General features: G+C 74.3%; 104 protein-coding genes and 2 pseudogenes (2 of these 106 cut by a window edge). 41 read left to right on the forward strand and 65 right to left on the reverse strand.

Annotated features, from left to right (window positions below; genetic code table 11):
- The 3 genes from AC1WTP_RS10745 to AC1WTP_RS10755 form a co-directional block, all read right to left on the reverse strand.
- A protein-coding gene (locus AC1WTP_RS10745; RefSeq protein WP_481649067.1) for a glucose 1-dehydrogenase crosses the window boundary here: on the reverse strand, positions 1-365 show its 5' end (the start). The gene continues 415 nt to the left of window position 1, outside the view; the window shows 365 of its 780 coding nt (coding positions 1-365); its start codon is at positions 363-365; the stop codon falls past the left edge of the window.
- Positions 365-2212, reverse strand: coding sequence for a glycoside hydrolase family 15 protein (locus tag AC1WTP_RS10750; protein WP_481649068.1), 1848 nt, complete (start codon positions 2210-2212; stop codon positions 365-367). Before AC1WTP_RS10750 ends, AC1WTP_RS10745 begins: the two co-directional genes overlap by 1 nt.
- A gap of 168 nt (positions 2213-2380) precedes the next feature.
- Positions 2381-3019, reverse strand: a complete 639-nt coding sequence (locus AC1WTP_RS10755) for an HD domain-containing protein (protein WP_481649069.1) — start codon at positions 3017-3019, stop codon at positions 2381-2383.
- 167 nt (positions 3020-3186) lie between these two features.
- Between AC1WTP_RS10755 and AC1WTP_RS10760 the strand changes: the two genes are divergently transcribed.
- Complete coding sequence (locus AC1WTP_RS10760) at positions 3187-4170, forward strand: GlxA family transcriptional regulator (protein ID WP_481649070.1); 984 nt, start codon at positions 3187-3189, stop codon at positions 4168-4170.
- 96 nt (positions 4171-4266) lie between these two features.
- Here the strand turns inward: AC1WTP_RS10760 and AC1WTP_RS10765 are convergent, their stop codons facing one another.
- The 3 genes from AC1WTP_RS10765 to AC1WTP_RS10775 form a co-directional block, all read right to left on the reverse strand.
- Positions 4267-5856: a beta-N-acetylhexosaminidase gene (locus tag AC1WTP_RS10765; RefSeq protein WP_481649071.1), complete on the reverse strand. Its 1590-nt coding sequence runs from the start codon at positions 5854-5856 to the stop codon at positions 4267-4269.
- Positions 5857-5959: 103 nt separating this feature from the next.
- Complete coding sequence (locus AC1WTP_RS10770) at positions 5960-6562, reverse strand: GNAT family N-acetyltransferase (protein WP_481649072.1); 603 nt, start codon at positions 6560-6562, stop codon at positions 5960-5962.
- 136 nt (positions 6563-6698) lie between these two features.
- On the reverse strand, positions 6699-7427 hold the full coding sequence (locus AC1WTP_RS10775) for an SDR family NAD(P)-dependent oxidoreductase (RefSeq protein WP_481649073.1): 729 nt from the start codon (positions 7425-7427) through the stop codon (positions 6699-6701).
- A 76-nt stretch (positions 7428-7503) separates the two neighbouring features.
- Here AC1WTP_RS10775 and AC1WTP_RS10780 point away from each other — a divergent pair, with 76 nt between their 5' ends.
- From AC1WTP_RS10780 to AC1WTP_RS10790, 3 genes are all read left to right on the forward strand, one after another.
- On the forward strand, positions 7504-8337 hold the full coding sequence (locus AC1WTP_RS10780) for a patatin-like phospholipase family protein (RefSeq protein WP_481649074.1): 834 nt from the start codon (positions 7504-7506) through the stop codon (positions 8335-8337).
- A 40-nt stretch (positions 8338-8377) separates the two neighbouring features.
- Positions 8378-8836 carry a peroxiredoxin gene (locus tag AC1WTP_RS10785; protein WP_481649075.1) on the forward strand — a complete coding sequence of 153 codons (459 nt, stop codon included), beginning with the start codon at positions 8378-8380 and terminating at the stop codon, positions 8834-8836.
- A gap of 72 nt (positions 8837-8908) precedes the next feature.
- The gene (locus AC1WTP_RS10790) at positions 8909-9604 is read left to right on the forward strand and encodes a hypothetical protein (protein ID WP_481649076.1); all 696 of its coding nucleotides are present in this window, start codon (positions 8909-8911) and stop codon (positions 9602-9604) included.
- Positions 9605-9666: 62 nt separating this feature from the next.
- Here the strand turns inward: AC1WTP_RS10790 and AC1WTP_RS10795 are convergent, their stop codons facing one another.
- A complete protein-coding gene (locus AC1WTP_RS10795; RefSeq protein WP_481649077.1) occupies positions 9667-10125 on the reverse strand; it encodes a MarR family winged helix-turn-helix transcriptional regulator in 459 nt (152 codons plus the stop codon).
- Positions 10126-10218: 93 nt separating this feature from the next.
- On the opposite strand from AC1WTP_RS10795, the gene AC1WTP_RS10800 reads away from it, so the two are divergent.
- Positions 10219-10677, forward strand: a complete 459-nt coding sequence (locus tag AC1WTP_RS10800; protein WP_481649078.1) for a MarR family winged helix-turn-helix transcriptional regulator — start codon at positions 10219-10221, stop codon at positions 10675-10677.
- Between the two features lie 63 nt (positions 10678-10740).
- Here the strand turns inward: AC1WTP_RS10800 and AC1WTP_RS10805 are convergent, their stop codons facing one another.
- Genes AC1WTP_RS10805 through AC1WTP_RS10815 form a run of 3 tightly spaced genes read right to left on the reverse strand, consistent with a single transcriptional unit; the run spans position 10741 to position 14233 of the window.
- A complete protein-coding gene (locus AC1WTP_RS10805; RefSeq protein ID WP_481649079.1) occupies positions 10741-11778 on the reverse strand; it encodes an NAD(P)H-dependent flavin oxidoreductase in 1038 nt (345 codons plus the stop codon).
- A gap of 25 nt (positions 11779-11803) precedes the next feature.
- Positions 11804-12802 carry a cytochrome d ubiquinol oxidase subunit II gene (cydB, locus tag AC1WTP_RS10810; RefSeq protein ID WP_481649080.1) on the reverse strand — a complete coding sequence of 333 codons (999 nt, stop codon included), beginning with the start codon at positions 12800-12802 and terminating at the stop codon, positions 11804-11806.
- A 15-nt stretch (positions 12803-12817) separates the two neighbouring features.
- Positions 12818-14233: a cytochrome ubiquinol oxidase subunit I gene (locus AC1WTP_RS10815; protein ID WP_481649183.1), complete on the reverse strand. Its 1416-nt coding sequence runs from the start codon at positions 14231-14233 to the stop codon at positions 12818-12820.
- 209 nt (positions 14234-14442) lie between these two features.
- Between AC1WTP_RS10815 and AC1WTP_RS10820 the strand changes: the two genes are divergently transcribed.
- From AC1WTP_RS10820 to AC1WTP_RS10835, 4 genes are all read left to right on the forward strand, one after another.
- On the forward strand, positions 14443-15219 hold the full coding sequence (locus AC1WTP_RS10820; RefSeq protein ID WP_481649081.1) for a lysophospholipid acyltransferase family protein: 777 nt from the start codon (positions 14443-14445) through the stop codon (positions 15217-15219).
- Positions 15220-15370: 151 nt separating this feature from the next.
- The gene (locus tag AC1WTP_RS10825) at positions 15371-16138 is read left to right on the forward strand and encodes a glycerophosphodiester phosphodiesterase family protein (protein WP_481649082.1); all 768 of its coding nucleotides are present in this window, start codon (positions 15371-15373) and stop codon (positions 16136-16138) included.
- A 17-nt stretch (positions 16139-16155) separates the two neighbouring features.
- Positions 16156-17553 carry an MFS transporter gene (locus AC1WTP_RS10830; RefSeq protein WP_481649083.1) on the forward strand — a complete coding sequence of 466 codons (1398 nt, stop codon included), beginning with the start codon at positions 16156-16158 and terminating at the stop codon, positions 17551-17553.
- 59 nt (positions 17554-17612) lie between these two features.
- Positions 17613-18329, forward strand: coding sequence for a thymidine kinase (locus AC1WTP_RS10835; RefSeq protein WP_481649084.1), 717 nt, complete (start codon positions 17613-17615; stop codon positions 18327-18329).
- Between the two features lie 10 nt (positions 18330-18339).
- On the opposite strand, the gene AC1WTP_RS10840 is transcribed toward AC1WTP_RS10835, so the two are convergent.
- Positions 18340-18798, reverse strand: a complete 459-nt coding sequence (locus AC1WTP_RS10840; RefSeq protein ID WP_481649085.1) for an Rv0361 family membrane protein — start codon at positions 18796-18798, stop codon at positions 18340-18342.
- Between the two features lie 143 nt (positions 18799-18941).
- On the opposite strand from AC1WTP_RS10840, the gene AC1WTP_RS10845 reads away from it, so the two are divergent.
- Positions 18942-19313: a VOC family protein gene (locus tag AC1WTP_RS10845; RefSeq protein ID WP_481649086.1), complete on the forward strand. Its 372-nt coding sequence runs from the start codon at positions 18942-18944 to the stop codon at positions 19311-19313.
- 22 nt (positions 19314-19335) lie between these two features.
- Here the strand turns inward: AC1WTP_RS10845 and AC1WTP_RS10850 are convergent, their stop codons facing one another.
- On the reverse strand, positions 19336-20334 hold the full coding sequence (locus tag AC1WTP_RS10850; RefSeq protein ID WP_481649087.1) for a tyrosine-type recombinase/integrase: 999 nt from the start codon (positions 20332-20334) through the stop codon (positions 19336-19338).
- A 116-nt stretch (positions 20335-20450) separates the two neighbouring features.
- Here AC1WTP_RS10850 and AC1WTP_RS10855 point away from each other — a divergent pair, with 116 nt between their 5' ends.
- Complete coding sequence (locus tag AC1WTP_RS10855) at positions 20451-21431, forward strand: helix-turn-helix transcriptional regulator (protein ID WP_481649088.1); 981 nt, start codon at positions 20451-20453, stop codon at positions 21429-21431.
- A 155-nt stretch (positions 21432-21586) separates the two neighbouring features.
- On the opposite strand, the gene AC1WTP_RS10860 is transcribed toward AC1WTP_RS10855, so the two are convergent.
- From AC1WTP_RS10860 to AC1WTP_RS10880, 5 genes are all read right to left on the reverse strand, one after another.
- A complete protein-coding gene (locus AC1WTP_RS10860) occupies positions 21587-22012 on the reverse strand; it encodes an Hsp20/alpha crystallin family protein (RefSeq protein WP_481649089.1) in 426 nt (141 codons plus the stop codon).
- Between the two features lie 230 nt (positions 22013-22242).
- On the reverse strand, positions 22243-22656 hold the full coding sequence (locus AC1WTP_RS10865) for a DUF6069 family protein (protein ID WP_481649090.1): 414 nt from the start codon (positions 22654-22656) through the stop codon (positions 22243-22245).
- Between the two features lie 75 nt (positions 22657-22731).
- Positions 22732-23205, reverse strand: coding sequence for a MarR family winged helix-turn-helix transcriptional regulator (locus AC1WTP_RS10870; RefSeq protein WP_447136695.1), 474 nt, complete (start codon positions 23203-23205; stop codon positions 22732-22734).
- A gap of 52 nt (positions 23206-23257) precedes the next feature.
- Entirely contained in the window at positions 23258-23776 is a 519-nt protein-coding gene (locus tag AC1WTP_RS10875; RefSeq protein ID WP_481649091.1) for a DUF2087 domain-containing protein, read from the reverse strand.
- Positions 23777-23828: 52 nt separating this feature from the next.
- Positions 23829-24326, reverse strand: coding sequence for a MarR family winged helix-turn-helix transcriptional regulator (locus AC1WTP_RS10880; RefSeq protein ID WP_481649092.1), 498 nt, complete (start codon positions 24324-24326; stop codon positions 23829-23831).
- A gap of 69 nt (positions 24327-24395) precedes the next feature.
- Here AC1WTP_RS10880 and AC1WTP_RS10885 point away from each other — a divergent pair, with 69 nt between their 5' ends.
- Positions 24396-25619 carry an MFS transporter gene (locus AC1WTP_RS10885; protein ID WP_481649093.1) on the forward strand — a complete coding sequence of 408 codons (1224 nt, stop codon included), beginning with the start codon at positions 24396-24398 and terminating at the stop codon, positions 25617-25619.
- A 1-nt stretch (position 25620) separates the two neighbouring features.
- Here the strand turns inward: AC1WTP_RS10885 and AC1WTP_RS10890 are convergent, their stop codons facing one another.
- Both AC1WTP_RS10890 and AC1WTP_RS10895 read right to left on the reverse strand, forming a co-directional pair.
- Positions 25621-26016 carry a cupin domain-containing protein gene (locus AC1WTP_RS10890; protein ID WP_481649094.1) on the reverse strand — a complete coding sequence of 132 codons (396 nt, stop codon included), beginning with the start codon at positions 26014-26016 and terminating at the stop codon, positions 25621-25623.
- Positions 26017-26133: 117 nt separating this feature from the next.
- Positions 26134-26637, reverse strand: coding sequence for a DinB family protein (locus tag AC1WTP_RS10895; RefSeq protein ID WP_481649184.1), 504 nt, complete (start codon positions 26635-26637; stop codon positions 26134-26136).
- A gap of 94 nt (positions 26638-26731) precedes the next feature.
- On the opposite strand from AC1WTP_RS10895, the gene AC1WTP_RS10900 reads away from it, so the two are divergent.
- Positions 26732-28237: a hypothetical protein gene (locus AC1WTP_RS10900; protein WP_481649095.1), complete on the forward strand. Its 1506-nt coding sequence runs from the start codon at positions 26732-26734 to the stop codon at positions 28235-28237.
- Between the two features lie 12 nt (positions 28238-28249).
- Here the strand turns inward: AC1WTP_RS10900 and AC1WTP_RS10905 are convergent, their stop codons facing one another.
- The 7 genes from AC1WTP_RS10905 to AC1WTP_RS10935 all read right to left on the reverse strand — a co-directional run bounded on the left by AC1WTP_RS10905 (position 28250) and on the right by AC1WTP_RS10935 (position 37841).
- The gene (locus AC1WTP_RS10905) at positions 28250-28981 is read right to left on the reverse strand and encodes a class I SAM-dependent DNA methyltransferase (protein WP_481649185.1); all 732 of its coding nucleotides are present in this window, start codon (positions 28979-28981) and stop codon (positions 28250-28252) included.
- 334 nt (positions 28982-29315) lie between these two features.
- Positions 29316-29759: an OsmC family protein gene (locus AC1WTP_RS10910; RefSeq protein ID WP_481649096.1), complete on the reverse strand. Its 444-nt coding sequence runs from the start codon at positions 29757-29759 to the stop codon at positions 29316-29318.
- Positions 29760-30057: 298 nt separating this feature from the next.
- On the reverse strand, positions 30058-30543 hold the full coding sequence (locus tag AC1WTP_RS10915) for a DUF1062 domain-containing protein (protein ID WP_481649097.1): 486 nt from the start codon (positions 30541-30543) through the stop codon (positions 30058-30060).
- Between the two features lie 421 nt (positions 30544-30964).
- Positions 30965-33604, reverse strand: a complete 2640-nt coding sequence (gene rph, locus AC1WTP_RS10920) for a rifamycin-inactivating phosphotransferase (RefSeq protein WP_481649098.1) — start codon at positions 33602-33604, stop codon at positions 30965-30967.
- A gap of 785 nt (positions 33605-34389) precedes the next feature.
- On the reverse strand, positions 34390-35349 hold the full coding sequence (locus AC1WTP_RS10925; protein ID WP_481649099.1) for a sigma-70 family RNA polymerase sigma factor: 960 nt from the start codon (positions 35347-35349) through the stop codon (positions 34390-34392).
- A gap of 10 nt (positions 35350-35359) precedes the next feature.
- Positions 35360-36568, reverse strand: coding sequence for an NAD(P)/FAD-dependent oxidoreductase (locus AC1WTP_RS10930; protein WP_481649100.1), 1209 nt, complete (start codon positions 36566-36568; stop codon positions 35360-35362).
- A gap of 439 nt (positions 36569-37007) precedes the next feature.
- Positions 37008-37841 carry a nitroreductase/quinone reductase family protein gene (locus AC1WTP_RS10935; protein WP_481649101.1) on the reverse strand — a complete coding sequence of 278 codons (834 nt, stop codon included), beginning with the start codon at positions 37839-37841 and terminating at the stop codon, positions 37008-37010.
- A 360-nt stretch (positions 37842-38201) separates the two neighbouring features.
- Between AC1WTP_RS10935 and AC1WTP_RS10940 the strand changes: the two genes are divergently transcribed.
- Positions 38202-38774 carry a maleylpyruvate isomerase N-terminal domain-containing protein gene (locus tag AC1WTP_RS10940; RefSeq protein WP_481649102.1) on the forward strand — a complete coding sequence of 191 codons (573 nt, stop codon included), beginning with the start codon at positions 38202-38204 and terminating at the stop codon, positions 38772-38774.
- Between the two features lie 27 nt (positions 38775-38801).
- On the opposite strand, the gene AC1WTP_RS10945 is transcribed toward AC1WTP_RS10940, so the two are convergent.
- Together AC1WTP_RS10945 and AC1WTP_RS10950 are read right to left on the reverse strand one after the other, a co-directional pair.
- Positions 38802-39290 (reverse strand): DnaJ family domain-containing protein, encoded by a 489-nt coding sequence (locus tag AC1WTP_RS10945; protein WP_481649103.1) that lies wholly within the window; start codon positions 39288-39290, stop codon positions 38802-38804.
- 80 nt (positions 39291-39370) lie between these two features.
- Positions 39371-39928 carry a GNAT family N-acetyltransferase gene (locus AC1WTP_RS10950; RefSeq protein ID WP_481649104.1) on the reverse strand — a complete coding sequence of 186 codons (558 nt, stop codon included), beginning with the start codon at positions 39926-39928 and terminating at the stop codon, positions 39371-39373.
- A 189-nt stretch (positions 39929-40117) separates the two neighbouring features.
- On the opposite strand from AC1WTP_RS10950, the gene AC1WTP_RS10955 reads away from it, so the two are divergent.
- From AC1WTP_RS10955 to AC1WTP_RS10980, 6 genes are all read left to right on the forward strand, one after another.
- Entirely contained in the window at positions 40118-40768 is a 651-nt protein-coding gene (locus AC1WTP_RS10955) for a LysE family translocator (protein WP_481649105.1), read from the forward strand.
- A gap of 116 nt (positions 40769-40884) precedes the next feature.
- Positions 40885-42060 (forward strand): hypothetical protein, encoded by a 1176-nt coding sequence (locus tag AC1WTP_RS10960; protein WP_481649106.1) that lies wholly within the window; start codon positions 40885-40887, stop codon positions 42058-42060.
- A 190-nt stretch (positions 42061-42250) separates the two neighbouring features.
- Positions 42251-45400, forward strand: a complete 3150-nt coding sequence (locus AC1WTP_RS10965) for a non-ribosomal peptide synthetase (protein WP_481649107.1) — start codon at positions 42251-42253, stop codon at positions 45398-45400.
- 6 nt (positions 45401-45406) lie between these two features.
- Positions 45407-51025, forward strand: a complete 5619-nt coding sequence (locus tag AC1WTP_RS10970) for an amino acid adenylation domain-containing protein (RefSeq protein WP_481649108.1) — start codon at positions 45407-45409, stop codon at positions 51023-51025.
- Positions 51022-52329 carry a phosphotransferase family protein gene (locus tag AC1WTP_RS10975; RefSeq protein ID WP_481649109.1) on the forward strand — a complete coding sequence of 436 codons (1308 nt, stop codon included), beginning with the start codon at positions 51022-51024 and terminating at the stop codon, positions 52327-52329. Before AC1WTP_RS10970 ends, AC1WTP_RS10975 begins: the two co-directional genes overlap by 4 nt.
- A 69-nt stretch (positions 52330-52398) precedes the next feature.
- Positions 52399-52989 carry a pyridoxamine 5'-phosphate oxidase family protein gene (locus tag AC1WTP_RS10980; protein WP_481649110.1) on the forward strand — a complete coding sequence of 197 codons (591 nt, stop codon included), beginning with the start codon at positions 52399-52401 and terminating at the stop codon, positions 52987-52989.
- 36 nt (positions 52990-53025) lie between these two features.
- On the opposite strand, the gene AC1WTP_RS10985 is transcribed toward AC1WTP_RS10980, so the two are convergent.
- Positions 53026-54507 carry a peptide MFS transporter gene (locus tag AC1WTP_RS10985; protein ID WP_481649111.1) on the reverse strand — a complete coding sequence of 494 codons (1482 nt, stop codon included), beginning with the start codon at positions 54505-54507 and terminating at the stop codon, positions 53026-53028.
- A 220-nt stretch (positions 54508-54727) separates the two neighbouring features.
- Here AC1WTP_RS10985 and AC1WTP_RS10990 point away from each other — a divergent pair, with 220 nt between their 5' ends.
- Positions 54728-55069 carry an RNA polymerase-binding protein RbpA gene (locus AC1WTP_RS10990; RefSeq protein ID WP_046564157.1) on the forward strand — a complete coding sequence of 114 codons (342 nt, stop codon included), beginning with the start codon at positions 54728-54730 and terminating at the stop codon, positions 55067-55069.
- 65 nt (positions 55070-55134) lie between these two features.
- Here AC1WTP_RS10990 and AC1WTP_RS10995 read toward each other — a convergent pair whose 3' ends face one another.
- The 4 genes from AC1WTP_RS10995 to AC1WTP_RS11010 form a co-directional block, all read right to left on the reverse strand.
- Positions 55135-55653, reverse strand: a complete 519-nt coding sequence (locus tag AC1WTP_RS10995) for an FxsA family protein (protein ID WP_481649112.1) — start codon at positions 55651-55653, stop codon at positions 55135-55137.
- 51 nt (positions 55654-55704) lie between these two features.
- On the reverse strand, positions 55705-56514 hold the full coding sequence (locus AC1WTP_RS11000; protein WP_481649113.1) for a polyprenol monophosphomannose synthase: 810 nt from the start codon (positions 56512-56514) through the stop codon (positions 55705-55707).
- Positions 56515-56550: 36 nt separating this feature from the next.
- Complete coding sequence (lnt, locus tag AC1WTP_RS11005; RefSeq protein ID WP_481649114.1) at positions 56551-58146, reverse strand: apolipoprotein N-acyltransferase; 1596 nt, start codon at positions 58144-58146, stop codon at positions 56551-56553.
- Positions 58147-58246: 100 nt separating this feature from the next.
- Complete coding sequence (locus AC1WTP_RS11010) at positions 58247-59866, reverse strand: FAD-dependent oxidoreductase (RefSeq protein WP_481649115.1); 1620 nt, start codon at positions 59864-59866, stop codon at positions 58247-58249.
- A 73-nt stretch (positions 59867-59939) separates the two neighbouring features.
- Here AC1WTP_RS11010 and AC1WTP_RS11015 point away from each other — a divergent pair, with 73 nt between their 5' ends.
- Entirely contained in the window at positions 59940-60521 is a 582-nt protein-coding gene (locus AC1WTP_RS11015; protein WP_481649116.1) for a helix-turn-helix domain-containing protein, read from the forward strand.
- A 403-nt stretch (positions 60522-60924) separates the two neighbouring features.
- On the opposite strand, the gene AC1WTP_RS11020 is transcribed toward AC1WTP_RS11015, so the two are convergent.
- Genes AC1WTP_RS11020 through kdd form a run of 6 tightly spaced genes read right to left on the reverse strand, consistent with a single transcriptional unit; the run spans position 60925 to position 67594 of the window.
- A complete protein-coding gene (locus tag AC1WTP_RS11020) occupies positions 60925-62262 on the reverse strand; it encodes a glutamate mutase L (RefSeq protein WP_481649117.1) in 1338 nt (445 codons plus the stop codon).
- Complete coding sequence (gene kal, locus AC1WTP_RS11025; protein WP_481649118.1) at positions 62259-62651, reverse strand: 3-aminobutyryl-CoA ammonia lyase; 393 nt, start codon at positions 62649-62651, stop codon at positions 62259-62261. Before kal ends, AC1WTP_RS11020 begins: the two co-directional genes overlap by 4 nt.
- Positions 62648-63409, reverse strand: a complete 762-nt coding sequence (gene kamE / locus AC1WTP_RS11030) for a lysine 5,6-aminomutase subunit beta (protein WP_481649119.1) — start codon at positions 63407-63409, stop codon at positions 62648-62650. The genes kal and kamE overlap by 4 nt, the downstream gene beginning before the upstream one ends.
- A complete protein-coding gene (gene kamD, locus AC1WTP_RS11035; RefSeq protein ID WP_481649120.1) occupies positions 63406-64962 on the reverse strand; it encodes a lysine 5,6-aminomutase subunit alpha in 1557 nt (518 codons plus the stop codon). Before kamD ends, kamE begins: the two co-directional genes overlap by 4 nt.
- A complete protein-coding gene (locus tag AC1WTP_RS11040) occupies positions 64959-66527 on the reverse strand; it encodes an amidohydrolase (RefSeq protein ID WP_481649121.1) in 1569 nt (522 codons plus the stop codon). The genes kamD and AC1WTP_RS11040 overlap by 4 nt, the downstream gene beginning before the upstream one ends.
- 5 nt (positions 66528-66532) lie before the next feature.
- Positions 66533-67594, reverse strand: a complete 1062-nt coding sequence (kdd, locus tag AC1WTP_RS11045; RefSeq protein WP_481649122.1) for an L-erythro-3,5-diaminohexanoate dehydrogenase — start codon at positions 67592-67594, stop codon at positions 66533-66535.
- A gap of 138 nt (positions 67595-67732) precedes the next feature.
- Between kdd and AC1WTP_RS11050 the strand changes: the two genes are divergently transcribed.
- Complete coding sequence (locus AC1WTP_RS11050; RefSeq protein WP_481649123.1) at positions 67733-69139, forward strand: KamA family radical SAM protein; 1407 nt, start codon at positions 67733-67735, stop codon at positions 69137-69139.
- A 107-nt stretch (positions 69140-69246) separates the two neighbouring features.
- Positions 69247-70403: pseudogene (locus AC1WTP_RS11055) on the forward strand (low temperature requirement protein A).
- Here AC1WTP_RS11055 and AC1WTP_RS11060 read toward each other — a convergent pair.
- Both AC1WTP_RS11060 and AC1WTP_RS11065 read right to left on the reverse strand, forming a co-directional pair.
- Positions 70381-70712: pseudogene (locus tag AC1WTP_RS11060) on the reverse strand (YnfA family protein). The pseudogenes AC1WTP_RS11055 and AC1WTP_RS11060 overlap by 23 nt on opposite strands.
- Before the next feature lie 214 nt (positions 70713-70926).
- Complete coding sequence (locus AC1WTP_RS11065) at positions 70927-71094, reverse strand: CsbD family protein (RefSeq protein WP_481649124.1); 168 nt, start codon at positions 71092-71094, stop codon at positions 70927-70929.
- A gap of 159 nt (positions 71095-71253) precedes the next feature.
- Here AC1WTP_RS11065 and AC1WTP_RS11070 point away from each other — a divergent pair, with 159 nt between their 5' ends.
- A complete protein-coding gene (locus AC1WTP_RS11070; protein WP_481649125.1) occupies positions 71254-71865 on the forward strand; it encodes a histidine phosphatase family protein in 612 nt (203 codons plus the stop codon).
- Here AC1WTP_RS11070 and AC1WTP_RS11075 read toward each other — a convergent pair.
- The 3 genes from AC1WTP_RS11075 to AC1WTP_RS11085 all read right to left on the reverse strand — a co-directional run bounded on the left by AC1WTP_RS11075 (position 71795) and on the right by AC1WTP_RS11085 (position 74662).
- Positions 71795-72301 carry an Lrp/AsnC family transcriptional regulator gene (locus tag AC1WTP_RS11075; protein WP_481649126.1) on the reverse strand — a complete coding sequence of 169 codons (507 nt, stop codon included), beginning with the start codon at positions 72299-72301 and terminating at the stop codon, positions 71795-71797. The two genes, AC1WTP_RS11070 and AC1WTP_RS11075, sit on opposite strands and share 71 nt — an antisense overlap.
- Positions 72302-72407: 106 nt before the next feature.
- A complete protein-coding gene (locus AC1WTP_RS11080) occupies positions 72408-73550 on the reverse strand; it encodes an acyl-CoA dehydrogenase family protein (RefSeq protein WP_481649127.1) in 1143 nt (380 codons plus the stop codon).
- A complete protein-coding gene (locus AC1WTP_RS11085) occupies positions 73547-74662 on the reverse strand; it encodes a M24 family metallopeptidase (RefSeq protein ID WP_481649128.1) in 1116 nt (371 codons plus the stop codon). Before AC1WTP_RS11085 ends, AC1WTP_RS11080 begins: the two co-directional genes overlap by 4 nt.
- 231 nt (positions 74663-74893) lie before the next feature.
- Between AC1WTP_RS11085 and AC1WTP_RS11090 the strand changes: the two genes are divergently transcribed.
- A complete protein-coding gene (locus AC1WTP_RS11090; RefSeq protein WP_481649129.1) occupies positions 74894-76273 on the forward strand; it encodes a glycosyl hydrolase family 18 protein in 1380 nt (459 codons plus the stop codon).
- Positions 76274-76349: 76 nt separating this feature from the next.
- On the opposite strand, the gene AC1WTP_RS11095 is transcribed toward AC1WTP_RS11090, so the two are convergent.
- Positions 76350-77267: a winged helix-turn-helix transcriptional regulator gene (locus AC1WTP_RS11095; RefSeq protein WP_481649186.1), complete on the reverse strand. Its 918-nt coding sequence runs from the start codon at positions 77265-77267 to the stop codon at positions 76350-76352.
- An 88-nt stretch (positions 77268-77355) separates the two neighbouring features.
- Between AC1WTP_RS11095 and AC1WTP_RS11100 the strand changes: the two genes are divergently transcribed.
- The 3 genes from AC1WTP_RS11100 to AC1WTP_RS11110 all read left to right on the forward strand — a co-directional run bounded on the left by AC1WTP_RS11100 (position 77356) and on the right by AC1WTP_RS11110 (position 79932).
- Entirely contained in the window at positions 77356-78621 is a 1266-nt protein-coding gene (locus AC1WTP_RS11100; RefSeq protein WP_481649130.1) for an MFS transporter, read from the forward strand.
- Between the two features lie 99 nt (positions 78622-78720).
- Complete coding sequence (locus AC1WTP_RS11105; protein WP_481649131.1) at positions 78721-78954, forward strand: hypothetical protein; 234 nt, start codon at positions 78721-78723, stop codon at positions 78952-78954.
- Between the two features lie 78 nt (positions 78955-79032).
- On the forward strand, positions 79033-79932 hold the full coding sequence (locus AC1WTP_RS11110) for a 5'-3' exonuclease (RefSeq protein WP_481649187.1): 900 nt from the start codon (positions 79033-79035) through the stop codon (positions 79930-79932).
- Between the two features lie 166 nt (positions 79933-80098).
- On the opposite strand, the gene AC1WTP_RS11115 is transcribed toward AC1WTP_RS11110, so the two are convergent.
- Positions 80099-82879, reverse strand: coding sequence for a DEAD/DEAH box helicase (locus tag AC1WTP_RS11115; protein ID WP_481649132.1), 2781 nt, complete (start codon positions 82877-82879; stop codon positions 80099-80101).
- 87 nt (positions 82880-82966) lie between these two features.
- On the opposite strand from AC1WTP_RS11115, the gene AC1WTP_RS11120 reads away from it, so the two are divergent.
- Positions 82967-83734 carry an HAD family hydrolase gene (locus AC1WTP_RS11120; protein ID WP_481649133.1) on the forward strand — a complete coding sequence of 256 codons (768 nt, stop codon included), beginning with the start codon at positions 82967-82969 and terminating at the stop codon, positions 83732-83734.
- Between the two features lie 20 nt (positions 83735-83754).
- Here AC1WTP_RS11120 and AC1WTP_RS11125 read toward each other — a convergent pair whose 3' ends face one another.
- On the reverse strand, positions 83755-84609 hold the full coding sequence (locus tag AC1WTP_RS11125; RefSeq protein WP_481649134.1) for a LysR family transcriptional regulator: 855 nt from the start codon (positions 84607-84609) through the stop codon (positions 83755-83757).
- Positions 84610-84678: 69 nt separating this feature from the next.
- Between AC1WTP_RS11125 and AC1WTP_RS11130 the strand changes: the two genes are divergently transcribed.
- Positions 84679-85593 carry an EamA family transporter gene (locus tag AC1WTP_RS11130; RefSeq protein ID WP_481649135.1) on the forward strand — a complete coding sequence of 305 codons (915 nt, stop codon included), beginning with the start codon at positions 84679-84681 and terminating at the stop codon, positions 85591-85593.
- Here AC1WTP_RS11130 and AC1WTP_RS11135 read toward each other — a convergent pair.
- On the reverse strand, positions 85556-86491 hold the full coding sequence (locus tag AC1WTP_RS11135) for a diacylglycerol kinase (RefSeq protein WP_481649136.1): 936 nt from the start codon (positions 86489-86491) through the stop codon (positions 85556-85558). The two genes, AC1WTP_RS11130 and AC1WTP_RS11135, sit on opposite strands and share 38 nt — an antisense overlap.
- 108 nt (positions 86492-86599) lie before the next feature.
- Here AC1WTP_RS11135 and AC1WTP_RS11140 point away from each other — a divergent pair, with 108 nt between their 5' ends.
- Positions 86600-87097: a hypothetical protein gene (locus AC1WTP_RS11140; RefSeq protein WP_481649137.1), complete on the forward strand. Its 498-nt coding sequence runs from the start codon at positions 86600-86602 to the stop codon at positions 87095-87097.
- Between the two features lie 70 nt (positions 87098-87167).
- On the opposite strand, the gene tatC is transcribed toward AC1WTP_RS11140, so the two are convergent.
- From tatC to AC1WTP_RS11165, 5 genes are all read right to left on the reverse strand, one after another.
- Positions 87168-88121, reverse strand: coding sequence for a twin-arginine translocase subunit TatC (gene tatC, locus AC1WTP_RS11145; protein ID WP_481649138.1), 954 nt, complete (start codon positions 88119-88121; stop codon positions 87168-87170).
- A 17-nt stretch (positions 88122-88138) separates the two neighbouring features.
- Positions 88139-88438: a Sec-independent protein translocase subunit TatA gene (tatA, locus tag AC1WTP_RS11150; RefSeq protein ID WP_481649139.1), complete on the reverse strand. Its 300-nt coding sequence runs from the start codon at positions 88436-88438 to the stop codon at positions 88139-88141.
- A gap of 209 nt (positions 88439-88647) precedes the next feature.
- Complete coding sequence (locus tag AC1WTP_RS11155; RefSeq protein WP_481649140.1) at positions 88648-88893, reverse strand: DUF5320 domain-containing protein; 246 nt, start codon at positions 88891-88893, stop codon at positions 88648-88650.
- Between the two features lie 10 nt (positions 88894-88903).
- Complete coding sequence (locus tag AC1WTP_RS11160; RefSeq protein ID WP_481649141.1) at positions 88904-89968, reverse strand: helix-turn-helix transcriptional regulator; 1065 nt, start codon at positions 89966-89968, stop codon at positions 88904-88906.
- Positions 89965-90963 (reverse strand): helix-turn-helix transcriptional regulator, encoded by a 999-nt coding sequence (locus AC1WTP_RS11165; protein WP_481649142.1) that lies wholly within the window; start codon positions 90961-90963, stop codon positions 89965-89967. Before AC1WTP_RS11165 ends, AC1WTP_RS11160 begins: the two co-directional genes overlap by 4 nt.
- Positions 90964-91078: 115 nt before the next feature.
- On the opposite strand from AC1WTP_RS11165, the gene AC1WTP_RS11170 reads away from it, so the two are divergent.
- Complete coding sequence (locus tag AC1WTP_RS11170) at positions 91079-92059, forward strand: cation diffusion facilitator family transporter (RefSeq protein WP_481649143.1); 981 nt, start codon at positions 91079-91081, stop codon at positions 92057-92059.
- Between the two features lie 123 nt (positions 92060-92182).
- Positions 92183-93277 carry a DUF3866 family protein gene (locus tag AC1WTP_RS11175; RefSeq protein WP_481649144.1) on the forward strand — a complete coding sequence of 365 codons (1095 nt, stop codon included), beginning with the start codon at positions 92183-92185 and terminating at the stop codon, positions 93275-93277.
- Between the two features lie 21 nt (positions 93278-93298).
- Here AC1WTP_RS11175 and AC1WTP_RS11180 read toward each other — a convergent pair whose 3' ends face one another.
- The 5 genes from AC1WTP_RS11180 to rfbA form a co-directional block, all read right to left on the reverse strand.
- Positions 93299-94438 (reverse strand): oxalate decarboxylase family bicupin, encoded by a 1140-nt coding sequence (locus AC1WTP_RS11180; protein ID WP_481649145.1) that lies wholly within the window; start codon positions 94436-94438, stop codon positions 93299-93301.
- Positions 94439-94612: 174 nt separating this feature from the next.
- Positions 94613-94798 carry a hypothetical protein gene (locus AC1WTP_RS11185; RefSeq protein WP_481649146.1) on the reverse strand — a complete coding sequence of 62 codons (186 nt, stop codon included), beginning with the start codon at positions 94796-94798 and terminating at the stop codon, positions 94613-94615.
- A 63-nt stretch (positions 94799-94861) separates the two neighbouring features.
- A complete protein-coding gene (gene pafA / locus AC1WTP_RS11190) occupies positions 94862-96220 on the reverse strand; it encodes a Pup--protein ligase (RefSeq protein ID WP_088993761.1) in 1359 nt (452 codons plus the stop codon).
- Between the two features lie 69 nt (positions 96221-96289).
- Positions 96290-96913 carry a dTDP-4-dehydrorhamnose 3,5-epimerase family protein gene (locus AC1WTP_RS11195; protein WP_481649147.1) on the reverse strand — a complete coding sequence of 208 codons (624 nt, stop codon included), beginning with the start codon at positions 96911-96913 and terminating at the stop codon, positions 96290-96292.
- Positions 96914-97010: 97 nt separating this feature from the next.
- Positions 97011-97898 carry a glucose-1-phosphate thymidylyltransferase RfbA gene (rfbA, locus tag AC1WTP_RS11200; RefSeq protein WP_481649148.1) on the reverse strand — a complete coding sequence of 296 codons (888 nt, stop codon included), beginning with the start codon at positions 97896-97898 and terminating at the stop codon, positions 97011-97013.
- An 88-nt stretch (positions 97899-97986) separates the two neighbouring features.
- Between rfbA and rfbB the strand changes: the two genes are divergently transcribed.
- Genes rfbB through AC1WTP_RS11230 form a run of 6 tightly spaced genes read left to right on the forward strand, consistent with a single transcriptional unit; the run spans position 97987 to position 103263 of the window.
- A complete protein-coding gene (gene rfbB, locus AC1WTP_RS11205; RefSeq protein WP_481649149.1) occupies positions 97987-98988 on the forward strand; it encodes a dTDP-glucose 4,6-dehydratase in 1002 nt (333 codons plus the stop codon).
- Positions 98985-99872 carry a dTDP-4-dehydrorhamnose reductase gene (rfbD, locus tag AC1WTP_RS11210; protein ID WP_481649150.1) on the forward strand — a complete coding sequence of 296 codons (888 nt, stop codon included), beginning with the start codon at positions 98985-98987 and terminating at the stop codon, positions 99870-99872. The genes rfbB and rfbD overlap by 4 nt, the downstream gene beginning before the upstream one ends.
- Positions 99869-100240, forward strand: a complete 372-nt coding sequence (locus tag AC1WTP_RS11215) for a DUF2304 domain-containing protein (protein WP_447136628.1) — start codon at positions 99869-99871, stop codon at positions 100238-100240. The genes rfbD and AC1WTP_RS11215 overlap by 4 nt, the downstream gene beginning before the upstream one ends.
- On the forward strand, positions 100233-100934 hold the full coding sequence (locus AC1WTP_RS11220) for a glycosyltransferase family 2 protein (RefSeq protein ID WP_481649151.1): 702 nt from the start codon (positions 100233-100235) through the stop codon (positions 100932-100934). Before AC1WTP_RS11215 ends, AC1WTP_RS11220 begins: the two co-directional genes overlap by 8 nt.
- Positions 100934-102238 (forward strand): lipopolysaccharide biosynthesis protein, encoded by a 1305-nt coding sequence (locus tag AC1WTP_RS11225; protein ID WP_481649152.1) that lies wholly within the window; start codon positions 100934-100936, stop codon positions 102236-102238. Before AC1WTP_RS11220 ends, AC1WTP_RS11225 begins: the two co-directional genes overlap by 1 nt.
- Positions 102235-103263 (forward strand): glycosyltransferase family 2 protein, encoded by a 1029-nt coding sequence (locus AC1WTP_RS11230; protein ID WP_481649153.1) that lies wholly within the window; start codon positions 102235-102237, stop codon positions 103261-103263. Before AC1WTP_RS11225 ends, AC1WTP_RS11230 begins: the two co-directional genes overlap by 4 nt.
- A gap of 108 nt (positions 103264-103371) precedes the next feature.
- Here AC1WTP_RS11230 and prcA read toward each other — a convergent pair whose 3' ends face one another.
- From prcA to arc, 7 genes are all read right to left on the reverse strand, one after another.
- Positions 103372-104208 carry a proteasome subunit alpha gene (prcA, locus tag AC1WTP_RS11235; protein WP_481649154.1) on the reverse strand — a complete coding sequence of 279 codons (837 nt, stop codon included), beginning with the start codon at positions 104206-104208 and terminating at the stop codon, positions 103372-103374.
- 56 nt (positions 104209-104264) lie between these two features.
- Positions 104265-105104 carry a proteasome subunit beta gene (prcB, locus tag AC1WTP_RS11240; protein WP_481649155.1) on the reverse strand — a complete coding sequence of 280 codons (840 nt, stop codon included), beginning with the start codon at positions 105102-105104 and terminating at the stop codon, positions 104265-104267.
- The gene (locus AC1WTP_RS11245) at positions 105023-105331 is read right to left on the reverse strand and encodes an endonuclease VII domain-containing protein (RefSeq protein WP_481649156.1); all 309 of its coding nucleotides are present in this window, start codon (positions 105329-105331) and stop codon (positions 105023-105025) included. Before AC1WTP_RS11245 ends, prcB begins: the two co-directional genes overlap by 82 nt.
- Positions 105332-105695: 364 nt before the next feature.
- On the reverse strand, positions 105696-105911 hold the full coding sequence (locus AC1WTP_RS11250; RefSeq protein ID WP_441157557.1) for a ubiquitin-like protein Pup: 216 nt from the start codon (positions 105909-105911) through the stop codon (positions 105696-105698).
- Positions 105912-106081: 170 nt separating this feature from the next.
- The gene (gene dop / locus AC1WTP_RS11255; protein WP_481649157.1) at positions 106082-107599 is read right to left on the reverse strand and encodes a depupylase/deamidase Dop; all 1518 of its coding nucleotides are present in this window, start codon (positions 107597-107599) and stop codon (positions 106082-106084) included.
- Positions 107600-107656: 57 nt separating this feature from the next.
- The gene (locus AC1WTP_RS11260; protein ID WP_481649158.1) at positions 107657-109717 is read right to left on the reverse strand and encodes a hypothetical protein; all 2061 of its coding nucleotides are present in this window, start codon (positions 109715-109717) and stop codon (positions 107657-107659) included.
- A gap of 151 nt (positions 109718-109868) precedes the next feature.
- On the reverse strand, positions 109869-111650 hold the full coding sequence (gene arc, locus AC1WTP_RS11265; protein WP_481649159.1) for a proteasome ATPase: 1782 nt from the start codon (positions 111648-111650) through the stop codon (positions 109869-109871).
- Positions 111651-111828: 178 nt separating this feature from the next.
- On the opposite strand from arc, the gene AC1WTP_RS11270 reads away from it, so the two are divergent.
- Positions 111829-111941 carry the 5' portion of a ferredoxin gene (locus tag AC1WTP_RS11270; protein ID WP_447136618.1) on the forward strand. Its footprint extends 181 nt past the window's final position, so 113 of the gene's 294 nt are visible here — the first part of the coding sequence; it begins with the start codon at positions 111829-111831; its stop codon lies beyond the right edge, outside the window.

Here is a 111941-nt window from a genome sequence, read left to right on the forward strand (position 1 = left end):
AACGCGCCGTAGACGTTGACCCGGATGGCCCGGTCCCAGGTTTCGGTGTCCAGGTCGGCGACCGGGATGCCGGAGGCGTCCACCCCGGCGTTGTTCATCAGGATGTCCAGCGTGTCGAACTCGGCCAGCGCCTCGTCGAACATCGCCTCGACCTGGTGTTCGACGCTGATGTCGCCCTGCACCACGACGGCCCGCCGGCCTGCCTCCTCCACCTTGGCCTTGGTGTGGTTGGCGCCGGCGTGGTCGTGCAGGTAGTGCACCACCACGTCGGCGCCCTCCTGGCCGAACTCGATGGCGGTGGCCTGTCCGATTCCCGAGTCCGAACCGGTGATCAGGGCGGTCCTGCCCTCGAGGCGTCCAGTCATCAGCGTGCTCCTTCCGTCCGTCCCGTACCGGCCGGCACGGGTTGTCGCGGCCGGCCGGCGGCGGCGCGCCGTTCGGCGGCCTCGGTGAGCCGGCCGGCGGCATTGATCAGGCCGATGTGCGAGAAGGCCTGCGGGAAGTTGCCCACCTGCTCGCCGGTGAACGGGTCGATCTGCTCGGCGAAGAGCCCCAGGTCGTTGACCCGGGCGGCGAGCCGACCGAACATCTGGCGGGCCCGGTCCACCTCACCGGCCAGCGCCAGGCAGCTGACCAGCCAGAACGAGCAGATGACGAAGCCGGCCGGGTCGCCGTCCCAACGGCGCAGCAGCCCCTCGTGGGACAGTTCGCGTTCGAGCACGCGCACCGTCGAGCGCATCCGCGGGTCGTCGGCCGGCAGGAAGCCGACCAGCGGCATGAGCAACACCGAGGCGTCCAGGTTGTCGGAGCCGAAGGCCCCGGTGTACGCGCCGAGCCGCTCGTGCCAGCCCCGGGTCAGGACGGCCTCGCGGACCTCGTCCCGGGCGGCGGCCCAGCGGGCCACGTCGGCCCGGTCGCCGAGGCGCGGGCCGAAGCGCACCGCCCGGTCCAGCGCCGTCCAGCACTGCACCTTGGACGAGACGTAGTGCCGTTCGGCGTCCCGGGCCTCCCACATGCCGGCGTCCGGCCGGCGCCAGTTGCGCGCCGCCTGGTCGGCGAGGGCGCGCAGCAGTTGGCGCACGTCGGGCATCATCGGGTCGAGGTAGTGGCGCATCAGCCAGGCCGCGTCCAGGATCTCGCCGAGCACGTCGGACTGGCGCTGCCGCCAGGCGTCGTTGCCGACGAAGACCGGCCGGCTGTCGGCGTACCCGGAGAGGTGGTCGAGGGGGTGCTCGGTGAGGTCCCGCTCCCCCTGCACCCCGTACATGATGGGCACCGGTTCGTCACCGATGCGCCCCATCGCCCGGGCCACCCAGGCGAACTGCCGGTTGGCCTCGTCCGGGCAGGCCGACCGCCAGAGGGCCTGGAGGGTGAGGCTGAAGTCGCGCACCCAGACGTAGCGGTAGTCGTAGTTGCGGTCCCCACCGGGTTCCTCGGGCAGTGACGTGGTCGCCGCCGCGACGATCGCGCTGCTGGGTCGGTAGGTCATTCCCTGCAGGACGAGGGCGCTGTGCCGCACCTCGTCGCGGAACAGTCCGCGGTACTGGTCGGCGTGCAGGTCGGCCCAGGAGCGCCAGCCGGCGACGGCGTCGGTGACCACCCGGTCGGCGTCGGGCACCGCGGGCGGGTCGGCGTCGTAGGTGGGCGCGTGGCCGAGGGTGAAGCGGTAGGTTTCGCCGGCCCGGACGGTGAAGCTGGCGGTGGCGTCGCCCTCCCGCCGTTGCAACGGGACGTCGCCGCGCAGGCTCAGCCGGCAGGCCCCGGCGTTCGCGTCGATCATGCCGTCGTGTTCGGTCAGTGTGGCGGTGACCCGCCCGTACTCGAAGCGCGGCCGATAGTCCAGGCGCACCGGCACCTCGCCGGAGAGGCCCTCGACCACGCGGGCCAGCACCCGGGGTGAGCGCAGGCCGATGTCGTGGCCGCGCGCGCCGGGCTCCAGCGCGAGGGCGTCGGTCAGCGCCACGCTGCCCTGCCGGGTGGTGAAGACGGTACGCAGCACGAGCGTGTCGCGCAGGTAGGACCGTTCGGAGGTGAAGTGCTGCGCCGGCTGGATCGACCAGTAGCCGGCGTCGTCGTCGAGCAGCCGCCCGAAGACGGACGGGGCGTCGAAGCGTAGTGGGCACCACCAGTTCACCGATCCGGCCCGGTCCACCAGGACCGCGCTGCGGCCGTCCGCCAGAAAGCCGTGGTCGCCGATCCGTCCGCTCTCCACGGGGGTGGCTACCCGGCGGGACGGGGTGGCATACCTCGGCGCCGCCGGCGGCGCCCGGGCAGGGCCGGTCCAGCAAGCCCGGGGTGGCCGAGAAGGGACGGCCGGCGGGAAACCAGCACGACCGGCCGGCCACCGCCGGCCGGTCGTCCGCCGTGCCCGGTGGCCGGCTCACTCCGGCCAGTCACTGCCCAGAATGATCTCCACGAAGTCGTCCCGGACGAACGACGGGTCGTAGTGCGCGAGCACGTCCGCGTTCACGTTGCCGAACGTGGTCCGGGGTCGGTGCGCGTTGCCCTTGGTGAAGGCGGCCAGGATCCGGCGCTTGAAGTCGGGGCGCGGGTGGGCGGCGGTCACCTCGGCGATCCGGGCCGGATCCAGGTCGCGGTGGCCGATGCCCAGCACGTCGGTCTCCACGCCGGCGGTGACCAGCGCGATCTCCGGGTCGAGCTGGTCCGGTACGCCCGGCGTGGTGTGCAGCGCGACGGCCAGCCAGACCTTGCGCGCCTCCTGAGCCGAGCGGCCGTGCTCGAGCAGGAACCGCTCCGCCGCCCGGGCCCCGTCCACCTCGAAGCGCAGGTCGGCGCTGCCGTACGCACTCGTCAGGCCGAGGTCGTGGAACATCGCCCCGACGTAGAGCAGTTCCGGGTCCGGGGACAGGCCGCGCCGCTGCCCCTGCAGCGCGCCGAACAGGAACACCCGGCGGGAGTGGTGGTACAGCAGGTCGTCGGTGACCCGCCGGACCAGGTCGGTCGCGGCGGCGACGAGCGGCGTGTCCGGGATGGTGATCCCGGCGATGGTCTCGGTCATTCGGGTGGTCCCTTCGGCGGCAGGCTCGCCGCGTTCGTGGTGGTCGCCTTGTCCTCCCCCGATGCTGCCGGGACTAGACTCGGCCCGGCCATGTCCGTGGGGACACCTATCCCACGGATACGGACATGAGCCCCGGGTCGCGGAAGAGCCACGAGGAGGTGTCGGGAATGGCCGGGTCACGACCGCATCGGATAGGTGTGGTGGTCTTCGACGGGGTGCAGCTGCTCGACGTCTCCGGTCCGGTGGACGTGTTCGACGCCGCCACCCGGCGCGGCGGCGGCTACACCGTCGCGCTGCTCGGTTGGCGGTCGACGCAGGTACGCACCTCGTCGGGGGTGCGGATCGTCGCCGACACCACCGTCGGCGACGCCGAGCCGGTGGACACCCTCGTGCTCACCGGGTCGGACGACCTCTCCGCGCTGCCCGGCACGGCCGAGGTCCGGGCCGGGCTGGGCCGGCTGGTCCGGCCGGACACCCGCCTCGCCGCGATCTGCACCGGCGCGTTCCTGCTGGCCCGCACCGGTTGGCTGGCCGGGCACCCGGCCACCACGCACTGGCGGCACACCACGCGGCTGCGGGCCGAGTTCCCGGAGATCGAGGTGCGACCGGACGCCATCTACGTGCGCAGCGGGCGCTTCGCCACCAGTGCCGGGGTGACCGCCGGGATCGACCTGGCGCTCGCCCTGGTCGAGGCGGACCACGGCGCCGTGCTGGCCCGCGAGGTGGCCCGGGAACTGGTGGTGTTCATGCAGCGCCCGGGCGGGCAGTCCCAGTTCTCCGTCCGGCAGGACCTGCCGGCAACCGGCGATCAGCGGCTGCGCCGGGTGGTCGACCGGGTGGCCGCCGACCCGTCGGCGCCGTATCCGGTGGAAGCGATGGCCCGCGACGCCGCCGTCACCCCACGCCACCTGCGCCGGCTCTTCCAGCAGGAGTTCGGCCTCACGCCCGGCCGCTACCTGGAGCTGGCCCGGACCGAGGCCGCCCGGGCGTTGCTGGAGCAGGGCGGCACGGTCACGGAGGCCGCCCGGCGCAGCGGGTTCGGCAGCGACGAGACGCTACGGCGGGCGTTCCTCACCTCGTACGGCATCCCGCCCTCGGTCTACCAGCGCCGCTTCCGGACCACCGCGGTGCGGACCGGGACCGGATCGTGATCGTCGGGCGTCGGTGGTCGCCCCGGCCGGTACGCGGGTGAACCGCGCCGTGGCGGGTCCCGGCGGCTGCCCGGCCGGGACCCGCGGCCCATCCGGTCAGGCCCACGGCACCTGCGGGGAGGGGTAGAAGTCGACCTCCTGCAGGCGCCACCGCGGCGCCTGCGCTCCCAGACGTGTCCGGAACGACTCCCAGTCGTGGCTGGCCGCGGTCGACCAGCCGAGTTCGGCGATCGCGGGCAGGCGCGGGAAGGCCATGTACTCGATGTCGTCCAGGCTGCGCAGGGTCTCCGACCACAGTGGCGCCTCGACGCCGAGGATCGCGTTCTCGCCGACGCCGGTCACCCGGGTCGCCGGATCCCAGTCGTACGCGTCGTCGACCTCGGTGTAGCCGGCCCAGGACAGCCCCAGGCGGGTGGTGGGGTCGTACTTCATGTCGAGGTAGGCCTTGCTGGCCGGCGACATGACCACCTTGTTGCCCCGGGCGGCGGCCTCGGCCAGGTCGGCGTTGGTGGTGCCGGTCCCCCAGAACTGGGCCACGACGTCGGTCGGCGGGTCGACCTGCGCGACCTCGTTCCAGCCCGAGGCACGCTTGCCGTACTTCGCGACCAGCGGCAGCACCCGCTGCATGAAGGTGCGGTACTCCTCGTCGGTGGTCGCGTGCGCCTCGTCGCCGCCGATGTGCAGGAACGGCCCGGGTGTGATCGCGGCGACCTCGCGGATGACGTCCTCGACGAAGCGGTAGGTCAACTCGTCGTCGATGCACAGCGAGCTGTAGCCGACCGCCATGTCGGTGCGCGGCGGCGGCGCGACCCCGTCACAGTTCAGCTCGGCGTAGGTGGACTGGGCGGCGTTGGTGTGCCCCGGCATGTCGATCTCGGGGACGATGGTGATGTGCCGGGCGGCGGCGTAGGCGACGACGGCCTTGTAGTCGGCCTTGGTGAGGTAGCCGGGGCCGTCGACGCCGGTGCCGGGGCCGCCGCCGACGGTGGTCAGCCGCGGCCAGGAGTCGATCTGGATACGCCACCCCTGGTCGTCGGTCAGGTGCAGGTGCAGGTGGTTGATCTTGTACTGGCTGAGCAGGTCCACGTACGCGGTGATCTCGTCGACGGTGTGGAAGTGCCGGGCCAGGTCGAGCATCGCGCCGCGGTAGGCGAAGCGCGGGTAGTCCACGATCCGCCCGCCGGGCACGGCCCAGGTGACCCGCTGCCGGTCGGGCGCCTCGATCTGGGCGGGCAGCAGTTGGCGCAGGGTCTGCGTGCCGGCGAAGAGCCCGGCCGCGGTGTTCGCCCGGATCGTGACCGCGCGGCGGGTGACGTCGAGTTGGTAGCCCTCCTGGCCGACGCGTGCGTCGGCGCCGCCGAGGAGCAGGGCGATCTCGGGCAGCGGCGTCGAGCGGGCCGGCAGGACCGGCAGCGGGTAGCCGGTGGCGGGGCGCAGCGTCTCGGCGAGCTGCCGCCCGACCCGCCGGGCGTCGGCCGAGCCGGGTGCGGTGCGGATGACGGTGAGCGGGTTGAGCGTGAACGTGCCCCGGGCGTCGGGGCGGGTCTCGACCGGTGCGGGGACCACATCGCCCAGCTGCCGGGTCGGGGTGACCGGCGTGGCGGCGGCCGGGGCGGCGGGAAGGGCTAACGGCAGTCCGAGTGCGGCTATGGCCAGCAGCCGCGTCATGGTGTTCCGGCGACGCACGAGTACCTCCAGGCCCTCGGGTGATCGGTGACTGTCGATCAGAACCCGGACGCTACCCGCGTCGCCCCTGAACTGTAAACCTTCCTTATCGTGGCGGTGCGGCTCACCGCCGCATCGACGGCCAGGTATCAGGGGCTGAGTCGGTGGCGAGGCGGGCGTGCAGGTGCATGTCGTGCCAGCCGTCGGCGTGCCGACCCTCGCCGCGTTTGGTGCCCTCGGCGGGAAAGCCGGCCCGCAGCGCCACCGCGCAGGACGCGGGGTTGGCCGTCGAGTGGGACAGCTCCATCCGGTGCAGGCCGAGCCGGCGCAACGCCCAGCCGGTCAGCGCGGTCAGCGCCCGGGGGGCGACGCGCCGGCCCCGGGCGGCGGGCAGCACCCAGTAGGAGACCTCGGCCAGCCCTTCGGCGAGGTCGAGCCGGCGCAGGCTGATCTGGCCGAGCACCCCGGCGTCGTCGACGACCGCCCAGCCGGCGCCGGTCTCGCGTCGCCACCGCTCGGGCCAGCCGGCGATCCAGTCGCGGGCCTCCGCGTCGGTCATCGACCGGCAGTGCCAGCGCCGGACCGCCGGATCGGCGTAGCCGGCGACGACGGCGGCCCGGTCGGCCGGCCGCCAGGGCCGCAGTCGTACGCCGTCGGCGTCGATCTCGGGTTGCGGCAGTCGCGCCATCGTGCCGGGCGCCACCAGCGGCGGGACGAGCAGGGGCATGGGTCGATTGTCCTCACCCGACCTTCCGCTCGTGGTAGGCGCGGATGGTGTCGGCGAGCACGAGGGGGTATCCGGGGCGGGCGTCGTCGTAGCGGTCGGCGACGTCGCCGAAGACTCCGGTCATGGGCCGATGGTGTCAGAGGCCGCCGGCGACGCGCAGGACGGCGCCGGTGGTGTAGGAGGCGTCCGGGCTGAGCAGCCAGGCGACCGCACCGGCGACCTCGTCGGGTTCGCCGGGACGGCCGAGGGGGATGCGGCCGGCGGCGCGGTCGGGGCGGTCGGACTGGCCGGAGAGGGCGTGGATCTCGGTGCGGATGACGCCGGGGGCCACCGCGTTGACCCGGATGCCGCGGGGGGCGAGCTCCTTGGCCAGGCCGGTGGTGAGGGTGTCGGTGGCGGCTTTGACGGCCGCGTAGTGCACGTACTCGCCGGGGCTGCCGAGGGTGGCGGCGGCGGAGGAGATGTTGACGATGCCGGCCCCGCTGCTCATCCGGCGGGCGGCCTGCTGGGCGCAGAGGACGTAGCCGATGAGGTTGACGTCGACGACGTGGCGCAGGTCGGTGGGGTCGAGGTCGGTGAAGGGCCCGATGGGGCTGGTGACGCCGGCGTTGTTGACCAGCCCGGTGAGCTCGCCGAGGTCGGCGGCGGCGTCGAAGAGGGCGGTGACCTGGTCGGGGTCGCGGGTGTCGGCGGCCACGGCGACGGCGCGTACGCCGGTGGCCCGCAGGTCGGCGAGAACGGCCTCGGCGGCGTCGCGGTCGCGGCGGTAGGACAGGGCGATGTGGTGGCCGGCGTGGGCGAGGCGGCGGGCGGTGGCGGCGCCGATGCCGCGACTGCCGCCGGTGATGACGGTGACGGGATTCAACGGACCTCTCCCCTGCCGTGGCTGCTGGGCCGACGTTACCGTGACCGGCACGTGCCGGCGGGGAGGGGTGGATCACATGACGCGGGCGTTGGTGCTCGGTGGCGGCGGGGTGACCGGGGTGGCCTGGGAGCTGGGGGTGGTGGCCGGGCTGGCCGAGCGGGGGTTCGCGCTGGCCGAGGCGGACCTGGTGGTGGGCACGTCGGCGGGATCGGTGGTGGGGGCGCAGGTGTGTTCGGGCCGCCCGGTGCGGGAGTTGTACGAGGCGCAGTTGACGCCGCCGCGGGGTGAGGTGGCGGCGCGGTTCGGGTTCGCGGCGGTGGCGCGGCTGGTGTGGGCGGGTGGGCGTACCCGCGACGCGGTGCGGGCGCGGGCCCGGATCGGGGCGATGGCGCTGGCCGCGCGTACGCCCTCGGAGCAGTCGCGGCGGGCGGTGATCGAGGCGCGGTTGCCGGTGCGGGACTGGCCGGCGCGGCGGTTGCTGGTGACGGCGGTGGACGCGATCTCGGGTGAGTTCGTGGCGTTCGACGCCGACAGCGGGGTGTCGTTGGTGGACGCGGTGGGGGCCAGTTGCGCGGTGCCCGGGGTGTGGCCGCCGGTGACGATCGGCGGGCGGCGGTTCATCGACGGCGGGATGCGCTCGGCGGTGAACGCGGATCTGGCCCGGGGCGCGCGGCGGGTGGTGGTGCTGGCGCCGACCACGGCGGCGTTCGGGCCGATGCCGCGGTTGTCGGCGCAGGTGGCGGCGTTGCGGGCGGAGGGGGCGCGGGTGGTGGTGGTGTCGCCGGACGCGGCGGCGCGGGCGGCGATCGGGCGTAACGTGCTGGACCCGGCGCGGCGGGCGGCGGCGGCCCGGGCCGGCCGGGTGCAGGCGGCGGCGGTGGCGGACGAGGTGGCGGCGGTGTGGGGGTGATCCTCTACGCTCGCCGCGCGTCGGTTCGAGGTGGAGGTGCGTGGTGCTGGATGTCGGGGACGTGGTGGCGGACTTCGCGCTGCCGGACCAGACCGGGGCGGTGCGGCGGTTGTCGGAGTTGCTGGCGGCGGGGCCGGTGGTGCTGTTCTTCTACCCGGCGGCGATGACCCGGGGCTGCACGGCGGAGAGCTGTCACTTCCGGGACCTGGCGGCGGAGTTCGCGGCGGTGGGCGCGCAGCGGGTGGGGATCAGCCGGGATCCGGTGGCGAAGCAGGCGGAGTTCGCCCGGTTGCACGGGTTCGACTATCCACTGCTGTCGGACCCGGACGGTGTGGTGGCGGGCCGGTTCGGGGTGCGGCGGCGGCTGCCGCTGGGGCCGTTGAGCACCCGGCGGGTGACGTTCGTGATCGGCGCCGACCGGCGGGTGATCGAGGTGGTCCACAGTGAGCTCAGCATGACCGGGCACGCCGACCGGGCGCTGCGGGCGCTGGGTGGGTGATCCCGCTGCGGTGCTGTCGCAGCCGGCTGGTATCAAGGCAGGAATCAAACAGGTGTACGGAAGAGGTTGCTGATGGGTGCCGCTGGCCAGGGTTTGTCCGATGACGAGGTGCGCAGCATCCGGGAGGCGTTGGCGGCGGGCCGCAAGCCGAAGGTGGTGTTCACCGCCGCGGCCGGGCAGATCGCCGGGCAGGTCGGGCAGGTGGTGGAGCTGACCGATCCGGTGGTGTCGGAGGAGTTCGTGGTGGTCCGGTTCGGCCGCGACGAGTTGCCGTTCTCCCCCGCCGACGTGGCGGTGGCGCCGCGGGGCGCGGGGCGCAGGGCGGCCGAACCGCAGCCCGAGCCGCAGCCGGAGCCGGAGGTGACGCCGGCGGAGCCGGAGTTCGTGTTGGACCGGGTGCCGGCGCAGCGGCAGGAGCGGCGGGAGGAGTCGAAGGTGGAGACGGTGGAGGCGGCCAGGCCGGCGCGCCGGGTGGCGAAGGCGGCCAAGCCGAAGGGGCCGGCCGGGTTGACGGTGACCCTGGCGTACGCCGAGGGCGAGTGGACGGTGGCCGCGCAGCAGGGCAGCAAGGCCCTGGCCAAGCCGTACGTGGTGAAGCCGGCCGAGGCGCTGCGGATGGTGGCGCTGGTGGACGTGCCGGGGGTGCACGAGGCGGTGGAGCAGATCCTGGCCGCGGAGCGGGCCGAGGCGGAGCAGCAGGCCGAGAAGCTGCGCGCCGAGCTGGCGGAGATCGAGGCGCGGTTGGCGGAGTTGCGCGAGGCCCACTGAGCCGTGGGCGCCCGGTGGGGCGGGTGGCGGTCGCGCCACCCGCCCCACCGTCGTTTCGCCGGTCAGCGGCGCTGCCGGTGGTGGGCGAGGAGTTTGCCGAGCAGGCGGGTGAGCTGGTCGCGTTCGGTGGGGGTGAGCGGGGCGAGCAGGGTCTCCTGGACGCCGGCGAGGGTCTCCCCCATGCGCTGCAGTTCGCGCCGCCCGGCGGGCGTGAGGGTGATGACGTTGCGCCGCCGGTCGGCGGGGTCCGGTGCGCGGACGACGAGGTTCTTCGCGGCGAGTTCGTTGACGGTGGCGACGACGTCGCTGCGGTCGATGCCGCCACGCCGGCCGAGGTCGGCCTGGCTGGCGGGGCCGAACTCGTCGAGGGCGGCGAGGATCCGGTAGTGGTAGCCGCGGGCGCCGATGCCGCCGAAGCCGTCGCTGACCAGCCGGCCGGCGTGGGCGGCGGTCTGGGAGAGCAGCCAGCTCGGGGTGGTGCGCAGCCGGGTGGGCGTTTCCGGCTCGCCGATGTGGTCCATGGGGAGAGCCTAACCCGATTGTTGGCACGACCCACGAATCCTGCTATCGTTGGCCGGGCCAACATTGGTGCCCCCAACATCAGGAGGATCGTCATGACCACCGTGAACGGCCAGATCATCGGCCAGGCCCACTACGCCACCCGTGCCGTGCTGGAACGCGAGCTGGCCGGGTTCGGCATCACCTTCCACCAGTCGCTCGCCCTGAACGCCACCGCCGCCGAGGGCGGGGCCGTCGTCCGGGCGCACCTCGTCGAGCGGTTGACCGGCGCGCTGAAGGTCGACCAGCCGGTGGTGCTGGCCGCGCTGGACGAACTCGTCGCCGGCGGGCTGCTGCGCGCGCTGCCCGCCGGCGGGTCCGGGCTGGCGCTCACCGACGCCGGCCGGGAGGTGCAGCGCCGCGTCGCCGACGTGGTCGCGGGCATCGCCGCCCGGCTGTACGCCGACATCCCCGCCGCGGACCTGGCCGTGGCCGGACGCGTGCTCACCCTGCTCAAGCAGCGGGCCGACGCCGAGCTGGCGGCGACCGGGCAGGGCGCACCCGTGCCCGCGTGACCCGGGCCGGTCACGCGCGGGTGCGACCGGCCCGCGCCGGAGGCGACCGACCGGGTCCGCGCGTCAGAGCGCCGCGGTGAGCCGCTCGACCACGGCGGCGGCGGGGCCGGTGGTGGCGTGCCGGTAGCCGGTGCCGGCCCACAGGTGCACCCGGTCCGGGTGCCCGGCCGCGGCCGCCGCCGCGCGCAGGCCGCGGGTCAGGTGGTGCAGCTCCGGATAGCCGAGCGGCGCGACGGGCTCGTACCGGTCGATGAAGGCGTTGCGCAGCCCGCGCGCCGGCCGGCCGGTGAAGGCGCGGGTGAGCACGGTGCCGGTGCGGGCGGGGTCGGCCAGGGCGTCGCGGTGGGTGCGGCTGGCCCCGCTCTCGTCGGTGCGCAGCAGCAGCGTCCCGACGGCCACCGCGGTGGCGCCGGCGGCGACCAGGTCGCGGACGTCGTCGGGGCCGGCGACGCCACCGGCGGCCACCACCGGCAGCCCGGTGGCCCGGACCACGTCGCCGACCAGGGGCCGGGTCGAGGCCGGCGGGGCCGGCCGGTGCGGCGTGTGGGTGCCGCTGTGCCCGCCGGCCTCGGTGCCCTGGGCGACCAGCCCGTCGACGCCCAGCTGCGCCGCGGCCCGCGCCTCGTCGACCGAGGTCACCGTGACCAGCACCCGGGTGCCGGCGCGGCGCAGCGCGGTCACCGCCGCCGGGTCGGGCAGCCCGAAGGTGAAGCTGACCACCGGCACCGGGGCGGCCAGCAGCAGGTCGATCTTGTCCGGCCAGTGGTCGTCGTCGTGCAGCAGCGGCGCGCCGGCCAGGTCGAGCCCGTACGGTGCGCCTTCGGCGGCGATCTGGTGGGCGTACCGGCGGAAGGTGGTCTCGTCGATGTCGCGGGGGCCGGGCACGAACAGGTTCACCCCGCACGGCGTCCCGGTCGCCCGCACCTCGGCCAGGTCGGCGGCGACCGCCTCCGGGGTCTTGTAGCCGGCGGGGAGGAAGGCGAAGCCGCCGGCCGCGGCGACGGCGCGGACCAGGGCCGCCGTGGTGGCGCCCCCGGCGAGCGGGGCGGCGACGACCGGCGTCGCGCTGCCGAACAGGTTGGTCCACGCGTCGCCGGTCACCGCTTCACCCTAGTCCCGGGCCGGGTCAGTGTTGCGGGATGTGGGCCACCCCGATGCGCTTGCGGAACACCCAGTACGTCCAGCCCTGGTAGGCCAGCACGATCGGGGTGAACACCACCGCCACCCAGGTCATGATCTTCAGGGTGTAGGGGGTGGAGGCGGCGTTGGTCGCGGTGAGCGTCCCGGCGGTGTCCAGGGTGGACGGCAGCACGTTCGGGAACAGCGCCGCGAACAGGGTCGCCACGGCCAGGCCGATCGCCACCGCGGTGCCGGCGAACGCCCAGCCCTCCCGGCGTGCCCGGGCGGCGGCGAGACCGCCGAGCAGCGCGAGCGCCGCGCCGACCGCGAGCACGACGGCGGCCGTGCTGGAGCGGATGCCCAGCGTCCAGGTCAGGAACGCCACGGCGAGGAGCGCGGCGACCGCGCCGACCCGCACCGCGAGAGCGCCGGCGCGCTCGCGGACCTCGCCGACGGTCTTCAGCGCGATGAAGACCGCGCCGTGGGTGAGGAACAGCGCCGCGGTCGTCGCCCCGCCGAGCAGGGCGTACGGGTTGAGCAGGTCGAGCAGGCCGCCGACGTACTCGTGGTCGGCGTCCAGCGGCACGCCGCGCAGGATGTTGGCGAAGGCCACCCCCCACAGCACCGCCGGCACCACCGACCCGACGAAGATCGCCGCGTCCCAGCGCCGCTTCCAGGACGGCTCGGGGCGCTTGTGCCGGTACTCGAAGGCGACGCCGCGGGCGATCAGGGCCAGCAGGATCAGCAGCAGCGGCAGGTAGAAGCCGGAGAACAGGGTGGCGTACCACTCGGGGAAGGCGGCGAACATGGCGCCGCCCGCGGTGATCAGCCACACCTCGTTGCCGTCCCACACCGGCCCGATGGTGTTGATCAGGACGCGGCGTTCCCGGTCGTCGCGGCCGAGCACGGGCAGCAGCATGCCGACGCCGAAGTCGAAGCCCTCCAGGATGAAGTAGCCGGTGAAGAGCACGGCGACGAGCAGGAACCAGATGGTGGTGAGGTCCACGGTGCGCTCCGGAGGTCAGTAGGCGAAGGCGAGCGGGCGCTCGGCGTCGTCGTGGGTGTCGTCGATCTCGGGTTGCGGGGTGAGGTCGGGGACCCCGGCCTTGGCGTAGCGGACCAGCAGCTTGAACTCGATCACGGCGAGGGTGGCGTAGATCAGGGTGAAGGCGGTGAACGAGGTGAGCACCTCGGTCAGCGACACGCTGCGGGAGACGCCGTTGCGGGTGAGCATCTCGCCGAAGACGATCCACGGCTGGCGGCCCATCTCGGTGAAGATCCAGCCGAATGAGTTGGCCAGCAGCGGGAGCACCGGCATGGCCAGGCCGAGGCGCAGCAGCCAGCGGCTGGTCGGGGTGCGGCCCTTGCGGTGGGTCCAGAGCACCAGCAGGGCGATCGCGGCGGCGGCCAGCCCGAAGGCGATCATGAAGCGGAAGCTCCAGTAGGTGACCGGGATGATCGGGGCGTAGTTGCCCGGGCCGTACTGGCTGGCGTACTGGGCCTGCAGGTCGTTGATGCCGTGCACGGTGCCGTTCGGGTCCCCGGTGCCCAGGTAGGACAGCAGGTACGGGATCTTGATCGCGAACAGCTCGCGGGTGCCGTCGAGGCTGCCGACGGTGAGCACGGAGAACGAGGCGGGGCTCTCGGTGTGGTAGAGGCCCTCGGCGGCGGCCATCTTCATCGGCTGCACCTGGGTCATGATCTTGCCCTGGATGTCGCCGGTGATGACCACGCCGGCGGCGGCGACCAGGGTGACCCAGGAGCCGAACTTCGCGGCGAAGCGGTAGGCCGGGGTGTCGGCCGAGTCGCGGTTGCGGATCAGGTGCCACAGCGCGACCGCGACCAGCAGCGAGCCGGCGACCAGGAACGCCCCGGCGATGGTGTGCGGGAAGGTGACCAGGGCGACCTTGTTGGTCAGCACCGCGAGGAAGTCGGTGAGTTCGGCGCGGCCGGTCTCCGGGTTGATCCGGTAGCCGACCGGGTTCTGCATGAACGAGTTGGCCGCCAGGATGAAGTACGCGGACAGGTTGGTGCCGATCGCCGCGGCCCAGATGGCGGCCAGGTGCAGGCGCTTGGGCAGCCGGTCCCAGCCGAAGATCCACAGGCCGATGAAGGTGGACTCCAGGAAGAAGGCGACCAGCGCCTCGATGGCGAGCGGGGCGCCGAAGATGTCGCCGACGAAGCGGGAGTAGTCGCTCCAGTTCATGCCGAACTGGAACTCCTGCACGATGCCGGTGACCACGCCCATCGCGAAGTTGATCAGGAAGAGCTTGCCGTAGAACTTGGTGAGCTTGAGGTACTTCTCGTTGCCGGTGCGGTGCCACAGCGTCTGCAGGATGGCGACCAGCACGGACAGGCCGATGGTCAGCGGTACGAAGAGAAAGTGGTAGACGGTGGTGACACCGAACTGCCAGCGGGCGACGTCCAACGCGTCCACCTGGAACCCCCAGCCGTTCATACTACGGGACGTAGTAAATACTACCGCCGGTCGTAGAAGAATCGGCAGGGCCGAGGGTCCCGAACGCCACCGGGACCAATGACCTTGATCACCCCGGCCTCCCGACCCCCGATCGCGGCCCCGTCCGGCGGACGGCACCCCGACCTGACCCCCGACGCGCGGAGGGCCCGTGCGACCATTGCGCGCTGATGGACACCGCCCGCTCCCCCTGGCGGCCGCCGCTGGTCTGGCGCGCCGCCCAGCTGCTCGCCCGCGTCGTCGTCGCCCTGCTGGCCCGCCTGGAGGTCACCGGAGGCGTGCCGGCGCACCTGCGGCGCGGGCCGCTGATCCTGGCCGCCAACCACATCAGCCCGTTCGACCCGGTGGTGATGGCCGCCGCGTGCCGGACGGCCGGCGTCTCCCCCCGGATCCTGGCCACCGGCGGGCTGTTCCGCGCCCCCGTGGTCGGCGCCGCGATGCGCCACGCCGGGCACATCCGGGTCGACCGGGGCACCAACGCCGTGCACCAGGCACTGGTCGACGCCGCCACGGCGGTCGCCGGCGGCTCGGTGATCCTGGTCTACCCCGAGGGGCGCATCGGCCTGGACCCGGGCATGTGGCCCGAGCGCGGCAAAACCGGCACCGCCCGGCTCGCCCTGACCTGCGGCGCCCCGGTGGTCCCGGTCGCCCAGTGGGGTTCGCACCAGGTGCTGCCCTACCGCGCCCCGAAGGGGATGCTGCGCGGGCTCGCCCGGGCCGTGCTGCGCCGCCCGGTGATCCGGGTGCACTTCGGCGACCCGGTCGACCTGGCCGACCTCACCCCCGGCGTGCCCGGCGCGGCCCGCCGGGCCACCGACCGGATCATCGACGCGCTCACCGCCGACCTGGGCCCGCTGCGCCCGGACGAGCCCGACCGCCCCCGCCACGTCGACCCCGGCCGCCCGGCCGACACCAGCCGCTCCCACCGCCGCCGCCCCACCGGCTGACGCCACGCCCGAGGAGGGCGTGCGTGGGCCGGCCCGGGCACCCGTGGCCGATCGGCCGCACCCTCACCACCGGCGCCGGCGACCTTTCCCGCGATCCATCGGTCACGGGCTGCTCGCCGGGCGGCCACCTCCGGCGGGCATACTGCGCTGCGTGCTGACCGGCCACCCCTACCTCGACGCGCCCGCGCCGCTGGCCTTCGCCCACCGCGGCGGCGCCGCCGAGGGCGACGAGAACACCGCCGCGGCGTTCGCCCGCGCGATCGGCCTCGGCTACCGGTACGTGGAGACCGACGTGCACGCCACCGCGGACGGCGTGTGCGTGGTCTTCCACGACCCCACCCTGCTCCGGGTCACCGGCGAGCGGGGCCGCATCGCCGAGCTGCGCTGGGCCGACCTGGCCTCGGTGCGGGTCGGCGGCGCCGCCGTGGTGCCCCGCCTCGACGAGGTGCTCGACGCCTGGCCGCAGGTGCGGTTCAACGTCGACGTCAAGGCCGACGGCGGCGTCGAGCCGGCCGTGTCCACCGTGGCGCGTGCCGGCGCCGGCGACCGGGTGCTGCTCGCCTCGTTCAGCGACGCCCGGCTGACCCGGATGCGGGCGCTCACCGAGGGGCGGGTCGCCACCGGCCTCGGCATGCGCGGGGTGGCCCGGCTGCGGATGGCCTCGCTGCACGGGCGGTCGCTGCGGCTGCCGCCGTCGGTGGTCGCCGCCCAGGTGCCGGTGCGCTACGGGCGCATCCGCGTGGTCGACCGCCGCTTCCTGGCCTACTGCCACCGCCTCGGCCTGCAGGTGCACGTCTGGACGATCGACGAACCCACCGAGATGCACGAGTTACTTGATCTTGGGGTGGATGGCATCATGACCGATCACGTCGGCGTGCTGCGCGACGTCTACCGCAGCCGCGGCCACTGGGCCGCCTGACCCCCGACGAGGACCCGATGGCCGAGACCGCCACCCCCACCGTGGGCGACATCCCCGCCCCGGCCAGCACCCGTCGGGAGCGCACCGGCTGGTACGTCTACGACTGGGCCAACTCCGCCTTCCAGACCACCGTCATCACGGTGTTCCTCGGCCCGTTCCTGACCACCGTCGCCGAACTGGCGGCCGGCTGCGAACTCGGCGCCGACCGCTGCGACGGGTTCGTGTACCCGCTCGGCATCAAGGTCGCCGCCGGCTCGTACTACCCGTACCTGATCTCGCTGTCGGTCTTCCTCACCGTCTTCGTGCTGCCGGTGATGGGGGCGATCGCCGACCGGTCCCTGCACAAGAAGCGGCTGCTCGGCGGCGCCGCGTTCACCGGCGCCGCGGCGACCGTCGCGATGGCCTTCGTCACCGGCGACCGCTACCTGCTCGGCGGGGCGCTGTTCCTGATCGCCAACATCAGCTTCGGCGCGGCCATCGTGGTCTACAACTCGTTCCTCCCCCAGCTCGGCGGCCCCGACGAACGCGACGGCATCTCCAGCCGCGGCTGGGCGCTGGGCTACCTCGGCGGCGGTCTGCTGCTGGCCGGCAACCTGGTCGCGGTCACCCTGCTCAGCGAGGAGGGCAACCCGCAGCGCACCCTGGACCTGGCCCGCTGGTCCATCGTCTCGGCCGGCGTGTGGTGGGCGGTGTTCACCCTGGTGCCGCTGCGCTGGCTGCGCGAGCGGCCCACCGCCGCGGCCCTCGCCGCCGGTGGCCGCGGCAACGTGTTCACCGACGGCTTCCGCCAGCTCGCCCGCACCCTGCGCGAGATCAAGGCGTACCCGCTGACGCTGTTCTTCCTGCTCGCCTTCCTGGTCTACAACGACGGCATCCAGACCGTCATCACCCTGGCCAGCCAGTACGGCACCGAGGAGCTGCGCCTGGGGCAGAGCACCCTGATCACCACCATCCTGCTGGTGCAGTTCCTCGCCTTCGGCGGCGCGCTCAGCCTCGGCGCCCTCGCCCGGCGCATCGGCGCCTGGAAGACCGTGCTGCTGAGCCTGGTGCTGTGGACCGGGGTGATCGTCGCCGCGTTCCGGCTGCCGGCCGAGGCGCCGCTGCCGTTCATGGTGCTCGGCGCCGCGATCGGCCTGGTGCTGGGCGGCAGCCAGGCGCTGAGCCGGTCGCTGTTCAGCCAGCTCATCCCCGCCGGCAAGGAAGGCGAGTACTACGGCTTCTACGAGATCAGCGACAAGGGCACCAGCTGGCTCGGCCCGCTCGCGTTCGGCCTGGTGTTCCAGCTCACCGCCTCCTACCGGGTCGGCCTGGTCTCCCTGCTGATCTTCTTCGTCGTCGGGTTCCTGCTGCTGCTGGCGGTGCCGATCCGCCGGGCCATCGTCGCGGCCGGCAACACCCCGCCCCGGGTGCTCTGACCCGCGCCCGGCGTGCGTGCGGCGGATCCGGCCGGGTCGATCGGTTAGGCTGCCCGACCGTGACCGACGACGCCGCTGCCGCCCAGACCTGCCTGGCCCGCCCGCTGCCCGGCCCGCACGACACCCCGGCCGGCTGCGCCGCGGCGCGCGGGGCGGACGGGCGGCCGCTGCACGCGGCGGCGCTGAAGTTCTTCTGGGGGCCGATGGACTGCGGCAAGTCCACGATGGCCCTGCAGATGAACTACAACCACTCCCGGCAGGGCCGTCGCGGCCTGGTCACCACCCGCATCGACCGCTCGCTGGGCCCTCGGGTGACCACCCGGATCGGCCTGGCCCACGACGCCGTCGAGGTCACCGACGGCCTCGACCTGCGCGCGCTGGTGCGCGACACCTGGGCCGAGGGGGTCCGGGTCGACTACCTCATCTGCGACGAGGCCAGCTTCTACAGCGTGGAGCACGTCGAGCAGATGGCCGAACTGGTCGACCGCTACGACGTCGACGTCTACGCCTTCGGCCTCGCCACCGACTTCCGCTCCTGCCTGTTCCCGGCCGCGCAGCGGCTGTTCGAACTCGCCGACGAGGTGGCCCGCATCCAGGTCGAGGTGCTCTGCTGGTGCGGCCGGGAAGGGCTGCTCAACGCCCGGGTGGTCGGCGGGCGGGTGGTCCGCGAGGGCGCGCAGGTCGTCATCGGCGACACGGTGGACACCGCCGACGTGCGCTACCAGGTGCTCTGCCGGCGGCACTACCGCGCCGGCGACCTGGGTCCGCGCCACTGACCGGGCGGGCTCAGTACGGGTCCCCGCAGACCCGCCACCCGCCGTCCTCGTTCACCACGGACAGCGTCCGTTCCTCGGTGGCGCCGCTGTCCCGGGTCAGCCGCACCTTCACGGCGCCGTGCGGGCGACCCCGCCGGGTGGCCACCGAGACGTCGACGATCTCGTAGTCGCTGACCACCGGCGGGGTGCGCACCCAACTGGTGAAGCCGATCTCGCTCCACCGGCTGCGCGCGTCGGCGCAGAGCCGGTCGTACGCCCCGGCGCTGTCGCCCGCGGTCACCTGCCGCAGGAAACCGTCGGCGGTCTCCCGCACCGGCCCGCTGGCCTGGGTGACCACCTGCACGTTCCAGGCGCCCAGCCCGGCCACCCCCACGCAGCACAACGCCACGCCCAGCCCGGCGAAGACCATCCCGGTGCGGACCGGGCGGCGCCGCCGGGCGGGCCGGCTCCACGGCTGCTCAGCGCCCATATCTGTCGACGGTAGAGAACGGCAGGGCCCGGCCGCAGGAAAGTCGCCCGGTCCCGGCCCCGCCGCCGCGCCTCCCGCCGAGCCAGAACTCCGCCGCGGGTACCTGCCAGAGGATGTCAGGTACCTGCGGCAGGCTGGCGGGCATGACAGTGACAGCCGACCTCGCCATGGTCAACCTCGACAGCGCCGACCCGGCCGCGCACGCCGCCTTCTACCACCGGGTGCTCGGCTGGGAGATCACCCACAGCCAGCCCGAGTACGCCATGATCTCGGGCGGTGGCGTGGCCATCGGCTTCGGGCTGGTAACGGACTACCGCCCGCCGTCCTGGCCGGACGCCTCCGGCGGCAAGCGCTACCACCTCGACCTGTACGTCGACGACCTCGCCCTGGCCGAGCAGGAGTTCGTGGCGGCGGGCGCGTCGAAGCCGGAGTTCCAGCCCGGCGACGGGCGGTGGGTGGTGCTCGTCGACCCGATCGGGCAGCCGTTCTGCATCTGCCCCCGCCCCCAGGGCTGAACCCGTCGCCGGCCCGGGGCCGTCAGCCGCGGCGGCGGGCCCGGGCCGCCCAGAGCACGTACGCCGGGTCCCGGTCCAGGTTGTGCCGGTCCCGGTCGTAACGGCGGGTGGTGCGGGGATCGGCGTGCCCCATCGCGTCCTGGACGTCCTCCAGCGGGACGCCCTCGGCGCGGGCGGTGGTGGCGAAGGCGTGCCGCAGCGAGTGCGGCGACAGCTTCGCCCAGGCCGGGATCCCGGCCGTGCGGGCCAGCCGGCGCACCAGCCGGAACACCGAGTGCCGGTCGAGCCGGGCGCCGCTGGCGGTGACCAGCAGCGGCCCGGTCAGCTCGGTCATCGGCAGCCCCTGGGCGGCGGCCCGCTGGGCCAGGTAGGCGTCCACCGCGTACGCGGTGCCCGGGGTGAGCGCCCGGCGGCGGGCCTTGCCGCCCTTGCCGACGAACCGGACGCTGCGGTGCCCCCGCTCGGCGCCCAGGTCGGCCAGGTCCAGCGAGACCAGCTCGCCGACCCGCAGCCCGAGGTCGGCCAGGAGTGCGATGGTGGCGCGGTTGCGCAGGGCGGTCGGCCCGGTGTCCGCCTCGGCGGCGGCGAGCAGCGCGTCCACCTCCTCCGGGGTGAGCCCGACGGTGGCCGAGTGGTCCCGGTCGATGCGCGGCCGGTCCGCGCCGGTCACCGGGTTGGCGTCCACGGCCCGGAGCTTGACCAGGAAGTCGTACCAGCTGGACAGCGCGGAGAGCTTCCGCGCGACGGTGGCCGGGGCCAGCGGGCGGCCGCTGCGCGCCGCCAGCGTCGACTCCAGCGTCCGGGCGTACTCGTTGACGTGCAGGAAGGTCGCCCGCAGCGGGTCCAGCTCGCGGGCGGCGCACCAGGCGAGCCAGCCGGCGATGTCCCGGCGGTACGCGTCCCGGGTGTGCTCGCTCAGCCGCCGGTTGCGCAGCCACGCCTCGGTGAAGTCGGTGGGTCCGCCCGGCAGGGCGGGCGGGGCCGACGGGCCGGGCAGCACCGGGGTGTCCGAGAAGAGCATGTGAAAAAGGTTCTCAGCCCCGGGTGGGAATCGGGCTGAGGCGCGCCCGACCGGTTCCCGACAGCCCCGTCTCCCCGGTCGCCGCCGCGACCGTCGGCCGGGGGTACCGTCGGGCGGTGCGCGCGAGTCGGCTGGTCAACCTGCTGCTGCTGTTGCAGGCCCGGGGGCGGATGACCGCGCAGGAGCTCGCCGACGCCCTGGAGGTGTCGGTGCGTACCGTCTACCGCGACGTCGAGTCACTCGGCGCCGCCGGTGTCCCGGTCTACGCCGACCGCGGGCCGGCCGGCGGGTACCGCCTGCTGGACGGCTACCGCACCCGGCTGACCGGGCTCACCGCCGAGGAGGCGGAGGCGTTGTTCCTCACCGGCATGCCCGGCCCGGCGGCCGAGCTGGGGCTCGGCTCGGTGCTCGCCACCGCCGAGCTGAAGCTGCGCGCCGCGCTGCCGGCCGAGCTGGCCGACCGGGGCGGGCGGATCCGGCAGCGGTTCCACCTGGACGCGCCGACCTGGTTCCGGGAGCCCGAGCCGACCCCGCACCTGGCCGCGCTGGCCCGCGCGGTGTGGGAGGACCGCCGGGTCGAGGTGCGCTACCGGCGGTGGAAGGCGCCTCGGGAGGTGACCCGGGTGCTGGCCCCGCTCGGCGTGGTGCTCAAGGCCGGCCGCTGGTACCTGCTCGCCGACGCCGGCGGCGACGTGCGCACCTACCGGGTCGGGGCGGTGCTCGACCTGGCCGTCCTCGACGAGCACTTCGACCGGCCGGACGACTTCGACCTGGGCCGCTGCTGGCAGGAGTACGCCGACCGTTACGAGCGCGGCGTCTACCGGGCCGAGGCGACGGTGCGGATGACGACGGCCGCGCTGGACCTGGCCGGGCACGTCCTCCCGCCGGCGATGAGCCGGGCCGCGCGTGCGGCGGCCGGCGCGCCCGACGAGCACGGCTGGCTGATCACCACGGTGCCGATCGAGTCGGTCAAGCACGGCCACATCGAGCTGCTGAAGCTCGGCGCCGAGGTGGAGGTGCTGGCGCCGGCCGAGCTGAGGGAACGGTTCGTCGGCACCGCGCGGGCGCTGGCCGAGATCTACGTGCCGGCGGCCTGAAGCGGCACTCCGCGCCGCGGTCGCGGCTGGCGCGCCGGCGATCCGGCGATCCGGCGATCCGGCGATCCGGCGATCCAGCGATCCAGCGATCCAGGGTGAGCGGGTGGCCTGGCGCGGGGGCGGGAGGGTCGCGCCGCCCCCGCCCCCGGGCGCGGTCAGGCGTTGATCTGCTTGCGGCCGTTGCCGTTGGCGGTGATGCTGATCCGCCGCGGCTTGGCCCGCTCGGCGATGGGGATGCGCAGCGTCAGCACGCCGTTGTCGTAACCCGCCTCGAGCTTGTCGGTGTCGAGGGTGTCGCCGAGGAAGAGCTGCCGGCTGAAGGTGCCCATCGGACGCTCGGCGGCGACGAGCTCGACCTTGTCGCCGGCGGGCCGGCGGCGCTCGGCGCGGACGGTCAGCACGTTGCGCTCCACGGTGCAGTCGATGCTGTCCGGGTCGACGCCGGGCAGGTCGAACGCGGCGTAGAAGTAGTCGCCGTCGCGGTAGGCGTCCATGTGCATCATCGCCGGGCGGGCGGTGGTGCCGAAGAACTGCTCGGCGAGCCGGTCGATCTCGCGGAACGGGTCGGTGCGCATCAGCATGGTCGTGCCTCCTCGGTTCTCCTGGCCGAAGGTGTCGGGTTGAGCCTGGGTGACTCAACTTCCCCTTCTGTGATAGCGCGGGACACGACGGTCGTCAAGTTCGGGGCAGCAGCTTCTCGAACCAGTGCTCGGCGTACCGGTCGGCGCAGAACGCCGGGATCTCGACGTGGCCGTGCCGGCGTACCGGGCGCGGGCCTCGACCAGCTCGCGGACGCCGCGCCGGTTGGCGGTCAGCGACGGCGGGCCGGCAGGAGGGCGATCAGCGCCGCCGCCACCGCCAGGTGCATGGCGCCCAGGGCGACCTTGGCGCCACCGGTGGCCTCGGTGGCGCCGACCGGGAAGAGCGAGAGCAGCGCCACCACCACGGCCAGCACCGTCCAGATCGTTGCCCCCCGCCGGGTCAGTCGCTCCAGGACGGCCAGCGCCGCCCAGCCCAGCAGGGCCGAGCCGAGCGACACGGTGATGATCGCGGCGGGGCCGAGCGCCATCGCCGGCTGCCCCGGGTTCCGGACGGTGTAGTCGACCCCGGCGACCGCGCCGGCGGCCCAGATGAGCACGCAGGCCACGACGGCGGCGGCCACGCCGAGGGCGCGGCGACGCAGGGATGCGGCAGGGGTGGTGGCGGGCGGCGCGGTCGTGATCATGGCTGCTCCTCGGTCGGGGAGGAGAACAACTGCGACCGCAGCAGATCGTCTTGGCCGGGACTATCTCCCTCGGAACTAGAATCCGGGGCGGCTGCCCGGACCGCACGCGCCGCTGCCCGCCAACCGCCCGGCCACCAGCGCCTCGATGGACCGCAGGAACACCTCGCGGTCGGCCTCGGGCAGCGCGGCGAGCACGTCCCGCTGGATGCGCGCCGCGATCTCCTGCGCCCGGTGCAGCACCTTCTCCCCTTCCGGGGTGACCTCCACCAGGCGGGCCCGTCGGTCGCTCGGCGACGGCCGGCGGCGGACCAGGCCGGCGGCCTCCAACTGGTCCAGCGTCACCACCATGGTCGTCTTGTCGATCCCGCACCGCTCACCGAGCTGCCGCTGGGTGAGCCCGCCGGGCCGGGCCATCAGCAGCACGCAGTGCGCCCGCGGTGAGATGCCCAGTTCGGCCAGCCCGGCGGCATGCTCGCCGGTCAGCGCGTGGCTGGCCCAGGAGAGCAGGAACATCAGGTCCCGGGTGCCACCGGGCGAACACGAGGTCATCCGCCGAGGCTAACAAGATGTTCCTCGGCGGGATCGTTTCGCCGACGGACGATCAGCCGCCGGTGCGCCAGTAGACGCCCTGCTCCCGGGCGAGCAGGTGCTCGTCGACGAGGTACCGCCGCAGGGTGACGTGGTCCGATCCGCCGCCGGCGCACCAGGCGCGCAGCGTGTCGTCCACCGCCCGCTCCGGATAGCGCACGCCGGGCGCGAAGGAGGCGGCGATGTGCGCGAGCAGCACCCGGCGCCGGCCGCGCTGCGCCGGCAGGGCGACCAGCGTCCCGTCGCGCAGGAACGTCCGCAGGATCTTCTGCTCCGGCTCCTCCGCCGGTCGCGCCGGCGGGTCGGTGCGGGCCGCCTCGCGCAGCCGCCCACCGTCCACCCGCAGGTCGCCGTCGTCGCCGGTGACCAGGCCGGCGTCGCGCAGCCGGCGGATCGCCGTGACGACCGGCCGCGCGGCCAGCCCGGTGCGACCGGCCACCGCGGCCGCGTCGGCCGCGCCGAGCACGATCGCCGCGAACACCTGTCGCCGTACGTCGTCGGCGAGCGCTCCCGCCAGCACCTGGGCCGTCATGCCGGCCACCCTGCCAGCGGTCGCACCGGTGGCGCCAGGCGATTTCCGCCGGTCAGTCGGCCGGCCGCTCGGCGACCAGCACCACCCGGCGCAGCAGGTCGGCCAGCAGCCGCCGCTGCTGCGGGTCGAGGGCGGCGAGCAGCCGGTGCTCCTCGGTGCCGCGTACGTCCATCGCCCCCTGCCAGGCGGCCCGGCCGGCGTCGGTGAGCTCCACGTCGACCCGGCGCCGGTCGGTGGCCGACGGGATGCGCCGCACGAACCCCCGTCGGGCCAGTGTGTCCACCCGGGCGGTCACCGAAGCGGGCGCCATGGCGAGGTCGCGGGCCAGGTCGGACGGGGCGGCCCGGCCGCCGCGGCCGGCCAGCGCGTGCAGGGTGTCGTACTCGTGCCGTTGCAGGTCCAGCTCGGCCAGCACCCGCTGCTTCACCGCGCGCAGGTGCCGGGTGAGGAACTGCATCCGGGTGACCGCGCCCTCGACGTCGGGGTCGAGATCGGGCAGCACCGGCAGCCAGCGCTCGACGTGCCGGTCGACATGGTCGCGGGCGGTCATGCCGGCGAGCATACGTCAACGCCAAAATATTCGTTGTCGAAAGGTTCGATGTCGAAGTAACCTGTCGCGGTGACCCATCCCCTCCGCGTCCGCTCCTTCCGGTTGCTCTTCCTTGGCCGTACCGTCTCGGCCGTCGGTGACGCCGTCGTGCCCGCCGCCCTCGCCCTGGCCGTGCTCCGCGCCACCGGCTCCACCTCGGCGCTCGCCCTCGTACTGGCCTGCGCCATGGTGCCCCGACTGGTGCTGCTCCCACTCGGCGGCGTGCTCGCCGACCGGCTCGACGCCCGCCGCGTGGCGATCCTCGCCGACGTGGTGCGCTGCCTCGCGCAACTCGCCGTCGGCCTCGAACTCCTCGGCCGGGCATCGCTGGCCACCATCGCGGTGGCCGCCGCGGTCGGCGGCGCCGCCAGCGCCTTCGCCATACCCACCGCCTCCCCCCTGGTCGCCGGGACCGTCGACACCACCCAGCGCCAGCAGGCCAACGCCCTGATCGGCGTCACCGCCAACGCCAGTCGCCTCGCCGGGCCCGCCCTGGCCGGTGCGCTGATCTGGGCCGCCGGACCGGGCTGGGCGTTCATCCTCGACGCCGCGACGTTCGCGCTCAGCGCGCTGCTCCTCGCCGTCATCCGGGTCCGCCACGTCCCCGTACCGAGACGGACCGTCCTCGCCGACCTGGTGCACGGCTGGCGGGAGGTCCGCGCGCGCGACTGGTACTGGACCAGCCTGGTCGCCCACGGCGTGTGGAACGGCGCCGCGGCCGTGCTGATGACCCTCGGCCCCGCGGTGGCCGTACACCGCCTCGGCGGCGAAGGCGTCTGGGTGCTGATGCTGCAGGCCGGGGCGGTCGGCATGCTCGCCGGTTCGCTGCTGGCCGCCCGGATCCGGCCCCGCCGCCCGGTGCTGCTGGCCAACCTCGCCCTGGCCGGCTACGCGGCACCGCTGGCGCTGCTGGCCGTCGCCGCGCCCGCCCCGCTGGTGATCGCCGCCTACGGCCTGGCGCTCACCGCCCTCGGCTACCTCAACCCGGTCTGGGAGACCGTCGTGCAGCACCAGTTCCCACCGCAGGTGCTCGCCCGGGTCACCTCGTACGACTGGCTGGTCTCGCTGAGCGCGGTACCGCTCGGCTACGCCCTGGCACCGGTCGCGGCGCGGGCGTTCGGCGAACCCGCGCCGCTGCTCGCGGCCGGCCTGCTGGTCCTCGTCGCCTGCGCGGGCACCGCCGCCGTGCCCGGCGTCCGCCGGCTGACCGCGCCCCCGGCGCCGCGCCACGACCTCGCGGCCGCCGCGCGCTGACTCAGAGCGGGTGCCCGGTGGTGGCGTCCACGTGGTCGGGGACCGGGTCGTGCCGGTCCCCGACGCTGGACGTGCCGGACGGCTCGAACATCAGGATCGACGCGCCGGCCGCCGACGACGGCCGGTGCGCCACCCCGCGCGGTACGACGTGGACGGACCCACGCGGCAGCACCACCTCGCGCTCGGCGGCGCCGTCCGCGTCGCGCAGCGCGATGCGCAACTCTCCCTCCAGGACCAGGAAGAACTCGTCGGTGTCGTCGTGGGTGTGCCAGACGTGCTCGCCGGCCACCTTGGCGATCCGCACGTCGTAGTCGTTGACCCTCGTGACGATCCGCGGGCTCCACAGCTCGGTGAACCCGGCCAGCGCGGTGGTCAGGTCGATCGGCTCAGCTCTCATCCGTCCATCCTGCCCGGCCGCGCCGGCCGGCGTCAGCCCACGCAGTGGGCAGCACGCGCCGGCACCGGCGGGCGATGACGGGCCGGCAACCGCTGGGCGTCGCGGCCCGCCGGCGGGTCACTCCCCCGTCGGGCCGCCCGCCAGCTCGGCGACGATGTCCAGGTGCCCGAGGTGGCGGGCGTACTCCTGGAGCAGATGGAACAGCACCCGTTCCAGGGTCGCCGGGTCCTCGCCCTCCCACCGCGGGCCCGGCGCGCCGACCGCCGCCAGGTCGTTGGCGCTCACCACCGCGGTGGTGTGCGCGCCCTGCGCGCGCAGCGCCGCCACCAGGTCCTCCCGGGTCTCCTCCGGGGCGACGTGCCAGCGGTCACCGCGGCGGTCGCCCCACGGCTCGACGACGTCGCGGCCCTGGAAGCCCCACTCGATCCAGCGCAGCTCCACGTACCGCAGGTGCTTGACCAGCTCCAGCGGCGTCCAGCCGGACGACAGCCGGCTACGGCGCAGTTCCTCCTCCGGCAGCGCGCAGACCTTGGCCAGCAGGCTTTCCCGGAAGTAGTCGAGGTAGCGCAGGAACACCTCGGTACGGCCGGCGGCCGGGACGGTGGGCGAGGGAAACGGCATCGTCACCGGGTCATTCTCCGCCGGCCGGCCCGGCGGCGCCGAACGGGTCGGCCCGGCGCTGCGCGGCGACGGCGGGTGCGGCAGAGTGGCAGCGATGACCGAGGGCGGCCCGACGGGCCGGGGCGGGAGGGCGGTGGCCGTGGAGGGTCCGACCGGGGTGGTGTTCCCGAAGACCGACGCGGGGCGCAGCACCTCCGCGCTCGGTCGCGCGGTCGTCGCCGACGCGCTGCGCGCCGTCGACCCGGTCGGCGCCCGCTCGGCGGAGCACGAGACGAACTGGCGGCACGGCTACCTCGGGCACTTCCGGCGGCTCGTCGAGGCCGGACTGCTCTCCCGCGACGCCGCGGTGACCGTCGCCCGGGACGGGCTCGCCTCGCTGCACCGCCGGATGACCGTGGTGCGCGACGACGGCGCCGAGATCGGCCTGGCCGACGTCTTCGGCGCCGCCACCGGGGTCGCGCCGCTGGGCACGGCGACGGTCACCGGCACCGGCGAGGTGGAACGCGAGCTGTCCCTGCCGTACCGGGGCGGGCGGCTGCGCGGCGACGACCTGCTCCGCCGGCTCGACGCCTGGGTCGGCGCCGGCGTCGTCGAGCCGTCCTGCGCCGACGCGGTACGCGCCGTCGCGGCCAACCCGGACTGGCTCGACCTGCGCGACCAGCGCGTCGTCGTGCTCGGCGCGGGCGCGGAGATGGGGCCGCTGCCGTCGGTGCTGCGCTGGGGCGGCGAGGTCGTCGCGGTCGACCTGCCGCGGCCGGAGATCTGGCGGCGGCTGTTGCAGACGAGCCGCCGCCTCGGTGGGCGGCTGCACCTGCCGGTGCCCGCCGGCACCGACGCCGACGACGCCGCCCTGGCCGATCACGCGGGCGCCGACCTGCTGCACCGGCTGCCGCAGGTGGCCGACTGGCTGCTCGGCGTCGACGGCCGGCTGGTGCTGGGCAACTACGTCTACGCCGACGGCGCCACCAACGTCCGGGTCGCCACGGCGGTCGACGCGCTCACCCGCCACCTGCAGGACCGGCGTGACGACGTGGCGCTGGCCTTCCTGGCCACCCCCACCGACGTCTTCGCCGTCCCCGGCGACGCGGTACGCCACGCCGAGCGGGGCTACGCGGCCCGCGGCCTCGCCCGCCGGTCGCTGCGGCTGGCCTCCGGCGGCCGACTGCTGCACCGCAACTACCCACCGGACGCCGACCCGGGCGTCAACGACAGCCTCGTCCCCCAGCAAGGCCCCAACTACGCGCTGGCGAAGCGGTTGCAGCGGTGGCGGGCGACGGTGGCCCGGGAGGCGGGGTCGACCGTGTCGTTCAAGGTCGCGCCGCCCACCCGGACCCGCTCGGTGCTGCGCAACCGGGCGCTGGCCGCCGCGTACGCGGGCGCGCACCGGTTCGGCATCGAGGTGTTCGAGCCGGCCACCAGCAACACCCTGATGGCCGCGCTGCTGGTGCACGACCTGCGCACCGGCGGGCCCGCCCAGCCGCACCCGTGGCAGGACGAGGCGTACGGCGCGGCGCACGGCGGGCTGTGGCGGGTGCCGTACGCCCCGCGCAGCGCCCTGGGCCTGGCCGTGCTGCTCGGCCTCGGCGGCGCGCGGGCCTGACCGCGGCCGGGGTCAGTCGGCGGGCTTCTCCCAGACCGACACGTGCCCGGCGCTGTCGCCGGTGAACGGTCGCCGCGCCCAGCCGTCCCAACGCTCCCGCAGGCGCAGGCCGGCGAGCTGGGCCATCAGGTCCAGTTCGGCCGGCCACACGTACCGGAACGGGATCGACCGGTACCGGCCCCGCCCGTCGACGACCTCCACGTAGTTCGAGCTCATCTCCTGGGTGGCGACGTCGTACCGGTCGAAGGCCCACCGGGTGGCGCCGGCGTGGAACGGGACGACGTCCTGTCCGGGTGGCAGCTTGCGCAACTCGGGAACCATCACCTCGACGAGGAAACAGCCGCCGGGGGCGAGGTGGGCCGCCACGTTCCGGAAACAGGCGACCTGTGCCTCCTGGGTGGTCAGGTTCATGATCGTGTTGAAGACCAGGTAGGCGAGGCGGAACGTCCCGTCCACCCGGGTCGTGGCGAAGTCGCCGATCGTCACGCCGATCGCGTCGCCGCCGGGCTTGCCGCGCAGCCGGGCCACCATGGCGCGGGACAGGTCGATGCCGTGCACCGGCACCCCGCGCCGGGCCAGCGGCACCGCGACGCGTCCCGTCCCGATGCCCAGTTCCAGGGCCCGGCCGTCGCCGGCGAACTCCGCCAGCACGTCGACCGCGGCGGTCACCACCTCCGGCCGGAACATCTCCGACGACGGGTCGTCGTACCGGGCCGCCACCTCTTCGCCGAAATACCCGTCCATCTCGTCCACCGGCGGACCGTACCGCCGACGCCGGGCCCGGCGCCTGCGGTTTTCGGCGCCGGGGGGCGTCGGCCCGGCGCGCTCAGCCCTCGCGCCCGTCCAGCGTGGACGAACGGGCACGACCGCGAGGTCACCCCGCCATCGGCCGCCGCCGCGAGGTCTGCCGCAGCGGTAACCGCGAGGCGCGGCAGCGGTGGCGCGAACGGCAGGCGGCACAGGTGGCCGAGGCTCCCGCCGGCCACGGTCGGCCCAGGTCGTCAGGAAGCAGCAGCACCACGCCCAGGGAGTGATCGGACGCCTCGCCGCTGGTGAATCCCGGGTGCGCCCGGAGACGTCAGTGCCCGGCGGAACCGCCAGCCTCGACGACCGAGACGGGAGTGCCGAGTTCGACCGTTCGGGAGACGGTGCAGAGCCGGTCGTGGGACTGCTGCAGCGAGCGGGGCAGCGCCTCGCGGGCCTTGTCGCCGTCCGCGCCCGCCGGGAACGCCACGGTGAACTCCACCGTGAGGTTCTGCATCCGGTTGCCGCCGTCCGCGTCCCGGACCTTGTCGCCGGTGACGCGGACGGAGAACCGGGTCGGCTCGGCGCGGCGGCTGGTGATGTTGTCCACGTCCACCGCGGTGCAGCCCCCGATGGCCGCCAGCAGCAGCTCCACCGGCGTGAAGCTGCCGTCCTCGCCGGTGCCCATCGACACCGATCCGCCGCGGACGTTCCGCACGACGTACTGCCCGACGTTGGTGCGCTCGATCTCCACCGAGCGGAATGTGTCCTCACTCATGACAGGGAAGCTACCCAGGCCTGCTGGTCCGCGAGCCACCGGCCCGGCGGATCGGTCGGCCCAGGAAGGACGCCACGCCCTGGGCCGCACGATCTCCACGGCCGCGACGGGCAGCCGTACCGGAACCACTCCGAAGGCACGGAGGACCAGACCCGGCGAGCTGGCCGACGGACTATGCCCGCTCAACCCCACCCCGGTGATGATGCTCTGTGACGGGGTGTGGCTCGCACGTCCGGTACGGCAGGGTTTCGGGGGTGAAGCCGGGCGGGCCGGGTGGCCCGCCGCGGCTACACCCCCGCTAGTCCGCGGCCATCACGGTGAAGGTGAATCCGGCGCTCGTCGGGCGGCGCAGCGAAATGTCGCACTTGATCCGGCGCAGCACCTCTTGCCTGCTGAGGCCGAGCCCTTGCGCGATGAGCCGTTCCGGGCGCACCGGTACCGGATCCTCGAAGACGACCTCCACCTGGACCGGCCACGCCTCGTCGAGCCATGCCGACGGGGTGTCCAGCCGCCAGGCCCCCGTCCAGTCCAGGGTGAAGCGGCTGCGCCGGGCGAGCAACGGATCCAACAACCTGGACGCCACCAGTTCCGGATCGTTGACGTGGTAGCCGTGGAGCTGGGCCGGATCGAAGGATCTGGCCGGCGCTCGCTCGTGCACGGTGAGCTTGCTCGTCCGACCGCAGGACACGCAGCGGACCAGCAGCCACACGTCCAGCAGCTTGCCGTTGGCGTTGACGCGGAACCTACCCTCGCCGGTGGTGGCCGACTCCGACCGGCAGTCCACGCACCGCAACGACAGCAGAGGCAGCCTGGTCCGACGAACGACCCAGGGCAGCACGATATGAGGTTGTGAAGACATGATCTCTCTCTAGGCCTGACCCGAGGCCCGTTACGCGCGGCCTCGAACGCTGCATGACCGGGCGCACATGGGCAGCCCGGCAGAGCCGACGGGAGCGTCGGCTACAGGTGAGCGGAAGAAGGTGTCAGGTCTAGAGAGCAGGCGGGGTCACGCGGTTTTGTCCTCTGTCCTCACTGGGATACGGCTGGGGGCAACCTACGGGGGACGCGAAGGGAGGCTCAAACGGTTTTCGACCGCGACCTCGTCGGCGCCACCGGGACCACCTCAGCGGCGAAGCCGAGGCCCGACCGGTAGCCGTCGCCGGTGTCCACGGTGAGGGTCGGCAAGGCTCCGCCCCAGCCGAGGGTCAGGACGCGGAACTCGCTACGGATGGGGCCTTCTCGGTGTGATCAGTCAGAATCTCGACGTACCCGTCGGTTCCGTGCACCCGGATCCGCTGCCCGTCGGAGATCAGTCGGGTGGCATCCAGCACACCGACGACGGCCGGCAATCCGTACTCCCGTGCGATCACCGCGCCGTGAGTCATCAATCCCCCGACCTCCGTCACCAAACCCGCGACGGCGACAAAGAGGGGCGTCCAGCTGGGGTCCGTGTGAGCCGTGACGAGGATGTCGCCCGGTTCGAGATCGGCCCGGGCCATGTCCAGGATGACGCGGGCCCGCCCCTCGACGGTCCCGGCGGAGACCGGTAGGCCGATCAGCGCGCCGGCCGGCACATCGTCGCGGCGGTACGCCCCGGCGATGACCTCGCCATCCGACGTGAGCACCCGGGGCGGCGTGAGCGCCTGATAGGACCTGAACGCGTCCTTGCGCCGGCCGATGAGTTGGTCGTCCGCGCGGTTCGTCCGCACGACGTCGTGGAGCTCCTGGAACGTGAGGTAGAAGATGTCCTCCTTCTCGCGAAGCACGTGGGCCTGCACGAGGCGCTCGGCCTCTTCCAACAAGGCCTGCTTGTACACGAAGTAGCGGCTGACCATGCCGTACTTCGGATACTCCCGGTACCCGATGAAGGTCCGGACCCGGTCGATCATCCGCTTCGTCTCTTCGGCCCTGCGCTCCCCGTCCGGCAGGGCCCGCAAGCGTTCCAACAGCTCCTGCTCCTTCTGCCAGGCCTCCTGCCGCCCTTGTTCGAAGCGCCGCTCGCCGGCTCCCGGCTCGAAGTTCCTGATGTTGCCGAGGATCATGGGCACGAGCGTGGAGGGGCGTTCCCTCCAACGCGGCCGCGTGATGTCGATCTCGCCGACGCAGCGCATGCCGTACTTGTCGAGCCAGGCCCCGATGGCGTCGCGCGCTTCCCGCCCGCCCGCGAGCTCGGGCAGCTCGTCCAGGAAACCCTCGTCCTCGACGTGCTGCAGAAACGCCACCACGTCCGGATGTGGGCGGATCACGTCAGCGACCCCCAGCAGCGCCAGCCCCATCTCCGACGTGACGTTGTGGGGCACGGACTGCGTGAGCGTGTCCGCCGCGTTCTTCTCGCCCAGCCACGCCTCCAGCTGCTCGTTGAGCCACCACGTGGCCTCCATCGCCGACATGAAGACCTGGTGGCTCCGCGGATCGAACAAGATCCGCCTCAGCTCCTGGATGTCCGCCCGGATGAAGTCGAGCAGCGCCTCTCCGGACTTGGTCCGGATCTCGCTTTCCAAGGCGGTGATGGATGCCTCGCTGCGCCCGATCAGCTCGGTGACGATGGCCGGATCGGTCTCGATCGGGGCTGGCGCGCCGCCGGCCAGTGGCCCGGGGGGACCCTCGTCCGGGAGCGGCCGGATGAAGCCGTCGCGCTCGAGGATGGTCTGCACCGCGTCCGCGGTCAGCGGATCGGATCTCCCCATGAGCTCCAGGAGGCCGGCGCGGCTCGTCGGTGCAGCCAGCCTCTGGGTGACGTCGACGAACAGGCGGCCGCCGGCCTCGGCCATGGGCGCGGGGGTCGTCATCTGCCAGAAGGAGAGCCCGAGGGGCTTCATGGGGTCGGTCATCATCTGCTGATGGCCGACGGAGACATAGACGCGGTTCTCCCGGTCGCCGGAGGCGGGGATCGGGAACAGCGTGGTGATCGGCCGGCTCTGGACGATCCGGAAGCCGTCGTCGGCCAGGCACCATTCGATGTCCTGGGGGTGGCCGAAGTGCGCTTCGATCCGCCGGCCGAGCTGCACGAGCCGCACGACCTGCGCATCCGTCAGCGCCGGCTGGTCCTGCCGCTCCGGGCCGATCGGCTGTTCCTGCGTCCCACCCGCCGGTGAGGCGTGGATGGCGAGCTGCTTGGCGGCGATCGCCCTGGCGACGACCTCGCCGTCGCGCACCGTGTAGACGTCCGGGTTCACCAGGCCGGAGACCAGGGCCTCGCCGAGGCCGAAGCTGGCCTCTACGGAGGCGACCTTCCGGTTGGACGTGACGGGGTCGGCGGTGAACAGGATGCCGGCCGCATGCGGGAAGACCATCTGCTGCACGACCACGGCCATGTGGACCGTACGGTGGTCGATGCCGTTGCGCTGGCGGTAGGTCACGGCCCGCTCGGTGAACAGCGAGGCCCAGCACCGGCTGACGTGCTGAAGGATCGCCGCCGGCCCCACGACGTTGAGGTACGTGTCCTGCTGGCCGGCGAAGGAGGCCGTCGGCAGGTCCTCTGCCGTCGCGCTGGATCGGACGGCGTAGGCGGCTTGCTCGCCGAGCCGGGCGAGAGCGCGGGTGATCGCCGCCGCGAGATCGCCCGGGATGGCGATCCCTTCGATGCTCCGGCGGATCTCCGCGCTGAGCGCGCGGATCGCCTCCCGGTCGTCCGGGCTCAGGCGCGACAGCTGGTCGAGCCGATCGTCGATCGAGGGCGCAGCCGCCATGATCCGCCGGAACGCGTCCGTCGTCACGCAAAAGCCAGCCGGCACGCGGATGCCGTCGATCCGCGACAGCGCCCCCAGGTGCGCGCCCTTGCCGCCGACGACCGCGACCTGCATCTCGTCAACCTCTTGAAGACCCAACACGTACGGCTCGCTCATCGCGACACCTCCGGGGCAGCCGTGCTCCGTCGCACCGCACCGGCCGATCGCATCACCGGCGCCTCCAGCTCTGTCGAAGCTCGTGTCGACCACGTCCTCATCTGTCGGCGCCGTCCCTCTGACGAGTCGGCCGGCCGCTGCGCCCAGTCGCGCGCCCGCAACCGCACCTCCGCGCCGAACGCCCGCAACCGCACCGCCACCAGCGGTCCGACGTCACCGCGTCCCGCATAGGTCGACAACAACACCCGCATGTCGTGCCCCCGTGTCTTCGTCCGTTCCTGGTCCGGCCGACGATTCTGCACGGCAACCCGGGTCTTGCGGCAAGCCCCCCAGTCTGCTATATGTTAAAACTGGCAAGGGGTCCAGTCTCCTTGCCTTCTCTTTTGGTCGTCCGCTGCGGACTGACACCCTTCCCCTGAAGCGGCAGCGCGCCGCGTGCGGCGCGCCGCCGGTGGCCCGGGAGGACTCCCATCGGCCTACGGGTGCCGCCGCGGCACGAGAAGTTCCTCTCTTCGTCGGCAGGGCCCGACCGTCGTCGAGCGCGCCGCCGCTCTCCCGCACGTCGGCGCGCAACGCGAGCGCTGGGTGAAGCTCGCCGAACGGGCGACCGCCGAGTTCGCCGGTCGCCCCGGCTCGAATCGGCCGGCACCCAGGCGAACGGCCCCACGCTCCCCCCGCCCGGGTCGCCCGGATCGTGGCCCGGCTGCCCCGCCGCACCGACCAGATCCTCGGCCCGCGCGCCGCCTACACCGGCCAGCGCCGGCCTGGCCGCGGTCGGCGTCGGGTCACCACCGGTTGATGAGCGGCGGGTCCGGTTCGTGCCGCCGCCAGGCCTCGGTGAGGCGGGCGAGGCGGGTGGGGGCGGCGATACCACGCACGGTTGCGATCTTGCCGTTGGTGATGTCGAACGCCACGGCGCCGACGACCTGGTCGCCGACCACGACGAGGATGGCGGGGGCGCCGTTGACGAGCGCGTAGTGGATGGCGGGCGTGCCGCCGGCGAATCGCCGTTTCGCGGGTGTGGGTTTGAAGCCGGCCCGTGCGACGGCGGCGATGCGCTGCGGAGTGTCGTACCGCAGCAGCGTGTTGGTCAGGCCGGCACCGTCGGAGATCGCGGTCGCGTCGTCGGTGAGCAGCGCCACCAGCCGTTCGGTGCGGCCCGAGGAGGCAGCGGCGAGGAATTCCTCGACGATCCTGCGGGCGGATACCGGGTCGACTTCGCCGCCGCCGCCGCGGCGGCGCGCGGCGGCGATGCGGTGCCGGGCCCGGTGGAGGTGCTGCTGGCTTGCGGACTCGGTGATGTCGAGGATCTCGGCGATCTCCGCGTGGCTGTAGGAGAACGCTTCGCGCAGGACGTAGACGGCCCGCCCGAGGGATGACAGGCGCTCCATGAGCGTCAGCACGGCCAGGGAGACCGATTCGCGCTGCTCGAAAGTGTCCGCCGGGCCGAGCATCGGGTCGCCGTCGAGGAGCGGCTCGGGCAGCCAGGCGCCGACGGTGCGTTCGCGGCGGGCTTGCGCCGAGCGGAGCCGGTCGAGGCACAGGTTGGTGACGACCTTGGTCAGCCACGCTTCCGGCACCCTGATCCGCTGCCGGTCGGCGGCCTGCCAGTGCAGGAACGCATCCTGCACGGCGTCTTCGGCGTCGGCGGCGGAGCCCAGCAGCCGGTACGCCAGCGAGGCCAGCCGGTTCCGGCTGGCCTCGAACCGACCGGTGTCGAAGCGATCAGTGGCGGTGCTGTCCACGCGGATCACCCTAGGTGGCTACGCCGACCACCTTCTGGGCGGACGCATGCGGCGCGGCGGTCAGGCGGTGCCTGCGCTTGGGCAGGCCGAAGGTCGGGTGCGAGATGGTCCACAGCGAGGTCTTGAGGATGGCAGCTTTGACCCGCGCGGCCTTCCGGCCACCCACATACCTCGGCGTTGCTTGCGCTTCGTCGTCGACCGCCTGCAGGATCCCGTCCCGCCGCCCGAGGCTGATGTGGTTGCCCGGGTAGGCCAGCTTGGTGTGTGGGATCTTGCGGCCGGTCAGGCGTCCGACGATCGCGTCGATCGCCTGCCTGCTGGTGTAGCCGGCCGAGGCGCAGGACATCGGCAGCGGCCGGCCGTTGTCGCCGACGGCGTGGGCGCTGTCGCCGGCGGCGTAGACGTTCGGGTGCGAGACCGACCGCATGGTGCGGTCGACGACGATCCGACCGCTCTCGGTGACCTCCAGCCCGCTGCCGGCCGCGATGGGGCTCACCGCGAACCCGGCCGCCCAGACGGTGGCGTCGGAGGCCAGGGCGGTGCCGTCGGCGCACCGCACCCGCGTCGCTTCGACGGCTTCGACGCTGGTGTGCTCGAGGACGGTGATGCCCAGCCGGTCGCAGGCCTGGCGCAGGTGGCTGCGGGCCCCGGCGGAGAGCCGGGCGCCCAGCTCGCCGCGGGCGACCAGCGCCACCGACAGGCCGGGCCGGGATTCGGCGATCTCCGTGGCGGTTTCGATGCCGGTCAGCCCGTCGCCGACGACCAGCACCCTCCCGCCTCCGCCCCGCCTGCCCAGGCTGTCCAGGCGCTCGCGTAGGCGCAGCGCAGAGGGTCGGGCGGCGATGTCGAAGGCGTGCTCGGCCACGCCGGGGACGCCGCGGTCGTCGCCGTGGCTGCCGAGCGCGTAGAAGAGCGTGTCGTAGCCGAGCTCGCCGCCGCCGTCGGCGTCGGCCACGGCGACGACCTGGCGCTCGGGGTCGACGGCGGTGACACGGGCCAGGCGTAGCCGGATTCCCGTGCCCGCGAAGACGTCGGCGAGCTTCCTGGCCGCGATCTCCTGGCCGGCCGCGAGCTGGTGCAGCCGCAGCCGCTCGACGAAGACCGGCTCAGCGTTGACCACGGTGATCTCGGTGTCCGCCGGGGACAGCCGGCGGGCCAGGTTCCCGGCCACGTAGGCCCCGGCATAGCCGGCGCCGAGGACGACGATGCGGTGCTTCATGTGTCGCTCCTGTCGGTTCGCTTGCTCTCGGTGAGTTGAGCGGAACGGCGCCCCGATTGCTGACAGGAACGGCATGTGGCATGGGTCACGGAGCGACGGGAGCGAACCGGCTACCGACGCCGCCGCGGGGCCCAGTCAGGAGGCGAACCAACGATGCTCGCGACACCGAGGTGCGGGCCCGGGCCCGCACCTGCCGTCTCGGATCCTCCCAACACCAGAACAGTCATTATGATGCACCGCCGTTTTGCCCGTTTAGCCCGGCTTAAATAACGGATTATCGGTAATGACAATCCGGTAATACCGGCAGTGTGGGGCCATGTGCTGTGACCGGAGAAACGCGGAGCTGGCCGATCGTCCGGTAGGCGACGGTGCCGGCGGGCGGCACCGTCGCCGCCGGCGGCGGTGCCGGCGGCCGGCACCGTCGCCGCCGGCGGCCGGGTCAACCGACCCCGTCGAGGACAGGGATCAGCTGCTCCTCCTCGTACGTCAGGTGCCGCTCCAGTTCGTCGGTGAGGCGGTCGACCTCGCGGCGCAGTTCGGCCGGGTCGGCGGCGTCGTCGGCGATCACCGTGCGCAGCCGCTCCACCAGGTCGGCGACGCGCCGGTGCTCCTCGCGCAACCGCGCCAGCGTCGGGGCCAGGTCGGGCCGCTGCTGGTCGAGGGCGGTGAACATGCCGGCGTCCTCGATGCTGTGGTGGTGGTGCAGCCCCTGGCAGACGGTCAGGCAGTTGATCCGCAACTGGGCGCCCAGGCCGGGCCCGGAGCGGGCCACCTCGTCGCGGACCAGCGCGAGCTCCCGCCGGAACGCGTCGTGCAGCAGTTTGAGTCCCGCGCCGAACGACGACGCGTTGGGCGGCCCGCCGGCCACCTGGTACAGCGCCACCACCGGGATGACCCGCGTCGTCTTCTCCTGGTACGCGGCCCACCCGGGGTCGGCCTCCACCGCGCGGGCGAAGACGCGGTCGCGGTCGGCGCCGGTCAGCACCTGCGCCCGGGCCTGGTAGGTGAACACGCCGTCCTCGACGGTGGCCCGCGGGTCGGCCACCAGGTTGTGGTACCAGTCGGGGTGCCGGGCCGCACCGCCGGCGGAGGCGATCACCAGGATCCGTTCCCCGCCGTCGGGCAGGTAGCCGACCGGGGTGGTGTGCGGGGCGCCGGTACGCGCCCCGGTGGTGGTGAGCAGGATCAGCCGGGCGCCCGCGAAGGGGCCGCCCACCCGGCCGGAGTTGGCCCGGAACTCGTCGATGATCTGCTGGTTGAAGTCGTTCGGCATGCGCTGCTTTCTGTCGAGGAACGCGACGGCCGGCCGGTGGCGGGCCGCGCGGGGAGCACGCCCCGGCCGCGTTCGGGCCGGCGCGCGCGCAGGAGGGAAGCCAGGATCACCGGGCAGGCGATGCCCGGTGAGATGAGGGAGCCGAGGTTGTGACCGGGCCGCGGCGAGGCGCGGCGGAACTGTCGGCAGGATCGGCGGGCCGCGGGCCCGCCCCCGGCTCACGACCCCGCCGGGTGCCCTGTCCGCTCGTGGCCCATGGCCGACCCGGCAGTCACGGTCCCGACCCTAGTGCCGCGCGGCTGCGCCCGGCAACGATCTTTTCCGGTTGTGCCCGGCCCGGCGCGCTGGCACGGTCGGGGGATGCCGACGACCGGGGCCGACGTGGCCCGCGCGGTGGCCGAGATGACCGCCGTCCTGGGCCCGTACGACGCGCGGGACTGGACCGTGCCGGCCGGCGACCTGACCTGGAGTTGCTGGACCACCGCGGCGCACGTCGCGCACGACCTGCTGGCCTACGCCGGCCAGGTGGCGGGCCGGCCGGAGGCCGGTTACCTGCCGTTCGACCTCGTCGTCGCCCCGATCGCCGCGCCCCGGGAGGTGCTGGCGGTGGTCGCCGCCGGCGCGGGACTGCTGCGCGCGGCGGTCGACGCCGCCGCGCCGGAGAGTCGGGCCTGGCACTACGGGCCGTGCGACCCGCCGGGCTTCGCCGCCATGGGGGTGGCCGAGACGTTGCTGCACACCTACGACATCACCCGTGGACTCGGGGTGCGGTGGCAGCCGCCCGACGGGTTGAGCGCCGCGGTGGTGCGCCGGTTGTTCCCGGCCGCCCCGGACGGGCCCCCGGCGGCGGTGCTGCTCTGGCTGACCGGTCGGGGCGAGCTGCCGGGGCGGGCGCGGCGGACGTCCTGGACGTGGCGCGCCGCGCTGGACTGACCCGGCCACGCACCGGGCAGGGTGCGACTACGCCGCCCGACGGCGCCACGGCAGCCACCACCCGCGCCGGTCAGGCCGGCCGGCGGCGGCCGGAGCGGGCGCCGGGGTGGCGGGTGCGGTGGTGGGGGCCGGCCGGCGCTCGTCGCGCCAGCGGCGTACCACGTCGTCGGCGCTGACCGGGCGCACCACCACCCGCGGCCCTTCCGGGTTGCGCAGCCAGGCGAGGATCTCGGCATTCAGGTCGGCCACGTACGAGCGCACCGCCTCCTCGGTCGGCAGGTCCCGCACCTCGTCCGGCACCTGTTCGACCTTGCGGCGCAGTTGCAGCGGGGTGGGCAGCAGCAGGTCACTGGGGAGCGCCTCCCGCTCCAGGAAACTCTTGATCCACCACGACTCGTCGTAGGGCAGGTTGCGGCCGGGGATCGGTTTGCCCATGCCGGGCAGGTTGTCGAACTCGCCCCGCTCCTGGGCCGAGCGGATCTGCGCCTCAACGCTCGCTTCCCACGCACCGTTCACCCCGCCACCTCCCGAAAGCCACCGTAACGCGGTCGTCGGAAGAACCAGCGCAGCGGGCGGAACGGGCATTCCCGTCAGGGTCAGGCCGGTGACCCGACCCACCGGACGTGCCGATGCCCGTCGCGGGGGAACGGCGGCCGGGCCGGCAGCACCTCCTGGAACCGGTAGCCGGTCTTCTCCGCCACGCGGCAGGAGGCCGGGTTGTCCACCTGGTGCAGCAGCTCCAGCCGGGTCAGCCCGGCGGCGGCGAACCGGTCGAACGCCCACCGGGTCACCGCCTCCAGCGCGTGCGGGGCGATGCCCCGCCCCCGGGCCGCCGCGGCCGTCCAGTAGCCGACCTCGGCGTCCCGGCGCCCCGGCGTCACGTTCTTGAGCACCACGTTGGCCACCAGCCGGTCACCGCCGGGCAGCGGCTCCAGCGCGGCGAAGCTGCACCGGCGGCCGCTCTCCCAGCCCTCGTGAGCCTCGGCCAGCCAGTGCCGGGCCTCGGCAGCGGTGGTCACCGGGAACCTCGTCCACCGGCGCAGCACCGGGTCCCGGTAGACCTCGATCAGCGCGTCGGCGTCCTCGGCCCGCCAGGGGCGCAGCAGGAGTTCCGGTGCGGACGGCGACGCCGGCGCGCGCAACACGATCGGCACCGCCCCAGTCTCCCCGCCGGCCGGTGCGCCGGTGGCACCAGGCCCGCGGCGGGAAGCGGCGTCCCGAACGCTGTGCACCCTATGCCGGTTACGTCCGGCTTCCCCGCAGGCCACCGGTCGGCCGGTGGCTCTCGGCCGCGCCGCCGCCCGGCCATAGGGTCGGCCCAGGCGTCGACGGGGGGTCTGGTCATGGTCGGTACGGGCGCGCTGGTGGGGATCGCTCTGGTCGCGTTGGGCCTGGTGCTCACGCCCGGGCCGAACATGGTCTACCTGGTCTCCCGCTCGGTGGCCCAGGGCCGGCGGGCCGGGCTGATCTCGCTGCTCGGGGTGGCCGCCGGGTTCGCCGTCTACCTGGCCGCCGCGGTCGCCGGCCTGGCCACCGTCTTCGTGCTGGTGCCGGCGCTGTACACGGCGGTGAAGCTGGCCGGGGCGGCGTACCTGCTCTGGCTGGCCTGGCGCACCCTGCGCCCGGGCGGGCAGTCGCCGTTCACCCCGGCGCCGCTGCCGCCGGACCGGCCCCGGCGGCTGTTCACCATGGGGCTGGTCACCAACCTGCTCAACCCGAAGATCGCCATCCTCTACGTGTCGCTGCTGCCGCAGTTCGTCGACCCGCAGCGCGGGCACGTCGCCGCGCAGAGCCTGCTGCTCGGCCTGACCCAGATCACCGTCGCGCTGACCGTGAACGGGCTGATCGTGCTCGGCGCCGGCACGCTCGCCGGGTTCTTCGCCCGCCGGCCGCTCTGGCTGCGCGTGCAGCGCTGGGTGATGGGCACCGTGCTGGGCGGCCTGGCGGTCCGGATCGCCGCCGACCGCTCCCGCGCCGCCGTCGCCACGCCCTGACCCCCGGCCGCGCGCCGCCCGGCGTGGTGGCGCCGGCGGGCCCGCGCCGGGAGCGTCCGCCCGCGCCGGTGACCGGCCCGGGTCGGACGGCCGCCCGGCACTAGACTTCGCCCTCGATGGACGCCGAGCCCACCCCCGTCGAGACCCGCCCCTGCGCGCACTGTGGACGTCCGGTGCCGCAGCGCGCCGGCGCGGGCCGCCCGTTCCGTTACTGCCGGGACAACGACGGCGCCTGCCAGCGGGCGTCGCGCAACAACCGGATGCGGCACCGCAACGCGCCGGGCCTGCCCGGGCAGGTGGCCCGCACCTGGGAGGCGGTGGACCGGCTCGACCAGATCGTGCAGACCCTGACCGAGGCGCTGCACGACGAACTGTCGCCGGTCGGGGTCGAACGCCAGTTGGCCCAGGCCCGCGCCGAGGCGGCCGCCCAGGTGGCCGCGGCGCACACCGAACGGGACGAGGCGCGCCGCGAGGCCGAGGAGGCCACCGCGGCCGCCGGGCAGGCCCGGCAGGAGGCACGGGCGGCCCTGGCCGACCGGGACGCGGCCCGCGAGCGGGCCGAGCAGGCCGTGACGCGGGCCGGCCGGGACGCCGAACGGTCGGAGCGGGCCGAGGCGGCCCGGGACGAGGCCCGCCGGGCGGCCAGCGCCGCCGAGGCGCTGCGGGTCCAGGCCGAGCGGGACCGCGACGCGGCCCGGCACGAGCTGCGTACCGTGCGCGCGGAACGGGACACCGAGCAACGCCGGGCGGCCGACCTGACCGCCGAACGCGACACCGCCCGCGCCGACGCGGAGCGGGCCACCCGGGCCGCCGCCGAGGCCGCCGAACGCGCCGAGCGGTGGCGGGTCGAGGTCGAGGACGTCCGCCGCCACGTCGAGCAGGCCCGCACCGACACCGCGCGGGCCCGGGCCGGCGCCGCCGACGCGGTGCGCGCCCACGAGCAGGCCGACCGCGCCCGGGAACGGGCCGAGGCCGCCGCCCGCGCCGCCGACGCCGCGCGGCAGGAGGCGGTCGCCGCGGCCGTGCAGCTGCGCGCGGAACTGGCCGCCGGCGCCGCCCAGCGCGACGCGCTCACCGCCGAGCTGACCGCCGCCCGGCAGGGCGCCGCCGCCGCCGAGAGCCGGCTCTCCGAGCTGACCGTACGGCTGCGCGCCGCCGAGGCCGACCGCGACCTGAGCCAGCAGCGGGTCGCCCAACTCGCCGGCCAGGTGAGCGACCTGGCCGCGGCGCTGGCCCGGCTGTCCGGCCCGGCCGCACCCGCCGCGACGGTGGCCGACGCCGGGTCCCGCTGACCGCCTCCGCACCGACTGTCAGGCCCAGGACACTCCCCGTTCATCAACCGTCCATTCAGTCATTTACCGTGAGCGATCCTCCATGCACTGATGGCAATTCTCGGGAGTGGTCGAGGGCCCGCCGACACCTAGCATCGGCGGTGACCGATGCGGGTTCCGCGCGTCGGGGGAATCCGCGGGGGGAACGCACGTGCAGGCCAGGTCCACCGAGTACGTCTTCGCCGCGTCCTTCGCCCAGGAGTGGATCTGGCTGGCCAGCCAGCTGGGCACCGAGGCCTCGGCGTACAACCTGCGCTCGCCCATCCTGCTGCCGGCCGGCACCGACGCCGCGGTGCTGCGCGCCGCGCTCGCCGAGCTGACCCGGCGGCACGAGCCGCTGCGCACCGCGCTGCGGTCCACCGACGGCAGGCTCATCCAGGTCGTGCACGCCGACGTGCCGATCGACCTGGCCGAGACCGACCTGTCCGCGCTGGCCGAGCCGGAACGCCGGGCCCGGTTCGCCGACCTCGTCGCCGCCGACCTGGCCGGCCCGTTCCCGCTGGAGCAGGCGCCGCTGTGGCGGGCCCGGCTGGTCCACCTGCCGCAGCGGCCCGCGCTGCTGTTCACCGCCCACCACACCGTCTTCGACGGCAGCTCCCAGCCGATCCTGGAGGCGGAGGTCGAGGAGCTGTGCCAGGCCGCGCTGCACCGGCGCGCGCCCCGGCTGCCCACGCTGGAGATCCAGTACGCCGACTACGCGGTGTGGCAGCGCGAGCAGGCCACGAGCGCCGCCGCCGAGGCCGACCTGGCGTACTGGCGGGACCGGCTCGCCGGCGCCCCGCCGGTGCACGGGCTGCTGCCGGACCGGCCGCGTACGGCGGCCGCGGAACGCCCCGGCGCGGAGGTCACCTTCGAGGTGCCCGGGCAGCTGCGCGACACGGTGGCCGAGGTCGGCCGCCGGCACGCGGCGAGCAGCGCGATGGTGCTGCTCGCCGGGTACGCCGCGCTGCTGCACCGGCTCAGCGGCGACCCGGAGGTGTGCGTCGGCCTGCCCGTCGCCGGGCGCAACCGGCCGGAGCTGGCCCCGCTGATCGGCATGTTCGTCAACACCCTGGTGCTGCGCGTCGACCTGACCGGCGACCCGAGCTTCGGTGAGCTGATCGGCCGGGTCCGGGAGACCATGCTCACCGCCTGGGAACACCAGGAACTGCCGCTGCCCCGGCTGGTCGAGGCGCTCAACCCGACCCGGCTGCCCGGCGTGCAGCCGCTCTACCAGCTCGGCTTCAACCACCTCGGCGAGGTGGGGCTGAGCACCAGCAACGGGGTGGCCCGCGAGGAACTGCTGCTGGAGGTCAGCGACACCGCCGGGCGGCTGGAGTACCGCAGCGACCTGTTCGACGCCGACACCGCGCGGCGGATCGTCGCGCGCTGGCTGACCCTGCTGCGCGGCGGCCTGGCCCGGCCCGACCGGCCGCTGTCCGCCCTGCCGCTGCTGCCCGCCGCCGAACGCGACCTGCTGGTCACCGGCTGGGCCGCCGGGCCACCGGCGCCACCGCCCGGCCCCGGAGTGGTCGACCTGATCCGCGCGCACGCCGCGGCCACCCCGGACGCGGTCGCCGTCCGCGACGCCGGCCGGTCGCTGACCTACCGCCAGCTCGACGAGCGCACCGGCCGGCTGGCCGCCCGGCTGCGCGCCCTCGGCGCCGGCCCGGAGCAGCTGGTCGGGGTGGCGCTGCCGCGCGGCGCCGACGTGGTGGTGGCGATGCTGGCGGTGCTGCGGGCCGGCGCGGCGTACGTGCCGCTGGATCCCGGATATCCGGCGCAGCGGCTCACCCAGCTGGTGGCGGACGCGGCCGCCGAGGTGGTGGTCACCTCCGCCGCCGTCGCCGACGCGCTGCCCGCCGGGGCGTACCGGACGATCCTGGTGGACGACCTCGACGGCGGCCCGGACGGCGCCGCCGAGCCCGCGCCGGTCCTCCCGCACCGCCTCGCCTACGTGATCCACACCTCCGGCTCCACCGGCCGACCCAAGGGCGCGATGATCGAGCACCACTCGCTCGCCGCGCACGCCACCTGGTTCGCCCGGCGGCACGCGCTCACCCCCGCCGACCGGCTGCTGGTGCTCGCCTCCCCCAGCTTCGACCTGTTCGGCCAGGAGGTCTATCCGGCCCTGGTGGCCGGCGCCACCCTGGTGATCGCACCCGAGCAGGGGGCGCTCGACCCGGACGCGGTGCTGGACACCGTCCGGCGGGAGCGGGTCACCCTGCTGTCCTGCGTGCCGACGGTGCTGCGGCACCTGGTCGCCCACCCCGGCCTCGCCGCCGCCGCCGACCTGCGGCAGGTCGTCTGCATCGGCGAGCAGCTCGACGGCGACGTGGCCACCGACCTCGCCGCGGTGCACACCGTGCCGCTGCACAACCTCTACGGGCCGACCGAGACGACGATCGCGGTCTCCGCGCACACCGTGCCCCCCGGCGCCCGGCCGGCCGGCGCGGTGCCGATCGGCGTGCCGATGCCGGGCGCCCGGCTGCACGTCCTCGACGAGCGGGGCGACCCGGTGCCGGTCGGCGTGCCCGGGCACCTGCACATCGGCGGTGGCCCGGTCGGGCGCGGCTACCTGCGCCGCCCCGCCGAGACCGCGGCCGCGTTCGTGCCCGACCCGTTCGGCCCGCCCGGCGCGCGGCTGTACCGCACCGGCGACCGCTGCCGCTGGCGCTCGGACGGGACGCTGGAGTTCCTGGAGCGGCTCGACCGGCAGGTGAAGGTCAACGGGGCGCGGGTGGAGCTGGGCGAGATCGAGACCGCGCTGCGCGCCCAGCCCGGCGTCGACCAGGCCGCGGTGGCCGTCCGCCCCGACGGCCACGGCGGGCGGCGCCTGGTCGGCTACCTCACCGGCGACGCCGACCCGGCCCGGTTGCGCGCGGCGCTGCGGACCGTCCTGCCGGGGCACCTCGTGCCGACCGCCTTCGTCACCCTCGACGCCCTGCCGCTGATGCCCAGCGGCAAGCTCGACGTCGCGGCGCTGCCCGACCCGGCGGTCACCGACGACGCCCCGCCGGCGGTGACCGCCCCGCGCACCGGCGCCGAGGAACTGGTCGCCGCGGCCTGGGCCGAGGTCCTCGAGGTCCCCTCCGTCGGCGTGCACGACAACTTCTTCGACCGGGGCGGGCACTCCCTGCTGGCCAGCCGGGCCGTCGCCCGGATCGGCGCCGCACTGGACGTCGACATCCCGGTCTACATGCTCTTCGCCCACCCCACGGTCGCCGAACTGGCCGTCCAGGTCGAGCGGCTGCTGGTCGCCCGGCTCGACGAGATCTCCGAGGACGAGGCCGCCGCGCTCCTCGCCACCTACGAAAGGTAGCCCCGCATGTCCGCAGCCCCGGAGTCGGCGGCCCGGGAAGTACCGCTCTCCGCCACCAAGCAGGCCCTGCTGCACCGACTGCTGCGCCAACCCGCCGACGCCCGGGCCGGCCACATCGGCCCGGCCCCCGCGGACGCGCCGGCGACCCTGTCGTACGCGCAGGAACGGCTCTGGTTCGCCGATCAGTTCGCCGCCGGCTCGACCGCGTACCACGTGCCGGTGGCGGTGTGGCTCGACGGCGAGGTGGACCCCGCCGCGCTGCACCACGCCCTCGCCGACCTGGCGGCCCGGCAGGAGAGCCTGCGGATGCGCTTCCCGGCCGACGACGACGGCCGGCCCACCGTGGTGATCGACCCGCCCGGCCCGGTGCCGCTGTCCCGGGCCACGGTCAGCGCGGACGACCCGGCCGACGCCCGCCGGCATGCCGTGGAGCTGGCCCGCGAGCACGCCGCCGCGCCCTTCGACCTCGGCACCGGGCCGCTGTTCCGGGCCCTGCTCGTCGGGCACGGCCACCGGCGCTGGCTGCTGTCGCTGCAGGCGCACCACATCGTCAGCGACGGCTGGTCCATCGACGTGCTGGTCGGTGACCTGCTCACCGCCTACCGGGCGCGGCGGGACGGGACGGCCCCGCACTGGCCGCCGCTGCCGGTCCACTACCGCGACTACGCCCACTGGCAGCGGCACCGGCCCGGCACCGACCGCGGCCTGGCGTACTGGACCGGCCAGCTCGCCGAGGTGCCCGCGCTGGACCTGCCCACAGACCGGCCGCGCCCGCCGACGCAGCGCTTCGACGGCGCCACCCACCGCTTCGAGGTGGACGCCCCGCTCGCCGCCGCCGTCACCGCGCTGGCCCGCCGGCACGACGCCACCGTCTACATGACCCTGCTCGCCGCCTACCAGGTCCTCCTCGCCGGGCACAGCGACCAGCGGGACTTCGCCGTCGGCTCGCCGGTGGCCGGGCGCCACCACCCGGAGCTGGAGCCGCTGGTCGGCATGTTCGTCAACATGCTGCCGTTGCGGGCCCGGCTGGACCCGGACGAGTCGTTCGGCGCGCTGCTCACCCGCACCCGCCAGCTGGTGCTCGACGGGCTCACCCACCAGGAGGTCCAGTTCGAGCACCTGGTGGCCGAGCTGGACGTGGCCCGCGACGTCAGCCGCTCCCCGCTGTTCCAGGTCACCTTCGCGGTGCAGAACTACCAGATCCGCGACCACGGCGCCGGCGGCGACGGGCCGGCGGTCAGCTGGGAGGTGCTCGACCTGTCGACCACCCGGTTCGACCTGGAGCTGCTGGTCGTGCAGACCCGCACCGGCGAGCTGTGGTGCGAGTTCACCTACAACACCGCAATGTTCGACGCGGCGACCGTGGCCCGGTTCGGCGAGCGGTTCGGGCAGCTGCTGCTTACCGTGGTCGACCGCGCCGACGCCCCGCTGCGCACCCTGGACCTGCTCACCGCCGGCGAACGCGCCCAGGTGCTGGGCGAGTGGGGCGCCCGGGTCGCCCGGTACCCGGTCGAGCGGACCCTGCACTCGCTCTTCGAGGAGCAGGCCGCCCGCCGCCCCGACGCCGTCGCCGTCGTGCACGGCGGCGAGCAGGTCAGCTACGCCGAGCTGAACCGCCGCGCGGACCGGCTGGCCGAGCGGCTGCGCCGGCACGGGGTCGGCCCGGACACCCTGGTGGCGCTGCACCTGCGGCCCGGGACGGGCACCGTCACGGCGATCCTCGGCGTGCTCAAGGCCGGCGGCGCGTACGTGCCGCTGAACCTGGCCTACCCCCGGGAACGGCTGGAGTTCATCCTCGCCGACACCGACGCGCCGGTGCTGGTCACCGACGCGGCCGCCGGCACGGAGCTGCCCGCCCACGCCGGGCGGGTGCTGCGGCTGGACGCCCCGGACGACGACCCGCCCGCGCCCGAGGCGGGCGCCGCGGCCGCGCGCCCCGGCGACCTGGCCTACGTCATCTACACCTCCGGCTCCACCGGCCGGCCCAAGGGGGTGCTGGTCGAGCACCGCCAGGTGGTCCGGCTGCTCACCGCCGCCGAGGCGCACTTCACCTTCGGCCCGGACGACGTCTGGGCGCTGCTGCACTCCTACGCGTTCGACTTCTCGGTCTGGGAGATGTGGGGCGCGCTGGCCTACGGCGGCCGGCTGGTCGTCGTACCGCCGGAGGAGATCCGGGACACCGAGCGGCTGCTGGACGTGCTGGCGGAGCAGCGGGTGACGGTGCTCAACCAGACCCCGGCGGCGTTCCGCGGCCTGCGGGCCACCCTCACCGAGACCGACCGCTCCTTCGCCGACCTGTCCGTGCACACCATCGTCTTCGGCGGGGACGCGCTCTACGTCCGCGAGCTGCGGCACTGGCTCAACCGGTACGGCGAGGACACCCCGGCGCTGGTGAACATGTACGGCATCACCGAGACCACCGTGCACGTCACCGCGCAGCGGCTGCGCCGCGCCGACGTGCGCCGCCCGGTCGCCTCGCCGATCGGCCGGCCCCTGGACGACCTGCGCGCCTACGTGCTCGACCGGCACCTCAACCCGGTGCCGGTGGGGGTGCCCGGTGAGCTGTTCGTCGCCGGTGAGGGCCTGGCCCGCGGCTACCTGAACCGGGCCGCGCTCACCGCGGAACGCTTCCTGCCCGAACCGTTCAGCGGCGAGCCGGGCGCCCGGATGTACCGCACCGGCGACCGGGTGCGCTGGTGCCCCGACGGCAGGCTGGAGTACCTGGGCCGGGTGGACCGGCAGGTGAAGGTCCGCGGTTACCGCATCGAGCTGGGCGAGATCGAGGCGGCCCTGCAACGCCACCCCGACCTGCGCGCCTGCGCGGTGCTCGCCCAGCCCGACGGCACCGGCGACCGGCGGCTGGTCGCGTACGTGGTGCCCGCCGACGGCGCCCGCCGCCCGAGCGCCGGGCAGCTGCGCGAGCACCTCGCCCGCAGCCTGGCCGACTACCTGGTGCCGGCCGCGTTCGTGCCGCTCGACGCGCTGCCGCTGACCCCGAACGGCAAGCTGGACCACCGCGCGCTGCCCGACCCCGACCTGGCCGGGCAGGCCGAGCAGGAGTTCACCGCGCCGAGCACCCCGACCGAGCAGCTCATCGCCGCCATCTGGACCGACCTGCTGCCGGTCGAGCGGGTCAGCGTCGACGACGACTTCTTCCTCGTCGGCGGGCACTCGCTGCTGGCCGCGCAGGCGGTCACCCGGATCCGACGCGACCTGGAGACCGCCGGCGCGAGCGGCACCGTCTCGCTGATGGACCTGTTCCGCTGCCGCACGGTGCGGGAACTGGCCCGGCTGCTCGACGCCCCGGCCACCGGGGACCGACCGGCCCGGCTGCTGCACGAGCTGACCCGGCCGGTGCCGGACGCCGCGCACGTCCGGTCGCTGGTCTGCGTCCCCTACGGCGGCGGCAGCGCGGCGGTGTACCAGGCGCTGGCCGACGCGATGCCGGCCGGGCACCGCCTCTACTCGGCGGCCATCCACGGCCAGGAGGCCGGCGGCGAGCGGGACACCCTGCCCTTCGCCGAGCTGGTCGACGGAACCGTCACCGAGATCCTGCGCGACATCGGCGGGCCGCTGGTGCTCTACGGCCACTGCGGCATCGGCAGCGCGCTGGTGGTGGAGGTGGCCCGCCGCCTGCAGGTCGCCGGCCGGCCGGTCGAGGCGGTCTACGTGGGCGGCATCTTCCCGTTCGCCCGCCCCCGCGGCGTGCTGAGCCGGCTGTCCCGGCTGGCCGAGCTGGAACGGTTCCGCAGCAACCGCACGTTCATCAACCGGCTGGTCGGGCGGGGCGTGGACATCGAGGAGCTCGGCCTCGACGAGGCCGACCGGGTGATCCGCAACATGCGCCACGACACCCGCAGCGCCGAGGACTACTACAGCGGCCTGTTGGACAGCCGGGTGGACCGGATCGACGCGCCGGTCATCTCGGTGGTCGGCGAACAGGACCCGGCCACCGACTACTACAGCGAGCGGTTCCGGGAGTGGGACTTCCTCTCCGACACCTGCGCGCTGGTCGTCCTGGACGAGGGCGGGCACTACTTCAACCGCTACCGGGCCACCGAACTCGCCGAGATCGTCACCCGTACCCACCTGCTGCTGGACGCCGACGACGGCGCGGCGCTGACCCGGGCGGCCCGCGGCGCGGACAACGACTGGTGGCTGCACGGCGTGCACCGCCGCGGCGCGCCGGCCGGGCCGGGCGACGGCGGCCCGCCGGCGGACGCGGGCCCGAGCCGCCGCCCGGCCGAGCCGAGCATGGGCCGGTTCCTCGGCGTGGCGGCCGGCCAGCTGGTCTCGCTGATCGGGTCGGCGTTCACCCAGTGGGCCATCCCGATCTGGATCTACCTGACCACCGGATCGGTCGCCCAGCTCGCGCTCTTCGTGACGCTGGCCCTGGTGCCCGGCCTGGTGGTCGCCCCACTGGCCGGCGCGGTGGTGGACCGGTCCAGCCGGCGGCGGGTGCTGCTCGCCGGGGACGTCGCCGCCTGGGCGGTGCAGGGTGCGCTCGGGGTGCTGCTGTGGACCGACGCCCTGCAGATCTGGCACATCTACGCGCTGATGGTCGGGTTGTCGGTGGCCACCGCGTTCCAACGCCTGGCGTACGTGGCGTCGGTGCCGCAGCTGGTGCCGAAGCGGTACCTGCGACACGCCATCGGCGTGGTGGAGATGGCCAACGGCGCCGGCACGCTGTTCGTGCCGCTGTTCGCCGCCGGCCTGCTGGCGACGGTCGGCCTGGACGGCATCCTGGTGATCGACATCGTCAGCTACGCCGCGGCGGTGCTGGTCGTCGCGGTGGTGCGCTGGCCGGCGCGGATGGGCTGGCACCGGCGCGAGACGCTGACCGCCGAGATCGCCAACGGCTTCCGCTACTCGTGGGGCCACCGGCACTTCCGGGCGATGCTGCTGTTCTTCCTGGTGCTCAACGTCTTCCTGGCGCCGCCGCTGATCCTGATGAGCCCGCTGGTGCTGTCCTTCGGCACCCTCGGCGACGCGGCCCAGGTCTCGTTCGTCTCCGGGCTGGGCGCGACGCTGGCCGGCCTGACGGTCGCGCTGTGGGGCGGGCCCGCCCGCCGGCCGATGCGCGGGGTGCTGCTGTCCATCCTGGCCATGGCGGCGGCCTGCGTGGTGATCGCGCTGCGCCCGGATCCGCTGCTGATCGCGGTGGGCGCGTTCGGCCTGACCGCCGGGCTGACCCTGACCACCGGCATCTACCGGGCGATCGTGCAGGTGAAGATCCCGCAGCGCTACCACGGCCGGGCCGCCGCGCTGAACCAGATGATCTCCTGGTCCACCCTGCCGCTGGGCTTCGCAGTGGTGGCGCCCGCCGCGACCGCGCTGTTCACGCCGATGCTGATGCCCGACGGGCGGCTGGCCGGCAGCGTCGGGCGGGTGATCGGGGTGGGCGAGGGACGCGGCATCGCGTTCGTCTTCCTGCTCTGCGGGCTGGTCATCGCCGTCCTGGTGGCCGCGGCCGCGCGGATCCGCGCGATCGCCCGGTTCGACACCGACGCCCCCGACGCGGTCGCCGACGACCTGGTCGGGGTGGAGTCGCTGCGCCACCGGCGGGAGCCGGCCGGGCAGCGACCGGCGGTGCCGTCCCGGCCGCGGGCCGGGAGCGCCGCGTGAGCGGCCCCGCCGCGCCGGCCGGACCGGTCGACGTGGACGTGATCATCTCCGTCGGGCAGCGACGCCGCCTGCTGGGCCGCCGCCACGGCGGCGAGGTGCTGCTGCCCCGGCTGCGGCTGGCCGGGGCGTGGCCGCCGCCGAGCAGCCAACTGCCCGGCGCGGTCGCCGCCGAGACCGGTCTGCGGGTCGCCCTGCTCGAACCGCTGGACACCACGATCTTCGTGGCCGAGCCGGTGGACGGCGAACCGGCGGCCGGCTACGACTGGCACGACGCGACGGCGTTCGGCGCGGCGTCGGTGCGGCGCTGGCTGGGCCGGGCCGAACCGGACACCCGCCCGGCCTGGTACCGGCCCGGCTGGTTCGCCGCCGCCACCGGCTGGCTGGACACGGTGCTGGCCGAGCGCGGCGCGCGACGCACCGGCCCGGTCACCCAGATCCGGCACTGGACGACCTCGACCGTGCTGCGCGCCCCGACCACCGCGGGGGCGGTGTTCCTCAAGGCGGCCCTGCCGCACCTGGTCGCCGAGCCCCGGGTGATCGCCGAACTCGCCCGGGCGTGGCCGCGGGCGGTGCCCGAGGTGCTGGCCCACTCGGCCGAGCACGGCTGGTGGCTCAGCGCCGACTTCGGCGCCCAGCCGCCGGCCCGCGACGGCGCGGCCGCCCTGCGCCTGCTGGCCCGCATCCAGGCCGCCACGGTGGGCCGGACCGGGCCCCTCGCGGCGGCGGGCTGCCCGGTGCTGACCCTGGACGACCTGGCGGCCCGGGTGCCGGCGCTGACCCGCCGCACCGAGGTGTGGGACGCCGCCCGCACCGGCACCGGCCGGGGTGGGCTGACCGGCGTGGCGATGTGGCTGCAGGACCGGTGCGCCGAACTCGACGACCTCGACCTGCCGGCGACCCTGGTCCACGGCGACCTGCACCCGGACAACGCGGCGGACCGCCCGGACGGGCCGCTGCTGTTCGACTGGAGCTTCGCCCGGATCACGCACCCGCTGGTCGACCTGGCCGGCTGGTTGCACGGCGCGCCCGAGCCGGAGGCACGCCGGCAGGTCGGCGCCTATCTGGACGGTTGGCGGCAGCTGGCCTCCCCCGGTGAACTGCGCGAGGCGTGGCGGATCGCCAAGCCGGTCGCGGCGCTGGTGGAGCTGGCGAAGTTCGCCGACCTGATCGACCACACGCCCGGCTACGAGTTCGACTACCTGCCGATGGCCGGGGTGTGGGCGCGGCGCATCCTCGACGCGGCCGCCGGGCGGGACGCCCACCTGACCGGCTGGTGCGACCCGCGGCCGGCCCGGGCGGGCTGACGCCGGTCAGCGGGTGGGACGGCGCCGGGGCGGGCGGCTGGCCGGGCGCCACCGGGGGATGATGCCCGGGTGGGAAAGACGTACGAACGCATCGACGGCCGCCTGCGGACCTTCATCGAGGAACAGCCGCTCTTCTTCACCGCGACCGCGCCGCTGGCCGGCGACGGCACCATCAACCTGTCCCCGAAGGGGCTGCGCGGCTCCTGGGCGGTCATCGACGAGCACACCGTGGCCTACCTCGACTTCGCCGGCTCCAACGCCGAGACCGTCGCGCACCTGCGGGAGAACGGCCGGATCACGCTGATGTGGTGCGCCTTCCAGGGGCCGCCGAACATCGTCCGGGTGCACGGGCGCGGCGAGCCGGTGTTCCGCGACGACCCGCGCTGGGCGCGGCTGGTCACCCACTTCCCGGACATCGACACCAGCGTGCACGGGCTGCGGGCGGTCATCGTGGTGCGCGCCGAGCTGATCCGCGACACCTGCGGCTACGCCGTGCCGTTCATGTCCTACGACGCCGAGCGGGACCTGCACGGCAGGCGGTTCGCCCGGGAGGACGACGCGTCGCTGAGCGACTACTTCGCCAGGAAGGAGCACATCGCCCGCAGCATCGACGGGCTGCCCGGGCTGCCGCTGCCGCTGCCGCCCACCCCGGCGCCCTGACCCGGACCGGTCGGCTCGGCCGGCGTCGCGGGACGGTCAGTGGATGCCGGCCATCAGCGTGCGGATCTGCCGGGCGAACATCACCGCGCCCAGCCCCAGCGCCACCGACGCCAGCCCGAAGGTCAGGAAGTACACCGGCCCGGACCAGGTGTCGGCGAGCCGGGCGACCTGCCCGCCGATCGCGTCCCCGACGGCGGTGGCCAGGAACCACAGCCCCATCATCTGGCTGGCGTACTTCACCGGCGCCAGTTTGGTGGTGGCGGACAGGCCGACCGGGCTCAGCGACAGCTCACCGGCGACCTGGATGGCGTACACCGCCACCAGCCACCACGGGGAGACCAGGTCGCCGCCGACCGCGGCCCGCGCGGCGGCGGCCATCAGCACGAACGACAGGCCGTTGAGCACCAGGCCGACGGCGAACTTCACCGGGGTGGAGACCCGGTGCCCGAGCCGCAGCCAGAGCAGCGCGAACAGCGGCGCCCCGATGATGATCAGGATCGGGTTGACCGACTGCAACCAGGACGCGGGGAAGGTGAACCCGGCGACGTCCCGGTCGGTGCGCTCGGCGGCGAAGAGGTTCAGCACCGACCCGGCCTGGTCGTAGATCAGCCAGAACGCCGCGGCGAAGACGAACAGCCACACGTACGCCTTCATCCGGCTGCGCTCGGTGTCGCTGAGCTCCCGGTCCACCATGATCCGGGTGAAGTAGCCGATGGTGACCAGCACGGTGACCACGGCGAGCAGGTTGACCACGGTGTCGACGGTGAACAGCCCGGCCACGGCCAGCACGACCACCGCGACCAGCAGCACGCCGGCGACGATGCCGACCCGGGTCAGTGCCCGCCGCCGGTCCGCGCCGAGCAGCGGGTCGGCCGGCCGGGCGCCGGCCTCGCCGAGGTGGCGCCCGCCCAGCACGTACTGCAGCACCCCGAAGGTCATGCCGACCGCCGCCGCGCCGAAGCCCAGATGCCAGTTGATCTTCTCGCCGAGGAACCCGGTGATCAGCGGCGCGATGAACGCGCCGAGGTTGATGCCCATGTAGAAGATGGAGAAACCGGCGTCGCGGCGCGGGGAGTCCCGGTCGTACAGGTCGCCGACCATGGTGGAGATGTTGGGTTTCAGCAGCCCGGTGCCGAGCACGATCAACGTCATCCCGGCGAACACGCTCCACCGCGCCGGCACCGCCATCACGTAGTGGCCGGCCGCGATGACCACCCCGCCCCAGAGGACGCTGCGGCGGGCGCCGATCAGCCGGTCGGCGACCCAGCCGCCGGGCAGCGCCATCAGGTAGACCATCGCGTTGTACGTGCCGTAGACGGCGTTGGCGCTGGACTCGGCCAGGCCCAGCCCGTCGTCGGCCAGCTCGGCGGTCAGGTAGAGCACCAGGATCGCCCGCATGCCGTAGAAGCTGAACCGCTCCCACATCTCGGTGAGGAACAGGGTGGCCAGGGCGCGCGGGTGGCCGAAGAAGGTCCGCCCGGCGGGCGGTCGGTTCCCCACCGGCGCGTCACCAGCCATCGCAGCCTCCGCTCTGTTCGCAGCGGCTAACATCCCCGTTGACAGCGAAAACACTCCACCGTTTCCACCCGGCCGGGGACGACCCCGCCGGGCGACTGTCATGGCCGGCTACCCTTGTTCAGGCTCGACCCTGGGCGCGGCAGCGCCCGGGGCGGGAATGGCCCGGCGGAGACGGACCGTTACACCAGTAGACAGCACCACGAACGAGGGGAAGTCGATCATGGGCGAGCGTATGCTGCGCGGTAGCCGGCTGGGCGCAGTCAGCTACGAATCCGACCGCAACACGGAGCTCGCGCCGCGTCAGACCCGCGAGTACCTGTGCGCCAAGGGCCACCAGTTCGAGGTCCCGTTCGCCGTGGACGCCGAGGTCCCCACGACCTGGGAGTGCAAGTTCGACGGCAGCGTCGCCCGGCTGGTCGACGGCAGCGAGCCGGAGCAGAAGAAGGCCAAGCCGCCGCGTACCCACTGGGACATGCTGCTGGAGCGCCGCTCCATCGCCGAGCTGGAGGACATCCTCGCCGAGCGGCTGCAGGAGGTCCGCACCCGCCGCGGCCGCGCCTGACGCGTACCGACATCACGGCGCCCCGGGAGAACCCTCCCGGGGCGCCGTCGTCCGTCCTGGGCCGGTCAGCGGCCCGGTTCGACGATCTCCCCCTCGATGGCCCGACCGCCGTCGACCACCGGCGGCTGCTCGGCCGGCCGCTCGGTGGGCTGCGGTGCGCCGCGGCGCACCCGCACCCGCCGGGGCCCGAACAGGTCACCGGCGACCATCGACGACACCCGGCGCTCGGCGGCACGTTGCACCCCGGCGCGGGCCAGCCGCCGCACCGGCGGCACCAGCAGCGCCAGCCCGACCGCCCCGCTGACCAGGCCGGGAACGGCCAGCAGCAGGGCGCCGGCCAGCCCGACCAGCCCGTCGGTCACCTGCCGGCCCGGGGGTTGCCCGGCCTGCGCGGAGGCCCGGAAGCCCCGCCACGCCCGCATTCCCTCCCGACGCAGCAACACCAGCCCCACCAGCGACGCCGCGAACACCACCAGCACCGCCGCGCCGAACCCGACGGCCCGGCCCAGCAGCACGAACACCGCCAGCTCCAGCACCACCGCCAGCAGCAGGGCCGGCGGTACGAACCTCAGTCCCCGGCGCATGTCACCCCATCCCGTCGGCACGCCCGCCCGTCCAGCATGACACGGCCACGCTCAGGGCCAGCGGACCTGACCGGTCGGGGTGCGGTGCAGGCCGCGCCGCACCGCCTGCCGGCGGTCCTGCACCGCCCAGGCGGTGATCCGCCACATCGCCTCGGCGACGATCAGCGGGCTCATCTTGCTGCTGCCGCGCTCCCGCTCGGCGAAGGTGATCGGCACCTCCACGATCCGCACCCCGGCGCGGTGCGCCAGCCGGGACAGCTCCACCTGGAACGAGTACCCCTGGGAGCAGATCGAGGTCAGGTCGAGCCGGCGCAGCGCGTCGAGCCGGTACACCCGGTAGCCGCCGGTGGCGTCGGAGACCGGCATGCCCAGCGCCACCCGCGCGTACAGGTTGCCGCAGCGCGACAGCACCAGCCGCCGCAGCGGCCAGTTCACCACCCGCGCCCCACTGGTCCACCGCGACCCGATCACCACGTCGGCGTCGCGGGCGGCGGCCAGGAGCGCGGGCAGTTCCTCCGGGGCGTGCGAGCCGTCGGCGTCCATCTCCACCACCGCGTCGTAGCCGCGTTCGCGCGCCCACGCGAAGCCCGCCAGGTACGCCGCGCCCAGGCCCTGCTTGCCCTCCCGGTGCAGCACGTGCACCTGCGGGTCGGCGCCGGCGAGGGCGTCGGCGATGGCGCCGGTGCCGTCGGGGCTGTTGTCGTCGGCGACGAGGATCTCCACCGCCGGGGCGGCCCGGCGCACCCGGGCCACGGTCCGGGTGACGTTGTCGGCCTCGTTGAAGGTCGGGATCACCACCAGCACCCGCCCCAGCCCGGGGTGACCGGTGCCCGGCCGTCGGATGTCGGTCGCCTCACCCACGCTGCTTCCCCTCCACCGGCCGGGGCCGGCTGGTCGTTACCCGGGCACGGCGCGCTGCCGGCGGCGCAGCACCGCCGCGCCCGCCAGGGCCGCCACGGCGAGGGCGGCCAGCGCCAGCTCCGGCCACAGCCCGACCCGGGTGGCCAGGGTGCGCCCGTCGGCGAGCGTCAGCTGCCGGACCACCACCGCGCGGGTGTTGAACCCGGTGGCGTCGCTTACCCGCCCGTGCGGGGAAACGAACCCGGACACCCCGACCGTGGAGGCCATCAGCGCCGGCCGGCCGTGCTCCACCGCGCGCAGCCGCACCATGGCCAACTGCTGACGCGCCTCGGCCACGTCGAAGGTGGCGTTGTTGGTCTGCACCACCAGCAGCTGCGCGCCACCGGTGACGGTGTCCCGGACCACCTCGTCGTAGGCGACCTCGAAGCAGATCACGTCGCCGAGCACCGTCTGCCCGGCCCGCAGCACGCCCGGCTCGCTGCCGGGCACGAAGTCGTTGCGGACCCGGTCGACCTGCTTGCTGACCATCCGGGCGAGGTCCCGCAGCGGCACGTACTCGGCGAACGGCACCGGGTGCCGCTTGGTGTAGAGCTGGTCCAGGTCGGCGCCGGCGCCGGGGCGCCACAGGATGCCGGCGTTGCGGACCTGGCCGGGCTGCGGGCCGAGCAGCACCGCGCCGACCAGGATCGGCGCCCGGACCGCGTCGGCGGCCGCGGAGATCCGCGCCCCGGCGGTGGGGTTGCGCAGCGGGTCGATGTCGCTGGAGTTCTCCGGCCACACCACCAGGTCCGGTTGCGGCTGCTGCCCGGCGGCCACCCGGGCGGCCAGCTCGATGGTGGCGTCGACGTGGTTGTTCAGCACCGCCTGCCGTTGGGCGTTGAAGTCCAGCCCGAGGCGGGGCACGTTGCCCTGCACGATCGCGACGGTGACGGCGGGTCCGCCGCCGGCGGCGCCGACCGGCACCAGCAGCCCGGCGGCGACCACGGCGAGCGCGCCGGCGGTCAGCGCGGCCGCCGGCGCCCAGCTCCGCCGGCCGTCGAAGCGCCGCCACGCCGCGGCCACCAGCAGCCCGCCGGTCAGCGCCACCGCGAAGGTCACCAGCGGCGCCCCGCCGAGGGCGGCCAGCCGCAGCAGCGGCGCGTCGTCCTGGCTGAACGCCAGCCGGCCCCACGGGAACCCGCCGAACGGGGTGCGGTCACGCAGCGCCTCCTGCCCCACCCAGAGCACGGCGGTCAACGCCGGCCACGCCCCGCGCCACCGGTCGGCCAGCGGGGACACCCACGCGGTACCCGCCCCGAGCAGCGCCAGGTAGCCGGCCTGCAGCAGGGACAGCAGCACCCACGGCAGGTAGCCGGTGTGCAGGTTCGTCCAGGCCAGCAGCGGCGCGAACAGCGCCACCCCGGTGAGGAAGCCCAGGCCCGCGCCGGCGCGCAGCCGCCGCCGGTGCGCCGCCGCGGCCAGCAGCGCGACCCCGACCGGCGCCAGCGGCCACACCCCGTACGGCGGGAACGCCAGCAGCAGCGCCACCCCGGCGGCGACCGCCAGCGGCGCGGCCACCCGCAGCGGCAGCGGGCGCGGCGCCGCCGCCGGCCGGGCGGCCGGCTCGGCGTGCGTGGAGTCCAGGGTCGTCACCGGCGCCTCATCTCGATCACGGTGCTGAAGGCTACCCGCCCGGCGCCGGCTGCCGCCGCCACGGCGGCAGCCGGCGGGGCCGGCCGGGCACCTCGCGCCGCTACCGGCGGCGGGCGACCAGCACGGCGTCGTGGATCGTGATGTCCCGTCCGTCCGGATCCGTCGCCGCCCGCGGCCGCGCCTCGGCGACCAGCACCTCCCAGCGGGCCGGGTCCAGCGACGCCGCCACCTCCTCGGCGGTGAACATCATCTCCGGGTAGTGCATGCGGTGCGCGGTGGTGCGCAGGTCCCACGGGTGGTGCATGCGGTGCGCGGTGGTGCGCAGGTCCCACGGGTGGTGCCCGACGAGCAGCAGGGTGCCGCCGGGGGCCACCGCGGCGGCCAGCCGGGCGAACAGCTCCCGCCGCTCCTCCGGCGGCAGGTGCATGAACTGCGCCGACACCAGGTCGTAGGCGTCGGCGGCGGGCGGCTGCGCGCGCAGGTCGGCCCGCACCCAGTCGATCCGCTCGGTGACCGGGGCGCCGAGCGCCGCGGCGTGCCCGGCGGCCCGCTGCAGCGCGGTGGCGGAGATGTCCACCGCGGTGACCCGCCAGCCCCGCTCGGCCAGCCACACCGCGTCGGCGCCCTCCCCCGCCCCGACGTCGAGCGCCCGGCCGGGGGCCAGCTGCGCGGCCTCGGCGACCAGCTGCGGGTTGGGCCGCCCACTCCACACCGCCGGCCGGGACCGGTAGCGCTCCTCCCAGGCCGCCTCGGTGAACAGGGTCTCGCGCCGCTGCCGGTGCCCGGCCACCGCGTCGCGGGTGTCCTCGGCGACCAGGTCGGCGTTGATCGCCGCGCCGGCGGTCAGGCCGGCCGCCGCGGAGGTGATCACCTGGGCGCGGAGGTCGGCGACGTTGCCGGCCACCCACACCCCGGGCACGGCGGTGGCGCCGCTGGCGTCGGCCGGGATCTGGGTGCCGAAGACGTGCCCGTTCATCTCCACCTCGACCGGCTTCAGCCCCAGCGAGGCCAGCATCCCGGCGCGGGCGGTCATCGTCGAGGCGACCACCACCGCATCGAGCTCGACGACCTCGCCGGAGGCCAGCCGGACGCCGGTGAGCGCGTCGCCGGTCACCACCAGCTCCGCGACCGGGCCGTCCACCACCGCGATCTCCCGGGCGGCGAGCTGCTCGGCCTCCTCGGCGGTGGGCGCCGGGGCGCCGTGCATCAGCAGCAGCACGTGCGGGCTCCACTGCCGCCACAGCTGCGCCAGGTGCAGCCCGAACGGACCGGTGGCCAACACCCCGATCCGCTGGTCGCGCACCTCCCAGCCGTGGCAGTACGGGCAGTGCAGCACGTCGCGGCCCCACCGCTGCGCCAGACCGGGCACCTCGGGCAGCTCGTCGACCAGGCCGGTGGTCACCAGCAGCCGCCGCGCCCGCACCGTGCGCCCGTCGTCCAGGGCGACGGTGAGGTCCGCCCCGTCGCGCCGCGCGTCCTCGACCCGCCCGGCCACGATCTGCCCGCCGTAGCCGGTGACCTCCGCGCGGCCGGCGGCCAGCAGCTCGGCCGGCGGCGTGCCGTCGCGGCCCAGGTAGTTGTGCATGTGACCGGCGGGGGCGTTGCGCGGCTCACCGGCGTCCACCACCAGCACCGAGCGCCGCGCCCGGGCCAGGGCCATCGCCCCGGCCAGCCCGGCGGCGCCGCCGCCGACCACCACCACGTCGTATCTGTCGTCCATCTCTCCCCCTCGTCGCCTGGTGCGGGCTCCACGGTCCACCGGCGCCGCGGATTCGACAAGTAATGTTGCTGTTATGGCAAACGACGAGGCGACCGTGCTGGCGGCGGTGGGGCCGCGGCTGCGGGCGCTGCGTAAGCAGCGTGGCACGACCCTGACCGACCTGGCCGCGACCACCGGCATTTCGGTGAGCACCCTGTCCCGCCTCGAGTCGGGGCAGCGCCGGCCCACCCTCGAGCTGCTGCTGCCGCTGGCCCGCGCCCACCAGGTGCCGCTGGACGAGCTGGTCGGCGCGCCGGAGGTCGGCGATCCGCGGGTGCACGCCCGCCCGATCGTCCGCCACGGTGTGACGTTCCTGCCGCTGACCCGCCGCCCGGGCGGTCTGCAGGCGTTCAAGCAGATCCTGCCGCCGCACACCCCCGCCGAGCCCGAACAGCAGACCCACGAGGGCTACGAGTGGCTGTACGTGCTCTCCGGCCGGCTGCGGCTGCTGCTCGGCGAGCACGACCTGATCCTCAACCCGGGCGAGGTGGCCGAGTTCGACACCCGGGTGCCGCACTGCGTGGCCAACCCGGGACCGGAGCCCGCCGAGATCCTCACCCTGTTCGGGCCGCAGGGCGAACGGCTGCACGTGCGCGCCCGCCCCACCCGCCGCTGACCGCGTTGCGGCAGGGGTGGACGAAATCGGGGCGCGGCTCGCGCCGCGCCCCGATGCTCCCAGGCCCTTCCCGGCCGGTGGGGCGAGGATGCGGCACGCCGACCTTCGGACCGACCGGACGCGGACTGGCTGCCCCCGCCGGGCCGTTGTCTACTGGCCGTGCACCTCACCCTGCCCGTACACCGGTAACCGCGGCCGGTTCGCGCCGCCCCGCCGACCCCCGCCCGCTGGACCTGGCCGCCGCGACCGTCAAGGTCGCTCGGCCAGCGGACGAAGGGACGAAGCGAACAGCAGCCGCTTCCCGTGGTAGGACTCAAAGACGGTACGTGCTGCACCCCGGGCGCTGTCAACCCACCCCCGGCCTGTCGTGTGTCGCGGGTTCGGCGTGTCGCCCCGGCGGTCCTCAGTCGACGGTCAGGTGCCGGCGCAGCAACGCCCCCGCCACCTGCGGATGCTCACCGGCGAGCAGCCCACCGGCGGCCAGCACGTAGTCCACGTCGACCACCGCCCGCGCCGCCCGGGGCAGCGGCCACCCGCCGGCGTGGTCGGCCAGCACCGCCGACAGCACCTGCGCGGCGTGCCCGGCCGGGGCGTGCCGCAGCACCCCGCCGGACCCCACCACCAGCCGCACGTCCCGCAGGTCCCGCCCGCCGCGTTCCCCGGTGGCGCCGCCGCGGGCGTGCCGGCGCAGCGCCACCGTCGCGGCCAGCGCGGCGATCCGCCGGTCGACGGCCCGCTCCGCGTCGGTGACGGCCAGCAGTCCCGGCTCGGCGGCCCGCGCCGCCGCGGCGGGCGCCAGCGTCTCCTGCTCGCCGGGGGCCAGCAGCCGCTCCTCCGCGGCGGCCCGCACCACCCCCGGCGCGCTCCACCGCATGCCCAGGTCACCCTCGACGGTGCGGGCCCGCCACAGGGTGCCGGCGACCTCCCGACCCGGCCCGCTGTCCCGCTCGTCCGGGGTGAGCACCGAGTACACGTCGGTGGTCGCCCCACCCACGTCCACCACCGCCAGGTCCCCGCCGATCGCGTCGGCCAGCGCCTCCACCCCGGTCAGCACCGCGTCGGGGGTGGCGGCGCGCACCAGCCGGGTGAACCGCGACCCCCGCGACAGCCCCTTGCCGCCGATGACGTGCCGCAGGAACACCTCCCGGATCGCCGCCCGCGCGCTCGCCGGCGCGAGCACCCCGATGCGGGGCAGCACGTTGTCGGCGACGGTCACCGGCACGCCCGCGCCGGCGAGCAGGGCGTGCAGGTCGTCGCGGACGTCGACGTTGCCGGCCAGCACCACCGGCCGCCGCCAGCGGGCCCGGGCCAGCCGGGTCGCGTTGTGGCTCAGCGTGTCGGCGTCCCCGCCGTCGGTGCCGCCGACCAGCAGCACCACGTCCGGCCGGGCCGCCCGCAACGCGGTCACCTCGGCGCCGCCGAGCCGGCCGGCGGCCACGTGCACCACGTTCGCGCCCGCCGACAGGCCCACCCGCCGGCCGGCCTGCGCGGTCACCAGATGCTCGTAGCCGACCACCGCCAGCCGCAGCCCACCGCCCGCCGACGAGCACACGTACCACGGCACGTCGCGCGCCCCCAGCCCGTCGGTGGCCGCGGCCACCGCGGCGTCCAGGCCGTGCAGCACGTCCGTGCCCACCGTGGTCGGCGCCGACGCCGCCGCGACCAGCGCCGCCGCGGCCAGGTCCACCACCGTGACCTTGGTGTACGTCGACCCGACGTCGGCGCAGACCGCCAGGGTCACGACGCGGCGGGCACGACCACCGTGCCGGTCGCGGTGACCGCCACGATCGGCTCGGCGAGCACCTCCGCCGCCGACTCGCCCCGGTCCGGGCGGCCCCGGCACACCACGCGGGCGGCGAAGTCGATGGTGCGGCTGCGGGTGCCCACCCGGGTCACCGTCGCGGTCACCTCCAGCACGTCCCCGGCCCGCATGGCGCTGCGGAACTGCACGTCCGAATAGGACGCGAACAGCCCCTCGTCGCCGTCGGTGCGGATGCACACCTCGGTGGCCACGTCCCCGAACAACCCCAGCGCGTACGCCCCGTCGACCAGGTTCCCGGCGTAGTGGGCGTGCGAGTACGGCACGTACCGCCGGTGCGTCACGGTCAACCCGACCCGGGAATCAGTCATGCCTTCGCCTTCTTCTGCGTGATCAGGGCGTGCACCAGGTAGCTGGCCACCTCGCCCGGCGTGGTGCCCCGGCCGAAGATCCGGTCCACCCCCAACTCCTCGGTCATCGTCTCGTCGAACCGCGGCCCGCCGACGATCAGCAGCGGCCGCTTCCCCGCCGGCATCGCCTCCCGGAACGCCGCGGACATCTCCCGGGTGTTGTGCAGGTGCGCGTCGCGCTGGGTGACCACCTGCGACACCAGCACCGCGTCGGCCCTCTCCCGGCGGGCCGCCTCCACCAACTCCGGCACGCTGACCTGCGCGCCCAGGTTGGTCACCGTCAACTCCCGGTAGTACTCCAGGCCCTTCTCCCCGGCGATGCCCTTGACGTTGAGGATCGCGTCGATGCCGACGGTGTGCGCGTCGGTGCCGATGCACGCCCCCACCACCGACAGCTTGCGCCGCAGCCGCTGCTTCACCACCGCGTTGACCTCCTTGGCGCTCAGCAGCGGGAAGTCACGCTCCACCACCTGCACCGCGGAGGTGTCCACCAGGTGGTTCACCCGCCCGTACACCACGAAGAAGGTGAACCCGTCGCCCATCTGCTTGGCGTGCACCAGCATCGCCGGGTCGATGCCCATCCGGTTGGCCAACTGCACCGCCGCGCCCTCGGCCCGCTTGTCGTGCGGCACCGGCAACGTGAACGACACCTGCACCATGCCGTCGCCGGTGGTGTCCCCGTACGGCCGGACGATCCTCTTCTCCGCCGCGGTGCTCATGCCGCCTCCAGGATCTCGGTGGCCGGGTTGTAGTAGTCCGGCTCGTGCGCGGCGACCCCGTCCAGGCCCTTGCCCCGGTCCGCGGGCCGCTTCATGATCCCGAACGTGCCCTCGGCGATCGCGGTCAGCAGCGACTGCTCACCGATCCGCTCCAGCAGCCGCACCGCCTCACCGAGCACCCGCTGCGCCCGCTGCTGGATGAACCCGCCCGGCGCCGGCACGAAGTCCTCGTGCAGCCCACCGGCCGCGCCCAGCACGTAGCGGACGTTCTGCAGGGCGATGTCCCGATCCGACAGCCACGGCGTCACCACCGCCTCGGTCATCATCCCGACCAGCAGGATGCCCTGCCCGGTCATGGTGCCCACCAGGTTGAAGAACCCGTCGAGCAGGTTCCCGCGGAACACGTCCCCGGTCATGTGCTTCGTCGGCGGCATCCACTTCAGCGGCGCGTCCGGGAACAACTCCCGGGCCAGCAGCGCGTGCGCCAGCTCCAACCGGAACGACTCCGGCAGGTCCGGGTTGATCTCGAACGCGTGCCCCAGCCCCAACTGCCAGTCGGCCAACCCGGCCTCGTGCGCGAAGTACTCGTTGAGCAGCTGCGACACGGTCACCGTGTGCGCCTCCTCCACCGCGTCGGCGGTGGTGAGGTAGTTGTCCTCCCCGGTGTTGATGATGATGCCCGCCCGCGCGTGCACCTGCCGGGAGAACCGCTGGTCGACGAAGGTGCGGATCGGGTTGATGTCGCGGAACAGGATCCCGTACATCGAGTCGTTGAGCATCATGTCCAGCCGCTCCAGGCCGGCCAGGGTCGCCATCTCCGGCATGCACAGCCCCGACGCGTAGTTCGTCAGCCGCACGTACCGGCCCAACTCCTTCGACGACTGATCGAGGGCCGCCCGCATCAGCCGGAAGTTCTCCTGGGTGGCGTACGTGCCGGCGAACCCCTCCCGGGTCGCCCCCTCCGGCACGTAGTCCAGCAGCGACTGCCCCGTCGACCGGATCACCGCGATCACGTCCGCGCCCGCCCGGGCCGCCGCCTGCGCCTGCGGAATGTCCTCGTAGATGTCCCCGGTCGCCACGATCAGGTAGATCCACGGCCGCCGCGCCGGATCCCCGTACCGCTTGACCAGACGCTCCCGCTCGACGCGCCGCCGGTCGATCTGCCGGATCCCCGCCGCGACCGCCCGCCGGGCGGCCCGGCGCGCCGCGGTCGCCGCCTTCCCCGACGGCACCTGGAACCGCACCGACCCGGCGGCGGCCTTCTGCGCCAGCAACGTCACGTCGCTGATCTGCTCCCGGGCCAGCGCGTCGAACACCGGCACCGCCACCCCGTGCCCCAGGCCGGTGTCCGCGACCACCGCGTCGACCAGCCGGTTCACCCACGGAATGCCGTCCGGGTCGGCGCCGGCCACCCCGGCCAGCCGCAGCACCGCACGCTCCACCGACACCGTCGTGTGGCTGCGCGCCAGCTCCACCACCGGCCGCCCGGCCCGCCGCGCCAACTCCCGCGCCCGGGCCACCAGCGCCGGATCCAGGTCAAGCTTCCCTGTCACGAAGACCCTTCCTCGAAGATCACCTCACCGCGCAGCACCGTGCGCCGGCACACCGGCAACGGCGTCGGATCCTGCGGACCCCGCACCTCCGGGTCGTCGGCCTGCAACACCGGCAACCCCCGGTCCACCCCCGCCGGCGTGGACCACACCGCGAACGTCGCCGGCGCCCCCAGCGCCAGGACCCCCTCGTTGTCCAGGTGCACCGCCCGCCAACCACCCCGGGTGTGCGCCGCGAACGCCGCCCGCTCACTCATCCGCTGCGCCGGATTGTGGTGCGCCGCCGCCGCCCGCACCGAACCCCACGGGTCCAGCGGCGTCACCGGCGAATCCGACCCGAACGCCAACGCCACCCCGACCGCGTGCATCGACCCCATCGGGTTCGACTCCAACGCCCGGTCCAGCCCCAACCGCGCCTCGTACATCCGGCCCGCGCCGCCCCACAACCGGTCGAACGCCGGCTGCATGCTCGCCACGATCCCGTACTCCACGAACCCGGCGATCAGCCGCTTGCTCATGATCTCCGCGTGCTCCACCCGGTGCCGGGCCGCCCGCAGCCGATCCGTGCCGAGCTTCTCCGCCGCCGCCGCGAACCCCGCCAGCACCGTGGCGATCGCCGCGTCACCGATAGCGTGGAACCCGCCCTGCAACCCGTGCGCCGCGCAGTCCACCAGGTGGTCACGCACCTGCTCGGCGGTGAGATAGCCGTGCCCGCAGCCGCCGTCCCCGTCGAGGTAGTCGCGCGACACGTGCGCCGTGCGCGACCCCAACGCCCCGTCGGCGAACAGGTCACCCCCGGCGCCCACCGCGCCCAACTCCCGCGCCCGCGCCGCGCCGCCCAGCTCACCCCAGTAGCCGTACACCTCCGGCAACCCCGCACCGGAGATCCCCAGCAGGCCGGTGAAGTCCTCCTCGTCGGAGATCTCCGGCCCACCGCACTCGTGCACCGCCGCGATGCCCAACGACGCCGCGTGCGCCAACGCCCGCCGCTGCGCGGCGATCCGCTGCGACCGGGTCACCGACGCGAACGCCGCCGCCCGCACCACGTGGTGCGCGTCGCGGCGCAGCCACCCCGACGCGTCGTACCCCGCCGCGGCCGCCGCCTCCGGACACGCCGCCAGCAGCGCCCGCGACACCAACGCCGAATGGATCGACGCCTGCGACAGGTACACCCGCCGCCCGCCGGCCGCCCGGTCCACCTCCGCCGCGTCCGGCAACCGCGGCACCGGCCAGCTCGACTCGTCCCAGCCGTGCCCCAGCAGCACCGCCTCCGCCGGCAGACCCGCCGCGAACCCGGCCACCGCGTCCAGCAACTCCCCCGCCGAGCGCACCCCGGACAGATCCAGCCCCGACAGCGCCAGACCGGTGTCCGTGGCGTGCACGTGCGCGTCCACGAACGCCGGCGTCACCAACGCCCCGTCCAGCTCCACCACCCGGTCCGCGGCCGGCGCCTCCGCGTCCGTCCCCAACCATGCGATCTTGCCGTCCGCCACCAGCAGCGCCGTCGCGCTCGGGTCGGCCGGACAGTGCAGCACTCCGCCGCGGTACAACGTCGAGGGGTTCGTCATGGCACTCAGTCTGCAACCAGCCGCGACTCGAACAGCCTCCGGACCCCCGGCTCCGAGCGCAGCAGACCCAACGCCAACTCCGCGTGCCCCGGCACGTACCCGTTGCCCACCAGCATCGTCACGTCCGCCGCCAACCCCTCGGCACCCAACGCCGCCGCCGAGAAACTGGTCGCCATCGAGAAGAAGATCACCGTGCCGCCGTCCGCGGTCGCCAGCACCGCCCCGTGCTCACAGCCCGGCACGTCCACGCAGACCACCGTCACGTCCGCCGGCACCCCCAGCGCCGACGTCACCGCCTGCGACAACGCCACCGGATCCCGGGCGTCGGCCAACGCCACCACCGAGGCCAGCCCGGCATCGGACAGCGCGTCCCGCTCCGCCGCCACCGGCACCACCCCGACCGTACGGGCGGCGCCCGCCCGCCGCGCCGCCGCCAACGACAGCGACCCGCTCTTGCCCGCCGCACCGATCACCGCCACGCTGACCGGCCGGGCGTCCCCCTCACGCGCCCGGTCGGCCACATAGCGCGACACCACCCGCGCGGTCAGCGCCGGCGCCCCGCACACGTCCAGCACGGCGAGGGACAACTGCGGGTCCTCGTCGTCCGGCAGCACCGCCGCGATCGACCGGGCGAACAGGATCGCATGCCCGTCGCACGGCACCTGCTCGCTGCGCCCGTCCCACCGGGCCAACCCGTCGGTGATCACCAGCGGGGTCAGCGTCAACGACACCAGCGTCGCCACCCGCTCCCCCGGCTTGAGCCCCAGCGGCGACCGCCGCCCGGCCTCCTCCACCGTGCCGATCAGCATCCCGCCCGACCCGGTCACCGGGTTCTGCATCTTGCCCCGGGCGTTGACGATCTCCAGCACCTCGGCGCGCACCGCGGCCCCGTCCCCGCCGTGCTTCTCCCACAACTGCCGGAAGCTCGCCGCGTCCAGGTTCAGCCGCTCCACCCGGATCCGCACCTCGTTCGGCGCGATCGCCGGCGACGCGTCCAGCCGCCACGCCGCCTGCGGCAGCACCCCCGCCGGTTCCACAACGCGGTGCAGACCCACCGGTGACGTCACGCCGACCTCCCCCTGTCAACCGCCCGAACCCCCGGTCAGGGCTCGCGTAGCGGGAAAACTTCCGGCAGACTAATTTCTTCACCGGATATTTTCCAGTAGCCTTCGGGCCGCTGATCATCTCACGCACGAGGAGGGGCCGTGACCCAGACCCAACCGGTGGAGACCATCCCTGCGCCACGCCCCACGCCGGCCACGGTCCCCACCGCCGCCCAGCCCTACGAATACCGCCGCGCCCCCCTGGTCGAACCCGACTGGACCCGCTTCCCCGGCTGGCGCCACGTCACCCGCGAACAGTGGGAATCCGCCCAGTGGCAGCGCGTCAACTGCGTCAAGAACATCAAGCAACTGCGCGCCGTCCTCGGTGACCTCGTCGACGAGACCTTCTACGCCGACCTCACCGCCGACCAGGCCGCCCTCGCCACCATGTCCATGCTGGTGCCGCCGCAGATGCTCAACACCATGGTCCCGTTCGCGCCGATGAGCACCGAGGCGTTCCTCGCCGACCCCGTCCGGCGCTACATGATCCCCGTCGCCTCCGACCGGCGCACCGACTGGCCCTCACACCCCTACGCCAGCCGCGACTCGCTGCACGAGCACGACATGTGGGTCGCCGAGGGCCTCACCCACCGCTACCCCACCAAGGTCCTCGCCGAACTGCTCTCCACCTGCCCGCAGTACTGCGGCCACTGCACCCGGATGGACCTGGTCGGCAACTCCACCCCCGCCGTCGACAAGCTCAAGCTCACCCTCAAGCCCGTCGACCGCTACGACGCCCACATCACCTACCTCAAGGCCCACCCCGGCGTCCGCGACGTCGTCGTCTCCGGCGGCGACGTCGCCAACGTGCCCTGGCGCAACCTCGAGTCCTACCTGATGCGGCTGCTCGAGATCGAGACCATCCGCGACATCCGGCTCGCCACCAAGGCCCTCATGGGCCTACCGCAGCACTGGCTCCAGCCCGACGTCGTCGAGGGCCTGGAACGCGTCGCCCGCACCGCCGCCCGCCGCGGCGTCAACCTCGCCATCCACACCCACGTCAACCACGCCCAGTCGCTCACCCCGCTGGTCGCCAAGGCCGCCCAGACCGCCCTCGACGTCGGCGTCCGCGACGTGCGCAACCAGGGCGTGCTCATGCGCGGCGTCAACGCCACCAACAAGGATCTGCTCGACCTCTGCTTCGCCCTACAGGGCGAAGCGGGCATCCTGCCCTACTACTTCTACATGTGCGACATGATCCCCAACGCCGAACACTGGCGGGTCCCGGTCTGGCACGCCCAGCAGCTCCAGCACGACATCATGGGCTACCTGCCCGGCTACGCCACCCCGCGGATCGTCTGCGACGTCCCCTTCGTCGGCAAGCGCTGGGTGCACATGCTCACCGAGTACGACCGCGAACGCGGCATCTCGTACTGGACCAAGAACTACCGCACCAGCATCGAGTCCGCCGACCTGGAGGCGCTCAACAAGCGCTACGCCTACTACGACCCGATCGACACCCTGCCCGACAGCGGGCAGCAGTGGTGGGCCGAGCACCGCAACGACTGAACCCACCCCACCCCCGCGCACCCCCGGCGTCGCCCCCGCGACGACCGGGGGTGCGTCGTCTCCGGCACCCGCACAGTCCCACGACCGGGCGACTAGCCTGCACAAACATGGGAACCGCGCCGCGCGACGCCGACACCGCCGACCGGGCCACCCCCGTCGAGATCTTCTTCGACGTCGTCTTCGTCCTCACCATCACCCAACTCGCCCACCTGCTCGAGGAGCACCTCGACTGGGGCGGCCTCGGCAGCACCATCCTGATCCTCGGCCTGCTCTGGTACCTCTACAGCGGCTACGCCTGGCTGACCAACCAGTGCCACCCCGCCACCCCGCCCGCAAACTCCTCCTCTTCGCCGGCATGGCCGGCTTCCTGCTCACCGCCGTCGCCATCCCCGACGTCTTCACCGGCAGCGGCCTGCTCTTCGGCATCGGCTACCTCGTCGTGGTCACCGTTCACCTCACCCTGTTCAGCCACAGCACCGCCCGCGCCGGCGTCCGCCGGCTGGCCCCCTACAACCTCGGCGCCGCCCTGCTCGTCCTCGCCGCCGGCCTGCTCTCCGGACCCGCCGGGTACGCCCTCTGGGCCGCCGCCATCTTCGTCCAGACCGTGCTGCCCTACCTGCTCCCCGGCCACTCCTGGCTCGGCGTAGCCGCCAGTTTCCGCATCGTCCCGGCCCACTTCGTCGAACGGCACGGCCTGCTCGTCATCGTCGCCCTCGGCGAGACCGTGGTCACCATCGGCATGGGCGCGCCCATGGACCACCTCACCCCCAGCACGGTGGGCGCCATCGTGCTGGCCCTCGCCCTCCCCGCCGCCCTCTGGTGGACCTACTTCACCGAGGCCGGCGCCGCCGAGGCGGCCCTCGCGGGCGCCGACCTCGCCCCCCGCAGCCGGATGTCCGCCCGCGTCTACATCCTCAGCCACTTCGTCCTGCTGCTCGGCATCATCGCCACCGCCACCGGCCTGCACGCCACCGTCGCCCATCCCGACGCCCCGACCGGGTGGCCGGCCGCGCTCGCCCTCTCCGGTGGAGTGGCCCTCTTCCTGGTCGGCATCGCCGACATTCGCCGCGTCGTCCACCACGGGCGTCCGGCCAGCCGCCTGGTCACCGCGGCCCTGGTCCTGGCCACCGTCCCGATCGGCGGCCACGTCAACGCCACCCTGCACCTGGCCGTCGTGATCGCCCTGGTGACCGGCATGCTGCTCGTCGACGGCCGCCACGGCGCCCACCCGGCGGCGTCCGTCAGCCGCGCGGCGCGTACATGATCACGGCGACGCCGAGCAGGCAGATCGCCGCGCCGGTCAGGTCCCACCGGTCCGGCCGGAAACCGTCCACCAGCACCGCCCAGCCCAGCGACCCCGCCACGAACACCCCGCCGTACGCGGCGAGGATCCGGCCGAAGTGCGGATCCGGTTGCAGGGTGGCCACGAAGCCGTAGCAACCCAGCGCGATCACCCCGGCCGCCACCCACCACAGCCCCCGGTGCTCCCGCCACCCCTGCCAGACCAGCCACGCCCCGCCGATCTCGGCAGCGCGGCCAGGACGAACGGCAGCAGGGAACGCAGGACGGTCACGCCGGCGACCCTAGCCGCCGGGCCGGCCAGCGCCGGCCCGACCCACTGACCCGCGCCACACCGGCGACCTGGCGGCATCCACCGGACCGGGTCACCCCCCGGATCGCCGGCCCGGAGTCGCGCAGGGCACCCGACGCGCCAGCGGGGCGCGGAAAACGGCCGGGACGCGTGGCGGCCCCCGGCCTGCGCCGGGGGCCGCCACGACAGCGCGAGGTCACCTCGTGAAGGGATCCCGCACGTTCCGACCGGCTTCCTGGGCCGGCTCGCCGGCCCGGCGGGCGCGGGCGTCGCCCTGCTGCGCCGCCCCCTCCTGCCGCATCCGCTCCTTGGCGGCGCCGGTCAACTGTTCGACCTTGCTCTTCGCCTTGTCGGTGAAGCCCATGTCGCCTCCTCTGCTCCGGCCGTCCAGGGGCCCAGGGGCCCTCGATGCGGTGCATGCCCGTGCCCGGTGACCGGAAACGTGGTTACCGGGCACACACCCACTGGAGCGTCCTAGGACACTAGGTGAACGTCGGAGACCGGTGCCTGGTTAACTGGACGAATGGGCGAGATCCTGCTGATCCGGCACGGCGAGACCACCTGGAGCGCGAGTCACCGGCACACCTCGTACACCGATCTGGAGCTCACCCCGGACGGTGAGCGACAGGCCCGGATGGTCGGCGCGTTCCTGGCCGGCCGGCACTTCGTCACGGTGCTGAGCAGCCCCCGCAAGCGGGCGGTGCGCACCGCCCAGCTCGCCGGGCTCACCGTCGGCGAGACCGACGACGACCTCGCCGAGTGGAACTACGGCGAGTACGAGGGTCGCACCAGCGCCGACATCCACGCCGACCACCCGCACTGGAACCTGTGGACCGACGGCTGCCCCGGCGGCGAGTCACCCGACCAGGTGGGCGCCCGGCTCGACCGGGTGCTGGCCCGGGTCACTCCCCTGCTGGACAAGGGTCACGTGGCGCTGGTCGCGCACGGGCACAGCCTCCGGGTGGCCGGCGCCCGCTGGATCGGACTGCCGCCCGCGGCCGGCGGCCGGCTGCGGCTGGACACCGCGACGGTCAGCACCCTCGGCCACGAGCACGGCCGACAGGTCATCCGGCGCTGGAACCAGCCACCTCTCCCGGCACCCGGGACCGTCCCCGCATCGGGGGTTCGGCACTGACCTTCGGCGGCCGCCCCTCGTACGGGGTGGAGAGCACCACCGTGGTGCGGGTGGTCACGTTGGCCGCGGTGCGGATCTCCTGCAGCACCCGTTCCAGGTCCGCCGGGCCGGCCACCCGCACCAGCAGCAGGTAGAAGTCCTCCCCCGCCACGGAGTAGCAGGAGTCGATCTCCGGCAGGTGGGCCAGCCGCTCCGGCGCGTCGTCCGGCTGCGACGGGTCGAACGGCCGGATCGCCACGAACGCGGTCAGTGGCAGGTCCAACGCCTCGAAGGAGACCCGCGCGGCGTACCCCTTGATCACCCCGCGCTGCTCCAGCCGGCGCACCCGCTGGTGCACGGCCGAGACCGACAGGCCCACCTTCTCCGCCAGATCCGTGTACGACAGCCGGCCGTCAACGGTCAGGGCTGCGACGATGGCGCGGTCGATCTCCTCCACGGCGTGCAACCTACCGGTAAAACCGCCCGACGGCGACGACGCGGCCCGCAGTCGAACGGCCCGCGCCGGTGCGGTGGACCCACCGCACCGGCGGCGCGACGCTGCGTCAGCCCTTGGCCAGCGCCCGGGAGATAACCAGCCGCTGGATCTGGTTGGTGCCCTCGACGATCTGCAGCACCTTGGCCTCCCGCATGTACCGCTCCACCGGATGGTCGGCCACGTAGCCCGCCCCGCCGAGCACCTGCACCGCGTCGGTGGTGACCCGCATCGCCATGTCGGTGGCGAAGAGCTTCGCCTTGGCCGCCTCGATCGAGTACGGCCGGCCGGCGTCGCGCAGCCGGGCCGCGGCCAGCGTCAGCGCCCGGGCCGCGGAGATCTGGGTGGCCAGGTCGGCGAGGTTGAACCCCAACCCCTGGAAGTCGATGATCGGCCGGCCGAACTGCTGCCGCTCCTTGGCGTAGCCGACCGCGTAGTCCAGCGCCGCCTGGGCCAGCCCCACCGCGCACGCGGCGATGCCCAGCCGGCCCGAGTCCAGCGCGGACATCGCGATGGTGAAGCCCATCCCCTCCCCGCCGATCAGCCGGTCGGCGGGGACCCGGGCGGAGTCGAAGGCGATCTGCGCCACCGGGGAGGCGTGCAGGCCCATCGTCCGCTCGGCGGCCTGCGGGGCGATCCCCGGGGTGCCGGCGTCGGCGAGCAGGCAGGAGATGCCCTTCGGGCCGGGCCCGCCGGTGCGGCAGAAGATGTTGTAGAAGTCGGCGACCCGGGCGTGGGTGATCCACGCCTTGGTGCCGGAGACGAGGTAGGCGTCCCCGTCGCGGACCGCCCGGGTGGTCAGCGCGGCGGCGTCCGAACCCCCCTGCGGCTCGGAGAGGCAGTACGCCCCGAGCAGTTCGCCGCCGATCATGTCGGGCAGCAGCTTGCGCTGCTCGGCGTTGCCGAAGGCGGCCACCGGATAGCAGGACAGGGTGTGCACGCTGACCGCCTCGGCGACCGCCAGCCACCGGCTGGCCAGGATCTCCAGCACCTGGAGGTAGACCTCGTACGGCTGCGCGGCGCCGCCGTGCTCCTCGGGATAGGGCAGGCCGAGCAGGCCGGCCCGGCCGAGGGTGCGCAGCACCTCCCGGGGGAACTCGGCGCGCTCCTCGAACCCGGCGGCCCGCGGCGCGAGCTCCCGGTCGGCGAGTTCGGTGGCGAGGTCCAGCAGGTCGTGGGCCTCGTCGGTGGGGAGGATCCGGTCGACAGTCATAGCGCGATGAGCTCCGTGGGGGTGGTGTTGAGCCGTTGTCCGCCGTCCGTCGTGCAGACGACGATGTCCTCGATCCGGGCGCCGTGCCGGCCCGCGAGGTAGATGCCCGGTTCGATGGAGAACGCCATGCCGGGTTCCAGCGGCCGGGGGTTGCCGGCCACCACGTACGGCTCCTCGTGCCCGTCCAGACCGATGCCGTGCCCGGTCCGGTGCAGGAACGCGGCGCCGAAGCCGGCGGCGGCGATCGGCTCCCGGGCGGCGGCGTCGACCGCCTCGGCGGTGATCCCGGGGCGCACCGCGGCCACCGCCGCGCGCTGGGCGGCGTGCAGCACCGCGTAGTACTCGGTGAACTCGGCCGGGGCCGGGCCGCCGGCGACGTAGGTGCGGGTGCAGTCGGAGCGGTAGCCCGACGGCATGGTGCCCCCGATGTCGACCACCACCGGCTCACCGGCCCCGATCGGGCGGTCGGAGGTGCCGTGGTGCGGGCTGGCCCCGTTCGGCCCGGCGGCGACGATGACGAAGTCGACGGTCACGTGCCCGGCGGCGCGGATCGCCGCGGCGATGTCGGTGGCCACCTCGGCCTCGGTGCGCCCCGGGCGCAGCCACTGCCCCATCCGCTCGTGCACCGCGTCGATCGCCGCGCCGGCCTCGGCGAGTGCCGCCACCTCGGCGGGCGACTTGCGGATCCGCAGCTCACGCAGCACCTCGCCGGCGAGCCGCTGCTCGGCGCCGGGCAGCGTGGCGCGCAGCGCGAGCACCTGCTCCGCCCACATCCGGTCGGCCAGCCCGACCGCGCCGACCGGCCCGCCGAGGGCCGCGCTGACCAGGGGGTACGGGTCGGTGCCGTCGGCGTGGTCGACGATCCGCACCCCGGTGGCCGGGGCCGGCGACGCCTCGGCGGCGGGCCGCTCCAGGGTCGGCACGATCAGCGTCGCCTCGCCCTCGGCGGGCAGCACCAGGCAGGTCAGCCGCTCGCCCGCGTGCGCGTCGTAGCCGGTGAGGTAGCGCAGGTCGGAGCCGGGGGTGAGCAGCAGCGCGTCCAGGCCGGCGGCGGCGGTGGCGCGCCGCGCGGCGGCCAGCCGGCCCGGCGGGTAGAGCTCGTCGGTTCCCACCCGGTCAGCTTAACGGTCGTTCGGGCGGTGACCCAGCCGCCCCGCGCACGGGAAAGCGCTCTCCCACTCATCGAGAGCCGTCATTGACGCAAACCGTTAACACTCTTTAAGATTTGGCTCCCCGAGGATGCGCACCCTCCCGTTCCGATCCGTCCGTCGCGCCGGCGCCCGGCCCACCGGGCACCGGCCCGGCGGCACGGTCGCCACCGCCCGCCCACGGGAAGGCCCGCGATGTCCTCACCACATCCCCGTCCCCGCTCGGCCCTCGCGGCCGGCCTGCTCGCGCTGGTCACCGCCGGCGCGGGCCTGGCCCTCGCCACGCCGTCCCCGGCCGCCGCCGCCGTGCTGCCGAACAACTTCAAGAGCGTCGGCTACCTGCCGTCCTGGAGCGGCGACGTCAACGCCGTCCAGTACAGCAAGCTCACCCACATCAACTACGCGTTCGTGCTGCCGAACAGCAACGGCAGCCTGCGCGCCGTGGAGAACCCGGGCAAGCTGTCCCAACTGGTGTCGCTCGGGCACGCCAACAACGTGAAGATCTCGATCGCCATCGGCGGCTGGAACAACGGCGACGACTCCGCGTTCGAGGCGCTCGCCGCCAACTCCAGCACCCGCACCGCGTTCGTGAACAACGTGGTCAACTTCGTCAACCAGTACAACCTCGACGGCGTCGACATGGACTGGGAGTACCCGGACCCGGGCGCCTCGGCCACCAACTACAGCCTGCTGATGCAGCAGTTGGGCAGCGCCCTGCACAGCCGGGGCAAGTTGCTCACCGCCGCCGTGGTGTCCGAGGGCTACTACGTGCAGGGCGTGCCGACCGCGGTCTTCGGCCACGTCGACTGGCTGAACATCATGGCGTACGACGGCGGCAGCCCGCACGCCAACTACGACTGGTCGATCAACAGCGTGAACGGGTGGAAGGCGCGCGGCCTGCCGGCCGGCAAGGCGGTGCTCGGCGTGCCGTTCTACAGCCGGCCCGGCTACTACACCTACTCGGCGCTGGTGGGCATGGACCCGGCCAACGCCAACCGGGACTGCACCACGGTCGGCGGCGTCCAGCAGTGCTACAACGGCGTACCGACGGTCAAACGGAAGACCCAGTGGGCGCTGGCCAACGCCGGCGGGATGATGAACTGGGAGCTGTCCCAGGACCGGAACGACTCGACCTCACTGGTCAGCGCGATCTACGACACCGTCATGGGCGGCACCCCGCCGCCGACCGGGCGCACCGGCCCGATCACCGGGATCGCCGGCAAGTGCGTCGACGTGGCGGCCGCCAGCACCGCCAACGGCACCGCGATCCAGCTCTGGACCTGCAACGGCACCAACGCGCAGCGCTGGACGGTGGGCGGCGACGGCACCCTGCGCGCCCTCGGCAAGTGCGCCGACGTGGCCAGCGGCTCCACCGCCAACGGCGCCAAGGTCCAGCTGTGGGACTGCAACGGCACCGGCGCCCAGGTCTGGCAGGCCCAGGCCAACGGCACGCTGCGCAACCCGCAGTCCAACAAGTGCCTCGACGCCACCGACAACAGCTCCGCCGACGGCACCCGGCTGCAGATCTGGGACTGCTTCGGCGGCGCCAACCAGGTCTGGCGGCTGCCCGCCTGAGCCGGCCCGTGGGGTCCCGCCGGGCGGCGGGGCCCCACCCGGGCCCGGCTCACCCCGGGGGCCGGCTGGCGACCCGTCAGCCCGCTCCGTCCGCCGGTCCACCCACCGGCCCCGCCGCGTCCGACCTGCGGCGGACCAGGTCGAGCATCTCGTCCACCGAGCCGGCCGGGTCGGTCACCGGGAACTGCACCGCGCGGACCACGGCGCCCGGATCGACCAGCAGGCTCAGCCGCTTGAACCGCTCGACCCCGCCGGCCCGGAAGGTGGGCAGCAGCAGCCCGGCCGCGAGCCGGCCGTCCTGGTCGGACAGGAGCGGGAAGGGCAGGTCGGCGTACGCCACGAAGTCGGCCAGCTGGTCGGGGCGCTGCGTGCTGACCCCGACGATGCGGGCCCCGGCGGCGCGGAAGTCGGCGTCCCGGGCGGCGTACGTGGTCGACTCCAGCGTGCAGCCGGTCGCGCCCGGGATCTCACCCCAGCCCGGCGGCAGGTCCCGGGCACCGGGCGCGAACGCGCCGGGGAAGAAGTAGAGCACGCTCCAGCGGCGCCCGTCGGCCGGGGCCACCGGCCGCCCGTCGGGGCCGGGCAGGACCACCTCGGGCAGCCGCCGGCCGGCCAGGTCGTGCACCCGCCGCGCCTCGGCCGAGTCCGCCGCGGCGGTGGCGGTCAGGCCGCCGTCGCCCATCACGTGCCGGGTGCCCCAGTCCTGGAGCGCGATCAGCGCCGGCAGCAGCGCCTCGCCCTTGGCGGTGAGCAGGTAGTCGAAGCGCGGCGGGTGCTGCGAGTAGGCCCGCCGCTCCAACACACCGTGCTCGACCAGCCCGGCCAGCCGCTCGGCCAGCGCCCGCCGGCTCACCCCGAGGGCGCGGTGCAGCGGGTCGAAGCGGGTGGTGCCGCCGGCGACGTCGCGCACGATGAGGAACGTCCACCAGTCGCCGAGCACGCCCAGCGCCTGCGCGATGCCGCAGTCCGCGTCTGTCAGGTCGGCCCGCCGCACACCCCACCCCTTCACCGGTCACCGTCGCCCCGACTATAGTCCGTTTCAGTTTGGAACTGACTGGCTCGACGGAACGGGGGCGGACGCCATGGACGTCGGACAGCGAGCCGGGGTGTTCTGGCGCTGGTGGACCGCCGGCACGACCAGCCAGGTCGGGTCGGCGGTCGGCGCGATCGCGCTGCCGCTGACCGCGCTCACCGTGCTGGACGCCAGCGCGTTCGAGATGGGCCTGATCGCCGCGGCCAGCTACGTGGCCTGGCTGGTGATCGGCCTGCCGGCCGGCGTCATCGTGCAGCGGCTGCCGTTGCGCGGCGCGCAGGTCGGCGCCGACCTGGCCCGGGCGGCGGCCGTCGCGTCGATCCCGCTCGCCTGGTGGTGGGGTCACCTGACCGTCGCCCACCTGGTGGTCACCGCCCTGGTGGTCAGCTTCGCCAACGTGCTCTTCGACGTGGCCAACATGACCTTCCTGCCCAGCATCGTCGACCGGGACCAGCTGCACGCCCGCAACAGCCTGACCTCGGCCACCCACGCCGCCACCCAGCTGAGCGGCCCGTCGCTGGGCGGGCTCGCGGTGCAGGCGCTCGGCGCGGTGCCGACCCTGCTGGTCGACGCGGCCAGCTACCTCGTCTCGGCGGTGCTGCTGCGCACCCTGCCCGCGCGGCGCGCCGACGCGCCGGACCGGTGGCCGCCGGTCGGAGCGATGATCCGCGAGGGCTGGCGCTTCGTCGTGCGCCACCCGGTGATGGGCCCGAGCATGTGGGCCGCCACCGCGATGAACGTCGTCTGCGGCGCCCAGTTCGCGCTCTACCCGCTCTACCTGGTCCGGGAGCTGCACGCCCCGGCCGGCCTGGTCGGCGTGCTGCTCGCCGTCGAGGGCGTCGGCGCGCTGGTCGGGGCGGCGCTCACCCCGCGGATCACGGCCCGGCTCGGCACCGCCCGGGCGCTGGTCCTCGCCTCGTGGGTCACCGTCGGCGGGGCGGTGCTCGTCCCGCTGGGCACGGGCTGGCCCGCGTACCTGGCGTTCGCGGCCGGCAACGTCGTCTTCGCCGTCGGGACGGTGGTGCTCAGCGTGACCACCCGCACCTACCGGCAGGTCGCCAGCCCGCCCGAGCTGCTGGCCCGGGTGATGGCCACCGTCCGGTTCGTCTCCTGGGGAGCGATCCCGGTCGGCGGGCTGGTCGCCGGCGCCCTGGCCGCCGCCCTCGACGCCCGGGTCACGCTGCTGCTCTTCGCCGGCGCGGTGGTGGGCGCGCCGCTGGTGCTGCTGCTCTCCCCCGTACGGCGGCTGCGCGACCTCACCGACCACGACCGCGAGCCCGGGGAACACCCCGCCCCGGTGCCGGCCGCCCGCTGAGCCGCCCGCCGGGCGCATCCCGGTTCCGCCCTCCGGCGGCCGGCGCGTCGATAGCCTGGGTACGGGCGCCCGGCCGGGCGGCGACGGACGAGAGGACCGATGACGGTGGCAGCGAACGAGGCGGACCGCGCCGCGGCGCGCCGTCGCCGGCTGCTCTGGTCCGGCGTCCTCGCGCTGCTCGGGCTGCTGCTGCTGGTCGTCGGCCTGACCGTCGCCGACGGCGCCACCGCCTGGATCGAGGTGACGGCCGCGATCCTGCTGCTGCTGGTCAGCTACGGCCTGCAGTGGGTGGCCCGCCGGGAGACCTACTACCGGCGGGACGACCGGACCTGACGGCGGGCGGGCGGGCCGTCCCCCCGATCGTCGGTGGGCTGTGCCAGGCTGTCGGACGTGGCACAGCAACCCCCGATCATGCTCGTCGACTCCCCCAGCCTCTACTTCCGGGCCTACTTCGGCATTCCCGAGTCCGCCGCCCGGGCCGAGGACGGCAGCCCGGTCAACGCCGTGCGGGGCTTCCTCGACATGCTGGCGTCCCTGATCCGCACCCGCCGGCCCGACCGGATGGTCTGCGCCCTCGACCACGACTGGCGGCCCGACTGGCGGGTGGCGCTGCTGCCGTCGTACAAGGCGCACCGGCTGGCGCCGGAGGGGGGTGAGGTGGTGCCGGACACCCTCACCCCGCAGGTGCCGGTGATCCTGGAGGTGCTCGACGCCATCGGCATCACCACCGTCGGCGCGGCCGGCTACGAGGCCGACGACGTGCTCGGCACCCTGTCGGTCACCCAGCGCGCCCCGGTCGAGGTGGTCTCCGGCGACCGGGACCTGTTCCAGCTGGTCGACGACGCCCGGCCGGTGCGGCTGCTCTACGTCGGGCGCGGGGTGGCCAAGCTGGAGGACTGCGACGACGCCGCGGTGCGGACTCGCTACGGGGTGCCGGCCGACCGGTACGCCGACTTCGCCGCGCTGCGCGGCGACCCCAGCGACGGGCTGCCCGGCGTGCCCGGCGTCGGCGAGAAGACCGCGGCCCGGCTGGTGACCCGCTACGGCGACATCGCCGGCATCCTGGCCGCCCTGGACGACCCGAACTCGGGCTTCGCCCCCGGGCTGCGCGCCAAGCTCGCCGCCGCCCGGGACTACCTCGCGGTGGCGCCGAAGGTGGTCCGGGTCGCCCTCGACGTGCCGCTGCCGGCGCTGCCCACCGACCTGCCGACCGCCCCGGCCGACCCGGAGCGGCTGCTGGAGCTGGCCCAGCGGTGGAACCTGGCCGGCTCCGCCCGCCGGCTGGTCGACGCCCTCGCCACCCGTTCCTGACCCCCGCCGGCCCGGTCGCCGCCCCGTCCGCGGTCCGCCGGTGCTTGAGCGGGCGGTAGTGATCGACTCCATCGCGGCGACATGGCGGTGTCCGGGCGAGCCGGACACCGTGTCGGCGACCTGGTGTCGATCAGGGCCCTGCTGCGCGGCTCAAGCCCCGCGCCGGTCAGGCGGCGGCGTGGTAGGCCAGCACGCCCCGGTTGACGGCGCCGATCGCCTGCCGGGCGGTGGACCGCAGGTCCGCGGAGGCGCCGCCGGAGTCGGCGAGCTGGCCGAGCAGGTCGACCACCTGCCGGGCCCACCGGACGAAGTCGCCGGCCGGCATCTCGCCGTCGATCTCGTGACCGCTGGCCAGCACCTTGGCCAGCGCCTCGCCCCGGGCCCAGCGGTAGATCGGCCAGGCGAAGCCCAGGTCGGGCTCCCGGGTCACCGCCAGCCCGCGGGACGCCTCGTCGGCCTCGATCTCGCTCCACAGCTTCAGCGTGGCGTCCACCGCCTCGGACACCCCGCCGCGCGGCAGCGAGGCCCGCTCGTCGACGTCCCGGCGCGCCTCGAAGACCACCACGGAGACCGCGGCGGCGAGCTCGGCCGGGGAGAGCCCGTCCCACACCCCGCGCCGCAGGCACTCCGCGACCAGCAGGTCGGCCTCGGTCCAGATCCGGCCGAGCATCCGGCCGGCGTCGGTCACCGCGCCGTCCGGGGCCAGGTAGCCGCGCGCGGTGAGCAGCGCGACGATCCGGTCGAAGGTACGCGCCAGCGAGCCGGTCCGCCCGGCCACCCGCTGCCGCAGCTCCTCGGTGTCGCGCTCCAGGCGGCGACGCCGCTCTGCCCAGCGGGCGTGCTCCTCCCGGTCCGGGCAGGCGTGGCAGGGGTGCCCGCGCAGCTCGGCGCGGAGCTGGCTGAGCCGGTGGTCGTCACCGGCCGCCTGCCGGGACCGCCCGCCGCGACGGCCGCCGTGCCGGTCCAGCCCGGTGCCGCTGACCTCGGCGGCGAGATCCCGCCGGGCGGCCGGGGAGCGGTGGTTGAAGTGCTTGGGCACCCGGATCCGGGCCAGCACCTCGGCCGGCGTGGTGAAGTCGCCGGGGCTGACCCGCCCGGCCCAGCGGTCCTGGGTGAGCACCAGCGGTCGCGGCTCACCGAACCCGCCGGTCGCCGGGTCCAGCACCACCGCCAGGCCGGCCCGCCGGCCGGACGGCACCCGGATCACGTCGCCCACCCGCAGCCGCTCGAGCGAGGCCACCGCCGCCGCCTTGCGCTGGCTCTGCCCCTGCCGGGCGATGGCGCGCTCCCGGTCGGCGATCGCCACCCGCAGCGCGAAGTACTCGTCGAAGTCACCGTGGTGACAGGCCGCCTCCGCGCCGTACGCCTCGATGGTCTCGGTGTTGCGCTGCACCTGCCGGGCCAGACCGACCACCGACCGGTCCGCCTGGAACTGCGCGAACGACGACTCCAGCAGCGCCCGGGCCGGCTCCGCGCCGACCGTGCCGACCAGGTTCACCGCCATGTTGTACGAGGGCCGGAAGCTGGACCGCAGCGGATAGGTGCGGGTGGAGGCGAGACCGGCCACGTGCCGCGGGTCGGTCTCCGGGGACCAGACCACCACGGCGTGCCCCTCGACGTCGATCCCGCGCCGGCCGGCCCGGCCGGTGAGCTGGGTGTACTCCCCGGGGGTCAGGTCGACGTGCGCCTCGCCGTTGTACTTCACCAGCCGCTCCAGCACCACGCAGCGGGCCGGCATGTTGATGCCCAGGGCGAGGGTCTCGGTGGCGAAGACCGCCTTGACCAGCCCCCGGACGAACAGCTCCTCGACGACCTCCTTGAACGCCGGCAGCATGCCCGCGTGGTGGGCGGCCAGCCCGCGCTCCAACCCGTCGAGCCACTCCCAGTAGCCGAGCACCGAGAGGTCCTCGCCGGGAATCGCGGTGATCCGGGACTCGACCACCCGGCGGATCTCGGCCCGCTCCTCGGGCGAGGTGAGCCGCAGCCCGGCGGCGAGGCACTGCTGCACCGCGGCGTCGCAGCCGGCCCGGCTGAAGATGAACAGGATCGCCGGCAGCAGCCCCTCCCGGTCCAGCCGGTCGACGATGTCCGGGCGCATCGGGCCGCGCCACCGCGGCCCGCGCCGCCCGCCGCCCGGGCCGGCGCTGCGCCCCTCGCCCAGCTCCAGCCGGCGCATGGTGTCCCGGGTGTAGCGCAGCAGCTCCGGGTGCACGTCGTGCTTGCGGGCCGCGTCGGCGTCGTGGAACAGGTCGAACATCCGCTTGCCGACCAGCATGTGCTGCCACAGCGGCACCGGCCGGTGCTCGCTGACCACCACGGCCGTCTCGCCGCGCACGGTGACCAGCCAGTCGGCGAACTCCTCGGCGTTCGAGACGGTCGCCGAGAGCGAGACCAGGGTGACCGAGGCGGGCAGGTGGATGATCACCTCTTCCCAGACCCCGCCGCGGAACCGGTCGGCGAGGTAGTGCACCTCGTCCATCACCACGTACGCCAGGCCGTCCAGCGTGGCCGAGCCGGCGTAGAGCATGTTGCGCAGCACCTCGGTGGTCATCACCACCACCGGCGCGTCGCCGTTGATCGCGTTGTCGCCGGTGAGCAGCCCGACCTGCTCCGCGCCGTAGCGGTCGACCAGGTCGTGGTACTTCTGGTTGGACAGCGCCTTGATCGGCGTGGTGTAGAAGCACTTGCGCCGGGCGCCGTCGGCCGGCTGCCCGGGCGCGCCGCGCAGCGCCAGGTGCACCGCGAACTCCCCGACCACGGTCTTGCCGGCGCCGGTGGGCGCGCAGACCAGCACCCCGCTGCCCCGCTCCAACGCCTGGCACGCCTCGCGCTGGAAGTCGTCGAGATCGAACCCCAGGTCAAGGGCGAACTCGTCCAGCGCCGGGAACTGGGAGGCCTGCGCGGCCCGGCGGCGCGCCGCGGCGTACCGCTCGGCGGGGCTCGACATGCCACCAAGATTAGTGCGTGGCGGCGGACGACACCGGACAAGGCCGCCCGCTCCGGGCCGGCGGAGCCGGTCGGTAGGGTGCAGCACGTGCCGGACCATGCCGAACCGCCCCAGACACCCGCCCCGGGCAGCGCCGCCGCCGGCGGCCCGAGGGCGTCCCGCCGGCCCGTGAAGGCGGTCCTGTTCGACTTCCACGGCACCCTGGCCCAGGTGGAGGAGCCCCGCGAGTGGGTGGTGGCCGCGGCCACGGCGTGCGGGGTCACCCTCGAGCGGGCCCGGGCGACCGCGCTGGCCGACCGGCTGCTCACCGCGGGGCGGGCGGGCGGCCCGCTGCCGGCCCGGGTGCCGCCCCGGCTGGCCGAGCTCTGGGCCGACCGCGACCTCTACCCGCACGCGCACCGCGGCGCGTACACCGGGCTCGCCGAGCTGGTCGACGCGGGCATCGACGGCTTCGCCGACGCGCTCTACGAGCGGGTGCTGGTCCCCGAGGGCTGGGTCCCCTACCCGGACACCCGGCCCACCCTCGACGCGCTGCGCGAGGCGGGGGTGCCGGTGGCCGTGGTCAGCAACATCGGCTTCGACATCCGGCCGCACTTCGAGGCCTGGGGGTTGGCCGACCTGGTCGACGCGTTCGTGCTGTCGTACGAGGTGGGGCGCTGCAAGCCGGACCCGGGCATCTTCCTGCGCGCCTGCGGCATGCTCGGCGTCGACCCCGAGCAGGCGCTGATGGTCGGCGACACCCCGGCCGACGCGGGAGCGGTGCGCGCCGGCTGCGCCGTGCTGGTGCTCCCGGCCGCCGACGCCGGTCGGGAGAACGGCCTGGGCGCCGTGCTCGACCTGGCCCTGCCGGGCTGAGCCGGTCCCGGGGCGGCGGCTCAGCCGCGGACGGTGTCCCGGGCCAGCGCGACGAGGTCGGCGACGGCGGCGTGGCCGGGCGGTTCCCGCCAGGCCAGCAGCACGGTGACCGCGGGCGCGTCGGTCAGCGGCAGGTACGCCACCGCCGGGTTGGGATACATCGCCGCGGTCGCCGCGGTGGTGACCCCGACGGCCCGGCCGGCGCTGATCGCGGCCAGCCAGTCGTCGGTGTTGGCCACCGGCACCACCGTGGCGGGCGTCCGGCCGGCCGGCCACAGCTCCAGCGTGGTGGTGCCGGTCGCCGCGTTCACCGCGATCGGCTGGTCGACCAGGTCGGCCAGTCGGAGGTCGGCCCGGCCGGCGAGCGGGCTGTCGGCCGGCACGGTGGCCAGCCGCGGCTCGTCGAGCAGCCGCAGCGTCCGCACCCCGGGCAGGTCGACCGGCTGGCGCAGCACGGCCACGTCCACCCGGCCGCGGGCCAGCCCGGCGGTGCGCTCGTCGATGCGCAGCAGCTCCAGCGGGATACCCGGGTGGTGCTGCCGCCAACGGCGCAGCAGGGCCACGGTGTGCCCGCCCAGCGCCGACCAGGCGTGCCCCAGCCGGATCGGCCGCCCGCCCAGGTGGGCCGGGTCGAGCGCGTCGTCGACGGCGGCCACCGCCGCGGCGGCGCGGTCGCGCAGCGCCCGGCCGGCGGCGGTGAGCGCCAGGTGGTGGGTGGAGCGGTCGGCGAGGCGTACCCCGAGGTGGGTCTCCAGCTGGCGCAGCGTGCGGGAGAGCGCGGGCTGGGTGAGCCGCAGCCGGGCGGCGGCCCGGGTGATGCTGCCCTCCTCGGCGATGGCCAGGAAGGCCCGCAGGTGGCGCAGCTCAACGGTCATGACCGCCAAGCATAAGCGCGGGCGAACCGGCATTTCCGCGCGGCGACACCGGCTCCTAGCGTCGGACGGGTGACCGACACCCTGCGCCCCGTCCCGCCCGCCCCCGCCGCCGTGGCACCGCGCCCGCGCGGCGGCCTGCGGGCGGTGGGACTGGTGCTCGGCGGAGCGCTGTCGGTGCAGTTCGGCTCGGCCGTCGCCACCCTGCTCTTCCCGCGCTCCGGGGTGGCCGGGGCGGTGACCCTGCGGCTGACCGTCGGCGCCGTGCTGCTGCTCGCGGCGTGCCGGCCCCGGCTGCGCGGGTACGGCCGCGGCGACTGGGCGGCGGCCGCCGCGTTCGGCGTCGCGCTGGCCGGCATGAACTCGCTGTTCTACCAGGCCATCGAGCGCATCCCGCTGGGCCCGGCGGTGACCCTGGAGGTGCTCGGCCCGCTGACCCTGTCCGTGCTGGCCGCCCGCCGGATGGCCAGCTGGTGCTGGGTGGGGCTCGCCGCGGTCGGGGTGGCGCTGCTGGGGCAGGGCGGCTTCGACCGGCTCAACCCGGTCGGCGCCGGCCTGGCGCTGGCGGCCGGCGCGATGTGGGCGGCGTACATCGTGCTCAGCGCCCGGGTCGGCCGGCGCTTCCCGGGCGCCGACGGGCTGGCCCTGGCGCTGGCCGTCGCCGCGCTGCTCACCCTGCCCGCCGGGCTGCTCGGGGCCGGCCCGGCCCTGCTCGACCCGACGGTGCTGGCGCTCGGCTGCGCGGTCGCCCTGCTCTCCTCGGTGCTGCCGTACACCCTCGAACTGCTCGCCCTGCGCCGGCTGCCCACGCACACCTTCGCCGTGCTGATGAGCCTCGGCCCGGCCATCGCCGCCCTCGCCGGCTGGCTGGTGCTGCGTCAGGCGCTCAGCGTGCCGGAGGTGCTGGCGATCGGCCTGGTGATCGTGGCCAGCGTCGGCGCGGTCCGGGTCAGCGCAGCAGCCGCAACGCCGCCGGCACGGCCGTGACGGTGACCGGCAGGTCCAGCGCCCGCTCCCCGTCGGCGTACGTGGTGATGCCCTCGGCCGCCAGCTCCACCTCCCGGACCCGGTAGCTGCGTACCAGCGGATGCCGCACGTGGGTGCCCTGGTAGATGCGCGGCTTGACCCGCATCAGGGTGAGCCGGTCGAACCGCCCGCCCACCACCACGTCGAGCAGCCCGTCGGTCAGGTCCGCGGCCGGGCAGATCCGCATGCCGCCGCCGTAGCTGGGCGCGTTGCCGACCGCCACCAGCACCGCGTCGACCTCCTGCGGCTCGCCGTCGAGGCGCAGCGTGTAGCGGCGCGGCCGCAGCCGGGCCAGCTCCACCAGGATCGCCAGGTCGTACCGGCGCGGACCGCGCGGCCAGCGCATCCGGTTGGCGCGCTCGTTCACGATCGCGTCGAAGCCGGCGGCGAGCACCGCCCCGTACCACCGGCGGGCGCCGTCCGCGCCGGTCAGCCGGGCCAGGTCGACCGGGTGCGTCCGGCCGGCGCGCAGCGCGTCGACGATCACCTCGACGGCGGCGAGCGGGTCGGCCGGGTAGCCGGTGTCGACGGCGAAGTCGTTGCCGGTGCCGACCGGCACCGGGCCGAACGGGATCGCCGTCCCGGCCACCGCCTGCAGCGCCCGGTGCACGGTGCCGTCGCCGCCCACCGCGACCAGCGCGGCCACCCCGTCGGCGACCGCCGCGTGGCACGCCGCCTCGGCCTGGTCGGCGCTCCGCGCCTCGAGCAGCCGCACCGGCCGGCCGGCGGCCGAGAGCCGGTCCAGCAGCCCGGGCAGCAGCCCCCGGTTCCGCCCCCGGCCGGCGGTCGGGTTGGCCAGCACGGCGACGGCACCGGCGGGGGCCACGGAGGGGTGATCGTCTGCGGTCACGGCGAGCACGGTACCGCCAACGCCGACGCCGCCAGCCTCCGCCGGCCGGTCGTCACCGCCTGTCCGGACGGCGTCACCGCCGGACGCTCAACGGTCAGGCCGCCGGGGACACACCGCATGCCCGACAAGCGTCCCGGCCGGTTCGCCGCACCCGCGCGGCCGGAGCCGGAGGTCGAGGAGGCCTTCGGCCGGCTGGTCGAGGAGGGACGGTGCGGCTGGCCCGGCCGTGGTCGTCACGGGTCTGCTCGGCGGCGTGGACGTCGGTACCGGCGTGCTGGCGTACCTGCTCGTCGCGCAGGTCACCGGGGAACCGCTGCTGGCCGGGGCGGCGTTCGGCATCGGCTTCGCCGCGCTGCTGCTGGCATCCGGCTGGTCGCCGCGCTGCTGTTCGGCGCCCTGCTCGCCGCGGGGCAACTCTTCCACAGCGTGCTGGACTCGATCTTCATGTTCGCCGCGCGCACCGCCGGCAGGGCGCCCTTCGGTTACCTGGACTGGCTCGACGCGCTCGCCTGGTCGGTGTTCGGCAACATCGTCGGCGGGGTGGGTCTCGTCGCGTTCCTGCGGATGCCCCGGGTGTTGCACCGGCTGGCGCAGGAGCGGACCCGCCACCGGTGACCCGGCTACCGGAACAGCGGAAGCCACCCACCGGGGGCGGCTTCCGCTGCGGTCACGACGTGCGGGCCGGTCAGGTCATGTCGTCGTAGCGGCGGTCGATCGGGGCCGGCGCGGCGACCGGCTCCGGAGCGGTGATCGGCGCGGAGGCGTGGACCCGCTCCCCGGCCTCCACCGGCTCCCGGTCGAACTCCAACGGCGACACCTCGTCGTCGGCAAGGCCGGCGTAGACCTCCTTACCGCGCCCCCGACGCCGGTCGTTGAGGAACGCGACGCCGATAGCGAGGAAGTAGAGCAGGGACAACGAGAGCGCCAGCAACGTCATGCCGAACGGACCCGGGTCCGGAGTGGCGATCGCCGCGAATGCGAAACAAATGAAGATGACGGCTCGCCACCAGCCGAGCAGCCGCCGGGCGCTCGCCACCCCGGTGAAGTTGAGCATCAGCAGGATCAGCGGGAACTCGAACGCCACGCCGAACAGCAGAATCATGTTGGTGACGAACGAGATGTATCGGGTGACCTCGAGCTGCGTGGATAGCCCGGTAACGCCGGACTCCATCAGGAAGGACAGTCCCTTGTCCACGACGAGGTAGGCGAGCACGGCGCCCCCGGCGAACAAGGGGGCCGCAATCGAGACGAAGACGTAGGCCCACTTACGCTCGTGGCGGTGCAGGCCGGGCGCGATGAACGCCCAGAGCTGGTAGAGCCAGACCGGCGCCCCGATGATCAGGCCGATCCAGAGCGCCAGCTTCAGTTTCAGGATGAACCCGTCCGCCGGCGACAGTTGCAGGAACTGCTGGCACTGACCGAGCGCGTCGGTGGCACCCGGCAGCTTGCAGTAGGGCTCCTTCAACAGGTCGAAGGCCGGCTGGGCGAGCCAGAATCCGACGATCAGACCCGCCACGATCGCCAGCGAGGCGCGGAACAGCCGGTCGCGCAGCTCACGGACATGCTCGATGAGGGTCATCGAGCCGTCGGCGGCCCGGGCGAACTTGCTCGGACCGCGCTTACGGAGAGCGAAGGCCACGGTGTCGGGCCCCTCGGTCAGTTGTCGCGGACGCGCTGCACCGGGTCAACGACCGGCTGCTGCTGCGGCGGGGCCTGGTAGGGCGCCTGCTGCGGGGCCTGCTGCCCGACCTGCGGCGGCAGCGGCTGGTAGCCGGCCTGCGCGTCGGCCTTCTCGGCCAGGTCGCGGTCGTCGTCCTGCAGGCTCTTCGTCTCGGCCTTGATGATCCGCAGCGAGCGGCCCAGCGAGCGGGCCGCGTCGGGGAGCCGCTTCGCGCCGAAGAGCAGGATCAGCACGACCACGAGTACGGCGATGTGCCACGGCTTGAGGGCACCCATGGGAAGCTCCAGTCGCTCTGTGTGTCTGGCAAGGGGTGTGTCGCAGCCCATCGTACGTGCGTCGACGGCCGTTGCCACCCGCCGGGCGGCGGTGGTTCGGCCCGGCCGGTGAAGTCTTGACCAACCCCGCGTGTCCCGTCAACCGCCGGCGCCCGATCGCTCCTGCGCGCAACCCGCCCGGATCGCGCAGGGACGACAACAGCGGTCGATCAGTCGCGCTTCGCCTTGATCAGCTCGATCCGCCGCTGGGCGGTGTCGAGCTGCTCCTGGAGCGTCTCGGCCCGCTGCTGGAGGCTCTCCGCGCTCTCCCGCAGCGCCTCCGCCTCGGTCGCCCGCCGTTGCAGGGCCAGCGCCGCGCGGCGCAGCCGGGGCAGCCGGGCCAGCACCGTCCGGACGGCCAGGGCGAACCCGACGAGCGCGACCAGCACCACCGCGAGCACGATCCACGTCACCACGGCGGCCAGCCTACTGGGCGCCCGCCGTCACCGCCGGATCGGCGGACGGCGCCGCCGGCGTGTCGGGTCCGCCGGCCGGTTGCGCGGGCGCGGGGCTCGGCGCCGGGGTGGCGTACGCGTCGAGCGCGGCGGCCGCCGCTGCGCGCACCTGTTCGGCGAGCGCGACCGGGGCGACCACGGTGACCTCCGGGCCCAGGCCGAGCACGAACCGGCGGGCCCAGCCGAGGTCGGTGACACGCAGCGAGACCAGCCACTGGTCGCCGTCGCCGGCCTCCACCCGCTCGCACGGGTAGTACTCGGTGATCCACCGCTCGCTCCGCCCCACCCGCAGGGTGATCAGCGGCAGGTCCGGCGCGGGCCGGAACACGCCCTCGGTGAGGTCGTGCGGGCGGGCCTGCGGCGGCACCACGGCCGGCTCGTCCAGTTCGGCGACCGCGTCGATCCGGTCGGCCCGGAACAGCCGGACCGCCTCCGCCCGGCGGCACCACGCCTCCACGTACGCCCGGCCGCCGACCATCAGCATCCGCAGCGGGTCGACCACGCGTTCGGTGGTCTCGTCCCGGGCAGCCGTGTAGTAGGTGATCCGCAGCGCCCGGCCGCTCTCGACGGCGGCCCGCAGCTCCTGCACCCGGCGGGTGTCGGCGGGCAGCCGGACCTCGACGGGCGCGGCCACCAGGTCGCCGGCCGCGTCCTCGATCTTGGCGAGGGCCCGCTCCACGGCCTCCCGGTTGGCCACGCCGGGCGTCTCGGCGAGCATCCGCAGCGCCACCACCAGGGCGAGCGCCTCGTCCGGGGTGAGCCGCAGCGGCCGGTCGATGCCGGCGTCGTAGGTGATGGTGACCCGGTCACCGTCGAAGGCCATGTCGATCAGGTCGCCGGGCCCGTAACCGGGCAGCCCGCACACCCAGAGCAGTTCCAGGTCCTCGCGCAGCTGCCGCTCGGTGACGCCCAGGTCACCGGCCGCCTCGGCGATCTGGATGCCGGGGCGGGCCAGCAGGTAGGGCACCAGGTTGAGCAGCCGGGCCAGCCGGTCGGCCGAGGCCCGGGAGCCGCCCCGGGCGGCCGGGCGGGTCATCGGGCACCTCCCGCGCCGGCCAGCTCGTCGTGCCGGGCGGCGATCTCCTTGAGCCGCTGGATGACCGCCTCGCGTACCTCCGGCGGGTCGAGCACCCGCACGTCCGGGCCGTAACCGGTCAGCTGCCCGGCGAGCGAGTCCGGGTCGGCGTACGGCAGCACCAGCCGGTCGGCGTCACCGCCGGTGGTGACGCTCACCGCCCAGCGGCGCAACCCCGCGGCGCGGCCCGGGGCGACCAGCACGGTGGCCCGACCGGCCCGCTCCACCGGGCCGGACCAGCGGGCCACGTGGCTGATCAGGTCGACCCCGGCCGGCGGCTGGTAGCCGCCCGGCTGGCCGGTGACCCGGACCGCGCCGACCACCCGGGAGAGCCGGAAGCAGCGGGTGGCCGCGCGGTCCAGGTCGTGCCCGACCACGTACCACCGGCCGCGCCAGCAGACCACGCCCCACGGCTGGAGGCGGCGCCGGCCGGGCGAGTCCCGGTCCGGCACCCGGTAGTCGAAGGTGACCTCCCGGCGGTCCCGGGCGGCGGCGGTGAGCGGCGCGAACGCCGGGTCGACCGTGACCATCGGCTCCAGGCCGAGGGTGGCCTGCGGGTCCACGTCGACGCCGGCGGCGCGCAGCTTGGCCAGCCCCGAGGAGGCGGCGGCGGCCAGGCCGGCGTGCTGCCACAGCCGCGCGGCGATGCCCACCGCGGCGGCCTCGTCCGGTTCCAGGGGGATGTCGGGCAGCGCGTACTCCCGGCGGGCGATCCGGTAGCCGGGCTCCGCGTCGAAGACGCTCGCCGTCCCGGTCTCCAGCGGTACGCCCAGCTCCCGCAGCTCGGCCTTGTCCCGCTCGAACTTGCGCTGGAACGCCTCGTGGTCGCGGGCGTCGTCCGGGTCGTGCTCGTAGCCGGGCACGGTCGCGGCGATCTGCGCGGCGGTCAGGAACCGTCGCGTGGACAGCAGGCAGATCACCAGGTTGACCAGGCGTTCGGTGCGGGTCCGCGACACGCGGTAACGCTAGCAGCCCGCGCGCCGGGAACGCGCACCCACGCGCCGTGGGCCGGGCGGCGGCCGGCTGCCGGGTCCCCCGGCGGTAGGCGCCGGCCCGCCATATGGTGATTTGGTGGCCGCGCGGAGCGTCCGGACCGAGAGCGTCGGCACCGTCGTCGTCGCCGGCGCCGCCAACCTCGCCATCGCGGTGGCGAAGCTGGTCGCCGGGCTGATCTCCGGCTCGGCGGCGATGCTCTCCGAGGCGATCCACTCGGTCGCCGACACCACCACCGAGGTGCTGCTCTTCCTGGCGCTGCGCCGCGGCGCGCGGCCGCCGGACGCCCGGCGCCCGTTCGGCTACGGCAAGGAGAGCTACGTCTGGGCCTTCCTGGCCGCGCTGTTCACCTTCGTCGCCGGGGCCGGCTTCGCCGTCACCCACGGCGTCACCACGATCCTGGTGCACGAGCACAGCGGCGACTACCTGGCCTCGTACGTCGTGCTGGCGGTCTCGTTCGTCCTCGAGTCGGTCTCGCTGACCCGGGCCGCCCGCCAGGTCCGCGCCGAGTCCCGGCGCTGGCGCACCACGCCGGTGCGCTACCTGCGGCTGACCGGCGACACCACGGTCCGGGCGGTCTTCCTGGAGGACAGCGCCGCCCTGGTCGGGCTGCTGCTGGCCGCCGCCGGGGTGGCGCTGTCCGAGCTGACCGGCGACGAGCTCTACGACGGGATCGCCTCGATCCTGATCGGCCTGCTGCTGCTGGTGGTGGCCGTCAACCTGGCGCTGCGCAACCTGTCCCTGCTGGTCGGCCGGGCGGTGCCGGAACGGCTGGGTCGGGAGATCGGGGGCGAGCTGGCCGGGGTGCCCGCCGTGCAGCGGATCGACACGCTGCTCACCATGCAGCTCGGGCCGGCCGACATCCTGGTCGCCGCGAAGGTCGACTTCGACGACGCGGCGACCGGCGCGGACATCGAGGCCGCGGCCGAGGCGGCCGAGCGCCGGTTGACCGGCCGCTACCCGGAGATCCGGTACGTGTTCCTCGACCCGACCCGGTCGCTGCCCGGCGCCGTCCGGCGGACCCGGCCCGGCCCGGCGGACCCGCCCACCGCGTCCTGACCCGGTCCGGTCCCCGAGCGCCCTCGCCCGGACACCGCCGCCCCGGCGAGCACACCCCGCCCGGGGCGCCGTGATCCGCCCCGCGCGCCGGGGGCGGTCACCGCGCCCGCTAGCGTGCCGGGCATGGTGCGATGGCGGTCGGGAACGGTGACGGCGCTGCGGCGGCAGTGGGCCGGGGCGGTCGAGCTCGACGTCGAGCTGCCCGACGGCGGCACCATGCGGGCCCTGGCCTACCCCGACCTGGTCGGCCGGCCCGAGCCCGGCGACCGGGTGCTGCTCAACGCCGGTGCCCTGCTGATGGGCCTCGGTACCGGCGGGTACGCGCTGGTGGTGGCGCTGCCGGACCGGCTGCCGCCGGACCCGCCGCAGGCGCGGGACAGCCGGGAGACCGGGCACCTGGTCAAGGCCCGCTACACCCCGTTGCAGCCGATCCTGCTCGGCGTGGACGAGGAGGCCTCGCCGCACCGGGCGGTGCTCGCGGCGGCCGAGGACGTCGCCGGACTGCCGGTGGTCACCGCCGACCTGCACTCGGCGCTGCCGGCGATTCTGGCCGGGATCCGCGCGGAGGCCCCCGACGCGCGGGTGGCGTACCTGCTCACCGACGGCGGGGCGTTGCCCGCCTGGTTCTCCCGCACCCTCGCCGGGCTGCGCGACGAACTGGTGGGCACGGTCAGCGTCGGGCAGGCGTTCGGCGGTGACCTGGAGGCGGCCACCCTGCACAGCGGCCTGCTCGCCGCCCGGCACGTGCTCCACGCCGACCTCGCGATCGTCGCCCAGGGGCCGGGCAACCTGGGCACCGGCACCCGCTGGGGCTTCTCCGGGGTGGCCGTCGGCGAGGCGGTCAACGCGATCGCGGCGCTGGGCGGGCGCGCCGTCGGGTCGCTGCGGATCTCCGCCGCAGACCCCCGCCCCCGGCACCGGGGCGTGTCGCACCACAGCCTCACCGCGTACGGCCGGGTGGCGCTGGCCCCCGCCGAACTGGTGGTGCCCGACGGGCTCGACCCGGCGCTGGCCGCCGAGGTCGACGCCGCGCTCGCTCCGCTGGCGGCGCGGCACCGGATCGTCCGGGTGCCCACCGACGGGCTGGACGCCGCGCTGCGCACCACTCCCGTGCCGCTGTCCACGATGGGCCGCGGCCTGGACGCCGACCACGCCTACTTCCTGGCCGCCGCCGCGGCCGGCCGGCACGCCGCCCGCCTCGCCGGCCGTCCGGACTGACCCGGGCGGCGCCGGCGTCGCTCAGCGGACCACCGGCCGCTTGTCCCGGGGCAGCGCCTCGATCAGCTCGCGGGGCAGGTTCAGGGTGTCCGCGGCGACCTGGTGCGGTGTGTTCGCCATCCACTGGGCCAGCGAGATGTCGGCGAACCGTGGCGCGCGGAACATCTCCAGGAAGACCAGCGGCTCGCTGCCCAGGTTCTCGATGTAGTGGCCGTACGCGAAGGGCACGTAGCCCACGTCGCCGGCGCGGAAGTCGAAGGTGCGGGCCACGCCGGTGCCGGCGAAGACGCCCATCCGGCCCTGCCCGGAGATGTAGTACTGCCACTCGTCGTCGGTGGGGTGCCAGTGCAGCTCGCGCAGCCCGCCCGGGTCGATCTCCACGAGCGCGGCGCAGATGGTGGTCGCGGCAGCGAAGTTCGACACGTCGGCGACGCGCACCGAGCCGCCCGGGAACCGTTGCGGCTGCTGGGCCAGCAGCCGGTGGCTGAAGGTGCTCGGCACGTCCCCGGTCGGGCTGATCACCCGATCCTGCTCCAGCGGCGGCGGCACCTGACCGGCGAAGATGTACTTCTCCCGCTCCGGCAGCCTCGCCAGCTGCTCCGGCGCCCAGCCGAAGTTCCGCGCCAGCACCTCCCGCGGGGTGTGCGCGAAGAAGTCGCTGATCAGGAAGGTGCCGTTCTCGGAGAACGCGCCGTCGTCGAAGACCAGCAGGAACTCCACCCCCTCGTCGAGGGCCTGGATGTGGTGCGGCACCCCCTTGGGAAAGAACCACAGGTCGCCGGCGCGGACGTCGTCGAGGAAGGTGCGGCCCTCCTGGTCGACCGCGCCGATCCGGCAGCTGCCGGCCAGCACGTACGCCCACTCGGCCTGCTGGTGCCAGTGCAGCTCCCGGTACGCGCCCGGTTCCAGCCGCATGTCGACGCCACTGAGCTCGGTGGCGATCGGCAGCTCGCGCTGGGTCACCTCGCGGGTCCAGCCGCCCCGCTCGATGCGGGTGTGCGCGTCCGAGAAGGAGAACCGCAGGTTGGGCACGGTGCCCGCGTCGGTCGGCGGTGGGGTCAGCAGGTCCGGGTTCTGCCGGTCCCGCACGGCGGCCCGGGGCCCGGGGTCGTCACCGCCCCGGACGCCCCGCTGCGGTTGTGGAAGCCGGTCCTCGCCCATCGGTCGCCTCTCCCCCTCGCCCGGGTCCGCGTCGCGCCCGGCGGGCGGCGCGGGCCGCGTGGTCGCGGCACCGGACGAGCTGCCACGACGGCGTCGGGCGGGTACCCGTGGAGCCGACCCGGCCGGGCCAACCGCTGGCCCGACGGGGTCAGCGGTTGCCGGCGCCGGCCGGGATCAGGCGAGGAAGATCAGGGCCAGCCAGGCGCCGACGATCGCCACCAGCGCGACCGCCAGCACCCACGTCGGCACCGTGTACTCGCCGCGGCGGTTGCGCTCGATCTCGGCGCGGATCTTCTCGCGGCGGCGCTCGATGAAGTTCGGCCGCTGCCGGTCGCTGCCGGAAGGTTCGGAAGTCGTCATGGCGCGGTCAGCGTACCCGCCCGGCCCCGACGGCGGTCACCGCAGGCGGGGCCGGGCGGGCGGTCACATGCTGGCGATCAGCCGCTCGACCCGCTCGTCGTACGCCCGGAACGGGTCCTTGCACAGCACGGTGCGCTGCGCCTGGTCGTTGAGCTTCAGGTGCACCCAGTCGACGGTGAAGTCGCGCCGCTTCTCCTGGGCGTGCCGGATGAACTCGCCGCGCAGCCGGGCCCGGGTGGTCTGCGGCGGGGTCTCCTTGGCCTCGAAGATCTCCGGGTCGGTGGCCACCCGGTCGACCTCGCCGCGGCGCTCGAGCAGCCCGTAGAGGCCCCGGCCGCGGCGCAGGTCGTGGTAGGCGAGGTCCATCTGGGCCACCCGGGGGTGGGACAGCGGCAGGTCGTGCTTGCGCTGGTAGCGCTCGATCAGCCGCAGCTTGGTGACCCAGTCGATCTCCCGGGCCACCGGCTCCAGGTCGCCGGTCTCCACCGCGCGCAGCACCCGGCCCCAGAGCTCCACCACCCGCTTGGCGGTCTGGTCGCCGCCGCGCCGCTCGACGAACTCGGTCGCCTTGGCCAGGTATTCCTGCTGGATCTCCAGGGCGCTGACCTCCTTGCCGGAGGCGAGCCGCACCTTGCGCCGGCCGGTGATGTCGTGCGACACCTCGCGGATCGCCCGGATCGGGTTCTCCAGGGTGAGGTCGCGCATCACCACCCCGGCCTCGATCATCCGCAGCACGATGTCGGCGGTGCCGACCTTCAGCAGCGTGGTGACCTCGTTCATGTTGGAGTCGCCGACGATGACGTGCAGCCGGCGGTAGCGCTCGGCGTCGGCGTGCGGCTCGTCCCGGGTGTTGATGATCGGCCGGCTGCGGGTGGTCGCCGAGGAGACCCCCTCCCAGATGTGCTCGGCCCGCTGGGACAGGCAGTAGACCGCGCCGCGCGGGGTCTGCAGCACCTTGCCCGCGCCGCAGATCAGCTGCCGGGTGACCAGGAAGGGGATCAGCACGTCGGCCAGCCGGCCGAACTCGCCGTGCCGGGAGACCAGGTAGTTCTCGTGGCAGCCGTACGAGTTGCCGGCCGAGTCGGTGTTGTTCTTGAACAGGTAGATCTCACCCGCGATGCCCTCGTCGTGCAACCGCTTCTCCGCGTCGACGAGCAGCCCCTCCAGGATCCGCTCGCCGGCCCGGTCGTGCGCGACCAGGTCGACCACCGAGTCGCACTCCGGGGTGGCGTACTCCGGGTGCGAGCCGACGTCGAGGTAGAGCCGGGCGCCGTTGCGCAGGAACACGTTGCTCGACCGGCCCCAGGACACCACCCGGCGGAAGAGGTACCGGGCGACCTCGTCAGGGGAGAGCCGCCGCTGCCCCCGATAGGTGCAGGTGACGCCGTACTCGGTCTCGAGGCCGAAGATTCGCCGCTCCATGATGAGACATTAGCCGCCCGGAGGGCCCGTTCGTCACTGTCACACCACAGGTCGTGCTCCGCGTGGCCGTCAATTCCCGGTCGACTGCGGCATACCGTCCGGCCCCAGGCTCGCCACGTACTCCCGGCAGGTCGCGTACTCGGGCAGCAGACCGTTCTCCCGCGACTGCGCCAGGGTGGGCGCGGCGGCGTCGCGGGCCGACAACTGCGGCTCGGCGACCGGCCACTCGATGGCCAACTCCGGGTCCAGCGGGTGCACCGCGTGCTCGCCCGTCGGGTTGTAGGTGGTGGAGCAGAGGTAGCTCAGCGTCGCGTCGTCGGTCAGCGCGCAGAACCCGTGGCCCAGTCCCTCGCCGAGGTAGACCGCGCGGCGGTCCACCTCGTCCAGCCGGACGCCCTCCCAGCGGCCGAAGGTGGGCGAGCCGACCCGCAGGTCGACCACCACGTCGAGCACCGCGCCGCGTACGCAGGTGACGTACTTGGCCTGGCCGGGCGGCACGTCGGCGAAGTGGATGCCGCGCACCACGCCGCGGGCCGAGACCGACAGGTTGCCCTGGGCCAGCCGCAGCGGGTGCCCCACCGCCTCGGCGAGCCGGTCGAAGCGGTACCACTCCATGAACAGCCCGCGCGGGTCGCCGTGCTGCTGCGGGGTGATCTCCCAGGCGCCCTCGATGCCCAGCGGCCGGATCTTCACCGGACCACCGCCGTCCGCCGGGCCGGGCCGCCGAGCACGCTCACCGGTGCCGGCCGTCCGTTCGCGACCGCGGGGCTCGCAAGCTGACTCCTCGCGCTCACCGGGGCACCGCCAGGCCGTCGCGCTCGGCCAGCAGCCCGAGCAGGTAGTCGCCGTAGCCGCTCTTGGTCAGCGGCTCGGCCAGGGCGCGCAGCCGCGCGTCGTCGATCAGGCCGGCCCGCCAGGCCACCTCCTCGACGCAGCCGATCTTCATGCCCTGCCGTTCCTCGATCACCCGGACGAACTCGGCGGCCTGCATCATCGAGGTGAACGTGCCGGTGTCCAGCCAGGCGGTGCCCCGGTCGAGCACGGTCACCGACAGCTCGCCGGTCTCCCGGTACGCCTCGTTGACCGCGGTGATCTCCAGCTCGCCGCGCGCGCTGGGCTTGAGGCCGCGGGCGATCTCCACCACCCGGTTGTCGTAGAAGTACAGCCCCGGCACCGCGTACCGGGACTTCGGCTTCTCCGGCTTCTCCTCGATCGAGAGCACCTTGCCGTCCGCGTCGAACTCGACCACCCCGTACGCCTCCGGGTTGGCCACCGGGTAGGCGAAGACCCGTCCGCCGACCAGGTCGCCGTGCGCGGCGAGCTGCCGGCCCAGGCCCACGCCGTGGAAGATGTTGTCGCCCAGGATCAGCGCCACCGCCTCGTCGCCGATGAAGTCCGCGCCGAGCACGAACGCCTGGGCGATGCCCTCCGGGCGGGGCTGGGCGACGTACTCCAGCCGCAGGCCGAACTGGCTGCCGTCACCGAGCAGCCGCTGGAACTGGCTCTGGTCCTCGGGCGTGGTGATCACCAGGATCTCCGATACGCCGGACATCACCAGCGTGGAGAGCGGGTAGTAGACCATCGGCTTGTCGAAGACCGGCATCAGCTGCTTGGACACCGCCCTGGTGATCGGCCAGAGCCGCGATCCGGTGCCGCCGGCGAGTAGGATTCCGCGCACCGGGGGAGCCTACCGGGACCGGGCCGAACCGGACAGCGGGGTCTGCGTCCCCCGGCCACGTCGGCACGTCGCGTACACTTCCGGACCCGTGAGGATCCTCGTCACCGGCGGAGCCGGATTCATCGGGTCGGAGTACGTCCGCATGCTGCTGGGCGTGCCCCTCGGCAGCGGCACGGGCGTGCCCGCGATCGAACCCGCCGCCGTGACCGTGCTGGACGCGTTGACCTACTCGGGCAACCCGGCCAACCTGGCGCCGGTGCGGGACGACCCCCGGTTCCGCTTCGTGCAGGGCGACATCTGCGACCCGACCCTGGTCGACGAGGTGGTGGCCGGTCACGACGTGATCGTGCACTTCGCCGCCGAGTCGCACGTCGACCGGTCGATCGCCGGCGCCGCGCCGTTCGTCACCACCAACGTGCTGGGCACCCAGACCCTGCTCGACGCCGCGCTGCGGCACGGCACCGGCCGGTTCGTGCACGTCTCCACCGACGAGGTGTACGGCTCGATCGACGAGGGCTCCTGGACGGAGACCTGGCCGCTGGCGCCGAACTCGCCGTACTCGGCCTCGAAGGCCGGCTCCGACCTGCTCGCGCTGGCCTACCACCGCACCCACGGGATGGACGTGGTGGTCACCCGCTGCTCCAACAACTACGGGCCGTACCAGTTCCCGGAGAAGGTCATCCCGCTGTTCGTCACCAACCTGCTCGACGGCGGGACGGTGCCGCTCTACGGCGACGGCGGCAACGTCCGGGACTGGCTGCACGTGCACGACCACTGCCGGGGCATCGCGCTGGTGCAGCAGAAGGGGCGCGCCGGCGAGGTCTACAACATCGGCGGCGGCACCGAGCTGACCAACAAGGAGCTCACCGGCCGGCTGCTGGCGGCCTGCGGCGCCGACTGGGACCGGGTCGTCCCGGTCGCCGACCGCAAGGGCCACGACCGCCGCTACTCGCTGGACATCACCAAGATCAGCGAGGAGCTGGGGTACGCCCCGAGCATCGACCTGGACCGCGGCCTCGCCGACACCGTGCAGTGGTACCGCGACAACCGGGCCTGGTGGGAGCCGCTGAAGTCGGCCCCCGCCGCATGAGCCGGCTGCTGGTCACCGGCGCGGGCGGCATGCTCGGCCGGGACCTGCTCGCCGTGCTCGGCACCCGGCCCGACCTGAAGGTGACCGCCGCCACCCGGGCCGACCTCGACATCACCGATGCCGCCGCGGTCCGCGCCGCCGTCGCCGGGCACGACCTGGTGATCAACACCGCTGCGTGGACCGACGTGGACGGGGCCGAGGAGCACGAGGCGGCCGCCACCGCGGTCAACGGCGACGCCGTCGGCCACCTCGCCGCCGCCTGCGCGGCCACCGGCGCCCGGCTGGTGCACGTCTCCACCGACTACGTCTTCCCCGGCGACGCCGACACCCCGTACGCCGAGGACGCGCCGACCGCGCCGGTCAACGCGTACGGCCGGTCGAAGCTGGCCGGGGAACGGGCCGTAGTCCGATTTCTCCCCGAAACCGGCTACGTGGTGCGCACCGCCTGGCTCTACGGCGCGCACGGGCCCAACTTCGTCGCCACCATGCTGCGCCTCGCCGAACAGCGCGAGCAGCTCGAGGTGGTCGACGACCAGCACGGCCAGCCCACCTGGTCGTACGCCCTCGCGGCGCAGCTGGTCGCGCTCGGCGACGCGGGGCTGGCCGGCCGCGCCGCCCCCGGCGTCTACCACGGCACCTGCTCCGGCCGGACCACCTGGTACGGGCTGGCCCGCGCGGTGTTCGCGCTGCGCGGCCTCGACCCGGAGCGGATCCGACCCACCACCAGTGACCGGTTTCGCCGTCCCGCCCCCAGACCGGCGTACAGTGTGCTAGGGCACGGCCGTTGGGCCGCCGCGGGTCTGCCGCCGCTTCCGGACTGGCACACCACCCTGGCCGACGCGTTCGCCTCCGCCGCTCCACCCGCCCCGTGGAAGGTCCCATGAAGCTCACCCTCGTCACCGGCCTGACCGGTCTGCTGCTGCTCGGCACCATCGTCGAGCTGCTGCGCCGCCGTCAGCTCCGGGAGAAGTACGGCATGCTCTGGCTCGGCGTGCTGCTGGTCGTCATCCCGCTGTCGCTCTTCCCCCGGCTGCTGGACAGCGTGGCCGGGATGCTCGGCGTCGCCTCCGGCGTCAGCCTCGTGCTCTTCCTCGGCATCGTCTTCCTGCTCCTGGTCTGTGTGCACCTGAGCTGGGAGGTCAGCGCGCTGGAAGAGGAGACGCGCACCCTGGCCGAAGAATTCGCCCTGCTCCGCGCCGAGATCGCGGCCGAGCGCGCGGCCCGAGACGAACTGGTGTCCCACGATGGTTAACGGCAAGCGGGTTCTGATCATCATCCCGGCGCTCAACGAGTCCGGCTCGATCGCCGACGTGGTCGGCGAGGTCCGCGGCGAGCTGCCCGGCGTCGACGTGCTGGTCGTCGACGACGGCTCCACCGACCGGACCGCCGCCGTCGCCGCCGCCGCCGGAGCGCGGGTCGCCCAGCTGCCCTACAACCTCGGCGTCGGCGGGGCCATGCGGCTCGGCTACCGGTACGCCCGCGACCACGGCTACGACGTCGCCATCCAGATCGACGCCGACGGCCAGCACGACCCCCGCTACGTGCCGAAGCTGGTCGACCTGCTCGACGACACCGACCTGGTGATCGGTGCCCGGTTCGCCGGCGAGGGCGACTACCAGGTCCGCGGTCCCCGCCGCTGGGCCATGGTGATGCTCTCCGCGGTGCTGTCCCGGGTGGCCCGCACCAAGCTCACCGACACCACCTCCGGCTTCCGCGCCGCCAACCGGCGGGTGATCGAGATGTTCGCCCGCTGGTACCCGGCCGAGTACCTCGGCGACACCGTCGAGACGCTGGTGCACACCGCCCGCCGCGGCTACAAGATCCGGCAGGTGCCGGTGGCCATGCGCAAGCGGATGGCCGGCACGCCCAGCCACTCCCCCGCCAAGGCCATGATCTACCTCGGCCGGGCGTTCGTGGTGCTCACGCTGGCGCTCATCCGCCAGTGATGCGGCGGCTGCTCACCCTCGTCCCGCCCGGCACCCTGGCCGTCGGCGCCGGGCTGGCCCTGCTCGGGCTGGCCTCCTACGTCCACCTCGCGGTCGCCGGCCACAGCCTCGACAAGGCCGACTACAGCTCGCTCTCGGTGCTCTGGTCGATCGTGTTCACCCTCGGCATCGGCGTGTTCATCCCGGTCGAGCAGGAGGTCGCCCGGGTCGTCGCGGCCCGCCGCACGCAGGGCCTGCCGCCCGGCCCGGTGCTGGCCCGCGGCGCCGCCCTCGCCGCCGGCGTGCTCGCGCTGATGGTGCTCGCCGTCGTCGCCGGTTACCGCGTGCTCGCCGACCGGCTCTTCGCCGGCGACGGCGACATGGTGCTCGTGCTGATCGGGGCGATGGCCGCCATGGGGGTGGCCTACACCACCCGCGGCGTCCTCTCCGGCCTGCAGCTCTTCCCCTGGTACGGCACCCAGCTCGGCCTCGACGGCGGGCTGCGCATCGCCATGGTCGCGCTGCTCGGGCTCGCCGGGGTCACCTCCCCGCTGTGGTACGGAATGGTGCTGGTGGTCGCCCCGCTGGCCAGCGTGCTGCTCACCCTCCCGCCGGTGCTGCGCGCGGTCGGTGGCGGGGCGTCGGTCCCCTGGGGCGCGCTGCTGCGCGGTTTCGGGCTGCTGACCGTCTCCAGCCTGCTCTCCCAGGTCGTGGTGAACGTCGGCGTCATCAACGTGCGGCTGCTCGCCCCCGACGACGTGGAAACCGCCGGGGCGCTGCTGTCGGCGCTGGTCCTGGTGCGCATCCCGCTGTTCGTGTTCGGCTCGTTGCAGGCGTCCCTGCTGCCCGGCCTGGCCACCACGGCCACCACCGGCGACCGGGCGGCCTTCCACGGCCTGCTCCGCCGGGCGCTGGGCCTGGTCACCGCGCTCGGGCTGGTCGGCGCGGTCGGCGCCGTCCTGCTCGGCCCCTGGCTGGTCCGGGCCCTCTTCGACGCGCCAGCCGTGCTCGACCAGGTCGACTTCGCCTGGCTCGCCGCGGCCACCCTCGCCTACCTCTGGTCGATGGTGCTCGGCCAGGCCCTGCTCGCCCTGAACCGGCACCGCGCCCAGGCCCTCGCCTGGACCCTCGGCGTCACGGCGCTGGTCGCCGCGACGCTCGCCCCGCTCACCGTCGCGCTGCGGGTGGAGCTCGGCTACGCCGTCGGCTCCGCGGTGGTCGCCGCCACCATGGCGGTGCTGCTGCGGCGCGGCTCCCGTCCCGTCCCCACCCCGGCCCGGCCGCTCGACGCCGCCGTGGCCGGCGTATCCGGAGGCATCCGATGACCCGCCCCCAGGTCTCCGCGGTGATGCTGGCCTACGGCGCCGAGCCGTACCTGGTCGACGCCGCCCGGGCCGTACTGGCCAGCACCGACGTCGAGATCGAGCTGATCGTCGTCGACAACGGCTGCACCGGCGACGGCATCGACATCGTCAAGGGGCTGCCCGGTGTCCGCGTCATCCGCCCCGAGGCCAACACCGGGTACGCCGGCGGCTGCCGGGTCGGCGCGGCCGAGGCCACCGGCGAGTGGCTGGCCTTCGTCAACTCCGACGCGATCGTCGCTCCCGACGCGCTCGCCAAGGTCGTCGCCGTCGCCGGGGAGCCCGGTGTCGGCGCCGCGATGGCCTCCATCCGCCTCGCCGAGAACCCGGAACTGATCAACACCTCCGGGAACCCGCTGCACTTCATCGGGCTCTCCTGGGCCGGCGGCAACGGCGAGCCGGCCAGCGCGCACGCCGTGCGCACCACCGTGCCCTCGCTCAGCGGCTGCTGCTTCGTCATCGACCGGCGGCGCTGGCAGGAACTGGACGGCTTCCCCGCCGAGTACTTCGCCTACCACGAGGACACCGAACTCAGCCTCCGCCTCTGGCAGCGCGGGCTCCGCCTGGAGTACGTCCCGGACGCCGTCGTCGTGCACCACTACGAGTTCTCCCGCAACTCGCTCAAGGTCTACCTGGTCGAGCGGAACCGGCTGCTCTCCCTGCTCACCGCGTACGAGACGCGGACCCTGGTGCTGCTGGCGCCGATGCTGCTGCTCTCCGAGGCGGCCATGCTCGTCGCCGCGCTGCTCGGCGGCTGGCCGAAGGAGAAGGTCCGCGGCTGGCGCTGGCTCTGGACCAACCGGTCCTGGGTACGCGCCCGCCGCCGCCACCTCCAGCAGGAGCGGACCGTCCCCGACGGCGTCATCGCCGAGCTGATGACCGCGAAGGTCGACCCGTCCAACGTCGAGGCGCCGCCCGGCATGGGCATCTTCAACGTCATCGCCGCCGCCTACTGGGCGCTGGTCCGGCCGCTGCTGCGCCGGCGCTGAACCCGCCCGGCACGCACGGCCGCCGGTGGCCGGTGGGCCGGCAGCGGGGTGCGGCGCGAACGCGAGCGCCGGGGCCCGGAAACCCGGACCCCGGCGCGAAGCGACGGTCTACTCGTCGGCGGGCTGGCCCGGCTTGTCCTCCAGATCGGCGGACGCCGCGGAGGTGCCCGGCTTGTGCGCCTCCTCGGTCGGCACCGTCGGCGTCTCCGGCCCACCGGCGGCGGTCGCCTCCTCCGCCTTGGCCGCGTCACCGTCCAGCAGCCCGGTCAACGCGGCGCCGGTGATCCGGCGGAAGGTCCGGCCGACCCGGCGGCGGTCGAGCACCGCCACCTCCAGCTGGTTCGCCGCGATGGTCCGGGCCGCGCCGCCCTCGCCGCCGACGCTGCTGAGCGCCTGCACCGCCACCTTGACCGCGTCGGCGAGCGACATGTCCGGCCGGTGCTGCGACTTGAGTACGCCGGTGATCGCCTCGGCCTGCCCGCCCATGGCCATCCGACCCGGCTCGTCGTTGACCGAGCCGTCGTAGGTGAGCCGGTAGATCTCGTCGTCGTCAGCGGTGGCACCGACCTGCGCCACGCAGATCTCCACCTCGAACGGCTTGGACTGCTCGGTGAAGATCGCGCCGAGGGTCTGCGCGAAGGCGTTCGCCAGCCCTCGGCCGGTGACGTCGCGCCGGTCGTAGCTCAACCCGTTCAGGTCGGCCATCCGTACGCCCGCGCGGCGCAGGTTCTCGAACTCGTTGTAGCGACCGACGGCCGCGAAGCCGATCCGGTCGTAGATCTCGCTGACCTTGTGCAGGGCGCTGGAGAGGTTCTCCGCGACGAAGAGCACCCCGCCCTCGTAACTCAGGACCACCGCGCTGCGCCCCCGGGCGATGCCCTTGCGGGCCAGCTCGGAGCGGTCGCGCATGATCTGCTCGGGCGAGGCGTAGAACTGCATGGCCACGGCGGCGGTTCTCCTTACGGCGCTGTGCTGACGACTGCTGACTGGGAGGGCGGCGGTCAGCCGCCCGGGTTCTCCATCCGGCCCGAGACCACGCTCTCGGCGACCGCCGACGTCTCGGCGTCGGTGAGCCGGTGGGTGCCCTCCGCCGTCGCGGTCATCACCACCGGGTAGATCCGCCGGGTCAGGTCCGGCCCGCCGGTCGCGGTGTCGTCGTCGGCCGCGTCGTAGAGCGCCTCCACCGCGAGCCGGACCGCGTCGTCGATCGACAGCCCCGCCCGGTACCGCTTCTTGAGGGCGGACTTGGCGAACAGCGAGCCGGAGCCGATCGCGTCGTAGCCGGTCTCCTCGTAGGGGCCACCGGTGACGTCGAAGCTGAAGATGCGGCCGGCCTTCGCCGGATCCGCGCAGGCCAGGTCGAAGCCGGCGAAGAGCGGGATGACCGCCAGCCCCTGCATCGCCGCGCCCAGGTTGCCCCGGATCATCGAGGCGAGCCGGTTGGCCTTGCCGTCGAGCGAGAGCATCGCGCCCTCGATCTTCTCGTAGTGCTCCAGCTCCACCTGGAACAGTCGCATCAGCTCGATGCCGATGCCGGCGGTGCCCGCGATGCCGACCAGCGAGTACGCGTCGGCCGGGTGCACCTTCTCGATGTCGCGCTGGGCGATCAGGTTGCCCATGGTGGCCCGCCGGTCGCCGGCCATCACCACGCCACCGGCGGCCGAGATGGCCACGATGGTCGTGGCGTGCGGCGCCAGGTCGGCGGCCATGCCCGGGGGCAGCGGCCGACGGCCGGGCAGCATCTCGGGGGCCACCTTGCTCAGGAACGTGGTGAAGGAGGACGTCCCCGCGTTGGTGAACACATCTGGTAGACGCCCGGATGGATCAAAACCCGCTGCCACGTGGTTCCTCTCAGATATGTGATCGCCCTGGTCAGCCGCGCCTGATCGTCACGGAACTGACCAAGACCACCGTTGCAGTTGAAGCAGAGTATCCCGCGCACCCATCCGGTGCGATGATCGTGGTCCAGGTGTTGCGGGTCCGCGCCGCCGCAGATGGCACAGACCCCGCCCTGCTCGGCCAGCAGCTCCCGGAACTCCTTCTCCCCGACGCCGTAGCGCCGCCGCAAGTGGTATTCACGGCTGCCGCCGTAGAGCCGTTCCTTGCTCTCGCGACCTCGCGTGTTGTGGCAGGGCTTGCAGTAGCTGTGCCGTGCGCTGCCCTTCCTGGTTCGCGGGAAGTCCTCCGGTGGCTTGGTCTGCTGACAGTCCGGGCACCACTTGAGGCCGTCCGCGACCGGCTCCGAGCCCGCCGCTGCGCGGCGATCCCACGCTTGCGGCGGCTCGCCTCGGAGCGCGCCGCCGCGCAGGTCTTACAGTAGAACGCGAGCCCGTCGGGCCGACGCTTGTTGCGGTGGAAGGCCGAGGCGGGTAGCGAACGGCCGCACTGGGGACAGACCTTGTCCGACGCTTGTGGCGAATCGGACATAAGCGTCATTGTCCCCCTTTCTGTACGTACCCTCTCACGAATTCCTCGGCGTTCTCCTCCAGGACGGAGTCGATCTCGTCGAGCAGGTCGTCGACGTCCTCGGTGATCTCGGCGTGCCGCTCGGCGACCTCCGGGTTCGCCTCGGTGGTGACGTCCTCGATCTCCTCGCCCTGCCGGGACTTGCCGGTCTGCGACTGGCCGCCGCTGTCACGAGTGGCCATTGCTGCCTCCTCCACGATCGTCTGCGATGAACTTACCTCGCGGGAGCGACGAAAGGCCCGTCGCGCGCCGGGTGGGCACGCGACGGGCCACGGGCCGGCACCGCCCGCCGGGCGGCACGCGACGGTGCCGTCGCACGCCGGTGGGCGCGCGCCGGACCGGCACGGCCCGGTCAGCCGCCGGTGAGGGTCTCCAGCAGGTCCTTGGCGCTGGGGCAGCGGTCGAAGAGCTCGCCGACGTGCTTGCGGGTGCCCCGTTCCGGCTCCATCATCGGCACCCGCACCAGCGACTCCCGGCCCACGTCGAAGATGACCGAGTCCCAGCTGGCGGCGACCACCTCGGAGGCGTACTGGGCCAGGCAGCGGCCGCGGAAGTAGGCCCGGGTGTCCTCCGGCGGCTCGGTCATCGCGGTCCGGGTCTGCTCGTCGGTCAGCAGCGTCTTCATCGCCCCGCGCGAGACCAGCCGGTGGTAGAGGCCCTTCTCCGGACGGACGTCGGAGTACTGCAGGTCGACCAGTTGGAGCTTGTGCGAGCCCCAGCCGAGCTTCTCCCGCTCCCGGTAGCCCTCCAGCAGCCGCAGCTTGGCCACCCAGTCCAGTTCGTCGGCGCAGAGCATCACGTCGCGGCCGAGCCGGTCCAGCACGTCCTCCCAGCGGGCCAGCACGTCCACGGTCTGCTCGTCGGCGTCGGTGCCGTAGCGGTCGTCGACAAAGGACCGGACCCGCTCGTAGTAGGCCCACTGCACGTCCAGGGCGGTCAGCCGGCGCCCGTCGCGCAGCCGCATGAGGTGGGCCAGGGACGGGTCGTGGCTGACCGCGCGCAGCTCGCTGACCGGGTCGGCGATGCCGAGGTCGGAGCCGAGCGCCTTCTCCTCGATCATGGTGAGGATCAGCGCCGTGGTGCCGACCTTGAGGTAGGTCGAGATCTCCGACAGGTTGGCGTCGCCGATGATGACGTGCAGCCGGCGGTACTTGTCCGCGTCGGCGTGCGGCTCGTCCCGGGTGTTGATGATCGGCCGCTTGAGGGTGGTCTCCAACCCGACCTCGACCTCGAAGAAGTCGGCCCGCTGGGAGATCTGGAAGCCGCTCTGCCCGCCGTCCTGGCCGATGCCGACCCGGCCCGCGCCGCAGACGATCTGCCGGGTGACGAAGAACGGGGTCAGGTACGCCACGATGTCCGCGAACGGGGTCTGCCGGCGCATCAGGTAGTTCTCGTGGGCGCCGTAGCTGGCGCCCTTGTTGTCGGTGTTGTTCTTGTAGAGGTGGATCGGCTGGGTGCCGGGGATGGTGGCGGCGCGGCGGGCCGCCTCGGCCATCACCCGCTCGCCGGCCTTGTCCCAGCGGACCAGGTCCCGCGGGTTGGTCACCTCGGGCGTGGAGTACTCCGGGTGGGCGTGGTCGACGTAGAGCCGGGCACCGTTGGTGAGTATCACGTTGGCCAGGCCGAGGTCCTCGTCGGCCAGCGCCTCGGCGGGGTCGTAGGCGGCCCCGGAGTAGGTGAAGCCCCGCGCGTCGCGCAGCGGCGACTCCTCCTCGTAGTCCCAGCGGGCCCGCCCGCCGCGGTTGAGTTCCGGGCGCGCCCCGTAGGCGTTGACCACCTGGGACGAGGTGACCATCGGGTTGGCCCCGGCCTGGCCCGGTACGGAGATGCCGTACTCGACCTCGGTGCCCATGATCCGTCTTACGCTCATCAACCTACCCGCTTCGCTCGCCCGACCGGTCCCCCGTCCAGTCGAGCGTAGTCCGCCTCAGGATGCCGGGGGGCACGCCGGCGCAGCCGGATCTGGTGTCGCCGGCTCGGCGCCGGCGGGCGTGCTCGGGGGCAGCACGTCGCACTCGGGCACGGTGAGGGGCACCCAGGTGACCCGCTCGCGCAGCCGGGGGTCGTTGCGGAGCATCCACCGGATCCGGCGCTCGGCCCGCGGGTCGGTGGCGATCAACCGGATCGGCCCGGAGATCCGCGGCACGATCTGCAGGGTCCGGTCGGGCTCGACGAAGGGCAGGTCGTAGAGGCCGGGTTCGGTGCGCGCGGTGGTGCCGTGCAGGGCCGAGAGGCAGAGCGTCGCGACATAGCCACGGTAGGGGCCGCGGTCGACGACGATCGTGGTGGTGCCGGGTAGGTCGGGGTAGCGCCGCTGCGCCTCGGCGCAGGTCCAGGCCACTCTGGACGGCAGGTGCAGGTCCTGGTGGACCCAGCGCTGCGTCCAGGTCTTCTCGTTCGCCACGAGCAGGCTGGGGTGCCATCCGGTGACGCCGCAGAGCCCGACCGCGACGGCCATGACGGCCACCGCGCTCAGCACGCCGTCGGCGGTGGAGCCGACCCCGCGCAGGGTCCGGGCGGGCCGGGGTACGGGCAGCAGCCGCACCACCGCGGCGGTGCCGACGATGAGCAGCGCGGTGGCCAGGTGGGAGGCCTTGTTGAAGTAGTAGCCGGGCTGCCCGCCGGCGGCGGTGTTGTGCCAGGCGATGCCGAGTGGCAGGGCGACCCCGACGACGCAGACGAGCAGCCAGCGGCGCCAGGCGGGGTCAACGTGCCGGACCTGCCCGATCAGCGCGACTCCGACGATGCCGCCGAGCCAGCCGAGGGCGCGCCAGGACTCGATGAGGGCTGCTATGCCGGAGGTGGCGACCAGCGCCTCGGTCTGGCCGGCCCGGAGCACGCCGAGCAGCGGCGCGATCAGGGCGAGAGTGGCGCTCGCCAGGCCGATCGAGAGCACGCTGACCCAGCGGCGCAGCGCCTCCCGCCGGTGCCCGACCACCCAGCAGAGCACCAGCACGGCAGCGGGCGGGAGGAAGAGGTAGTAGGTGAAGCCGACGGCGACGAGCAGCGCGCCGAGCAGCGCGACCTGCTCGCGGGTGCCGGCCACCGGCCGCCCGACCAGCGCGGCGAGGAGCACCGTCAGCGCCAGCCCGAGGACCTCGGTCGGGAAGCCGGCGACGAGCAGCCGGGGCAGTTGGGTGCCGAGGACGAGCGCGCCGACGACCACCGTCAGCACGGTGCGGTGCAGCGGGTGGAGGGGGCCGGAGATGCGCTGCGCGGCCCACAGCAGGACGAACACGAGCAGCCCGAAGCCGGCCATCACCCAGCCGGCGTAGTGGTCGACGGCCGCGGGGCCGCGGGGCGTGCTGCCGACGGGCACGAGGAAGCCGTCGAGCATGGCGGTGACCAGGTGCCAGCCCTGCGGGTAGTAGTGCAGTTTCGAGACGATCTGGTCGCCGGCGGCGGGGTCGAGGAAGGCGTAGCCGCCGAGGCGGCCCAGGACGTCGAAGAGCGCCAGGTGTCGCCAGTTGTCCTCGCCGCGGCCGAGGATGGTGAGCTGGCCGGCGAGGTCGGTGGCGCGCTGCCACGGGGCGGCGAGGTAGCCGACGATCACGGCGGTGCCGGCGACGGGGAACAGGTCGACCCAGCCGGGGCGTGGCAGCCGGGGACGTCGACGCAGTGCGATCGCGGCGAGGACGAGCAGGGTGGACGCGAGGCCGGCCAGCGGCACCGGTCGCATGCCCCAGGGCCAGACCGTGAAGAGCAGCCCGCCGGCGGTGGCCGCGCCGAGGAGCAGTGCGAGGGCCAGCATCAGCCGGTCGATCAGGGTGCGCCCGCCGCGCAGGATGCTCGCCGTGGCGAGCAGGACCAGCGGGGGCAGCAGCCAGTCCTGGTGCAGGGCGTGCACGGCGACGGGTACGGCCCAGGCCGCCGCGAGTGGCGCCAGGACCAGCAGCGGTCGCCGCCAGCGGCGTCGGCTCGGGGTGGGCGGTTGCGTGGCACCGGTTGCCGTGGTCGGCGGTGCGACGACGGTGAGCTCGGACGGCACGCGGATCCTCGGCGGGTCGATGAGGCGGTAGCCGGAAGCTTACCGACGCCTCCGGCGGCCCGCCCGTCGGGCGCGCCCCGGCGCGATGAACGTCTGGTGACACGACGACGGGGTCCGCGGCATCGCCGCGGACCCCGTTCGCTCGGGCCGGTTACAGGTACTGGCCGGTGTTGCTGGCGGTCTCGATGGACCGGCCGGCCTCGGCGCCCTTGCCGCCGGAGACGAGGGTGCGGATGTAGACGATCCGCTCGCCCTTCTTGCCGGAGATGCGGGCCCAGTCGTCCGGGTTGGTGGTGTTGGGCAGATCCTCGTTCTCGCGGAACTCGTCGACGCAGGCGTCGAGCAGGTGCTGCAGGCGCAGCCCCTTGCGGCCCGAGGTGAGGAACTCCTTGATGGCCATCTTCTTGCCCCGGTCGACGATGTTCTGGATCATCGCGCCGGAGTTGAAGTCCTTGAAGTAGAGGACTTCCTTGTCGCCGTTGGCGTAGGTGACCTCGAGGAACCGGTTCTCCTCGGTCTCCGAGTACATCCGCAGCACGACCGCGTCGATCATGGCGGCAACGGTGGCCTGGGGGTCGCCGCCGTGTTCGGCCAGGTCGTCCGGGTGCAGCGGCAGCCCGGAGAGGATGTACTTGGAGAAGATGTCCTTCGCCGCCTCGGCGTCCGGCCGCTCGATCTTGATCTTCACGTCGAGCCGGCCGGGCCGCAGGATCGCCGGGTCGATCATGTCTTCCCGGTTGGAGGCGCCGATGACGATGACGTTCTCCAGGCCCTCGACGCCGTCGATCTCGCTGAGCAGCTGCGGGACGATGGTGTTCTCCACGTCCGAGGAGACGCCGGAACCGCGGGTGCGGAAGACCGAGTCCATCTCGTCGAAGAACACGATCACCGGGGTGCCCTCGCCGGCCTTCTCCCGGGCCCGCTGGAAGATCAGCCGGATGTGCCGCTCGGTCTCGCCGACGTACTTGTTGAGCAGCTCCGGGCCCTTGATGTTGAGGAAGTAGCTGGTGTGCTTCTCCTCGCCGCGCCGCTCGGCGATCTTCTTGGCCAGCGAGTTGGCCACCGCCTTGGCGATGAGGGTCTTGCCGCAGCCGGGCGGGCCGTAGAGCAGGATGCCCTTCGGCGGGCGGAGCTGGTGCTCGCGGAACAGGTCGGCGTGCAGGAAGGGCAGCTCCACCGCGTCGCGGATCTGCTCGATCTGCGACTGGAGGCCACCGATGTCGCTGTAGTCGACGTCGGGCACCTCCTCGAGGACCAGTTCCTCGACCTCGCTCTTGGGGATCCGCTCGTAGGCGTACGCCGAGCGCGGTTCGATCATGAGCGAGTCGCCGGCCCGGATCGGCGAGCCGATCAGGGCTTCGGCCAGGTGGACGATCCGCTCCTCGTCGGAGTGGGAGACCACCAGCGCCCGGTCGCCCGGAGCGCCGCCGGGACCCTCGAGGATCTCCTTGAGCATCACCACCTCGCCGACCCGCTCGTAGCCGAACGCGTCGACGATGTTGAGCGCGTCGTTGAGCAGGACCTCCTGGCCGCGCCGCAGCTCGGCCACGTCGAGCGAGGGCGAGACGGCCACCCGGAGCTTGCGGCCGCCGGTGAAGACGTCCACCGTGCCGTCGTCGTGTCGCGCCAGGAAGACGCCGTAGCCACTCGGCGGTTGCGCGAGGCGGTCGATCTCCTCCTTGAGCGTCACGATCTGCGCGCGAGCCTCCTTGAGGGTGCTCACGAGCCGGTCGTTGTTCTCGGTCAGCCGCGCCAACTGTGCCTGGGTGGCCGCCAGCCGCTCTTCGAGCTGCCGGACGTGTCGGGGGCTTTCGGTCAACTTGCGCCGCACCAGAGCGAGTTCCTCTTGCAGGAACGCGACCTGCGTGGAGAGATCGTGGGCCTCCTTCTCCCACCGTGCGGCGCGCGAGTCCGCGTCGTCGCTGCGTGCCACGTCCCACCTCCCCGGGGGGCTTGAACGTTCTGCCCTAACACTAGCCGCTATGAGGCCGATTCGGTCCCGCGCAACGCCCTCGTCACCGAACCTTGATCGCCAAGGGTGGGCCGGTGGGGCCGTACGGGCGTTCGGGTACCGTCGGGGCGTGGGACGGGAGAACATGGGGGGTGCGCCCGTGGCCGAGGTCGCGACCGACCAGCTGCAGGTCTGGGTCGATCAGGACCTCTGCACCGGCGACGGGCTCTGCGTGCAGTACGCCCCGGAGGTCTTCGAGTTCGACGTCGACGG

It is taken from the genome of Micromonospora sp. R311 (assembly GCF_056780015.1).

Bases quoted from the DNA above. Each gene is read 5' to 3' on its own strand.
- AC1WTP_RS11215 (WP_447136628.1), top strand. From the start codon at position 99,869: ATGAAGCTCACCCTCGTCACCGGCCTGACCGGTCTGCTGCTGCTCGGC.
- kal (WP_481649118.1), bottom strand. From the start codon at position 62,651: ATGACTGATTCCCGGGTCGGGTTGACCGTGACGCACCGGCGGTACGTG.
- AC1WTP_RS10940 (WP_481649102.1), top strand. From the start codon at position 38,202: ATGCCGACGACCGGGGCCGACGTGGCCCGCGCGGTGGCCGAGATGACC.
- AC1WTP_RS11125 (WP_481649134.1), bottom strand. From the start codon at position 84,609: ATGACCGTTGAGCTGCGCCACCTGCGGGCCTTCCTGGCCATCGCCGAG.
- AC1WTP_RS11010 (WP_481649115.1), bottom strand. From the start codon at position 59,866: ATGGACGACAGATACGACGTGGTGGTGGTCGGCGGCGGCGCCGCCGGG.
- AC1WTP_RS11115 (WP_481649132.1), bottom strand. From the start codon at position 82,879: ATGTCGAGCCCCGCCGAGCGGTACGCCGCGGCGCGCCGCCGGGCCGCG.
- AC1WTP_RS10865 (WP_481649090.1), bottom strand. From the start codon at position 22,656: ATGATCACGACCGCGCCGCCCGCCACCACCCCTGCCGCATCCCTGCGT.
- dop (WP_481649157.1), bottom strand. From the start codon at position 107,599: ATGAGCGTAAGACGGATCATGGGCACCGAGGTCGAGTACGGCATCTCC.
- AC1WTP_RS10795 (WP_481649077.1), bottom strand. From the start codon at position 10,125: ATGGACCACATCGGCGAGCCGGAAACGCCCACCCGGCTGCGCACCACC.
- AC1WTP_RS11175 (WP_481649144.1), top strand. From the start codon at position 92,183: ATGGTGCGATGGCGGTCGGGAACGGTGACGGCGCTGCGGCGGCAGTGG.
- AC1WTP_RS10880 (WP_481649092.1), bottom strand. From the start codon at position 24,326: ATGACCGCCCGCGACCATGTCGACCGGCACGTCGAGCGCTGGCTGCCG.
- AC1WTP_RS10780 (WP_481649074.1), top strand. From the start codon at position 7,504: ATGACGCGGGCGTTGGTGCTCGGTGGCGGCGGGGTGACCGGGGTGGCC.
- AC1WTP_RS10875 (WP_481649091.1), bottom strand. From the start codon at position 23,776: ATGACGGCCCAGGTGCTGGCGGGAGCGCTCGCCGACGACGTACGGCGA.
- AC1WTP_RS10860 (WP_481649089.1), bottom strand. From the start codon at position 22,012: ATGCTGATGCGCACCGACCCGTTCCGCGAGATCGACCGGCTCGCCGAG.
- AC1WTP_RS10990 (WP_046564157.1), top strand. From the start codon at position 54,728: ATGGGCGAGCGTATGCTGCGCGGTAGCCGGCTGGGCGCAGTCAGCTAC.
- AC1WTP_RS10895 (WP_481649184.1), bottom strand. From the start codon at position 26,637: ATGCCGTTTCCCTCGCCCACCGTCCCGGCCGCCGGCCGTACCGAGGTG.
- AC1WTP_RS11040 (WP_481649121.1), bottom strand. From the start codon at position 66,527: ATGACGAACCCCTCGACGTTGTACCGCGGCGGAGTGCTGCACTGTCCG.
- AC1WTP_RS10890 (WP_481649094.1), bottom strand. From the start codon at position 26,016: ATGAGAGCTGAGCCGATCGACCTGACCACCGCGCTGGCCGGGTTCACC.
- AC1WTP_RS10955 (WP_481649105.1), top strand. From the start codon at position 40,118: ATGGTCGGTACGGGCGCGCTGGTGGGGATCGCTCTGGTCGCGTTGGGC.
- AC1WTP_RS11100 (WP_481649130.1), top strand. From the start codon at position 77,356: ATGGACGTCGGACAGCGAGCCGGGGTGTTCTGGCGCTGGTGGACCGCC.
- AC1WTP_RS10870 (WP_447136695.1), bottom strand. From the start codon at position 23,205: ATGACCTCGTGTTCGCCCGGTGGCACCCGGGACCTGATGTTCCTGCTC.
- AC1WTP_RS10850 (WP_481649087.1), bottom strand. From the start codon at position 20,334: ATGCTCTTCTCGGACACCCCGGTGCTGCCCGGCCCGTCGGCCCCGCCC.
- AC1WTP_RS10910 (WP_481649096.1), bottom strand. From the start codon at position 29,759: ATGAGTGAGGACACATTCCGCTCGGTGGAGATCGAGCGCACCAACGTC.
- AC1WTP_RS10770 (WP_481649072.1), bottom strand. From the start codon at position 6,562: ATGCCCCTGCTCGTCCCGCCGCTGGTGGCGCCCGGCACGATGGCGCGA.
- kamE (WP_481649119.1), bottom strand. From the start codon at position 63,409: ATGAGCACCGCGGCGGAGAAGAGGATCGTCCGGCCGTACGGGGACACC.
- AC1WTP_RS10830 (WP_481649083.1), top strand. From the start codon at position 16,156: ATGGCCGAGACCGCCACCCCCACCGTGGGCGACATCCCCGCCCCGGCC.
- AC1WTP_RS11070 (WP_481649125.1), top strand. From the start codon at position 71,254: ATGGGCGAGATCCTGCTGATCCGGCACGGCGAGACCACCTGGAGCGCG.
- AC1WTP_RS10755 (WP_481649069.1), bottom strand. From the start codon at position 3,019: ATGACCGAGACCATCGCCGGGATCACCATCCCGGACACGCCGCTCGTC.
- AC1WTP_RS11105 (WP_481649131.1), top strand. From the start codon at position 78,721: ATGACGGTGGCAGCGAACGAGGCGGACCGCGCCGCGGCGCGCCGTCGC.
- AC1WTP_RS11250 (WP_441157557.1), bottom strand. From the start codon at position 105,911: ATGGCCACTCGTGACAGCGGCGGCCAGTCGCAGACCGGCAAGTCCCGG.
- AC1WTP_RS10760 (WP_481649070.1), top strand. From the start codon at position 3,187: ATGGCCGGGTCACGACCGCATCGGATAGGTGTGGTGGTCTTCGACGGG.
- rph (WP_481649098.1), bottom strand. From the start codon at position 33,604: ATGAGCGAGCCGTACGTGTTGGGTCTTCAAGAGGTTGACGAGATGCAG.
- AC1WTP_RS10800 (WP_481649078.1), top strand. From the start codon at position 10,219: ATGACCACCGTGAACGGCCAGATCATCGGCCAGGCCCACTACGCCACC.
- AC1WTP_RS11180 (WP_481649145.1), bottom strand. From the start codon at position 94,438: ATGGGCGAGGACCGGCTTCCACAACCGCAGCGGGGCGTCCGGGGCGGT.
- AC1WTP_RS11160 (WP_481649141.1), bottom strand. From the start codon at position 89,968: ATGACCCGCCCGGCCGCCCGGGGCGGCTCCCGGGCCTCGGCCGACCGG.
- AC1WTP_RS11140 (WP_481649137.1), top strand. From the start codon at position 86,600: ATGCCCGACAAGCGTCCCGGCCGGTTCGCCGCACCCGCGCGGCCGGAG.
- AC1WTP_RS11110 (WP_481649187.1), top strand. From the start codon at position 79,033: ATGCTCGTCGACTCCCCCAGCCTCTACTTCCGGGCCTACTTCGGCATT.
- AC1WTP_RS10985 (WP_481649111.1), bottom strand. From the start codon at position 54,507: ATGGCTGGTGACGCGCCGGTGGGGAACCGACCGCCCGCCGGGCGGACC.
- AC1WTP_RS10970 (WP_481649108.1), top strand. From the start codon at position 45,407: ATGTCCGCAGCCCCGGAGTCGGCGGCCCGGGAAGTACCGCTCTCCGCC.
- rfbD (WP_481649150.1), top strand. From the start codon at position 98,985: ATGAGCCGGCTGCTGGTCACCGGCGCGGGCGGCATGCTCGGCCGGGAC.
- pafA (WP_088993761.1), bottom strand. From the start codon at position 96,220: ATGGAGCGGCGAATCTTCGGCCTCGAGACCGAGTACGGCGTCACCTGC.
- AC1WTP_RS10905 (WP_481649185.1), bottom strand. From the start codon at position 28,981: ATGGACGGGTATTTCGGCGAAGAGGTGGCGGCCCGGTACGACGACCCG.
- AC1WTP_RS11015 (WP_481649116.1), top strand. From the start codon at position 59,940: ATGGCAAACGACGAGGCGACCGTGCTGGCGGCGGTGGGGCCGCGGCTG.
- AC1WTP_RS10935 (WP_481649101.1), bottom strand. From the start codon at position 37,841: ATGCCGAACGACTTCAACCAGCAGATCATCGACGAGTTCCGGGCCAAC.
- AC1WTP_RS10845 (WP_481649086.1), top strand. From the start codon at position 18,942: ATGACAGTGACAGCCGACCTCGCCATGGTCAACCTCGACAGCGCCGAC.
- AC1WTP_RS11220 (WP_481649151.1), top strand. From the start codon at position 100,233: ATGGTTAACGGCAAGCGGGTTCTGATCATCATCCCGGCGCTCAACGAG.
- AC1WTP_RS11225 (WP_481649152.1), top strand. From the start codon at position 100,934: ATGCGGCGGCTGCTCACCCTCGTCCCGCCCGGCACCCTGGCCGTCGGC.
- AC1WTP_RS10840 (WP_481649085.1), bottom strand. From the start codon at position 18,798: ATGGGCGCTGAGCAGCCGTGGAGCCGGCCCGCCCGGCGGCGCCGCCCG.
- AC1WTP_RS10820 (WP_481649081.1), top strand. From the start codon at position 14,443: ATGGACACCGCCCGCTCCCCCTGGCGGCCGCCGCTGGTCTGGCGCGCC.
- AC1WTP_RS10930 (WP_481649100.1), bottom strand. From the start codon at position 36,568: ATGAAGCACCGCATCGTCGTCCTCGGCGCCGGCTATGCCGGGGCCTAC.
- AC1WTP_RS11185 (WP_481649146.1), bottom strand. From the start codon at position 94,798: ATGACGACTTCCGAACCTTCCGGCAGCGACCGGCAGCGGCCGAACTTC.
- AC1WTP_RS11090 (WP_481649129.1), top strand. From the start codon at position 74,894: ATGTCCTCACCACATCCCCGTCCCCGCTCGGCCCTCGCGGCCGGCCTG.
- AC1WTP_RS11080 (WP_481649127.1), bottom strand. From the start codon at position 73,550: ATGACTGTCGACCGGATCCTCCCCACCGACGAGGCCCACGACCTGCTG.
- AC1WTP_RS11065 (WP_481649124.1), bottom strand. From the start codon at position 71,094: ATGGGCTTCACCGACAAGGCGAAGAGCAAGGTCGAACAGTTGACCGGC.
- tatA (WP_481649139.1), bottom strand. From the start codon at position 88,438: ATGGGTGCCCTCAAGCCGTGGCACATCGCCGTACTCGTGGTCGTGCTG.
- AC1WTP_RS10900 (WP_481649095.1), top strand. From the start codon at position 26,732: ATGACCGAGGGCGGCCCGACGGGCCGGGGCGGGAGGGCGGTGGCCGTG.
- AC1WTP_RS10790 (WP_481649076.1), top strand. From the start codon at position 8,909: ATGGGTGCCGCTGGCCAGGGTTTGTCCGATGACGAGGTGCGCAGCATC.
- AC1WTP_RS10995 (WP_481649112.1), bottom strand. From the start codon at position 55,653: ATGCGCCGGGGACTGAGGTTCGTACCGCCGGCCCTGCTGCTGGCGGTG.
- AC1WTP_RS11230 (WP_481649153.1), top strand. From the start codon at position 102,235: ATGACCCGCCCCCAGGTCTCCGCGGTGATGCTGGCCTACGGCGCCGAG.
- AC1WTP_RS10960 (WP_481649106.1), top strand. From the start codon at position 40,885: ATGGACGCCGAGCCCACCCCCGTCGAGACCCGCCCCTGCGCGCACTGT.